The sequence below is a fragment of the Roseateles depolymerans genome, assembly GCF_003387155.1.
Classification (GTDB): Bacteria; Pseudomonadota; Gammaproteobacteria; order Burkholderiales; family Burkholderiaceae_C; genus Roseateles; species Roseateles depolymerans.
The window spans coordinates 57,672-152,911 of sequence record NZ_QUMT01000007.1 but is presented as its reverse complement, the minus strand read 5'-3'; the positions used below and the strand labels follow the sequence as shown (position 1 = coordinate 152,911).

At 67.2% G+C, this 95,240-nt stretch carries 79 protein-coding genes, 1 tRNA gene and 1 riboswitch (1 of these 81 only partly in view); of the genes, 42 read left to right on the top strand and 38 right to left on the bottom strand.

Annotated features, from left to right (window positions below):
- From DES44_RS25345 to DES44_RS23635, 8 genes are all read left to right on the top strand, one after another.
- On the top strand, positions 1–292 hold a 292-nt coding region (locus DES44_RS25345), incomplete at its 5' end, for a hypothetical protein (RefSeq protein ID WP_211326951.1).
- A gap of 254 nt (positions 293–546) precedes the next feature.
- Entirely contained in the window at positions 547–3,225 is a 2,679-nt protein-coding gene (locus tag DES44_RS23665; protein ID WP_058936903.1) for a TonB-dependent receptor plug domain-containing protein, read from the top strand.
- Positions 3,226–3,642: 417 nt separating this feature from the next.
- Positions 3,643–6,255 carry a TonB-dependent receptor gene (locus DES44_RS25855; RefSeq protein WP_058936902.1) on the top strand — a complete coding sequence of 871 codons (2,613 nt, stop codon included), beginning with the start codon at positions 3,643–3,645 and terminating at the stop codon, positions 6,253–6,255.
- A 75-nt stretch (positions 6,256–6,330) separates the two neighbouring features.
- Positions 6,331–7,557 (top strand): NAD(P)/FAD-dependent oxidoreductase, encoded by a 1,227-nt coding sequence (locus tag DES44_RS23655; RefSeq protein WP_058936901.1) that lies wholly within the window; start codon positions 6,331–6,333, stop codon positions 7,555–7,557.
- 55 nt (positions 7,558–7,612) lie between these two features.
- Positions 7,613–8,368, top strand: coding sequence for a class II glutamine amidotransferase (locus DES44_RS23650; protein WP_058936900.1), 756 nt, complete (start codon positions 7,613–7,615; stop codon positions 8,366–8,368).
- A 142-nt stretch (positions 8,369–8,510) separates the two neighbouring features.
- Positions 8,511–9,716, top strand: a complete 1,206-nt coding sequence (locus DES44_RS23645) for a sensor histidine kinase (RefSeq protein ID WP_058936899.1) — start codon at positions 8,511–8,513, stop codon at positions 9,714–9,716.
- Complete coding sequence (locus tag DES44_RS23640) at positions 9,713–10,573, top strand: LytR/AlgR family response regulator transcription factor (protein ID WP_058936898.1); 861 nt, start codon at positions 9,713–9,715, stop codon at positions 10,571–10,573. The genes DES44_RS23645 and DES44_RS23640 overlap by 4 nt, the downstream gene beginning before the upstream one ends.
- A 125-nt stretch (positions 10,574–10,698) precedes the next feature.
- Complete coding sequence (locus tag DES44_RS23635; protein ID WP_058937672.1) at positions 10,699–12,399, top strand: M14 family metallopeptidase; 1,701 nt, start codon at positions 10,699–10,701, stop codon at positions 12,397–12,399.
- A gap of 96 nt (positions 12,400–12,495) precedes the next feature.
- Here the strand turns inward: DES44_RS23635 and ypfH are convergent, their stop codons facing one another.
- From ypfH to DES44_RS23615, 4 genes are read right to left on the bottom strand one after another with little or no spacing between them, the layout of a single operon-like run.
- Complete coding sequence (ypfH, locus tag DES44_RS23630; protein ID WP_058936897.1) at positions 12,496–13,200, bottom strand: esterase; 705 nt, start codon at positions 13,198–13,200, stop codon at positions 12,496–12,498.
- Positions 13,197–13,571 (bottom strand): thioredoxin family protein, encoded by a 375-nt coding sequence (locus DES44_RS23625; RefSeq protein WP_058936896.1) that lies wholly within the window; start codon positions 13,569–13,571, stop codon positions 13,197–13,199. The genes ypfH and DES44_RS23625 overlap by 4 nt, the downstream gene beginning before the upstream one ends.
- Before the next feature lie 15 nt (positions 13,572–13,586).
- The gene (locus tag DES44_RS23620; protein WP_058936895.1) at positions 13,587–15,752 is read right to left on the bottom strand and encodes a sensor histidine kinase; all 2,166 of its coding nucleotides are present in this window, start codon (positions 15,750–15,752) and stop codon (positions 13,587–13,589) included.
- The gene (locus DES44_RS23615; protein WP_058936894.1) at positions 15,749–16,459 is read right to left on the bottom strand and encodes a response regulator transcription factor; all 711 of its coding nucleotides are present in this window, start codon (positions 16,457–16,459) and stop codon (positions 15,749–15,751) included. The genes DES44_RS23620 and DES44_RS23615 overlap by 4 nt, the downstream gene beginning before the upstream one ends.
- Positions 16,460–16,620: 161 nt before the next feature.
- Between DES44_RS23615 and DES44_RS23610 the strand changes: the two genes are divergently transcribed.
- Both DES44_RS23610 and DES44_RS23605 read left to right on the top strand, forming a co-directional pair.
- Complete coding sequence (locus tag DES44_RS23610) at positions 16,621–18,147, top strand: SPFH domain-containing protein (RefSeq protein WP_083526131.1); 1,527 nt, start codon at positions 16,621–16,623, stop codon at positions 18,145–18,147.
- A gap of 3 nt (positions 18,148–18,150) precedes the next feature.
- Positions 18,151–19,782 carry an SH3 domain-containing protein gene (locus tag DES44_RS23605; RefSeq protein ID WP_058936893.1) on the top strand — a complete coding sequence of 544 codons (1,632 nt, stop codon included), beginning with the start codon at positions 18,151–18,153 and terminating at the stop codon, positions 19,780–19,782.
- 73 nt (positions 19,783–19,855) lie between these two features.
- Here DES44_RS23605 and DES44_RS23600 read toward each other — a convergent pair whose 3' ends face one another.
- Together DES44_RS23600 and pyrF are read right to left on the bottom strand one after the other, a co-directional pair.
- The gene (locus tag DES44_RS23600; protein ID WP_058936892.1) at positions 19,856–23,104 is read right to left on the bottom strand and encodes a PAS domain-containing hybrid sensor histidine kinase/response regulator; all 3,249 of its coding nucleotides are present in this window, start codon (positions 23,102–23,104) and stop codon (positions 19,856–19,858) included.
- Positions 23,105–23,236: 132 nt separating this feature from the next.
- Entirely contained in the window at positions 23,237–24,100 is an 864-nt protein-coding gene (gene pyrF / locus DES44_RS23595; RefSeq protein WP_058936891.1) for an orotidine-5'-phosphate decarboxylase, read from the bottom strand.
- Positions 24,101–24,196: 96 nt separating this feature from the next.
- On the opposite strand from pyrF, the gene DES44_RS23590 reads away from it, so the two are divergent.
- The 4 genes from DES44_RS23590 to DES44_RS23575 all read left to right on the top strand — a co-directional run bounded on the left by DES44_RS23590 (position 24,197) and on the right by DES44_RS23575 (position 27,987).
- Positions 24,197–24,958, top strand: coding sequence for a GNAT family N-acetyltransferase (locus tag DES44_RS23590; protein ID WP_058936890.1), 762 nt, complete (start codon positions 24,197–24,199; stop codon positions 24,956–24,958).
- 107 nt (positions 24,959–25,065) lie between these two features.
- Positions 25,066–25,761: a winged helix-turn-helix domain-containing protein gene (locus DES44_RS23585; RefSeq protein WP_058937670.1), complete on the top strand. Its 696-nt coding sequence runs from the start codon at positions 25,066–25,068 to the stop codon at positions 25,759–25,761.
- Positions 25,761–27,080: an ATP-binding protein gene (locus tag DES44_RS23580; protein ID WP_058936889.1), complete on the top strand. Its 1,320-nt coding sequence runs from the start codon at positions 25,761–25,763 to the stop codon at positions 27,078–27,080. The genes DES44_RS23585 and DES44_RS23580 overlap by 1 nt, the downstream gene beginning before the upstream one ends.
- A 337-nt stretch (positions 27,081–27,417) precedes the next feature.
- Positions 27,418–27,987: an outer membrane beta-barrel protein gene (locus DES44_RS23575; protein ID WP_058936888.1), complete on the top strand. Its 570-nt coding sequence runs from the start codon at positions 27,418–27,420 to the stop codon at positions 27,985–27,987.
- 264 nt (positions 27,988–28,251) lie between these two features.
- On the opposite strand, the gene DES44_RS23570 is transcribed toward DES44_RS23575, so the two are convergent.
- On the bottom strand, positions 28,252–28,443 hold the full coding sequence (locus DES44_RS23570; protein ID WP_058936887.1) for a hypothetical protein: 192 nt from the start codon (positions 28,441–28,443) through the stop codon (positions 28,252–28,254).
- A gap of 247 nt (positions 28,444–28,690) precedes the next feature.
- The gene (gene purB, locus DES44_RS23565) at positions 28,691–30,058 is read right to left on the bottom strand and encodes an adenylosuccinate lyase (protein WP_058936886.1); all 1,368 of its coding nucleotides are present in this window, start codon (positions 30,056–30,058) and stop codon (positions 28,691–28,693) included.
- Between the two features lie 264 nt (positions 30,059–30,322).
- On the opposite strand from purB, the gene DES44_RS23560 reads away from it, so the two are divergent.
- Both DES44_RS23560 and DES44_RS23555 read left to right on the top strand, forming a co-directional pair.
- Positions 30,323–33,310: a polysaccharide deacetylase family protein gene (locus DES44_RS23560; protein ID WP_233441670.1), complete on the top strand. Its 2,988-nt coding sequence runs from the start codon at positions 30,323–30,325 to the stop codon at positions 33,308–33,310.
- Between the two features lie 179 nt (positions 33,311–33,489).
- Positions 33,490–34,011, top strand: a complete 522-nt coding sequence (locus DES44_RS23555; protein WP_058936885.1) for a GNAT family N-acetyltransferase — start codon at positions 33,490–33,492, stop codon at positions 34,009–34,011.
- 7 nt (positions 34,012–34,018) lie between these two features.
- On the opposite strand, the gene DES44_RS23550 is transcribed toward DES44_RS23555, so the two are convergent.
- Positions 34,019–34,747 (bottom strand): glutathione S-transferase family protein, encoded by a 729-nt coding sequence (locus tag DES44_RS23550; RefSeq protein ID WP_232309873.1) that lies wholly within the window; start codon positions 34,745–34,747, stop codon positions 34,019–34,021.
- A gap of 170 nt (positions 34,748–34,917) precedes the next feature.
- Here DES44_RS23550 and DES44_RS23545 point away from each other — a divergent pair, with 170 nt between their 5' ends.
- The 4 genes from DES44_RS23545 (at position 34,918) to DES44_RS23530 (ending at position 41,988) form a co-directional block, all read left to right on the top strand.
- Positions 34,918–35,550 (top strand): glutathione S-transferase family protein, encoded by a 633-nt coding sequence (locus DES44_RS23545; RefSeq protein WP_058936884.1) that lies wholly within the window; start codon positions 34,918–34,920, stop codon positions 35,548–35,550.
- A gap of 260 nt (positions 35,551–35,810) precedes the next feature.
- Complete coding sequence (gene sppA / locus DES44_RS23540; RefSeq protein WP_083525935.1) at positions 35,811–37,688, top strand: signal peptide peptidase SppA; 1,878 nt, start codon at positions 35,811–35,813, stop codon at positions 37,686–37,688.
- Positions 37,689–37,889: 201 nt separating this feature from the next.
- The gene (locus DES44_RS23535; RefSeq protein ID WP_083525934.1) at positions 37,890–40,475 is read left to right on the top strand and encodes a GAF domain-containing protein; all 2,586 of its coding nucleotides are present in this window, start codon (positions 37,890–37,892) and stop codon (positions 40,473–40,475) included.
- The gene (locus DES44_RS23530) at positions 40,468–41,988 is read left to right on the top strand and encodes a CHAT domain-containing protein (protein ID WP_058936882.1); all 1,521 of its coding nucleotides are present in this window, start codon (positions 40,468–40,470) and stop codon (positions 41,986–41,988) included. The genes DES44_RS23535 and DES44_RS23530 overlap by 8 nt, the downstream gene beginning before the upstream one ends.
- Here DES44_RS23530 and DES44_RS23525 read toward each other — a convergent pair.
- The 3 genes from DES44_RS23525 to DES44_RS23515 all read right to left on the bottom strand — a co-directional run bounded on the left by DES44_RS23525 (position 41,966) and on the right by DES44_RS23515 (position 45,273).
- Entirely contained in the window at positions 41,966–43,240 is a 1,275-nt protein-coding gene (locus DES44_RS23525) for a ComEC/Rec2 family competence protein (RefSeq protein ID WP_058936881.1), read from the bottom strand. The two genes, DES44_RS23530 and DES44_RS23525, sit on opposite strands and share 23 nt — an antisense overlap.
- A 145-nt stretch (positions 43,241–43,385) precedes the next feature.
- Positions 43,386–44,513, bottom strand: coding sequence for a patatin-like phospholipase family protein (locus DES44_RS23520; RefSeq protein WP_058936880.1), 1,128 nt, complete (start codon positions 44,511–44,513; stop codon positions 43,386–43,388).
- Positions 44,514–44,601: 88 nt separating this feature from the next.
- Entirely contained in the window at positions 44,602–45,273 is a 672-nt protein-coding gene (locus DES44_RS23515; protein WP_058936879.1) for a hypothetical protein, read from the bottom strand.
- Between the two features lie 127 nt (positions 45,274–45,400).
- Here DES44_RS23515 and DES44_RS23510 point away from each other — a divergent pair, with 127 nt between their 5' ends.
- The 3 genes from DES44_RS23510 to metW all read left to right on the top strand — a co-directional run bounded on the left by DES44_RS23510 (position 45,401) and on the right by metW (position 48,063).
- Positions 45,401–46,162 (top strand): hypothetical protein, encoded by a 762-nt coding sequence (locus tag DES44_RS23510; RefSeq protein ID WP_232309872.1) that lies wholly within the window; start codon positions 45,401–45,403, stop codon positions 46,160–46,162.
- Positions 46,163–46,196: 34 nt separating this feature from the next.
- A riboswitch (SAM riboswitch) is annotated at positions 46,197–46,266 on the top strand.
- A gap of 73 nt (positions 46,267–46,339) precedes the next feature.
- Positions 46,340–47,482 carry a homoserine O-succinyltransferase MetX gene (gene metX / locus DES44_RS23505; protein WP_058936877.1) on the top strand — a complete coding sequence of 381 codons (1,143 nt, stop codon included), beginning with the start codon at positions 46,340–46,342 and terminating at the stop codon, positions 47,480–47,482.
- Positions 47,479–48,063 carry a methionine biosynthesis protein MetW gene (metW, locus tag DES44_RS23500; RefSeq protein ID WP_058936876.1) on the top strand — a complete coding sequence of 195 codons (585 nt, stop codon included), beginning with the start codon at positions 47,479–47,481 and terminating at the stop codon, positions 48,061–48,063. Before metX ends, metW begins: the two co-directional genes overlap by 4 nt.
- On the opposite strand, the gene DES44_RS23495 is transcribed toward metW, so the two are convergent.
- Complete coding sequence (locus DES44_RS23495; RefSeq protein WP_083525932.1) at positions 48,044–49,114, bottom strand: M14 family metallopeptidase; 1,071 nt, start codon at positions 49,112–49,114, stop codon at positions 48,044–48,046. The two genes, metW and DES44_RS23495, sit on opposite strands and share 20 nt — an antisense overlap.
- A 25-nt stretch (positions 49,115–49,139) precedes the next feature.
- Between DES44_RS23495 and DES44_RS23490 the strand changes: the two genes are divergently transcribed.
- The 3 genes from DES44_RS23490 (at position 49,140) to DES44_RS23480 (ending at position 52,634) form a co-directional block, all read left to right on the top strand.
- Positions 49,140–49,997, top strand: a complete 858-nt coding sequence (locus DES44_RS23490) for an alpha/beta hydrolase (RefSeq protein WP_232309871.1) — start codon at positions 49,140–49,142, stop codon at positions 49,995–49,997.
- Between the two features lie 48 nt (positions 49,998–50,045).
- A complete protein-coding gene (locus DES44_RS23485) occupies positions 50,046–51,521 on the top strand; it encodes a M20 family metallopeptidase (protein ID WP_058936873.1) in 1,476 nt (491 codons plus the stop codon).
- A gap of 78 nt (positions 51,522–51,599) precedes the next feature.
- Positions 51,600–52,634 carry a LysR family transcriptional regulator gene (locus tag DES44_RS23480; protein WP_083525931.1) on the top strand — a complete coding sequence of 345 codons (1,035 nt, stop codon included), beginning with the start codon at positions 51,600–51,602 and terminating at the stop codon, positions 52,632–52,634.
- A gap of 47 nt (positions 52,635–52,681) precedes the next feature.
- Here the strand turns inward: DES44_RS23480 and DES44_RS25780 are convergent, their stop codons facing one another.
- Positions 52,682–53,956, bottom strand: a complete 1,275-nt coding sequence (locus DES44_RS25780) for an aminoglycoside phosphotransferase family protein (protein ID WP_058936872.1) — start codon at positions 53,954–53,956, stop codon at positions 52,682–52,684.
- A gap of 286 nt (positions 53,957–54,242) precedes the next feature.
- Here DES44_RS25780 and DES44_RS23470 point away from each other — a divergent pair, with 286 nt between their 5' ends.
- From DES44_RS23470 to rsmA, 3 genes are read left to right on the top strand one after another with little or no spacing between them, the layout of a single operon-like run.
- Positions 54,243–56,585, top strand: coding sequence for an LPS-assembly protein LptD (locus DES44_RS23470; RefSeq protein WP_058936871.1), 2,343 nt, complete (start codon positions 54,243–54,245; stop codon positions 56,583–56,585).
- A gap of 10 nt (positions 56,586–56,595) precedes the next feature.
- Positions 56,596–58,047, top strand: a complete 1,452-nt coding sequence (locus DES44_RS23465; RefSeq protein ID WP_083525929.1) for a peptidylprolyl isomerase — start codon at positions 56,596–56,598, stop codon at positions 58,045–58,047.
- Positions 58,048–58,061: 14 nt separating this feature from the next.
- The gene (gene rsmA, locus DES44_RS23460) at positions 58,062–58,829 is read left to right on the top strand and encodes a 16S rRNA (adenine(1518)-N(6)/adenine(1519)-N(6))-dimethyltransferase RsmA (protein ID WP_058936870.1); all 768 of its coding nucleotides are present in this window, start codon (positions 58,062–58,064) and stop codon (positions 58,827–58,829) included.
- A gap of 130 nt (positions 58,830–58,959) precedes the next feature.
- On the opposite strand, the gene DES44_RS25850 is transcribed toward rsmA, so the two are convergent.
- The 4 genes from DES44_RS25850 to DES44_RS23445 all read right to left on the bottom strand — a co-directional run bounded on the left by DES44_RS25850 (position 58,960) and on the right by DES44_RS23445 (position 62,925).
- A complete protein-coding gene (locus tag DES44_RS25850; protein WP_257720725.1) occupies positions 58,960–59,082 on the bottom strand; it encodes a hypothetical protein in 123 nt (40 codons plus the stop codon).
- 41 nt (positions 59,083–59,123) lie between these two features.
- Positions 59,124–59,519 carry a barstar family protein gene (locus tag DES44_RS23455; protein ID WP_058936869.1) on the bottom strand — a complete coding sequence of 132 codons (396 nt, stop codon included), beginning with the start codon at positions 59,517–59,519 and terminating at the stop codon, positions 59,124–59,126.
- Positions 59,520–59,563: 44 nt separating this feature from the next.
- Entirely contained in the window at positions 59,564–59,950 is a 387-nt protein-coding gene (locus DES44_RS23450) for a guanyl-specific ribonuclease (RefSeq protein ID WP_058937667.1), read from the bottom strand.
- 614 nt (positions 59,951–60,564) lie between these two features.
- Entirely contained in the window at positions 60,565–62,925 is a 2,361-nt protein-coding gene (locus DES44_RS23445) for an NADP-dependent malic enzyme (protein ID WP_257720749.1), read from the bottom strand.
- A 245-nt stretch (positions 62,926–63,170) separates the two neighbouring features.
- On the opposite strand from DES44_RS23445, the gene DES44_RS23440 reads away from it, so the two are divergent.
- The 5 genes from DES44_RS23440 to DES44_RS23420 all read left to right on the top strand — a co-directional run bounded on the left by DES44_RS23440 (position 63,171) and on the right by DES44_RS23420 (position 68,076).
- Entirely contained in the window at positions 63,171–65,252 is a 2,082-nt protein-coding gene (locus DES44_RS23440) for a PAS domain-containing sensor histidine kinase (protein ID WP_083525928.1), read from the top strand.
- Positions 65,249–65,905 carry a response regulator transcription factor gene (locus tag DES44_RS23435; RefSeq protein WP_058936867.1) on the top strand — a complete coding sequence of 219 codons (657 nt, stop codon included), beginning with the start codon at positions 65,249–65,251 and terminating at the stop codon, positions 65,903–65,905. Before DES44_RS23440 ends, DES44_RS23435 begins: the two co-directional genes overlap by 4 nt.
- Entirely contained in the window at positions 65,898–66,881 is a 984-nt protein-coding gene (thiL, locus tag DES44_RS23430) for a thiamine-phosphate kinase (protein WP_058937665.1), read from the top strand. Before DES44_RS23435 ends, thiL begins: the two co-directional genes overlap by 8 nt.
- Before the next feature lie 188 nt (positions 66,882–67,069).
- Complete coding sequence (locus DES44_RS23425; protein WP_058937664.1) at positions 67,070–67,561, top strand: phosphatidylglycerophosphatase A family protein; 492 nt, start codon at positions 67,070–67,072, stop codon at positions 67,559–67,561.
- A gap of 14 nt (positions 67,562–67,575) precedes the next feature.
- Positions 67,576–68,076: a CinA family protein gene (locus tag DES44_RS23420; RefSeq protein WP_058936866.1), complete on the top strand. Its 501-nt coding sequence runs from the start codon at positions 67,576–67,578 to the stop codon at positions 68,074–68,076.
- A gap of 27 nt (positions 68,077–68,103) precedes the next feature.
- Here DES44_RS23420 and DES44_RS23415 read toward each other — a convergent pair whose 3' ends face one another.
- The 9 genes from DES44_RS23415 to DES44_RS23375 are packed head-to-tail and all read right to left on the bottom strand — an operon-like array spanning position 68,104 to position 77,978.
- Positions 68,104–70,509 (bottom strand): putative bifunctional diguanylate cyclase/phosphodiesterase, encoded by a 2,406-nt coding sequence (locus tag DES44_RS23415; protein WP_058936865.1) that lies wholly within the window; start codon positions 70,507–70,509, stop codon positions 68,104–68,106.
- Entirely contained in the window at positions 70,509–71,141 is a 633-nt protein-coding gene (locus DES44_RS23410; RefSeq protein WP_058936864.1) for a methylamine utilization protein, read from the bottom strand. The genes DES44_RS23415 and DES44_RS23410 overlap by 1 nt, the downstream gene beginning before the upstream one ends.
- 30 nt (positions 71,142–71,171) lie before the next feature.
- Positions 71,172–72,275, bottom strand: coding sequence for a DNA polymerase III subunit delta (holA, locus tag DES44_RS23405; RefSeq protein WP_058936863.1), 1,104 nt, complete (start codon positions 72,273–72,275; stop codon positions 71,172–71,174).
- A 1-nt stretch (position 72,276) separates the two neighbouring features.
- Positions 72,277–72,789, bottom strand: coding sequence for an LPS-assembly lipoprotein LptE (locus tag DES44_RS23400; RefSeq protein WP_058936862.1), 513 nt, complete (start codon positions 72,787–72,789; stop codon positions 72,277–72,279).
- A 3-nt stretch (positions 72,790–72,792) separates the two neighbouring features.
- Entirely contained in the window at positions 72,793–75,432 is a 2,640-nt protein-coding gene (gene leuS / locus DES44_RS23395) for a leucine--tRNA ligase (RefSeq protein ID WP_058936861.1), read from the bottom strand.
- A 44-nt stretch (positions 75,433–75,476) separates the two neighbouring features.
- Complete coding sequence (locus DES44_RS23390; protein WP_058936860.1) at positions 75,477–75,905, bottom strand: ExbD/TolR family protein; 429 nt, start codon at positions 75,903–75,905, stop codon at positions 75,477–75,479.
- Complete coding sequence (locus DES44_RS23385; protein ID WP_058936859.1) at positions 75,902–76,570, bottom strand: MotA/TolQ/ExbB proton channel family protein; 669 nt, start codon at positions 76,568–76,570, stop codon at positions 75,902–75,904. Before DES44_RS23385 ends, DES44_RS23390 begins: the two co-directional genes overlap by 4 nt.
- Positions 76,571–76,578: 8 nt before the next feature.
- Positions 76,579–77,412 carry a 4-hydroxy-tetrahydrodipicolinate reductase gene (gene dapB / locus DES44_RS23380; RefSeq protein ID WP_058936858.1) on the bottom strand — a complete coding sequence of 278 codons (834 nt, stop codon included), beginning with the start codon at positions 77,410–77,412 and terminating at the stop codon, positions 76,579–76,581.
- On the bottom strand, positions 77,409–77,978 hold the full coding sequence (locus DES44_RS23375) for an outer membrane protein assembly factor BamE (RefSeq protein WP_170156736.1): 570 nt from the start codon (positions 77,976–77,978) through the stop codon (positions 77,409–77,411). The genes dapB and DES44_RS23375 overlap by 4 nt, the downstream gene beginning before the upstream one ends.
- Positions 77,979–78,060: 82 nt before the next feature.
- On the opposite strand from DES44_RS23375, the gene fur reads away from it, so the two are divergent.
- A complete protein-coding gene (gene fur / locus DES44_RS23370; protein ID WP_058936857.1) occupies positions 78,061–78,492 on the top strand; it encodes a ferric iron uptake transcriptional regulator in 432 nt (143 codons plus the stop codon).
- Positions 78,493–78,563: 71 nt separating this feature from the next.
- Here fur and hprK read toward each other — a convergent pair whose 3' ends face one another.
- From hprK to hpf, 3 genes are all read right to left on the bottom strand, one after another.
- Positions 78,564–79,532, bottom strand: a complete 969-nt coding sequence (gene hprK / locus DES44_RS23365; RefSeq protein ID WP_058936856.1) for an HPr(Ser) kinase/phosphatase — start codon at positions 79,530–79,532, stop codon at positions 78,564–78,566.
- Between the two features lie 13 nt (positions 79,533–79,545).
- The gene (ptsN, locus tag DES44_RS23360) at positions 79,546–80,016 is read right to left on the bottom strand and encodes a PTS IIA-like nitrogen regulatory protein PtsN (RefSeq protein ID WP_058936855.1); all 471 of its coding nucleotides are present in this window, start codon (positions 80,014–80,016) and stop codon (positions 79,546–79,548) included.
- Between the two features lie 189 nt (positions 80,017–80,205).
- Positions 80,206–80,547, bottom strand: coding sequence for a ribosome hibernation-promoting factor, HPF/YfiA family (gene hpf / locus DES44_RS23355; protein ID WP_058936854.1), 342 nt, complete (start codon positions 80,545–80,547; stop codon positions 80,206–80,208).
- Between the two features lie 844 nt (positions 80,548–81,391).
- Between hpf and corA the strand changes: the two genes are divergently transcribed.
- Positions 81,392–82,381, top strand: coding sequence for a magnesium/cobalt transporter CorA (gene corA / locus DES44_RS23350; RefSeq protein ID WP_058936853.1), 990 nt, complete (start codon positions 81,392–81,394; stop codon positions 82,379–82,381).
- Positions 82,382–83,133: 752 nt separating this feature from the next.
- Here corA and DES44_RS23345 read toward each other — a convergent pair.
- Complete coding sequence (locus DES44_RS23345) at positions 83,134–83,763, bottom strand: glutathione peroxidase (RefSeq protein WP_058936852.1); 630 nt, start codon at positions 83,761–83,763, stop codon at positions 83,134–83,136.
- A 141-nt stretch (positions 83,764–83,904) separates the two neighbouring features.
- Between DES44_RS23345 and DES44_RS23340 the strand changes: the two genes are divergently transcribed.
- From DES44_RS23340 to DES44_RS23325, 4 genes are all read left to right on the top strand, one after another.
- Positions 83,905–84,786 carry a ferritin family protein gene (locus tag DES44_RS23340; protein ID WP_058936851.1) on the top strand — a complete coding sequence of 294 codons (882 nt, stop codon included), beginning with the start codon at positions 83,905–83,907 and terminating at the stop codon, positions 84,784–84,786.
- A 349-nt stretch (positions 84,787–85,135) separates the two neighbouring features.
- A complete protein-coding gene (locus tag DES44_RS23335; protein ID WP_058936850.1) occupies positions 85,136–85,555 on the top strand; it encodes a VOC family protein in 420 nt (139 codons plus the stop codon).
- Positions 85,556–85,633: 78 nt separating this feature from the next.
- Entirely contained in the window at positions 85,634–86,749 is a 1,116-nt protein-coding gene (locus tag DES44_RS23330) for a DUF3034 family protein (RefSeq protein ID WP_233441669.1), read from the top strand.
- Positions 86,750–86,981: 232 nt separating this feature from the next.
- The gene (locus DES44_RS23325) at positions 86,982–87,392 is read left to right on the top strand and encodes a group I truncated hemoglobin (RefSeq protein ID WP_232309868.1); all 411 of its coding nucleotides are present in this window, start codon (positions 86,982–86,984) and stop codon (positions 87,390–87,392) included.
- A 14-nt stretch (positions 87,393–87,406) separates the two neighbouring features.
- Here the strand turns inward: DES44_RS23325 and DES44_RS23320 are convergent, their stop codons facing one another.
- The 6 genes from DES44_RS23320 to rsmB all read right to left on the bottom strand — a co-directional run bounded on the left by DES44_RS23320 (position 87,407) and on the right by rsmB (position 93,588).
- On the bottom strand, positions 87,407–88,222 hold the full coding sequence (locus DES44_RS23320; protein ID WP_058936849.1) for a hypothetical protein: 816 nt from the start codon (positions 88,220–88,222) through the stop codon (positions 87,407–87,409).
- 148 nt (positions 88,223–88,370) lie between these two features.
- Positions 88,371–88,446, bottom strand: a tRNA-Phe gene (locus DES44_RS23315).
- A gap of 92 nt (positions 88,447–88,538) precedes the next feature.
- Positions 88,539–89,258: a response regulator gene (locus DES44_RS23310; RefSeq protein ID WP_058936848.1), complete on the bottom strand. Its 720-nt coding sequence runs from the start codon at positions 89,256–89,258 to the stop codon at positions 88,539–88,541.
- A gap of 13 nt (positions 89,259–89,271) precedes the next feature.
- A complete protein-coding gene (locus DES44_RS23305) occupies positions 89,272–91,515 on the bottom strand; it encodes a sensor histidine kinase (protein ID WP_058936847.1) in 2,244 nt (747 codons plus the stop codon).
- A 79-nt stretch (positions 91,516–91,594) separates the two neighbouring features.
- Entirely contained in the window at positions 91,595–92,209 is a 615-nt protein-coding gene (locus tag DES44_RS23300) for a DUF4390 domain-containing protein (RefSeq protein WP_058936846.1), read from the bottom strand.
- The gene (gene rsmB, locus DES44_RS23295; protein WP_058936845.1) at positions 92,206–93,588 is read right to left on the bottom strand and encodes a 16S rRNA (cytosine(967)-C(5))-methyltransferase RsmB; all 1,383 of its coding nucleotides are present in this window, start codon (positions 93,586–93,588) and stop codon (positions 92,206–92,208) included. The genes DES44_RS23300 and rsmB overlap by 4 nt, the downstream gene beginning before the upstream one ends.
- Before the next feature lie 178 nt (positions 93,589–93,766).
- Here rsmB and folE point away from each other — a divergent pair, with 178 nt between their 5' ends.
- Positions 93,767–94,483, top strand: a complete 717-nt coding sequence (gene folE, locus DES44_RS23290) for a GTP cyclohydrolase I (protein ID WP_058936844.1) — start codon at positions 93,767–93,769, stop codon at positions 94,481–94,483.
- 11 nt (positions 94,484–94,494) lie between these two features.
- Positions 94,495–94,917 carry a BLUF domain-containing protein gene (locus tag DES44_RS23285; protein WP_058936843.1) on the top strand — a complete coding sequence of 141 codons (423 nt, stop codon included), beginning with the start codon at positions 94,495–94,497 and terminating at the stop codon, positions 94,915–94,917.
- Between the two features lie 103 nt (positions 94,918–95,020).
- On the opposite strand, the gene DES44_RS23280 is transcribed toward DES44_RS23285, so the two are convergent.
- Positions 95,021–95,240 carry the end of an NAD(P)/FAD-dependent oxidoreductase gene (locus DES44_RS23280; RefSeq protein ID WP_058937660.1) on the bottom strand. The gene runs 1,103 nt beyond the window's last position, so the window shows 220 of its 1,323 coding nt (coding positions 1,104–1,323); its start codon lies beyond the right edge, outside the window; its stop codon occupies positions 95,021–95,023.

Sequence of the window (95,240 nt, the reverse complement as noted above, 5' to 3'; positions counted from 1 at the left end):
TGCAAACGCCCGATGCTGTGCATCGGGCGCAGTTGGTTGGCTGACGCCGACCTTTACAACCGTCCGGGACTGTCAACGTAGTTCAGGACGGGTCACCGCCTCAATCCTCGATATTGAAAACCAAGGCTCTATATTGTTTCTCCTTGAATTCCAGATATTTGCGGAATTGCAAATCAAGGTGGAGAAACACACGGGACATCGATTTCATCCCGTTAGCGAACATTTCCGCTTCCATTCCGCGACAAGTTTGATGTGTCGAGATTCAGATAATCCCTACAGACGCCTCTTGTAATTCCTGCGTAAAGGCCACCGGATGTGGTGCTAGCACGACCGTTTGATCGAATTCCGGTCAGGGAAAACCCTTTTTTCGAAGGCAATTGCGTCGAAACTGAATTGATATGCGCGATTGGCGCACGAACCCCTCCCGTTATTCGAATTTCTCTGCAAACTTCCTACACGCCTCGCCTGCCCGCGGGGCCTTTTTATTTCCGGTCTGGAAGCGCCAAGAACGCGACCGACGACTGATTTCTGTAGGAGCGTGTAGACATGCACAAACTGAATGCGGTGAGCCTGGCTGTGGCCACCATCGTTGCCGCCGCCACCCTGCCGGCCTTTGCGCAGGAAGCGGACCAGACCCTGGAGCGGGTCGTCGTGACCGGTTCGGCGATCAAGCGGATCGACGCTGAAACCGCTGTCCCGGTGACCGTCGTGAAGATGGACGACCTGAAAAAGTCGGGCATCACCTCCGTCGAGCAGGTGATGGCCAACCTGACGGCCGTCCAGTCGTCCACCAACACCACCCAATCGGTGGGCAGCAGCAGCGGCGGCGCTTCGTTCGCCGACATGCGCGGCATCGGCGCCGACAAGACGCTGGTGCTGCTCAATGGCCAGCGCATCGCCAACAACGCGGTGGACGGCTCGGCCCCTGACCTGAACATGATCCCGTTCGCCGCCATCGAGCGCATCGAAGTGCTGCGGGACGGCGCCTCGGCGCTGTACGGCACTGACGCCATCGGCGGCGTGATCAACTTCATCACCAAGAACAGCTACCAGGGCGGCTCGATCACGCTGGGTTACGACGACCCCCAGCACCCGGGCGGCAAGCAGCGTTCGGTGAATGCCGGTTTCGGTTATGGCGACCTGCAAAAGCAAGGCTGGAACGTCTTCGGTTTTGCCAGCTACCGCAAGCAGGATGCCATCACCGGCACCCAGCGTCCGTTCAACCAACGCATTCCGGGCGGCCTGTCCTACAGCACGGCGCCGGCCAACTACACGCAGGACAACGCGACCTTCTACAACCCGACCGGCACGGCCTGCACCGGCACGCAGATGCTGCTGTCGGGCGATGCCTGCAAGCTCAACACCAGCTCCTTCGTGGACTTCACGCCGAAGTCGGAGACGGCCTCGGGCATGATCAAGGGCAGCCTGCTGGTCAACGACAGCCTGACCCTGGGCGCCGAGCTGTTCGTCACCCAGAACAAGGTGACGACCTTCGTCGCGCCCGTGCCTTACGGCGGTTATCTGATCAACCCCGGCACCAAGTACTACCCGAACAACCCGGCGCTGGACCCCAACTTCTCGGACCCCAACACCGCGGGCGCTCCCGCGTTCAATCCGACTTCGCAGTTCGCCAATCCGGTGAACGTGCTGCCGGGCTACACCTACGTCTACTGGCGTGATTTCGAAAACGGCTCGCGCGGCCAGGAAAACAAGAACACCCAGAACCGCCTGCTGCTGACCGCGGACGGCAATGGACTGGGCTGGGACTACTCGGTGGCCTACTCCTATAACCGCAACAAGGTGGACCAGTCGCTGGTGAGCGGTTATGCCGACGGCGACATGATTGGTGAAGGCCTGCTCGAAGGGGTGATCAACCCGTTCGGCCCGCAGGACAACGCCGGTACCGCGCTGCTCAAGGCGGCTGCCCTGAACGGCCTGCTGGAGTCCGCCACCGGCACCGTGCACAACGTCAATGCCCACGCCAGCCGTGAACTGGGCGACTGGCTCAACACCGGCCGCAACAGCGCGCTGGCCCTGGGCGTTGAATTCCGCCACGAGAAATTCCACTCGGCCGCCAACACCGACTTCGCCGCCAAGGTCTCGGCCAGTACCGGTGTGGACCCGAACTCGCTGTCGGAAGGCTCGCGCAATGTGAGCGCCGTGTATGGCGAACTGAACGTGCCGGTGCTCAAGAGCCTGGATGTCACCGGCTCGGTCCGTTATGACAAGTACAGCGACTTTGGCAGCAGCACCAATCCCAAGGTGTCCTTCCGCTTCCAGCCGATGAAGGAACTGCTGTTCCGCGGCTCGGCCTCCACCGGCTTCCGCGCGCCGACGCTGTATGAGCTGTATGGCAATCCGGCCTTCACCAACACGGCCGGCAACTACGCCAACCCGCTGCTGTGCCCCGATGGCAAAACCGGCAGCCAGTGCAAGGCCCAGTTCCAGGTGCTGAACTCCGGCAACAAGGCGCTGAGCCCGGAGAAGTCGAAGACGGCCACCCTGGGCGTGGTCTACCAACCCATCAACAACGCCAGCGTCGGCCTGGACTTCTGGTGGGTGCACCTGAAGGACTCGATCGGCTCGATTCCGCAGTTCGCGCTGTTCAGCAACTACGACACCTATCCGCAGCTCCAGCAGTACTTCCACTTTGCCCCTGGCAATGTGCTGTCCCTGTCCAGCAACTGCCCGGGCCCGAACTGCGGCTATGTGGACCAGACCCTGCAGAACCTGGGCAAGGTGCGCACCAACGGCGTGGACCTGAGCGCCCAGTACCGCATCCAGGCCGCTGGCTCGACCATCGACCTGGCGCTCAACAGCACCTACGTGGCCAAGTATGAGTTCCAGGACTTCAAGGACGGCTACTGGGTTCAGGCCGTGGGCACCTATGGGGAGTCCGGCCCGGTGTTCCGCTGGCAGCACAACCTGAGCGCCAACTGGCGCTACGGGGACTTCGGCGCGGGCGGCGTGGTGCACTTCAAGTCGCACTACAAGGACTTCGATCCGAGCACCAATGCCAAGGTGGCCAACTACACCACCATGGATGTCTTCGGCTCCTGGCAGGCCCGCAAGGACCTGTCCCTGACCCTGGGCGTGCGCAACCTGTTCGACCGCGATCCGCCTTACACCAACCAGGAAGACCTGTTCCAGGGCGGTGGCTGGGATTCGCGCTACACCGACCCGACGGGTCGCGCGTTCTACGCCCGCGCCACCTACTCGTTCTAACGGCGCCGGGCGTCACCCGCCCTTGGGCGGGCCGCCGGAGCTCCGAGCCTCTACGGAAAGGGAAACGGGAAGGGAAACCTTCCCGTTTTTATTTCAAAGAGGTTCGTCTTTTACGAAGTTATGGGCGCAAGGCATTTGAATGTCCGACCAACTTGTCACGGTAAAGCCGATGTAAAGCAGCGTGTCTGTGGCGTTGCTGCGACCGGGTATTCACGGATATCTCAGTGTTTACCCGGACTTTCATGTCAATTTGAGGTCGAAATGAGCGGCGATGCGCGGCATCCGCACCCCGCTGCCAAACCCTTTGTGAAACCTTGCAAACTCAGACACACACCCCGGCGCCCCCGGGGTGTGCTTTTTTCGTCCGTCGCTCACGAGCAGTTGCAGTGACGGCATTGAAATTTTTGGAGTTTGTAGATGCACAAGCTGAGTGCGGTGAGCCTGGCAGTGGCCACCATTGTTGCGGCTGCGGCCTTCCCGGCGCTGGCCCAGGACGCAGAACAGACCACGCTGGAGCGCGTGGTGGTGACGGGGACCGCCATCAAGCGTCTGGACGCTGAGAGCTCCGTCCCGGTGACCACGTTCAAGATGAACGAAATCCGTGAGGCCGGCCTCACGACGGTGGAACAGATCCTGAGCACGCTCACGGCCAGCCAGGCTTCGCTGGGCACCAGCCAGTCGGTGGGCTCGTCCACCGGCGGCGCGTCCTTCGCGGACATGCGCGGCGTGGGCGCCAACAAGACCCTGGTGCTGCTGAACGGCCGCCGCATTGCCAACAATGCCTTCGACGGTTCGGCCCCTGACCTGAACATGATCCCGCTGGCGGCCATCGAGCGCATCGAAGTGCTGCGTGACGGCGCCTCCTCGCTGTACGGCACCGACGCCATCGGCGGCGTGATCAACTTCATCACGAAGAAGGACTACACCGGCGGCTCGGTGAACATCGGCTACGAGTCGCCCCAGCATGCGGGCGGCAAGTCGGGCAACTTCAACATCGGCTACGGCTACGGTGACCTGGACCAGCAAGGCTTCAACGTCTTCGGTTTCGTGGACTACCAGCAGCAGGACAACATCGCCGGCGACCAGCGCAATTACAACCAGCGTTATGCCGGCGGCCTGTCGACCAACACCGACCCGGCCAACTACTACCAAGGCAGCGGCCTGACCGTCTACAACCCGGCGGCTCCGGACTGCACCAACGGCACCAACCTGATCAAGGCCGGTACCTTCTGCCGCATGACGACCTCGTCGTATGTGGACTACGTGCCCAAGAGCGAGCGTTCCTCCGGCATGCTCAAGGGCACGCTGAAGCTGAACGCCGACCATCAACTCGGCGCCGAATACTTCATCACCCGCAGCGTGGTGGAGACCCGTCTGGCACCGACGCCCTACGGCGCGCTGTCGATGCAGCCGGGCAACGTGTTCTTCCCGACCAATCCCGCGCTGGACCCCACCCTGCCGCTGACCGTCAAGTGGCGCGACACCGTCAGCGGTCCGCGTGAGGACAAGAACACCAACCTGCAGCAACGCTACCTGCTGACGCTGGACGGCGTGATCGCTGGCTGGGACTACTCGTCGGGCCTGAGCTACAACCAGAACCGCGTCTCCGAGAAGCTGACCGGCGGTTATGCCGACGGCAGCAAGATCGCCGCGGGCGTCACCAACGGCATCATCAACCCGTTCGGCAATCAGTCGGACGACGCCATCCAGTACATCCGCAATGCTGCGGCGCTGGGCACGCTGATGAACGGCAAGGGCGAGACCTACAACTTCGACGCCCACGCCAGCCGTGAGCTGGGCGACTGGTTCGGTGCTGGTCGTGCCGCCGGCATCGCGGTGGGCACGGAATTCCGCAAGGAAAAGTTCAGCCAGAAAGCCAACAAGGACTACGCCACCCTGGTGTTCGACTCCACCGGTGTCGATCCCCAAACCTACTCGGTGGGCACCCGCAAGGTCTATGCCGTCTACACCGAGCTGAATGTGCCCCTGCACAAGACGCTGGATGTGACTGCCGCCGTCCGCTACGACAAGTACAACGACTTCGGCAACACGACCAACCCCAAGGTCAGCTTCCGCTTCCAGCCGAACAAGGAAATCCTGGTCCGCGGTTCGCTGTCGACCGGCTTCCGCGCGCCGTCGCTGTATGAGCTGCACGCTGCCAACACCTTCACCAACACCGGCACGGTGAGCGATCCGGTGCTGTGCCCGGGCGGCGTGGGTGCTGGCATCAACTGCGACACCCAGTTCACCGCCATGAACGGCGGCAATGCCGAGCTCAAGCCTGAAAAGAGCAAGAGCGGCACCCTGGGCTTCCAGTTCGCCCCGACGACGGACCTGTCCTTCGGCGTGGACTTCTGGTGGATCCGTGTGAAGAACCTGATCGGCACGATCGGCGAGGCGTCCCTGTACGACCCGGCCAACTACCAGCAGTTCAGCGAGTACTTCCACCGCAACGCCGACGGCCAGCTGTCGCAGGCCACCAATGTCTGCCCCGGCCCGACCTGCGGCTATGTGGACGTGCGTCAGCGCAACCTCGGTGGCAACAACACCAACGGTTTCGACCTGACCGGCAACTACCGCGTTCGCACTGGCTTTGGCACGCTCACGTTCGGCCTGAACAGCACCTACGTGACCAAGTATGAGTACCAGGAGTACCAGAACGGTCCGTGGATCCAGAACGTCGGCAAGTACAGCGGCGCCGGCCCGGTGTTCCGCTGGCAGCACAACGTCAATGCCGTGTGGAGCTACGCCAGCAAGTACTCGGTCGGCCTGACCGGTCACTACAAGTCGTCCTACCGCGATGACCCCAACGGTGACGACAGCAACATCGTGGCGTCCTACACCACCTGGGACCTGTACGGCACCTACAAGCCGGTCAAGACCCTGTCGCTGACCGCTGGCGTGCGCAACCTGTTCGACCGCGACCCGCCGCTGTCCTTCCAGCAGGCCGTGTTCCAGGCTGGTTACGACCCGCGCTTCACCGACCCGACCGGCCGGACCTTCTACGTCCGCGGTTCCTACGAGTTCTAAGCCCTCACCGGCAGATGGAACAAGGGGCCCCTTCGGGGGCCCTTTTTTTGTGTCCGGCTCGGCGAGAATCACCCCATGATCGACGCCCGCCCCGCACTCCCCACCCGTACCCAGGTTCTCATCATCGGCGCCGGCCCGGCCGGCTCCGCCGCGGCCCGCTGGCTGGCCCGCGCCGGCCTGGATGTGGTCATGGCCGACCAGCACCCGCTGGGCCGCGACAAGATCTGCGGCGACGGCCTGATCCCGGACGCCCACAAGGCGCTGGAACGCCTGGGCCTGCTGGAGCGGGTCATGGCCCGGGCCCAGCGCTCCGGCCATGTGCGCTGCGTCGGCCCGCGTGGGGGCAGCATCGACGTGCCGGGTCACCTGGCCGTGCTGCCGCGCAAGCAGCTCGATGAAATCCTGAACCTCGGCGCCCAGGAAGCCGGCGCGCGCTTCCTGTCGCCCGCCCGCTTCGAGGCGCCGCTGGAAGACGCCCAGGGCCGCGTGCGTGGCGCGCGTTTCCTGATCGACGGCCAGGCCCATGAGATCGAGGCCGACTGGGTGCTGCTGGCCACCGGCGCCGTGCCCAAGGCCCTGACCGCCGCTGGCATGTGCGAGCGCCACACGCCCAGCGGCGTGGCCCTGCGCGGCTATGTGCATGCGCCGTCCCTGGTCGATGAGATCAAGGCCCTGGAAGTGGTGTGGTGCAAGCCGGTGCAGCCCGGTTACGGCTGGATCTTCCCGGCGCCGGACGGCCACTTCAACATCGGCGTTGGCGTCACCGACAGCCATCGCGACCTCGCCGGCAAGGGCCAGAAGAAGGACGTCAACCTGCGCGCCATCTTCGATGCCTTCATCGGCTACCACCCCCTGGCCAAGCGGCTGATGGCCGAAGGCCAGCTGGTGGGCGACCTCAAGGGCGCGCCGCTGCGCTGCACCCTCAAGGGCGCCCGCTGGACCCGCCCCGGCCTGCTGGTGGTGGGGGAGGCTGCCGGGTCCACCTATTCCTTCACCGGCGAAGGCATCGGCAAGGCCATGGAAACCGGCCTGCTGGCCGCGGAGGCCATCCTCGCCCATCGCCAGGAAGATGCCGCGGTCCGCGCCGCCTACGAGGAAGGCCTGCGTTCGCTGCAGCCCAAGTACGACCTCTATGAGCGCGGCAACCGGGTCAATGCCTTCCCCTGGCTGGCCGACCTGCTGATCTGGCGCGCCCGCAAGAGCCCGCGCCTGCTCAACCGCATGAGCGGGGTGCTCAATGAGACGAGTAATCCCGGCAACCTTGTGAGCGTCAAGGGACTGGCCCGCCTGTTTCTCGAATGAGCGATCATCAGGAACCCCCGGATGAGACCGGGTGCCTGACTTTCGGAGTGTCGTGATGTGCCAGCTGATGGGCATGAATGCCCGCCGCCCCACCGATGTGATGTTCAGCTTCGCGGGCCTTGCCACACGGGCCGACGAACACAAGGACGGTTTCGGCATCGCATTCTTCGAAGGCCGCGGCTTGCGGCATTTCGTGGACCACCACAGCGCGCGCGTGTCGCCACTGGCCGAGCTGGTCAAGCACTATCCCATCCAGAGCGACGTGGTCATTGCCCACATCCGCAAGGCCACGCAGGGCGTGGTGTCGCTGGAGAACACCCATCCTTTCGTGCGGGAGCTCTGGGGCCGGTACTGGGTGTTTGCGCATAACGGCGACCTCAAGGCCTTCCAGCCGCGTCTGCATGCGGCTTTCCGGCCGGTGGGCCAGACTGACAGCGAGCGGGCCTTCTGCTGGCTGATGCAGGAGCTGGCCAAGGCCCATGCCGACATGCCGGCCATCGAAGAGCTCAACCACACCCTGCGGGAGCTGCTGCCTCAGCTCAACCGCCATGGCACCTTCAACATGCTGCTGTCCAACGGCCAGGCGCTGTGGGCGCATGGGTCCACCCGGCTGCACTACCTGCTGCGCCGCCCGCCCTTTGGCCCGGTGACCCTGCAGGATGAGGACCTGAGCATCGACCTGGCCGCCAAGACGACCGATGCCGACCGCATTGCCATCGTCGCCACCGAACCCCTGACCCGCGACGAGCCCTGGTGCGCCATCGAGCCGGGCCAGCTCAAGGTCTTCCAGGGCGGCGAAGCCCTCTGCTGAGCCGGTCGGGATGAACAGGTCGCCGGTCCGTCCAAGGTCCGGCTCCGGCTGCTCGTCCCGCCAGCCCGCCGTTCGCCGCAGTGCAGGCGCTGTCCGGCCGGGGCCTGCCTAGACTGCAGTCTGGCTTGCACCTGTCCCGATCATGCATCCCACGCCCACCCTGCCCACCATGCCTGTCGCCCGCCGCTTCGACTGGACCCAATGGCTGTTCCCCGGCCCGCGCCGCACCTTCACCGAGGCGGAACTGGCGCGGGTCGGCCCGCAGCGCTGGTCGCTGGGCATCGACTGTTACGTCTACAGCAACGTCGTGGTGCTGGTGGTGCTGTTCTACAAGTTCCTGCCCGCCATGGTGGCCACCGCGGTGCTGGTGGTGGCGCTGGCGGCCGCCGCTGCCGGCCTGGGCGTGGGCCGCTGGCTGTGGCGGCGACCGACCCGGGCGCGCTTCAACCTGGCGTCGCTGGGAGCGGGCCTGCTGGCCGCCATGGTGCCCATCCTGATGGTGAACGCCGGCCACAAGAGCCTGATGCGGGACACCATGCCGCTGCTGGCCGGGGGCCTGGCGGTGATGCTGTCGTCCTGGTGGTTCCTGACCATTTACCGGTCCCAGCAGCTGGAGAACCGGCTTCGTGAACTGGACGAGCAGCAGCAGCGCGTGGCCATGGCGCAGCGCCTGGCGGCCGCGCAGATCCAGCCGCATTTCCTCTTCAACACCCTGGCTTCCCTGCAGCACTGGGTGGACACGCAGGATGCGCGCGGCGGTCCGCTGCTGCGGTCACTCACCCGCTACCTGCGGGCCACGCTGCCGATGTTCGAGCACGACCGGCTTCCGGTGGCGCAGGAACTGCAGATCGTGCGCAGCTACCTGGACATCATGCAGGCGCGGCTGGGCGCGCGGCTGACCTGGACGGTCGATAGCACGACCGTGCCGGACCCTGTGCTCATCCAGGCCACGCTGCCGCCCGGCACGCTGCTGACGCTGGCGGAAAACGCCATCACCCACGGCATCGAGCCCAGCCTGCGCGGGGGCCACATCGCCGTGACGCTGAGCCTCACCCAGGACAGCCGCTGGCTGCGGCTGGAAGTGCAGGACAGCGGCGCCGGGCTGGTGTCGGGGGCCTGCGACGGGGTGGGGCTGCACAACACCCGCGAGCGGCTGGCCGCGCAGTCCGGCGGCGCGGCGCAGATGGGGCTGGAGGCGGCCACGCCAGGGTGCCTGGCCTGGATCGAATGGCCGCTTGCGGAGCCGGTTGTCGGTCAGGCCGCCGTGCCTGAGACGCCGCGCAGCGCGGCCCCCGAGCCCCCGCCCGTCCACGACCTCAAGACCCGCCAGGAGGACCTCCGGCCATGAGCATCACCACCCTGATCGCGGATGACGAAGAAGGCCCACGCGAGCAACTGCGCGCGGCCCTGGCTCGTCTGGCCCCGGACCTGACCCTGGTGGCCCAGAGCGCCAACGGCGTGGACGCCTGGGACGACTGCCTCGCCCTGGAGCCTCAGTTGTGTTTCCTGGACATCCGCATGCCGGGTCTGTCGGGCCTGGAAGTCGCCCAGCGCCTGGCCCAACTGGCGGAGCCGCCCCAGGTGGTCTTTGTCACCGCTTACGGGGACCATGCCCTGTCCGCCTTCGAGGCGGGTGCGGTGGACTATCTGCTCAAGCCCTTGGAGGACCACCGGCTGGAGCAATGCCTGCAGCGCCTGCGTGCGCGTCTGCCGGTGGCCACTGCGACAGGCGGTGGGGCGTCGGCGCAGGCGGATCTCGACCCTCGCGCTGACCGCCATGCGGGTCAACACCCCGACCCGCATCCCGGCCAGCATGCCAGCACCGGCATGACCGCGCAGACCCTGGAGCTGCTGCGCCAGCTGCTGCCCGCCCATCGCCCGCCGATGCGTCCCATCCAGGCGAGCCAGGGCCGGGAGGTGCAACTGATCGCGCCGGAGGATGTCCTGTTCTTCCAGAGTGACAGCCGCTACACCCGCGTCGTCCACCGCGATGGCGAAGCCTGGATTCGCACCGCCCTGAAGGAACTGCTGGCCGACCTGGACCCCCACCTCTTTTGGCAGGTGCACCGCTCGGTGGTGGTCAACAGCCGCTTTGTGGCCAGTGCCACCCGTCTGGACGAGAACACCATGCAGCTCAGTCTCAAGGGCAGTGCGGAAAAGCTGCCGGTGTCCCGCCAGTTCCAGGGGCTGTTCAAGGGGCAGTGAGCCATGCCGGGCGGCTTCCGCACGCCGGGTCGTTGGCGCTGCGGCGCCCTAGCGTTTAGACCGAGGCCAGGGCTTGGGGCCGGTCGGCACAATGCCTGGGTCGCTTTGACTGACCAGGGATGTCCATGACCGCATTGCCCACGCCCCGCTTCGACGAATTCCCCCGGCACGAAGCATTGACGGAGCTGTTGATGGCCTATGTGCAGGCGCGGCCCAACCTGGTGTCGGTGCGCTCCATCGGTCGCAGCCATGAGGGGCGGGACATCTGGGCCGTCATCATCACCAACACGGCCACCGGCGCCGATGTGGACAAACCGGCCTTCTGGCTGGACGGCAACATCCACGCCGCCGAGCTGACCGCCTGCACCGCCTGCCTCTACTACCTGCATCATCTGGTCAGCCACTACGGCCAGGATGCGCAGGTGACCCGGTTGCTGGACACCCGCACCATCTACCTCGTGCCGCGGCTGAACCCCGACGGCGCCGAGCTGGCCCTGGCGGATCGCCCCCGGCACATCCGGTCGTCCACACGGCCCTATCCCTATGACGAGCCACCGGTGGAGGGCCTGACCCTGGAGGACATCGACGGCGACGGCCGCATCCTCACCATGCGGGTGCGGGATCCGCATGGCGGCTTCAAGAAGCATCCGCAGGAGCCGCGGCTGATGGTGCCGCGCGAGCCCGGTGAATTCGGCGGAGAGTACTACCGGCTGATGCCGGAAGGGCTGGTGCTCAACCACGACGGGCTGACGATCAAGGTCAACAAGGATGTCGAGGGCCTGGACCTGAACCGGAACTTTCCGGCCGGCTGGCGGCAGGAATTCGAGCAGCCGGGCGCTGGTCCGTATCCGGCCAGCGAGCCGGAAGTGCGGGCCATGATGGACTTCATGGTGAGCCATCCCAACATCGGCGCGGCCATCAGCTTTCACACCTACAGCGGCGTGATCCTGCGTCCTTGCAGCACCCGCTCGGACGATGACATGCCGCCCGAGGACCTCTGGGCCTACCAGCGCTTCTCGGCCCTCGGCGAAAAGCACACCGGCTATCCGGTCGTGAGCATCTGGCACGAGTTCAAGTACCACCCCAAGGAAGTGGTGACCGGCACGCAGGACTGGGTCTACGAGCACCTGGGCGCGCTGTTCTGGGTGGTGGAGCTGTGGTCGCCCAACAAGGAAGCGGGCGTGTCCGGCTACAAGTGGATCGACTGGTTCCGCGACCATCCGGTGGAGGACGATCTCAAGCTCCTGAAGTGGAGCGACGAGGCCTGCAACGGGCAGGCCCATGTCGACTGGAAGCCCTTCCTCCATCCGCAACTGGGCGAAGTGGAGATCGGTGGCTGGGACAAGATGAACTACTGGCGCAATCCGCCGCCGCACCTGCGCGAGCGGGAAGCGGCCCGGTTCCCGGCGTGGATGATGCAGATCGCGCTCAGCCTGCCCAAGCTGGAGCTGCTGCGCACGGAAGTACGGGCGCTGGGGCCGGACACCTGGCGGGTGCGGCTGGCGGTGGCCAACAGCGGCTGGCTGCCGGCCTATGTGACCAAGCAGGCGCTGAACCGAAAGCAGGTGCGGGGGGTGATGTTCGAGATCTTCCTGCCCGAGGACCCGGCGGTGAGTCTGGTCAGTGGCAAGCCGCGCATGGAAGGCCCGCAGCTGGAGGGCCATGCGCCGCAGCAGTCGCAACTGTCCTTCCTGCCGGAGCTGGACATCACTGGCGACCGCGCGGTGGCGGAGTGGGTGGTGCGCGCACCGCAAGGCACGCGGCTGCAACTGGTGGCCAGCGCCGAACGTGCGGGAACGGTGCGGACTGAAGTGACGCTGGACTGAGGCAGTCGTCCGGACGGTCATGCGCAGCGGTCATGCCGAGCGGTGACACCGAGCGGTCATGCCGAGCGGTGACACCGAGCGCTGGGGCCGCCGCGTTCAGTGTCTCGGTTCGGTCTTGTCCTGCTCCGCGGCGGTCAGGACTGCCTCGCGCCACAGGCGTGCCGGGATGAAGGTGCGCAGCTGCTCCATCGCCCGATCGATCAACTGCGGATGCAGCTCATGGCCCACATGGGGCAACACGTCCGCAGTGATGTCCGCGCCCAGCGACACCAGCTCCTGCGCGGCGCTCAGCAGCGGCGGATAAGGCAGCTCGGTGTCGTCCTTGCCATGCAGCAGGTGGATGCAGACGTCCTGCGGCGCATGCTGCGGCCAGTAGGCATAACCGCCGGCAAAGGCCAGCACCCGGCCGGCCAGCGCCTCTTCCTGCTGCAGCGCTTCCAGCGCCAGCATCGCACCCTGCGAAAACCCGCCCAGCGCCACCCGGTCCCAGGTCAGCGACAGCTTCTCCGCCCACTGGCGCACCAAGGCCACCAGCGACGGCACGGCCGCGGAGAGTTGCAAAGCCCGCAGCGTTTCATCTCCGCGTTCGGAGAACCACTGGAATCCGGCGCCGCCGCCCGGAATGCCCTCAAAAGGCTGGAAACCGTTGGGCATCACCAGGGCCGCGCGCGGATACTGGCGATGCAGCGCCTCGGCCAGCGGGCGCATCTGTTCACCGTCCGCGCCGGCGCCATGCAGCAGCACAAACAGCAGTTCCGGGGGGCCGTCCTGGGGGACCAGGACATGGGCAGTCTGAGTCATGGGCGGATTGTCGCGCGATCGCCTGGCCCTTGCTCGTGTCCGTCAATCGCCAGCAGGGCGCGCCGGATCTCATCCGCGCTGGTGGGGCGCACCAGGCGCTGCACTTCCTGGCCGCCCTTCATGAAGATCAGCGTCGGCCAGAGCTTGACCTTGAACGAGCGTCCCAGCGCCTGACCCTTGCCATCTTCCACCTTGATGTGGCGAACGTCCGGATGGCCGCCCTCGAAGGCGGACTCCAGCAGCGCCTGGGCGCTCAGGCAGTGCGGGCACCAGGGCGCGCCAAACTCCACCAGCACGGGGCCTTCCTGCGACAGGGTGTCCACCGCATCGCGCAGCGGCTCGGTCAGGGCGTAATGAGGATTCATCGGCATGGCTTCTCCTTGGCATCAGACGGGCGCGCTCACGGTGCGCAATCCCAGCTCGAACACCACCCCGTCCGGCAGGTTGCGCGCCTGCAAGGTGCCGTCCATCTTGGACAGGTAGGTCTTGGCCACGAAGAGACCCTGACCGCGGCGCTCCCCACCCGGCTGCGGCTCGGCATCGGACACGCCGTATTCAAACACCTTGTCCAGCAGCGCGGCGTCGATCTGCGGCCCCTGGTTGCGGATGGCCAGCACCACGGTGGCGTCCTCACCGGCATGAAGGCTCAGGGCAATGGCGGTGCCGTGCACGCGATAACGCTGCGCATTGCGCAGGATGTGGGTGACCGCATCTTCCAGCGCATAGGCCTCCGCACGTACCCATTGCGGACCGGGCAACTGCGATTCGAACTGCACGGCCTCGATGCCCGCATAGTGGGCATTGGCGGCCACGTCCTCGCAAAAGGCCACCAGGTCCAGGGCCTCGGGATGCAGGTCGGCGCCCGCCAGGGCCTCGCTGGGCGATGCACTGCCATACAGCACCTTCACCGCCTGCTGCATCCGCTGGACATACCGGTGGCTCGGATCGTCCGGCGCGCCATGCAGCAGCATCAGCGACTGCAGCGGCGACATGATCTCGTGCCCCACCGCATGCCACATGTCGCGCTCCCGCTCGGCGCGCAACTGCTCACGGCGAAGGCCGTCCTTCACCCGCTGCAGCAGGTCGGACAGGCTGCCGGCCAGAATGCCCAGCTCGTCGCTGCCGCGCAGGTCGGTCACGTCCAGCTCGCCGATGCGGGCGTCGGCCCGTGCATCCTGCATGTTGTAGCTGACCGCGGCGGCGCGGCGCGTGAGCACCGCAATGCGCCGGATCAGCCCCAGCTCCACCAGCAGCCACGCCATCGCGATGGCCGCCAGCATGGCCGCGGCCAGCCAGGCCAGCGGGCGGGCTTCCAGGGCCAGTTGCCGGTCCAGGCTGCGCAGGTCCCCCCGCAGCGTCAACTGGTAGCGGCCGCTCGGCGCGGTGACCACGTCGCGGGCCTGCAGCCAGCGGCCCGCCTCGGCGTCCATGCCCTCCACCGGCAACTGGCGGATCAGGTGGATGAGCCAGGGCACGGCCTGCTCGGGCAGATCCGGGCCGCGGCGCTCGGCGATCGTCTGGGGTGCCTTGAGACGGTTGTTGGGCAGGCGGTCGATGCGCAGGGTCTCGCCCGGCTGCAGCCCCGCGCCCAGCCGGTCCAGGGACAGGGCCAGGGATGCGCCTGGGCGGGCGCTGTCAAACAGCACCGGGGGAGGGCGGGTGTCGTCGCTGGAGGGGCCGAGCAGCTCCACCCGCACCCGTGTCCGGGCCAGGTCCGCCGGCGGCCACACCGGAGGGCTGCGCTCGAACAGCGATTCCCGCCAGGCTTCGACCGGCAAGCGGATTGCATAAAACGCGCGGCGTGCACAGTCGCCGCCGGAGGCCGCGGGCTCGCCCTCCACACAGGGCCCTTCGCGCCACAGCCAGCCCCGGAATTCCCGGACCGGGCGTGACTGCCGCTCGAGCACGGGCCCGGTCTCGACGAACCCGGCCAGGCGACCGCGCTGGCTGCCCGCGCTGCCCGCTCCGTTGGTGGCCATCGCCTCGAAGGGGGCGATCCAGGTCTCCCCGCCGCCGGGCACTGACAAGGTGACCCGGGCGCGGTGCACCTGACGGATGTCCAGCGCACCTCGCTCCCGGCCCGACAGCAGCGGCAGGTCCAGACCCCCCACCACATACACAAAGCTACCGGCAAAGGCATTGGAGCCAATCGCCACGCACAAACTCGCGCCGTCAGGCCAGCGCAGGCCGCAGCCGGCCATCTCCACCGCCCGCTGGGCTTTGTTCTGGTCGTCGAAGTCGATGGCGGAATAGGGCAGCATCACCGGCGTCTGGCCGGCGGCGTCGCCCGTGCCCATTTCCGGATTCAGCAGTGCCAGCTGGCCGCTGGGATGCCGCAGTTGCAGCACGATCTCCGACAGCGACTGGCGGAAGCCCTGCGCATACCGCTGGTAGCTGCGTTGCTTCTGGTCCTTGAGCACGGTGAGCACCAGCAGCACCGTGGCCACTGCCAGCAGCAGGAAGGCCAGATGCACCACCAGCCGTCGGCGGAAGGCCGCCAGGCCCAGGCGCGGCACAGCCAGGGCCGGCAGCTCGACGGGGCCGAGTCTCATCGCGGACCGGACCAGCGGAAGCCGCGCATCGGCACGTTCTCGATGGCGTCGAAGCCGGGGTCCACTTCGCGCAGCGCTTCCCGCAGCGTCGAGACATGCTTGCGCACGTTGTCGCGGGTGCGGCCACTCTTGACCACGTCATACAGCTCTTCGTAGGACACCACCTGCGGCGCGCGCTGATGCAGCGTGGCCAGGATGCGCTGCGCGGTCAGCGGCAGGTTGATGCGCTGGCCCCGCCACAGCGGACTGCGCTGCCACAGCGGATCGAGCTGCAGCGCTTCCGGGGCGCTGTCCACCGGCGCGGCATCCGGCCGGGCGCGGGCGGCGCGCAGGATGTCCAGGAAGGTGTCGGTGAACTCGGCTTCGTCGAAGCTGGTCTTTTGCAGGTAATCCCAGGCGTCCAGGGCCTTCATGATGCCCCGGTAGATGGCCGCCGGCATGGCCGACACCACCAGCACCGGCGTGCCTGCATTGAGCTTGTTGAGCGCATTGATCAGCGCCACGCCGGCATGGCGCTCGCGGCCGAGCTCGATGTCCAGCACCACCATGTCGTAGGCCTCGCGGGCGAGGGCGGCCTCGGCCGAGTCGCGGTCGAACCACTGGTCGACCTGCAGTTCAGGGCGGGCGGCCCGGATCCAGCCGGCCAGTTGCTCGCTGGTGGGGCGGTCGTCCTCGATCACCGCCACCCGGTTCTTGGGATGTGCCATGGGGTCGGATTATCAGCAGGCCCGGCAGGGCCCGGCGTGAAGGTTTCTTCCGGGGTGTGAACACATGTGCCGGCGGCTGCATTGAGCCTTCCGCGGTGTCTGCGGACCATGACGGACATCAACCACAGCCCCGAATGACCGGGGCGATCCCGGAGGACCTCATGACCCAGCCTGACCTGCCCGACTCGAAGCACCCGACCGCCGCCCCAAGCGGGGTTGCGTCCAGCGATACGGCGGCTTCCCGTTCATCCGACTCGACCGGCGGCACCGAGCAGGGCCGCAGCGATCAAGGCGGCCAGGCGGGGCCCTCGGCCCAACGTGCCGCGTTGGCCCAGGGGGTGAAGCGGCTGGGCGAATCGCTGTCCGGCGCATTCGGTAAGGTGTCGAACGCCGTGTTCAAGAGGACTGCCCGTCAGGGCGCTGGTGGACGCGCCGCAGGCTTTGCTGGCTCTGCCGGCGGACAGTCGTCTGGGGAAGGCTTGCGCCGCGTCGGCCGCGGCCTGCTGCGCTGTGCGCCGTGGATGCTGGGTGTCACCGCCGTGGCCGCTGCCATCGGCCTGCTGGTGGCCCATCCGCCGGCCCACGAGGTGCCGCGCGGCGAAGTGAGCGTGCGTCAGAACCTGCTCACCGGCAGCGTCGTGGAAGCCCGCAGCGGCACGCTGCTGGTGGTGCCGGGCCTGCACACGGTGCGGGACCTGCCGCTGCGCGACCGCAGCTACCAGCCCACCCGTTTTGCCCGTGCCGACGGGGAAGCGCCGCTGCAGTCGCTGGAAGGCCTCTCCCTGGGCCTGGACCTGACGGTGCGCTGGGCGCTGGACAGCAGCCGCATGGCCGCCCTGGCGAGCAGCCTGCCGGATGACATCGAAGGCGAGGTCATCGCCCCGGCGCTGCAGGGCATCGTCTACCGGCAGATCGCCACCCACACGGTGCGGGAGATCTTCTCCACCCAGCGCGGCCCCATCCAGCAGGCGTTGGAAGCGGAACTGCGCAGCAAGCTGGCGGCGGACGGCATCGTGCTGCGCAGCGTGCAGATCGGCAATGTGGACCTGCCGCAGGACTACCGCACCGGCCTGGAGACGCTGCTGTCCGAAGGCCTGGCCAGCGAGAAGATGCGCTACACGCTGGAGCTGCAGGAAAAGAAGGTGCGCCAGACCGAGCTGGAAGCCGCTGCCGACAAGGTGCGCCGCGAGACTGCCGCGGAGGCGGCCGCCCGTGAGCAGGTCATTGCGGCCCGCGGCCAGGAAGAGGCGATGAAACACGTGCTGCCGTTCAAGCAGCGTCAGGTGGAGCAGCGCCAGCTGGAGGCCGAGGCCGACCGGGTGTCCCGCATCCGCATGGCCGAAGGTGCGGCGCAGGCTCGCAGCATCGAGGCGGACGGCGAAGCCAAGGCCCGCGAAAAGCTGGCCGATGCCGAAGCCTATCGGCAGACCCGCATCGGCAAGGTGGCGGTGGAGCAGATGGCGGCGGAAGGGGCGCTGCTGAGCCGCCATCCGCTGCTGATCCAGAAGGCGATGGCGGACAAGCTCTCCGACAAGGTGCAGGTGATCATTGCGCCGCCGCCGTCCGATGGCGGCTTCATCGGCAAGACGCTGCTGGGCAGCCGGGAGACCGGTCAAAACGCAGCAGCGGGCGCATCCGCCGATGGTGCCCAGACCGCCGCCGCGCGCACGCAACAGGAGCAGGAGTAAGCCATGCGTCCGATGCTGTGGACGGCCGGCGTGGCCGTGGTGGGGGCTTTGGTGCTGACGCTGTCGTCGCAAGCGCAGGCCGCAACGGCCCTGGTGGTGCAGGACAACGTGGCGCTGCGGGCGGCGGCCAAGGACTCGGCGCCGGTGCAGGCGCAACTGGCGCGCGGCGAAGCGCTGGAAATCCGCGGTGAACGCATGGACCACTTCCAGGTCTACGACTACCGCCGCGAGCGCGGCGGCTTTGTCCGCAAGAGCCAGCTGCTGCCGCTGGACGGCCCCGCCGGGGAACCGGCGTCCCTGCTGGCTGCGCTGCGCCTGGTGCGTCAGCAGCCCGGCGCCGAATCGCTGGGCCTGGGCCTGGCGGCCGCCTATGTGCAGGCCGCCACCGCGCAGCAGATGAATGGCGCCACTGGCGTGGAGGTGCTGGATGCGATGGCCACGCTCTCGGAGCGCCTGGCCGACCGTGCGTCCCGCAACACCCCGCGGCCGGACGGCTCGCCGTCGCCAGCCGATGTGCAGGTGGCCGCGCAGCTGGATGTGGCGGCGCGTTATGGCATCCGGTTTCGCACGCTGGAGCGGGAATCCGGCGTGGTGCAGCTTTGTTATGACGGCGAAGCCTTTCGCCGGGTGCTGGCCATGCCGGCGGCCACGGCCGAGCAGCAGGCCCGCGCGGCACTCGCCCTGACACGGGCGGACTGCATGGCACCGGCCACCACGCCCGCCCAGCGCGAGCCCATGGAGCAGTGGCGTGCCGACGTGCTGGATAAGGTCGAGCTGCGCGCGCTGGCGCCCTACTGGAAGAATCGCGTGCTGATGCGTCAGGTGGCGGTGTGGAGCAGTCTGGCGGATGTCCGCGCGCGTCGGGCCCAGATGACTGCCACCAACATCGCGCAGCCCCCGACCCCGAGCGCCCAGCAGGCCAGCGCACAGACCAGCGCACAGACCAGCACGCAGACCAGCACGCAGACCAGCGCACAGATGGTGCCCCAGCCCGGCCCGGTGCCTCAGGAAGCGGCAGCGCGGGCCTTGTCCGCCTTTGCCCTCATCCAGCCTTCCGACCTGGCCGATGACGACCAGGCCGCCTTCAACGAGGCCGTGATGCGCGGCAATGCGGCTCGTTGGCTGGCGCTGCCACCAGCGGCTGGTGAACAGACCCTGGCGGGACTGCGCCTGACGGTGCAGCCGGGTCAACCGGGTGAGACCTGCCTGACCCTCAGCGCGGTCGGCGGCCGAGACACGCTGCTGCGCCACTGTGGATGGGGTCTGGTCGCCGCCTCGTCGGCGCGGGTCAATCGCGAAGGCACGGCGGTGGCGCTGGCGTCGGTGCCGACCGACGGCTGGCGGGAACTCTGGCTGCTGCGCAAGACCGCACAGGGCTGGCGTCTGACGGTGCTGCCGCCGGTCGCCGCCCAGCCGGGCATCGGCTATGCAGAACTGGCCGGATTCGCCCCGGGTGGCAAGGAGATGCTGGTGGCCCGGGAAGCCCGTGCCGAAGGCCGCTACCGCCGCAGCTATGAGGTGGTGGACCTGGACTCGCTGGAGACGCGTCGCCAGGCGCCGGACCCCTCGCTGCTCGGCGCCTTCCAGCGCTGGCAGGCACCGGACTGGAAGGCCGCCAGTCTCAGCCTGCGCTGAGCGGTTCCGAATCCGGGTGGGGCCGTGCGGAGCCGGTGGGAGCCGCGCCAGCGTCGGGCCCCGTCGGCCGCCCTCAGGAGCAGGTCAACCCCACCAGCACTTCCCGCAGGCGCTGCGCATCGATCGGCTTGGTGAGGAACTCATTCATGCCCGCGGCCAGCGCCTCGTCCCGTTCCTGCGTCAGGGCCGCGGCGGTGAGCGCGATGATGGGCAACTCGCGGGCATTGAAGCGCCGCCGCAGCTCGCGGGTCGCTTCATGGCCGCCCATCACCGGCATCTGCACATCCATCAGCACCGCATCAAACGGCCGGCCCATGCTGGCAGCGGCATGGACCGCCTCCACCGCCTGTCGGCCATCGCTGGCCTGGGACACCTCCGCCCCCCACTGCTCCAGCATCGCCACCGCGATCAGCATGTTCACCGGGTTGTCCTCCACCATCAGCACGCGGCATCCCTTCAGTGCAGGCATCTGGACCGACTCCCGGGGCGGGCTCATCGGCGCCGGTGCGGCCGGCAGCGGCAGCTCGGCCCAGAAGGTGGCGCCCTCGCCGGGGCGGCTGATCACGCCCACGCGGCCGCCCATCAGCTCGGCCAGTTCGCGGCAGATCGACAGGCCCAGGCCCGTGCCGCCGTAGCGGCGGGTGGTGGATTCATCGGCCTGGGTGAAGGGCTGGAACAGTCGCTCCTGCATGGCCAGGTCGATGCCCGGGCCGGAATCGCTCACCTCGATGCGGAGCCGTCCCGCATCCAGGCTTTTCACCCGCACGCTGACGCTGCCCTGGTCGGTGAACTTCAGCGCATTGCTCAGGTAGTTGCCCAGGATCTGCCGAGTGCGGACCGGGTCCCCGAAGACCCAGGCCGGCACCGCTTCGTCCACCGCCACGCTGAAGGTCAGGCCCCGTGCCTGCGCCAGCGTGAGGTAGCCCATGCGCAGCGTCGAGAGCATCTCGCGCAGGGCGAAGGGGACGGTCTCCAGCGTCAGCCGTCCCGCCTCGATCTTGGACAGGTCCAGGATGTCGGACATCAGGCCGGACAGGCTCTCCGCGCTGTCCAGCATCTGGTTGAGGTAGTGGCTGCGGGTGTCCGGGTCCAGGTCCGACTGCTGCAGCAGCCGGGCCAGCCCGACCAGGCCGTTGAGCGGCGTGCGGATCTCGTGGCTGATGTTGGCCAGGAAGGCGCTCTTGGCTCGGTTGGCGGCCTGGGCTTCGTCCTTGGCCTGCGCCAGCGCCGCCTCGACCCGGCGCCGCTCGGTCACGTCTTCCATGATCCAGATGGTGCCGCCGCGGCTGGGGTGCGTGGGATCGACGGCGCGGGCCAGGATGCGGCACAGGAAGCGGCTGCCATCACGGCGACGCATGAGCCGCTCCACCTCCACCTGCTCGCCGGCGGCCAGGCGCGGACCGAATTCCCGCACGAAGCTGCCGCCGTCCTCGGTGCTGGGCCACACCACGCTGTCGGGCTGGCCGACCAGGGTGAGGGAGGTCCAGCCGAACATCTCGTCGGCCAGACGGTTGGCCTGCACAAAGCGCTGGTCGCGTGTCAGGGCAATACCGATGGATGCGTTCTCCAGAATCGCCGCATGGACCAGCCGGGTGCGTTCCGACTCGGTCACGTCCCGCGAGCTCACCACGAAGTAGGTCACGCCGTCCATCACGAAGGGCGCGGCCGACATCAGCATCGGCACCACATGGCCGGTGCGGGTGACGAAGTTGGCCGGCACGTCGTTCAGCCGGCCGTGCAGCTGCAGCATCTCCACCAGCCGGGCCCGGTCCTGCGGGTCCTGCCAGATGCCGATCTCCTCGGTGCTGCGGCCCAGCACCTCGTCACTGGTGTAGCCGGTCAGCCGCTCGAAGGTCTTGTTGACCATCACATAGCGGCCGGTGGCCGCCTCGGTCAGCGTGACCACGTCCGGGCTGGTGGCGAAGAGGTGGGACAGCAGCGCCTCGGAGCGGCGCAGCGCTTCCTGCGCGCGCGACGCTTCGGTCTGGTCGATGAAGAAGGACAGCGTGGCGGGGCCGCTGGCGGCGTCCACCCGCACGCTGGTGGCCTGCACCAGCCGGCGCCGACGCGACAGCGTCCGCAGCCGGAATTCCATCATCGGCAGCATGGCGCCGACCGGCATGGATTCGATCTTGGTGGCGCGCTGCCGGCCTAGTTCCTCGTCGCCCGGCTCGTAATGGGAGAACAGGTCCTGCCCGATCATGCTGGAGCGCTGGGTGTAGCCGAACATCGCCATGGCGGCGGGGTTGGCATCCAGTACCCGTCCCCAGCGGTGCAGCACCAGCGGCGATGGCGAGCGGCGGAACAGCTCGCGGTAGCGGGTCTCGGTGGCGAGCATGGCCTGCTCGGTCTGCACCTCGTCGGTCACGTCGCGGCCCACGCCCCAGTAGCCGCGGAAGTTGCCCTTGGCGTCGAACCGCGGTTCGCCGCTGACGGAGACATAGCGCGGGCTGCCGTCCTCGCCGGTGCGCCGGGCCATCAGGGAGCGGAAGGGGCGATGGGATTCGAGGTCGGCCCGGTGGGCGTCCAGGTCCTCGTCGGACAGGCCCAGGTTGTCGATGTCCCAGGGCGCGCGACCCAGGCGGCTGCCCAGCGAGAGTCCCGATGCGCCCGGCTGGCGCTCGGCCAGATGGGTGAAGTGGTACTGGCGATCCATCTCCCAGTACCAGTCGGCCGCCATGGTCAGCAGATGCCGGAAACGCGCGTGCCGGTCGTTGACTTCCTGCAGGGTGCGGCGGATGAGCCGCGAGGTGCCCAGACCCACCACCAGGCCGGTGAGCAGCAGGATGCCCTGGGTCAGCAGCCGGCTTTCGAGGCTGGTGACCGGCGTGGTGGCCAGCAGCCAGCCGCCCAGCTCGGCCGAGGCCAGCCCGCCCAGGATGGCCACGCCCAGGCCGAAGATGGTCAGGCCGGCTTCCAGGCCGATGGTGGCGGTGGCCAGGGCCACCATCAGCCCCATCACGCCCAGCGCCTGCGACCCCAGGCCCTGGTGACGCGACACCGCCACCGACAGCGCCACAGCCAGCGTCAGCGACAGCATCAGCAGCATGGCCGCCGGCACCCGCTGCGGGGGCAGGCGCCACAGCAGCAGCAGGCCCACGCCGGTGGTCGTCAGGGCCACCAGGGGCGGCAGCAGGCCGGACCAGGGTTCCACCGGCTGGATGCTGAAGGCCAGCAGCAGTCCGGCCAGGGCTGACAGCACCACGCACGCGGCAATGAACAGCCGCGCCGCGCGCCATTGCAGTGCGGTCGGCAGGCGGTCGCCCTGCGACAGCTCCTGTCCGACCAGACTGCTCAGATCATCCTGGGAATCCTTGCTCACCCTTGTCGTCCAACTTTGTTGTTCCGGACGTGTGACGTCCGGTTACGAAGTCTCGACGACGCGCGAGGAAACTGGATCGGGGCCGAACCCCGAAAACCACGCTCAGGTGTGCGCGCTGCGTGTTTCCGCGAATTAGTTGGCGCTCGCCTTGCTGGCGGTGCCGACCGGGGAGGCCGGGCGCAGCGATTCCCGCGTCGCCTGCGCGACGCGGCGGGCCGCGGCCGCGAAGTCCTCGCCCGAGGAGGCATACAGCACCGCCCGTGACGAATTCACGATGACCGTGCCACCGCCCTGGGCGACCCGCCAGCCGGCGGCCACCGTGGCCTGCGCATCGCCGCCCTGAGCGCCAACACCCGGCACCAGCAGCGGCAGGCTGGGCGCCAGGGCCCGGACCCGTTCGATTTCCTGCGGATAGGTGGCGCCCACGACCAGGCCAAGCTGGCCGTTGAGGTTCCAGTCGCCCTGGGCCAGGCGGGCCAGATGTTCAAAGAGGCGCGGCTGGCCGGGCTGGTCGGCCAGCCGCTGCATCTGCCAGTCGTCGCCGCCGGGGTTGGAGGTGCGGCACAGCAGGAAGGCGCCCTTGTCCGGGTAGCGCAGGTAGGGTTCGATGCTGTCGCGGCCCATGAAGGGCGAGAGGGTGACGGCATCGGCCTGGTAACGCTCGAAGGCTTCGCGGGCGTATTGCTCGGCGGTGGCGCCGATGTCGCCGCGCTTGGCGTCCAGGATGACCGGCACATGGGGCGCGGTGCGCTTCATGTGGGCCATCAGCTGTTCCAGCTGGTCTTCGGCGCGGTGGGCGGCGAAGTAGGCGATCTGCGGCTTGAAGGCGCTCACCAGATCCTTGGTGGCGTCCACGATGGCAGCGCAGAAGTCGTAGATGCGGCCCGCGTCGCCCTTCCAGTGGGTCGGAAACTTGGCCGGATCGGGGTCCAGGCCGACGCACAGCAGCGAATCGTTCAGGCGCTCAGCCGCGCGCAGTTGGTCCAGGAAGTTCATGGGCACTATTGTGCCTGCACCGTCGTCGGGATCGCCACCGGGGCGCCGGCCGGGGAATTCGGGGATGATGGGCGCTGATCGACCTGGGGAGAGGGCATGGAGGTCTTGAGGACGGCGCGGCTGCGCCTGCGCTGGTTTGCCGAAGCGGATGCACCGCAGGTGCTGGCGCTGCTGAACGATCCGGGCTGGATCGCCAACATCTACGACGCCGAAGTCCGCACTGAAGCGCAGGCGGTGGACTGGCTGAAGCAGCGCCTGCTGACCCGCTACTGGCATCTCGGCTATGGGTTCTGGGCCGTGGAGCGGCTGGAAGACGGCGAGTTCCTCGGACTGTGCGGCGTGATCAAGCGCGATGGACTGGACCACCCCGACATCGGCTATGGGTTTCTCTCCCGCCACTGGGGGCAGGGCTACGCCCGGGAAGCCGCGGCGGCCACCTTCGCCTACTGCCGCGAGGTGCTGGGCATGCACCGGGTAATGGGCACGACCGGCCCGGAGAACCTGGCCTCGGGCCGGGTGCTGCTGGCCATCGGCCTGGACGACCGGGGGGTGCAGCAGACGCAGGCCCATGAAGGGCTGTCCCGCGTGTTCGAATGGACCGACGACCATCCGGTGGATGCGGCGGCCGACATTGCCGCCCTGCGGGCCCGCTGGCGTGATGCGCTGACCCGGGCAGACCGCCTGTGCACCTTCAGCGCCTGTGTCACGCCCGAGGTGTCCGCCCGGTGGGTGACCGGCAGGGAGGACTTCTCCGCGGCGGCCTACCGGGCGCTGGTGCAACAGCATGCAGCGCTGGCGGACGATGTGGGGCTGCGGGCGGTGCCAACCCCCCTGGGATGGCGGCTGCATCTGCCCTGATCGGCTTGCGCCCGATACGTCCCCCCAGCGTCGCCCGCCTCGCCCCCACATCGTTCCGCATCGCCCGTCGCAGGCACGGTTTCGCCAGCTCGCCTATGCTTGCGGCCATGGATGCCGTAGCCCGTATATTGCTGATTGAAGATGATGAACGACTGGCCCAACTGGTGGCCGATGCCCTGCGCAAATCCGCCTATGCGGTGACCATCAGCGGTGATGGCCTGGCCGGTGAGGCGCTGGCGCGGCAGGAGAGCTTCGACCTGATCCTGCTGGACGGCCACCTGCCGGGCAAGGACGGCTTCGACGTGCTGCGCGACCTGCGCCGGGACTACACCGGCCGCATCGTCATGCTGACCGCTCGCGACGACGACATCGACCAGGTGCTGGGCCTGGAAGGCGGCGCGGACGACTACATCACCAAGCCGGTCGCCCCTCGGGTGCTGCTGGCCCGCATCAAGGCGCTGCTGCGCCGCGATGCCGCACCGGCGGCGCATCCGGTCGGCGAGGCGCTGCACTTCGGGCCCCTGACGCTGCTGCCGCAGTCCCGCGAGCTGCGGCTCAACGGCGAGCCCGTGCCCCTGACCACCGCCGAATACGAACTGCTGACCTTCCTGGCCCAGCGCGCCGGCCAGGTGGTCAGCCGCGACGACATCATGCAAAGCCTGCGCGGCCTGGAATTCGACGGCCTGGATCGGGCCATCGACGCCCGCATCTCCCGCCTGCGCAAGAAGATCGGCGACGACGCCCATTCCCCCACACGCATCAAGACGGTTCGCGGGCAGGGTTATCTGTTCGCCATCGATTGATGGCTGCGCTGACGCTGCGCGCCTCGCTGCTGCGGATTGCGCTGGGCCTGGGGCTGGCGGTGCTGGCCCTGGCGCTGCTGGTGGAAGGCCTGGTGCTGGTGGGCGCCTCGGAGGTGACCGACAACTACGTGCGCAGCTTCATGCGCGGCACGGTGGACCTGCTGGTGCGGGACCTGGCGCCGCTGGACCCGCCCGCTCGTCGCGAACGGGTGAAGGAGCTGGATGCCCAGTTCGACTATCCGGTACGCCTGATTCCCGTGGAAGAGAGCCGCCTGTCCGCCGAGCAGCGACGCAAGCTGGGCCGGGGCGAGGTGATCGTCACCGGCTTCAACCGGCGGATCTATGCCGCCATGCCGGGCGAGCCGGACCAGTTGCTGCTGCTGGGCCCGCTGGACTCGCGTCGTGGCGGTGAGCTGCCCAAGGAACTCGCATCGCAACTGGCGGTGGCGGTGGTGCTGGCGCTGGCCGTGGCGGTGCTGGCGTGGTGGCAGTTGCGTCCCTTGTGGCGGGACCTGCGCGGCCTGCAGCGCGCGGCCGAGCGGCTGAGTGCCGGCCGGCTCGATACCGAATTGCCGGTGCTGCAAAGCCGCCTCTTTGCACCCGTGGTGGTGGCCAGTCGCGCCATGCTGGAGCGGCTGGCGGCGGCCATGGCCACGCAGCGCGAGGTGACCGGCGCCATCTCGCACGAGCTGCGCACGCCACTGGCGCGGCTGCGATTTGCCATCGATGCGCTGGTGGACGAAGAGGACCGCGAGGCTCGCGAGCAAGCGGTGCAGGCCTGCGAGCGTGACATCGATGAACTGGACACCCTGATCGATGCGAGCCTCACCGCAGCCCGCATGGACATGGGGGCCATGCAGCCGACCTTCATCCGCGGCGACCTGGGCGCGTTGCTGACCCAGGAGGCGCGGTCCCTGGAGCCGTTGATGGACGGCAAGCTGCTGGAGATGGAGGTGCGGCTGCCCGACCTCGTGTCCTTCGATCCGAAGCTGGTGCCCTACGCGCTGCGCAACGGACTGCGCAATGCGGCGCGCCATGCGCGTTCGCGGGTGCATCTGTCCGCATGGGTCGAGGCCGAGCAGTTGTGGATGGCCATCGATGACGATGGGGACGGCGTGCCACCGGCCCTGCGGGAGGCGGCGTTCGAGCCCTTCAAGCGGCTGGACAAGAACCCGCGCACCGGCACACGCGGTTTTGGTCTTGGCCTGTCCATCGTGCGGCATGTGGCGCAGGCCCATGGCGGTCAGGCGCGGCTGGGCGAGGCGCCGCGCTTGGGTGGGGCGCGGCTGTTGCTGCACTGGCCGGTGAATGGGCCCTGATTGGCGCTAACAGGCGCTCACTGGCGCTGCCCGGCGCTGCCCGGCGCTGCCCGGCGCTGAGCGGCCCTGTGCGTGCCCGGTAGGCTGAGGTCAGCCGAGCTGGGCGGCAGTGGTGCCAGGGCTTGCGTGAACATTCGCAAAGCGCCCTACCGCACACCGTCAACAACCGTCACAAACCCCCTCAACAGGCGCCACAGACAGGAGGGGCCCCGGTTCCCAGAATGAGGTCCATGTCGAACGCGAACCCCACCGGATCTCCCGGAGGCGCAGAACGACAGGAAACCCCGGCGCCGCGACGCATCTCGCGTCAAGCGCCCAGCTCTGAAGGAGAGTCCTCATGAACCGCAACAACAAGAACACCGTCGTGTCCCATGGCAAGAAGGCCGGCCTGCTGGCTGCTGCCGCTGTGGCGCTGACCCTGGGTTCGGGCCTGGCCATGGCTGCTGACACCCCCTACTACATCGGTGGCGACGTCGGTAAGGCGAGCCAGCGTGTCGACGGCAACTCCCAGAAGCGTTCCAGCGACAGCTACAGCATCTTCGGTGGCTACAAGCTGAACGAAAACTTCGCCGTGGAAGCCGCGTACACCGACCTGGGCAAGGTCGACTTCGGCGGCGTGACCGCCAAGAACAAGGTGTATTCGCTGGACGGTATTGCCCGCGCGCCGCTGGGCAACAACTTTGGCATCTACGGCAAGGTGGGTGTGGCCTACGCCCAGCGTGACTACTCCGCGGGCCTGGGTGACGAAGACAAGACCGGCCTGAAGCTGGGCGTGGGTGTGGACTATGCGCTGACGAAGAACGTGTCGCTGCGCGCCGAAGCCACCCGCTACAACAACATGCCGGACGCCAATGGCTTCAACAAGAAGGTGGACCGCCTGGGCGTGGGTCTGGCCTACCAGTTCTGATCCCCATCTGATCTGAGTACTGAGTACTGAGTTCTGATGCCCTGACCAGGCATCAGCCCGTCCGGACACGCTCCTGAGCGACGTTCCTCTCCCTCCCCCAATGCCGGACGGTGATGGGCGGTACCTCTCCCGAGGTACCGCCCTTTTTTACGTTCCGGCGAGGCCCGATGCGCGACGTCTGCTCATCGGTGGCTGGAGGTAGCCTGCTCGGTCAAGAAAAAGCCCGCTTGAAGCGGGCTTGCGGTCCTCAGCGGAGCATGAAGATTAAGGGTCTGCGATGTGCTTGCAGGAGGCGATGGTGCTGCGCGGCAGGCAGATTGAGATGGGCTTAAGCCCCATCGCTTCGTCCACCTGTGCTTCGAGCTCGGCTGGCGCGCGTTTGGCGTGAGCCTGGGTGGCTCCCAGCTGACCAGACTCCCAGGCTTCGATGGTGCCTCGGATCAACTTGTCGGACATAACGGACTCCCATCCGATTACTGACTTGCCCACCGCGCGAGCGCTTGGGCAGAAGGCCGCGGCACGCGGGTGAGGACGAAGCGGAGACGTTATCTGGTCGGCATGTCTGCGCCCATGGCACGAATGTGCAGGGCGCAACATCGCACTACTCCTTCCAAGGGAAGGAGCAAGCTGTCGATGGAATGCGTGGCGCCTGGAGCGCGCAGCGATGGGGCGAGACGGCCCGCCGGCAAGGCGGGCGGAGCGATCAGATGCGGCGCGCCAGCGCTTCGGCCTTGCCGGTGTAGGTGGCCGGGCTCATGGCCAGCAGGCGCTGCTTCTCGGCTTCCGGCAGTTCCAGGCCTTGCACGAACTCGCGGATGGCTTCGGCGGTGATCGCCTTGCCGCGCGTCAGTTCCTTCAGGCGCTCGTACGGGTTGGGCAGCGCATACCGGCGCATCACCGTCTGGATGGGCTCGGCCAGGACTTCCCAGGCCGCGTCCAGGTCCGCTTCCAGCGCGGCAGGGTTCAGCTCCAGCTTGTCCAGACCCTTGCTCAGCGAGTCGTAGCCCAGCAGCGCATACCCTAGCGCCACGCCCATGTTGCGCAGCACGGTGGAGTCGGTCAGGTCCCGCTGCCAGCGGCTGATCGGCAGCTTCTGGCTCAGGTGCGTCAGCACCGCATTGGCCAGGCCGAAATTGCCTTCCGCATTCTCGAAGTCGATCGGGTTGACCTTGTGCGGCATGGTGGACGAGCCGATCTCACCCGCCTTGGTCCGCTGCTTGAAGTAGCCCAGCGACACATAACCCCACACGTCCCGCGACCAGTCGATCAGGATGGTGTTGGCACGGGTCACGGCGTCGAACAGCTCCGCCATGTAGTCGTGCGGTTCGATCTGGATGGTGTAGGGGTTGAAGCTCAGGCCCAGCTGCTGCTCGATCACGAGCTGGCTGAAGGCTTCCCAGTCGATGTCCGGATACGCCGACAGGTGGGCGTTGTAGTTGCCGACGGCCCCGTTCATCTTGGCCAGCAGCTTGACGTCCGCGATCACCGTGCGCGCGCGGCGCAGGCGGGCCACGACGTTGGCGATTTCCTTGCCGACGGTGGTCGGGCTGGCCGTCTGGCCGTGGGTGCGGCTGAGCATCGGTGCCGCGGCCATGGCCTGGGCCATCTCGGTCAGCTTGGCGATGACCTTGTCCAGCGCCGGCAGGATCACCTGCTCACGGGCGGCCTTGAGCATCAGGCCGTGGCTGGTGTTGTTGATGTCCTCGCTGGTGCAGGCGAAGTGCACGAACTCACCGGCGGCCTGCAGCTCGTCCTTGCCGGCGAACTGCTGCTTGATCCAGTACTCCACCGCCTTCACATCGTGATTGGTGGTCTTTTCGATGTCCTTGATCGCCTGGGCATCGGTTTCGCTGAACTGGCTCACCAGGCCGCGCAGGAAGCTGCGCGAAGCGTCCGACAGCGGCTTGAACTCGGCCAAGCCCGCGTCCGACAGGGCGATGAACCACTCGATCTCCACCTGCACCCGGCGGTGCATCAGCCCGAACTCGGACAGCAGCGGACGGAGCGTCCCCATGCGCGAGGCATAGCGGCCGTCCAGGGGCGACAAGGCGGTAAGGGCGGAGAGATTCATGGCAATGCGGCTCAAGGCCTCGGCTGGGGCAAACCCGCAGATTCTACAGAGCCGACCTGTGGCATTCGCACGCCGTCCCGGCGTGGCGGGCCGGTCGGTGCGCGCACAGCCGCGACAATAGCCGCGCAGTCCAGACAATCTTGCATGAGGGATGGGATGAGCTTGAATCAAAGGCCAGGCAGCACGCCGGCCGTTTGCGTGACCGTTTGCGTGACGAAGTCCGAGCATGAAGCGGCTGACCGGCCAATGGCGTCAGCGTGGCCATTGCAGCCATTGCAGCTCACCGCCCGCCGGCCCGCCCTCCCATGGCGCTCCCGCCCCCTGGCGCTGACCCTGCAGACCGTGCTGGGCCTGACCGCCGCCGCGCTGCTGTCGGCCTGCCAGAAACCGTCCGACAGCCCTGCCTCCAGCCCGACCCCGGCCGTGGCCGCATCGGCCAGCCCCACAGCCAGCGCCTCCCTGGTGAGCCAGTCGGACCAGCTCCTGGCCCGCTATCGCCAGATGATCGTGCTGATGGACGGCGAGTCCGCGCTCAAGGCCAGTGAACGCGAGGCGGTGCGCAGCGTCGGCCTGCTGCTGTTCCACGACATGCAGGACAGCCTGCAGACCCTGGTGGCCACCGCCACCGCACAGGGCCAGGACCCGGCGGGCCTGGCTGCCCTGAGCCAGTTGCTGGACCGCATCGAAACCGAACCCAGCTGGTTCGACGCCGACCGCCTGGCCTTCAAGGAATTCCTGACCCAGCTGGAGCAGACCTTCTCGACCTCGCAGAGCATCTCCGGGCTGAAGCTGGCCAAGCGGGCCCATGAGGACCTGGCGGTGCTGGCCGAGGTGGAGCAGGCCTACGCGCAGGAATTGCGTGACACCTTCGGACGCTTCGCCCAGCGGGGCATCACCCTCAAGCGGGAGAAGTGGACCGACTATGTGGCCAAGCTCAAGACGATCTACACCCGCGAAGGCATTCTGAAGGATTACGCGACCATCCTGCCCGACCTGTCCGCGCGGCCTTCGGATGTGGGCAATGCGGCCGCTTCCCCCACGTCTCCCGCCGCGACCGCAAGCACGGCGGATGCGCACGCCGACGCCACTGCTGCTGCAGCCTCCGGCGCCGCAGGTACCGCAGCCGACCGCAGCACTGCAGCGGCGCCCGCTGCCACCACCCGCGGTCCCAGCAAGGAAGAGCGCGAACTCTTCGGCCGCGCCCTGCCGCCCAAGACGGTGCTGCTCACCTTCGACGACGGTCCCCATCCGCGCTACACCGACGAGATCCTGGAGATCCTCAAGCGCTACCAGGCCCCGGCCGTGTTCTTCGAGCTGGGCCGCAACCTCGGCAGCGTCGATGCCAAGGGCCAGATCAAGCCGGGCCCCGGCGTGCAGGTAGCCAAGCGGGTGCTGGCCGCCGGACATCCGATTGCCAATCACAGCTTCACCCACGGCGTGATGTCCAAGTTCCAGCTGGATCAGGTCAAGCAGGAGGCCAGCCAGACCGAGGCCCTGCTGGACGCCGCCGGCCGGGCGGGACAGCCGCTGTTCCGGTTTCCCTACGGAGCTCGCACCGACAACGCCCTGGGCGTGATCGAAGGCCTGAAGCTGCGTTCGATGATGTGGAACGTGGACTCGCTGGACTGGTCCGACCCGATTCCCAAATCGATTGCGGCCCGAGTGATGAACGAGCTGTCGAAGCAGCAGCGCGGCATCGTGCTGTTCCACGACATCCATGCCCGCACGGTGGAAGCCCTGCCGCTGGTGCTGGACCAGCTCAAGGCCGAGGGCTACCGCCTCGCGGCCTGGAAGGACGGCCGCATTGAACCGCTGGCGGCCGCGACAGCGGAATCCCCGGCGCCCGACCTGGCCGGCGCCAACCTCTACCGCGACAGCTATGCACTGGTGATCGGCATCGACCAGTACCAGCGCTGGCCGCGTCTGCAGCATGCGGTGCGGGATGCGCAGGCCATCCGCGACACGCTGCAATCGCAGTTCGGCTTCCGGGCTGAGAACATCACCACGCTGACCGATGGGGACGCGACCCGGGCCAACATCCTGCGCGCACTCAACGGACTGGCCCGCGACAAGGCCGGCCAGCCGCGTCTGAAGCGGGACGACCGGGTGTTCGTCTTCTTCGCCGGTCATGGCAGCACCCGGCGCCTGCCCAGCGGGCGCGACGTCGGCTACATCATCCCGGTGGACTCCAGCACCGACGATCTGCAGACCGATGCCATCGCCATGCCGCAGTTGCAGGAGCTGGGCGAGGCCCTGCCCGCCAAGCATGCATTCTTTGTCATCGATGCCTGCTACTCCGGCCTGGGCCTGACCCGCGGCGCTGCACCCGGCAGCAACAACTTCATCCGCGACAACGCCCGCCGCCTGGGCCGTCAGATGATGACGGCCGGCGGGGCCGACCAGCAGGTGGCCGACGACGGTCCCGGCGGCCATTCGGTGTTCACCTGGACGTTGCTGCAGGCGCTGTCCGGCAAGGCAGACCTGAACGGGGACGGCCTCATCACCGCGACCGAACTGGCCGCGTATGTGGCGCCGGCGGTCTCCGCCATCGCGCACCAGACCCCGGCCTTCGGCAGCCTGCCGGGCTCGGAGGGCGGCGAGTTCATCTTTGAACTGGCGTCCGCACCGGAGCAGGCGCTGAGCACCACCAGCGCCCAGCTGGATGTGCAGGCCAGTGCCCTGGCCAAGCGGGCCGACGACGCGCGCAATGCCCAGCTGCAGCCGATGGCCGCGGCCAGCGCGGTGCCCGGCGTCACGGCGCCTGCCGCAGCGGGCAGTGCCGCAGCGGTGCAGGTGACGGTCAAGGGCCTGGACGGCAAGGACACCGCCATCGCCACCAGTGCCACCGCAGCGCCGGTGAGCGCGCGCGTGGCGGCACAGCGGGCCAACGACCGGGGACTGCAGCTCTACAAGGAGCGCCGTTACGACGAAGCCGAAGCCGCGTTCACCGAGGCGCTGAAGCTGCAGCCCAAATTCGCACTGGCCGCCAACAACCTCGGCTTCATCTACTTCAAGCGCAACAAGCCGGCGGAGGCGGCGCGCTGGTACCGCCGTGCCATCGAGATGGACGGCAGCCGCGCCCTGGCCCACCTGAACCTGGGAGATGCATTGCTGCTGGCCGGTGAGGACAAGGAGGCGCAGGCGGCCTACGCCAGCTTCATCGAGCTCTCCCCCAGCCATCCGCGTGTGGCCGAGCTCAAAGCCTGGCTGGCGCAGCCGGACGCCGCCCATCGTCCGCAGCCGCCGCGCTGAGGCTGGTCAGGCCACTGACGCCACTGACGCCACTGACGCCACTGAGCCCTGATCCCGCTGCCGTGTGCAGAACACACGGCAGCGGGCGGGCCGCCAGGGTTGTCCCGGATGTGAGGGACGTGGGCTTGCTGCTTAATCCGCTCTTTCCTGTTTCAACCGCTGGTTATTGCGTCCGTTCCATGGCCTCCCTGGCTTCTGATGGCGTCGCACCGCGCCTGACACGAGTGCATCAGATCGAGCCCCTTGCGTGGGCGCCCCTGCTCGCCGCCGCCGAGGCGGAAGGCTGGCGCATGCTGAGCCGCTTGATGGATGAATGGCGCAGCGGTGCGAATCGCTACGACCAGCCCGGCGAATCGCTCTGGGCCTGGCTGGATGCCCGCGGCTTCGTCATCGCCGTGGGGGGCCTGAATGTGGAGCCTGCTCCGGGGCGTCCGGGTACCGGTCGGATGCGGCGCTTTTATGTGCATCCCGGCTGGCGGGGCCATGGTCTGGCGCGGCGGCTGGTGGCCGCGGTGCTGGCCAGTGCGCAGGGCCATTTCTCGCGCCTGCACGTGAATTGCGAAAGCAGCCAGTCCGCTGAATTCTGGTTGCGTTGTGGCTTCACCGCGGTCGGCGCGGATGCCGCGTCCATGACCCGTCCGGCGCTCTACACCCACGTGCGGTTGCTGCCGCAGATGCAGCCCCAGCCGCAGTGGGCGTGAACCGCAGTCAGCCCCAGTGGCGCTTGAACACCGCCGCCACGATCGGCAGTGCCTCGATGCGCTGAAGCACTGCGAAGAATTCGGGCCGATGCTGCTGCAGATGCGCGCGCGAGCCCGACCAGCGCGAGACGATCACCGCCATGGCATCCAGCGCACCGGGCTGGTCCCCGCTGAGCCAGGGACGCCCCGGGAACTGATCCGCGAACATCTCCCAGTGCAGATGCAGCCGCTGCGTGGCGCCCGCCTTGACCGCCTCGCGGTCGGCCGGTGAGGCGCTGGTGGTGAAGCGCTCCGGGAAGTCGATGATGGTGATCTGGCTGTAGCAGTTCGCCGCGATGAACACGAGGCCGCGCAAGATCTGGTCGCGCATGGCCTCGCTGTGCCCCAGCAGTCCGGCCTGCGGAAAGCGCAGCCCCAGATGCATCAGGATGGCCGCGCTTTCGGTGAGGACGTCGCCGGAGGGCGTCTGCAGCGTGGGGATCTGCATCAGCGGGTTGAGCTGGCGCAGCGCGTCCTGCGCGGAATCGTCCTCCCAGGACGAGGCCTGCACGACGCGATAGGGCGCGCCGCACCAGTCCAGCCCAATCTCGGCGATGGCCGAGCCGGAGCGCTTCGTGCCGTAGAGCACATACATCGGGGCGCTGGGCGCATCGTCCGTTGCGGCCTGCTGCACGGCACCCGGGCCGGAGGCGGGACCGGCACTGGCTGTGGCACCACGGCGCTGGGGGGCGTTCATCGGCCGAGTGTAGGCGGGCCGCAGCGGCGGCGCAGCAGTGTGCGTCTCCCCGGTGCCAGGGACAAGCCACCTGAATGGGTGCATGCCGGACGTTGTTTCGTGGCCTCAGTCCGGGGAAGCGAATCGCTAGAATCAACCGCAGCATCCCGAGGTTGTTGGTCCGGATAAGAATGAAACTCATCGGTTCACTCACCAGTCCCTATGTCCGCAAGGTCCGCATCGTCATGGCGGAAAAGAAGCTCGACTATCAGTTCGAGCTGGAGGACGTCTGGGGCAGCGACAACATCCTCAAGATCAATCCGCTGGGCAAGGTGCCTTGCCTGGTCATGGAAGGCCAGGACTCGATCACCGGCGCGGTGTTCGATTCGCGGGTGATCGTCGAATATGTGGACACCCTGTCGCCGGTCGGCAAGCTCATCCCCGAGCGGGGCCGCGAGCGCTGCGAGGTGCGCACCTGGGAAGCCCTGGCCGATGGCCTGCTGGACGCTTGCGTGGCGGCCCGCCTGGAAGAGACCTGGAGCGGCCGCACCGACGCCGAGCGCAGCCCCGCCTGGGTGCAGCGCCAGATGAGCAAGGTGCATGCCTCGCTGCAGGCCATGGGCCACGGCCTGGGCGACAAGACCTGGTGCTCCGGCAACCACTTCACCCTGGCGGATATTTCGCTGGGCTGTGCGCTGGGGTATCTCGATTTCCGCTTTGCCGCCATCGACTGGCGCGCGAACCATCCCAACCTGGCCCGCCACTTCGAGAAGCTGATGACCCGCAGCAGCTTCCAGGACACGGTTCCGCCGGCGGCAAGCTGAGCCGATCCGGGCTCCGGCCCAGGTTTTTCATTCGGCGCTGCGCTGGGCGAACGCTTCTCTGCTCCGCGCCCATCATCGGCGCTGAGTGCACGGCCGCGCCTTGCAGCCCGGCCTCCCCGCGCCATGCCCGGCCTGCCTTTCCCCTGACCCTGCTGTGACCAGGCATGACCTGTGGCACGGGCTGTTCCCCTGAGGCATTCTGGGTCCACAATCAACCGGTTGCGCCTTCGTGCAGGCGCGTCATCGAGAGGGAGGATTGAATGGGATTAAAAGCCGTGTTTTCGCCGATCGGCCGCGTCTTCCGCGGGGCCTGGTGGCTGCTGGACGGCACGCGCCGTGTGGTGCTGAATCTGCTGTTCCTGATTGTGCTGATTGCGCTGCTGTGGGCGATCTTCTCCAAGGGCAAGACGCTGCAGCCCCAGACCACGCTGGTGCTGGACATCCAGGGTGACGTGGTGGAGCAGTTCTCCGGCTCCGCGCGGGACCAGGCCATGGCGCAGCTGCAGGGCGAGAGCCGGGCCCAGACCCGTCTTCGGGACCTGCTGGCCGTGCTGGACGCCGCCGCCAAGGACGACAAGATCGTGCAGGTCTACATGGACCTGAACCACATGGGCAATGCCTCGCCCGCCACGCTGCATGAGCTGCGGGCAGCGCTGACCCGCTTCAAGGAGAGCAAGAAGCCGGTGGTGGCCTTTGCCAACAGCTACGACCAGCGCAGCTACTACCTGGCCGCGCAAGCCAACGAGGTGTATGTGCACCCGATGGGCACGGTGATGATCGAAGGCTACGGTCGTTATCGCAACTACTACAAGGACGCACTGGACCGCGTGGGCATCTCCGCCAACGTCATGCGGGTGGGCACCTACAAGAATTTCGCCGAGCCGTATTTCGCCAACGCCCCGTCGCAGGCGTCGATGGAAGCCGAGAGCTACCTCTACGACGAGCTGTGGGCCCGCTACCAGCTGGATGTGGAACAGGCCCGCAAGCTGGACAAGGGCGCGATCGCCAAGGCCATCGAGGAACTGCCGCAGCGCCTGGCGGCGGTGAACGGTGACGCCGCCAAGCTGGTGCTGCAGGAAAAGCTGGTCGACGGCCTCAAGACCCGTGACCAGGTGGACCAACTGCTGGAACAGCGCGGCACCAAGGACGACAAGCAGCTGCGGGCCATCCCCATGGGCGCCTATGCGGCGCAGTTGCCGCCCAAGCTGCCCAAGGCTGACGGCCAGGTGGGCATCATCGTGGCGGAAGGCGAGATCGTGGACGGCCAGGCCGCGCCCGGTCGCATCGGCGGTGATTCCACCTCCGCGCTGATCCGCCAGGCCCGCCAGGACGACAAGATCAAGGCGGTGGTCCTGCGCGTGAACTCCCCGGGCGGCAGCGCCTTTGCGTCCGAGCTGGTGCGGCGCGAACTGGAACTGACGCGCGCAGTGGGCAAGCCCGTGGTGGTGTCCATGGGCGGTGTGGCGGCCTCGGGCGGCTACTGGATCTCCATGTCGTCCGACGAAGTGATCGCGGACCCGTCCACCATCACCGGCTCCATCGGCGTGGTGGGCATGCTGCCCACCGGCGAGAAGCTGATGGACAAGCTGTCCATCCACACCGGCGGCTACACCACCACCTGGCTGGCGGGCGCCTATGACCCACGCCGTGCGCTGGATCCGCGCCTGGCCGCGGTGGTGCAGTCCTCCATCGAGCACACCTATGCCGAGTTCACCGGTCGTGCCGCATCCGCTCGCAAGAAGAGCGCGGCGCAGATCGATGCGGTGGGGCAGGGCCGGGTCTGGACCGGTTCCCAGGCGCTGGAACGGGGCCTGGTGGACAAGATGGGCCTGCTCCAGGATGCGGTGGCCAGCGCGGCCAAGCGCGCCAACCTGGGGGAAGACCCGTCGGTGAAGTATGTCGAGGCCGAGCGCAGCACGCTGGAGCGCCTGGTGTCGGGTCTGACCGAGACCGCCGCACCGACGGTGCGGGCGGAAGTGCTGCGGGCGCTGGGCGGCGTGCCGCAACTGCCGGCACCGCTGAAGGAAGCCCAGACCGACATCACCTGGCTGGCCGAGCAGGCGCAGCCGGACACCAAGGCCGGGGCGTCTCGCGCGCCGGTGAAGTCGATCGTGCATTGCCTGTGCCTGGCTCCTTGAGCTGATGGGGCTGGCGGGGCCAGCACCCCGGCCAGTCCTCCTTTTGCAAGCCCGCAGCGGTCTTGATGACCCTGCGGGCTTTTTCACGTCTGCCCGCCGGCTCCGTATCCCTAGCTTTTTGGAGGCGGGGTGTCGGCGAAAGGCGTAGCCTCTCGATCGCCCGTACACCGAACGCTGGCGCTCGTCGCCTGGGAGGACGCCATGGACCACCCCGCCCGCGAACCTGCCGGTTCAACCGCCTGGGGACCGATGAGACGGGAGGTCTTCGACCGGTCCCGCATCGCCGTCATCCAGCGCGACCTGTCCAACCACGTCATCTATGCCAATGCGGCGGCGCTGGCGATGTGCGGGGTGAAGGAGGTTCAAGACCTGCGCCTGGACCAGGTGTTCGCCGGCGAAGCGGGCCGGGTGCTGGCGGAAGAAACACGCCACCGTCGGCAGGGGGAGCTCGGCGCCTACCGCGTCACGCTGACGCGGCAGGATGACCCGGGCCGGCAGGTGGCGGTGGAAGTCACCGGCCTGCCTGTGATGGACGAGCACGACGCGGTGGTCGGCTCGCTCGGGTTCTTTCGCAGCCTCCAGTACCAGGCGCTCGGCGACGACCTGCGCGCCATCACGCTGCGGCACGCCGGACATGAGTCCTTGCTGCCGCTGGTGGCGCAGGCCTTGCATCGGGAGCTGCCCTTTGACCTGATGTTCGTCTCCCGCGTCGTGGAGGACCGCGATGCCTGGGAGTTCGAGATCGTCTTCAACTACCCGCCCTTCGAGCAGCAGGTGCCCACGGCCTGGTACGCGCTGGACGGCGATCAGCGCGCCTTCATGGAAGCGACCGAGGGGGGCGTGCATGACTTCGAGCAGGTGATGAGCAATCCGCCGTGGTCCAGCATGGCCGAGGAGCCGATCTGCCGCCAGATGGCCGCCATGAACCTGAAGACGAGCATGTGGCGGCGCATCACGCGGGGCGAAGGGGACCGAAAGCGGACCGTCGCCATCATGACCCTGCTCAGCCGCACCCGCGATGCCTACGACGAGACGCACCTGGCGCAGTTCAATCAGCTGCCGCTGGTCGAGGCGGTGCTGTGCAGCCTGGACTTTTCCGAGCGGGCACGCAGTCAGCGGCAACTGCGCATGTTCCGGGACCTGAACCGCTGCGTCGATATCCAGGGGGCCTGCCGCTGCCTGGCCGATGCGCTGGTGGAGATTTTCGACTGGAGCCGGGTGTCCCTGTTCCGGATCGACAGTGCTCGGGAGAAGGTCGTGCGGGTGGCTTCGGCGCGGCGCGGGGACGACGGCCTGGCCATCGACACGGGTGCGTCCTGGGGCGACTACCAGCAGCATGTTGACGAAGGCGTGCTGGGCCGGGTGGTGCGGACCTTGCAGCCGCAAAAGGTCCCGGACGTCCGGCAGGACCCCGACTACATCGAAACGCCGGACGGCGAGTCCATTCGCTCGGAGCTGGCGGTGCCCATTGTGTTTTCCGACGGGGAACGGGTGCGCTTCATCATCAACGTCGACGACCCGCGGATCAGTGCGTTCTCCCGCGAGCATGTGCGCCAGCTCACCGACATCGCGCAGGAGCTTGCGGGCGCGATGGAGCGCATCAGCGACCTCACGCTGCTCGCTGAATGCGTGGACAACGCCTCCGACCCGATCATCGCCACCGATGCCCGGCTGCGGATCCGCCGCGTCAACCGGGCGGCCGAGATGCTGTTCGACTGCAACCGGTCGGCCCTGATCGGCAAGAGCCTGCTGGAGTACTTCGAGGATCCGCGCCCGCTGGAGGCCTTGCTCGACGGCACCGAGGCGGGGGAGCGCATCGGAGAACTCACCGTCCGCATCGCGCCGGGCGCTTCCGCCACTTCGGCCAGTTCTGCAGCTGCCGCAAGTTCCCAAGCCTCCCCCGCGTTTGCCGACCCCGTCGCCCTTCAAGCGCATGGTTCAGAGTCCTCGCTCGCAGGGGTCGATGGCATGCACGCGCCGGCGTCCTCGAGATCGGTCTTTGTCACCCGTCGTGACTTTCCGGAGCGCCTGGGCGGCCATGTCTTCGTCGCGAGGGATCTGGCGCCGATCCGGCGATCGGTGCAGCTGGAGTTCCTGGAGCAAACCGCGTATGAGCTGGCGGTGGAGACCCAGGCGCCGCTGAGCCTGGCGATGGCGTGGTTCGAGCGACAGATCGAGGCGTCCATGAGCCCCACGGCCCATCGTGCCGGGTCCGCCGACGCCGCTGATGCCGCTGACGCTGCCGCCTTGACGACGGATCTCGTCTCGGTGCTGCGGCAACTGGGCCGCGTCAAGCATGCCTTCACACGGCTGGCCATGTACAACCGTGAGGCCAGGAACCGCTCCCGCCAGCTCTGCACCATCCGGCTGGACAGCGAACTGCATGCATTGCTTGCAGGCCTGACCGTGACGGAGCGCGCCAAGGTCCAGCCGCAGACCTTCGACCAGGTGGTGGAAATCGAGGCGGACCACACCCAGCTGCATATCGTGGTGGAGAGCCTGTTGTCGGGCCTGCTGCGCGCCGCGCCGGAGACGGGGAAGGTTCTGCTGACGCTGGTGCCGGATGACCAGACCGTGTTCCTGCGGCTGCAGGGCAAGATGCCGCCGGGCCGCCGCCGCGGCAACCGGTTTGGCAGCCTGGAAGCCGCACAGGCCGACATCCGCCTGGCCCATCCCTTGATCTCCCGGCTCATGAAGGGCCAGAACGGCAGCTTCAAGGTGAATGCGCTGCCGGACGACGTCACCGAGTTCGTGCTCGGATTTCCGCGCGGGGGGACCCATGGCTGACTTCCTGTTGGTGTTGAATCGGCTGCAGGCCGAGGTGGACGGTGAGCTGATCAAGAAGCAGCTTCGGCAGATGGGCGCTCGCACGGTGCAGCATGAAAGCAATGCCGAGACGGCGCTGGAGTTGCTGCAGATGCAGGCCGTGGACTTCCTCATCGTGGGCAGCCAGCTCGCCGCCGATGCGGGCGCCGTCGTGACGGAGGACGGCGGACTGGCGTTCTGCCATCAGGCGCGTCTCCTGACCACCGCCCCCATGATGCTGCTGGCACCGGCCCTGACGTCGGATCTGGTGCGCGAGGCCAGGCAGGTGCAGGACCTGACGCTGTTCAGCGACCCGACCACTGCCGGGGCCTTCGCGCTGGACCTGCTCCGACCCGGTCGCGCGGTGGAGCCCGCGTTGCAGATCCGGATCACCGCCCGGCCCAGGGACTGGAGCTTCGTCATGAAGGGCGTCGGCTTCAATTTCCGAGGCGACGGGCCCCTGGCCATCAGCGCGGCAGCCTCCTGCCTGTGGGTGACGGATCTGCTGCGTCCGGACTGGTACACGGCGTTCTCCGGCATCGGCAAGAGCATTCGAACAGCCCTGTGCGAGGACAACCCGACCTTTGAACTGCAGCGCAAGTTTGCCCACGCAAAGGCGGTCGAGCAGTTGGGCCCGGCGGCTGCGGCGCTGCCGGAGCAGCTCATCTTCGAGGTGTCCAGCGACTGCTATCCGCTGATGCTCGAATCCGTCTTCGATCCGTCGCCGCTGCCCGAACCCTGGCTGGCACGGGCGTCCTCGGTGGCGCGCCGCTTGCAGGGCGCGGATGCCGATCCGTCGGCCGACCTGTTCGCGGGCTCCCCCATGGCCCGGCGCGCGCTGGTGATCTGCGCCGACACCCACGGCACCGTCTTCAGCGACAAGCTGGCCGGCGGCATGACCAAGCTCGATCCGCTGCAGCTCGTGCGGATCGAATGCAACCGGGTGCGGCGCTGGCTCACGACCGTCTCGCCCCGTACCGGACAGCCGCTGTTCCTGGCCCGCAACGTCCAGATGCTGGGCCTGAATGAACCGGTGACACGCGGCGCCCTGGAAGCGGCCCTGCGGTCCGGCAACTGGGACCTGATCCACTTTGCCGGCCACACCTACTACCAGCCCTTGGGAGCGGAACAGAACGGCGGCACCGGCTTCCTCTTCGTCGGCCCTCCGGACGCGCCGGAGTGCATCGACTTCGGCGACGTGGTGAGCTACATGCGGTCGGCGCGCTTCGTCTACCTGAGCAGCTGCGAGAGCGGCAACTCCGGCTTTGCGTCGCTGGCGGCAGCGGCCGGCATTCATGCGGTGCTGGGCTACCGCTGCCGGGTCAACGACCGCACCGCGGCCATCCAGGCGCGGCAGTTCTACCAGATGCTGCTGCGCAGCCAGTCGCTGGGGGCAGCCTTCGGGCTGGCGCGCCGCCGCATCTACCGGCGCTTCCGGGACCGGGACAACGCCTGGGCCTCCGCGATGCTGGTCACTCCTGAGTTTCGCGCCTGACCGGGGTGCCGGAGAGAAGATCCATCACCACGCCGCCGTCGGCATCTTCCGGGTAGACCGTGGTGTGGCCATGGGCGTCGCGCAGTTGGGGGTCGTCCCATGGGGCGGTGAATTCGGAGCGGTAGTTGAAGACCAGCGTCGCGCCTGGCTTGCGACGCACGATGGCATGGAGCGCGGCCGCATCGGGATGGCTGAACAGCTGGCCATTGGTGGAGACCAGCCAGGTGTCGCAGTCCACGCTGTCGAGGAAGGACTCGTCCAGGTTGCCGGCGGAGCCGTGGTGTGCGAGCTTGATGGCGTCGAAGCGCACGCGTGACCGTCGGCTCGTGGCGCTACCCGTGGCGCTACCCGTGGCGCGACCCGTACCGTTACCCAGACCGAAAGCCGCATCGTCATCAGCAACGCCGACCCCCCCACCCCTCGAGCCCGTGGCAAACCGAGCCAGCGACGCGGTCAGCGTCGGCGCATGCGCGTCTCCGAGCAGCGCGACGCGTCGCCCCTGGTACTCGGCCACCAGCGCAATGCTCGACCCATTGGCAACGGCCTTGTCCATCGGCCCGGCGGCCAGCGCGGCGCTGTCCAGGATCTGCTCGAACCGCGGTCGCAGCCGCGCTCCCACGCCACGGAATGCGGCCTTCATGTCCAGCCGCCTGGCGAGTGCATGCACGTCCTCGGGCGCAATCTCGGCGGCCTCCAGGGCCTTCAGATAGGCGGTGCGCAGCTTCTCGAGTTCCACTTTGCGGGGCGACAGCAGCGTCAGCCGCAGGCCACCCGGCAGCTCTCGCACCGGCAACGGCCCTGCGGCAGGCACAAACACCGGGGCGCCCCGGAAGGCAGCATTCCATGAGCGATTGTCGATGCGCACGCTGATTTCCATGCCCTGCATGGCACTGCGCTGGCCCGGCGGCAGGGGCGCGCCGAGCGCATAGTCCGTGCCCACCGGCTCGGACAGCTGCTGGCCCACATGCGGCCAGCCGTTGAACCAGATGTCCTTGAAGGTGGCCAGTTCGGGATGATTCAGCAGCTTGAGGCATCCCTCGATGTGGTCGGCGTCCACATGGGTGATGACCAGCAGCTCGAAGTCCCGCTGGCCGCTGGGGAGGGCGTCGAGGCGACTGGACAGGGCCGGGTAGGCGCCGATCGGGCCGCCGTCGATCAGGACGCGGTGGGGGTGGTCGGGGTCGCCGTACTCCAGCAGCAGGCAGTCGCCGTGCAGGGCCGGCAGCAGTTCGAGGCGGAAGATGTCAGCCATGGCGGTGCTTCGTACGCGGGGCCATGCTTGTGCCTTGGCTCATGGTCGTGTCGTGTCGTGTCGTGCCGCGCCGTGCCGTGCTGTACTGCGCCGTGCCGTGCCGTGCCGTGCAGTGCAGTGCAGTGCCGTGGCGCGTCGTGCAGCCTCAGCCGAGCGCGTGGCCTGGATACGGCCATGCCGGCGCCTGCGTCCGGAACGCCAGGTGCGATGCGCGGGAGCGGATCGCGACATCGCTGATGGCGTAGCCCCAGTTGATGAGTTCGCACTGCTCCTGCTCCTTGAACCGGTCCAGCCGGGTGCGGATGGCGGCAAGGTCCTTGATGCGCTCCGCAGCCACCGGCAGGCCGGGCAGCTCCATGGCCGGATAGTCGGCGGGATTGCCGTTGATGGCCCAGAATGCACCGCGGGCGTCTCCGCGCTCATAGGCGGCGATAAGCATCCGCTTGCGCAGGGCCAGGGCCTGGTTCAGTCCGATGTCCATGGTCCGCAGCAACTGCCGCGGAGCCACGGTGCCCACGCCTGCATCGATGTCGAAGGGCTTGCCGGCATCGCTGACCAGGATGTCCTCGTACCGTCCCCAGACGGTTTCCAGGCCCAGGTTGTCGTAGACCCCGCCATCCCCCAGCGGAAGGCGGCGACGGAAGTCGATCTCGTCATACAGGTCGGCCCCTTCAACCCGGGTGAAGTCTTCCGGTTTCACTTCCAGTTCGATCGGGCCGAGGACCGGCGGGAAGGCGCTGGAGCAGCAGACCGCGGTGGCGACGTCAAAGCCCGGGTTGGGGATGAGGCCGATGCGGTAGTCGCCGGCAAAGGGTTTGGAGAAGCGGAAGCTGACGCCGGTGGCGTAGTTGGTGGCGTTGAAGACGAAGCGCGGGTGGTCGGGCAGGGTCTGCAGGGAGACACCCAGCCCGAGATGCTTGCGGTAGGCCTGGGCGACGACGTCGCCAGCGGAGCGGAACGGGTTCAGCGCACCGGTGATGACCGAACTCACGTCGATGTTGCGGCTGCAGAAGTCGCGCAAGGGCTGCACCACTTCGGCGTCGAACCTCTGCGCGCGCTGCTCGCCGTCGAACGCGAGTTGGCTCCAGCGGGTGGCGACCACACCCAGGGTGATGGAGCCGCCGGAGATGCTGGAGACCCGATCCAGCCGGCCCAGGATGCCGAGCTCATTGAGCCGCCACAGCACGCCGACATGGAACAGCACGGCACGGAAGCCGCCGCCGGAGAGCGCCAGGCCGATGCCTTTTTCGCGCGAAGCGGCATTCAGTGGCATGTCCGTCTCCTGTCCACGGAAGATCTCGAGCCTACGCCCGTCAGGTCCTCGTGACCATCGATCACCTTGATGATGTCGGGGGCGGTGCTTACCGGTCGGCGGCAGCGGGTCGGGGAGACGCTGGAAAGGCCGTGTCCGCCGGGAAGTCGGCGTCCGACTCCCACAGGCCCTGCTGGGTCCGCGAGGTGACGCGCCAGTGGCCACGGCTCAGGTCATAGCGAGAGAACGTCGTGGTGAAGCGTCCCTCCGACGGCTGGCTGCGCACGGCCAGCAGCGCTTCCCCCTGGCCGTCATCCACCCGCTTCCACGAGGACTTCAAGGTCTGGGTCAGCTGGAGGGGGACGGTCCGCCCCTTGCCGCCGGCCGGTCGCACCATGACCACTTGCAAGCGGTTCGACACCACCTCCATCGCGGTGGTCAAGGGCCCGTTGTAGCTGCCGGCTTCCTGCGTGAGGTCGGCCGACACCAGGAAGGTCGGATGGGAGGCGCCCCGCAGCGGGCGAGGATCCAGCCGGGCCAATGGCGCGGCCAGCGGCAGTTGCGACAGCACCTGGCCGTCGCACCCGACCCACTGCAACGAGGCCGGACGCTCCTTGCGAGGCTCGCCGCTTTGCCACTCGCGCTCCACCGCTTCCTCGGTGAGCGCTGGGTCCAGGTCAATGCGCAGGCGCTGGCATCCCAATTCGGCGTGCTGCGCCGCCTGGGCCGTGGGGGTGAGGCACAACAGAGGCAGTAGGGACAGCAGACACCACTTCTTCACGAAAGCCTCTTCACTTCAATGCCGGTTGGGGAGAAATTTATGCCATGGTGTCGGAAAAACGGGGACGGCGTCCCATCACCAAAGTCATCTGCCGGCCCGCCCTTCCACCTGCCACTCGCCGTTGATCTTGCGACCCACTCCCGCCTCCCGCCGCGCCCACGCCGTTGAACTCCTGAAAGAGCGCCTCGTCCGGGATTCCTTCCCCCGCCTGCAGATGATCCTGCTGGTCTCGCTCACCGGCGGTTTCGGCCTGCTGTCGTCCTTTGTGCTGCTGCATCTGGGCGTGGACGCGATGGCGCTGCGGTATCCGCTGGCCCTGGCCTGTGCCTATGTCTTTTTCCTGTTCCTCATCTGGCTCTGGCTGAGGAGCAATGCGCAGGACTACCTCGACGCCCCCGACCTCACCGACCTGCTGCCCGGCCGCAGCTCCGGCTTTGCCGACTTCAGCGGCGGTGGCGGGGACTTCGGGGGAGGCGGGGCCTCCGGCAGTTTCGACGGGCCGTCGGCGCCAACGGAGGTTCCGGGCGGCTCCTCGCTGGGAGCCGTCAAGGACGCGGCCGAAGCCGTCACCGATGCCGATGAGTTCACCATTCCCCTGGTGGTCATCGCCCTGGCGGTTGGCATCGCGGTGGCGTCGCTCTACATCGTCTACATCGCCCCGGTGCTGTTTGCCGAAGTCCTGCTCGACGGGGCCCTGTCCTATGTGCTGCTGCGCCGCCTGCGCAAGCAGGACCGCCGGCACTGGATCGCCAGCGCCTTCCGCCGCACCCTCTGGCCCTTCATCGGCACGGCCGTGTTCCTGATGATCGTGGGCGCGGCCATGTCCGCCTACGCGCCCGGCGCTCATTCCCTGGGTCAGGTGATGCACCATTCGGCTCCCCACCGCTGAGGCCCCTCCCGCAGCACCGCAGCGCCCGGGTATACTTTTTACCGGCGCCGATTTGTCCGGCTTGCGGGCGCCTAAAAAGTTCAGCTAAAGGGGGACAACCGACAAGCGCCCCGCGCGATGCACCCGGTGTTCCGCTTCAAGCAGCGGCGCCGGGTTTTTTGTTGGATGAGGTGTTTTATGGGTTCCGTCGGTGACGTCACACCGCAGCGACTCCTGTTCGACCAGCCCCTGCCGCTGCGCAGCGGGGCCAGCATCGCCGATTACGAGCTGATGGTCGAAACCTATGGCGAGCTCAATGCGGACCGCTCCAATGCGGTGCTGGTCTGTCATGCGCTCAATGCCAGCCACCACATTGCCGGCACCTATGCGGGCGTGGACAAGAGCGAAGGCTGGTGGGACAACCTGGTCGGCCCCGGCAAGCCGCTGGATACCGACAAGTTCTTTGTCATCGGCATCAACAACCTGGGGTCCTGCTTCGGCTCGACCGGGCCGATGCACCTGAATCCCGCCACCGGCCGGGTGTACGGGGCCGACTTCCCGGTGGTCACGGTGCATGACTGGGTCGATGCCCAGGCTCGCGTGCTGGACCGCTTCGGCATCCAGCAGCTGGCGGCCGTGCTGGGCGGGTCGCTGGGCGGCATGCAGGCGCTGGACTGGTCGCTGCGGTATCCGGAGCGCATGCGCCACTGCATCGCGGTGGCCACGGCCCCGAGCCTGTCGGCGCAGAACATCGCCTTCAACGAAGTGGCCCGCCGCGCCATCATCACCGACCCGGAATTCCACGACGGCTTCTTCTACGAACACGGCGTGGTGCCGCGGCGTGGGCTGCGGGTGGCCCGCATGATCGGCCACATCACCTACCTCAGCGACGATGTGATGGAGCAGAAATTCGGCCGCCAGATGCGCGCCGCCGAGCTGGGCTATTCCACCCACGACATCGAATTCCAGATCGAGAGCTACCTGCGCTATCAGGGCGACAAGTTCAGCGAATACTTCGATGCCAACACCTATCTGCTGATCACCCGGGCGCTGGACTACTTCGACCCCGCCCGCGCCCATGGCAATGACCTCAGCCGCACTTTCGCCAGCGCGCTGTGCAAGTTTCTGGTGGTGAGCTTCACCACGGACTGGCGCTTCTCGCCGGCCCGCTCCCGCGAGATCGTCAAGGCGCTGCTGGACAACCGCCGCGACGTGTCCTATGCGGAGATCGACGCGCCCCATGGCCACGATGCCTTCCTGCTGGACGATCCGCGCTATCACGGCGTCCTGAAAGCCTATTTCGACCGCATTGCCAACGAGTTCCAGGGAGGCCGGGCATGAGTGACCGCGCCGTGATGCAGATGATCGCGGACCTGGTGCCCGCCGGGTCCCGCGTGCTGGACCTGGGCTGCGGCACGGGGGAGTTGCTGGCCCATCTGCAGGCCACCAAGGGCTGCACCGGATACGGGGTGGAGCTCAACGACAGCAACGTGCTGGCCTGTGCCCAGCGCGGGGTGAATGTGATCCAGCTCAACCTGGAAGAAGGCCTGGCCATCTTCGAGGACCAGAGCTTCGACGTGGTGCTGCAGCTGGAGACGCTGCAGAACCTGCGCAACACCGAAGCCATGCTGCGTGAGACCGCGCGGGTGGGGCGCATCGGCATCGTCAGCTTCCCCAACTTCGCGCACTGGCCCAACCGCCTGCAGGTGCTCACCGGACGCATGCCGGTGACCCGGGTGCTGCCCTACCAGTGGTATGACACGCCCAACATCCGCGTCGGCACCTATGCCGACTTCGAGGTGCTGGCCCGCAAATGTGGCCTGCGGGTGCTGGACAGCTTCGGCGTACAGGCCGGCCGGGCGGTACGCACGCTGCCCAACCTGCGCGCCAGCATGGCGGTGTTCAAGTTCGACCGGCAGTGACCGGCAGGTCCTCGTAGCGACCCAGCCGCACCATCGTCTGGCCGGCCCGGCCTGCGCGCAGCATCGGCATGATCAGCACGCAGTGGTCGTGCGGGGTGATCCAGCGCTCGCCGTCGTCCTCCGCCAGCAGCGTGCCGGCGTGCGGAATCTCCATCAGATGATGGACCGGCCGGGTGAAGCGGAACGCATGGCTGCGGGCCGTGACCCCCTGGCCCACCCGCACCAGGCGCTGGCGCGGCGGTGCGGGGCAGCGCAGGTGGGCGTCGGCCCAATCGGCCGGCACCATGCCGGTGTGGCGCAGGAAGCGCAGGCTGACATCCAGCGCCATGTCGGCCGAGGCGGCTTCCCAATGCGCGCCGCATTCCACCAGCACCGCCTGGCGGGGGCTGGCCGGGTCGGCAAAGCCGCCGCGGTCGATCAGACGCAGCCCGGCGGCATGTCCGGTGTCCACCAGCAGGGTGGACGGCTGGCCCAGCGCGCGGGCCAGTGGGACGCTCTTGTCGGTCATGCCGCAGATGGTCAGGGCCGGCGCGCCGGGTTCCTGCATCGAATGCAGGTCCAGCAGCAGGTCGGCGCCGTCCACGAAGGGGCGCAGCGCCCGGGCGCGATGCAGCTCGGCCGAGGTCCGCGGACCGCGCAGCACGGCGTCGCCCCATACCCGGTTCAGGTCTTCGTCCACATAGCGGGATGCAAACGGCTGAGCCGGATCGAAGCGTTCAAAGGCCTGCACATTCGCAAAGGCCAGCACCAGGCGGCCCTGGCGCGGACGCACGTCCTGCCGCAGCAGCCAGTCCAGCGCCAGGGCGCCGCACAGCTCGTTGCCGTGGGTCAGGGCCACGAGCATCACTGTCGGGCCCGGGCGGCCGGAGTCGCGCAGGTGGACATGGTCCACGCCGGTGCCGCCGTCCCGCCAGGGACTCAGGTCGGGCGGATGCAACTGGACCTCCGGCGCTTCGTCGGCCCCCTCGGACGGGAGGGCCGCCGCCTGCCCATCCGGACCATCACTGGGCGAAACTGTAGTCTTGGAGCGATTGGAAGGTGACGGACCCATGGTCAGGGATCCTACACTTCCGCTTATGAGAACACTGACCGGCCATGACGGCCTGCCCCTGCATTGGCGGGAGTGGGGCGCTGACCCCGCCCAGCGTCCGCAGGGCACCCTTTTGATCGTTCACGGCCTTGGCGAGCACATTGGCCGTTATGCCCACGTGGCCCGGCGCCTGAATGCCTGGGGCTGGCATGTGGTGGGGTATGACCAGCGCGGCCACGGCGCGTCCGGTGGCGCCCGCGGGGATATTCCGGAAGCGGACAGCCTGCAGCGGGACCTGTCCTGCGCCATCGACGCGGTGCGCAGCGACGCCCGCATGAACCAGGGCCCGCTGGTGCTGCTGGGCCACAGCATGGGCGGCGCGGTGGCCGCCAGCTTCGTGGCCGGGGCGCTGGTGCCGACTGAATGGTCGCGCCTGGTGGACGGGCTGGTGCTCAGCTCACCGGCGCTGGACGTGGGCATGTCCCTGGTCCAGCGCGGCCTGCTGGCCACCACGCTGCCGCTGGTGCCGCACGTGGCGGTGGGCAATGGGCTGAATCCGGCCTGGCTGTCCCGGGATCCGGCCGTGGTCGAGGCCTACAAGGACGACCCGCTGGTGCACAACCGCATCACCCCCATGCTGGCCAAGATGCTGGCCGATACCGGTCCGTCCTTGATGGGGTATGCAGCGCGCTGGCCGGTCCCCACGCTGCTGATGTGGGCGGGGGCGGACCGCTGCGTCGCCCCGGCCGGCAGCGCCAGCTTCGCGGCCGCCGCCCGCAAGAGCGGGGACGGGTCCGGCGTCGAGGCCGAATGGTTCGAGCCGCTGTTCCACGAGATCTTCAACGAGCCGGAGCAGGACCAGGTCTTTGACCGCCTGAAATCCTGGCTGGCCGCCCGCTTCTAGAATCCCCCTCTGACCAAGGCGGCCGCACCGGCCGCGCAGGAGCCTCTCATGAACGCACGTGATCCGTCGTTGCCGCTGCAAGCCGATGAAGTGAGCGCCCTGGGCGCATTTGCCGAACAGGTCTGGGATGAGGAAATCATCCCCGCCCTGAAGGACTACATCGCCATCCCGGCCAAGAGCCCGATGTTCGACGCCGACTGGGCTCAGCATGGCTACATCGACCGCGTGGTGCGGGACGCCGCCAGCTGGGTGGAGAGCAAGAAGGTGCCGGGCCTGAAGCTGGAAGTCATCCGCCTGGAAGGCCGCACGCCGGTCATCTTCTTCGAGCTGCCGGCCACCAAGTCGGGCAGCACCGACACCGTGCTGCTCTACGGCCACCTGGACAAGCAGCCCGAGTTCAACGGCTGGCGCAATGACCTGGGCCCCTGGACGCCCAAGTACGAGGACGGCAAGCTCTACGGCCGTGGCGGCGCGGACGATGGTTATGCCATCTACGCCTCGCTGACGGCGCTGATGGCGCTGGACCGCCAGGGCGTGCCCCGCCCCCGCTGCGTCGGCCTGATCGAGACCTGTGAGGAATCCGGTTCCTTCGACCTGCCCGCCTATGTGGACGTGCTCAAGGACCGCCTGGGCACCGTCTCGCTGGTGGTCTGCCTGGACTCCGGCGCTGGCGACTACGACCGTCTCTGGATGACCACCTCGCTGCGGGGCATGGTCTCCGGCGTGCTGAAGGTGGAAGTGCTGACCGAAGGCATCCACTCCGGCGACTCGTCCGGCGCCGTGCCGTCCTCCTTCCGCATCCTGCGGCATCTGCTGGACCGGCTGGAGGATTCTGCCACCGGCCGCCTGCTGCCCGAGAGCTTCCACTGCGAGATCCCCGGTGCGCGCCTGGAGCAGGCCCGTGCCACCGCCGCCATCCTCAAGGACGAGGTCTACAAGCGCATGCCCTGGGCCTGTGGCGCGGACGGCGGCCCGGTGCTGCCGGTCACCACCGATCCGGTGGAGGTGCTGCTGAACCGCACCTGGCGTCCGACCCTGTCGGTCGTGGGAGCCGAAGGCTTCCCCGAGCTGAAGAACGCCGGCAATGTGATGCGTCCCTACACCGCCTTCAAGCTGTCGCTGCGCCTGCCGCCGCTGGTGGACGGCAACGAGGCGGCGCTGCGCCTGAAGGCCCTGCTGGAGGACAACGCGCCCTACAACGCCAAGGTCAGCTTCGTGCCGGACGGCCGCGCGGGTGCCTTTGGCGCCAACGGCTGGAACACGCCCGACCTGGCCCCCTGGCTCAGCCAGGTGCTGGAAGAAGCCAGCCAGGCGCATTTCGAGGCGCCGGTGGGCTACATTGGGCAGGGCGGCACGATTCCGCTGATGGGCATGCTGCAAAAGAGCTTCCCCGCTGCGCAGATGATGGTCTGCGGTGTGCTGGGTCCCAAGAGCAATGCCCACGGCCCCAACGAGTTCCTGCATGTGCCTTACGGCAAGCGCCTGACCGCCGCCGTCGCCCAGGTCATCGCCGCGCATCCGTAAGCCGCAGGGTCAGCGGCGGGGTCAGCCCGTGGCCGTCCCTGCTGCGGGACGGCGCGGTGCAACGGTGAGAGGAGCGGCATGGACCAGGTCAGAGCCATGCGGGTGTTCACCCGCGTCATCGACGAAGGCAGTCTCGCCGGCGCGGCCCGCGCCCTGGACCTGGCCCCCGCCGTGGTCACGCGGCTGATCGCCGACCTGGAAGAGCATCTGGGCGCCCGGCTGCTCAACCGCACCACCCGCCGCCTGTCGCTCACCGATGTGGGCGAGTCCTATCTGGAGCGCTGCCGGCGCATCCTGATGGACATCGAAGAAGCCGAGGCCCTGGCCTCGGCCGCGGTGACCGAGCCGCGCGGCAACCTGCGGGTGCTGATGCCGCCGGCCATCGCGGTGCATCAGCTGGCGCGGCACATGGCGGGGTTTCATGCGCGGTATCCGCATGTGACGCTGGAGCTGGCGGTGCCCGGGCCGGTGAGCGCGCTGGACGAGAGTTTCGACCTGACGGTGATCAGCACCCGGGCAGAGCTGCAGGGCGATTTCATTGCCCGGCGGCTGGCCCGGACTGAAGTCATTTTGTGCGCGTCCCCGGAATACCTGAACCGGCATGGGCGTCCGCAGCATCCGTCGGAGCTGAAGCAGCATGCGCTGATGCTGCCGCCGGTGCATGAAATGTCCCGCGGGGTGACCTTCGAGCGCTGCGGCGCGGACGGGGAGCCTCAGGAAAGTTACTTCACCATCCCCTCCCGGCCGGTCATGGCCACCGCCTCCACCGACACCAAATATGCCTGCGCCCTGCATGGCCTGGGCGTGGCGGGGCTTCCCTCGTTCGTGGCGGGTGATGCGCTGATGGAGCACGCGCTGGAGCGGGTGCTGCCGCAGTGGCGGCTCTACAGTTTCACCCTCTGGGCCGCCATGCCCAGCCGCAAGTTCATGCCGGCCCGCACGCGGGTGTTCCTGGACTTCCTGCTGGAGGTGTTCGGGGGCAAGGACGAAGACCCGTGGCTCGCAGCCGCGGGGTGCCCGACCTGGCGGCCGGCGGCGACCGGCGCAGCCGAGGCGGCTGGCGCTGTGACCGATGCCGATGCCGCCGTCGAAACGGTGCCCGGCGCGAAGTGATGGCCGCGCAGCGGCGCGCTCAGCGAAGATGCCGCAGCGAAGACGCCTCAGCGAAGGCTGAAACCGGTCTGCAGCAGTTGCGGCTGAAGGTCTTCCATCAGGCGCAGCAGCGGGGACAGCTCGACATACCGCGTCGCCGTCTTGACGACGTAGGCATAAAACCGGGGCAGGTCCTCCGCATAGTGCGGTTTCCCGTCCCGATGCTTGAGGCGGCAGAAGATGCCCAGGATCTTCAGGTGCCGCTGCAGCACCGTCCATTCCAGCGCACGCCAGAACACGCCGAAGTCCTGCGCCATCTCATGCGGGTCCTCGCCGCTGGCGTCCAGCCCGAAAAGACCGGCCCGGCGGGCGCCTTCCCAGTAACGTACGGCCCAGTCGATCTCCTCGGCTTCGTCCCAGGAGAGGAAGGCGTCGCGCAATAGCGAGCCGATGTCGTAGGTGATCGGGCCCAGTACCGCGTCCTGGAAGTCCAGCACGCCGGGATTGGTCGCAAGCGGAAGGGCCTCTGCGCCCGGTGAGGCCGATGCAGCCGATGCGGCTGATGTGGCTGATGCAGCCGATGTGGTCGATGCAGCTGATGTGGTCGATGCAGCCGGTGTGACCGGTGCGGGTGGCGTGGCCTTTGTTGCCTGTGCGGTAGACCCGGTCCCGGCGCCGCCAGCGTTTGTGCACACCATGAGATTGCGGGCCATGTAGTCCCGGTGCATCGGCACCATCGGCTGCGACGCGATGTTGGCGGCCAGCGCGGTAACCGTGCGGTCCCAGTAGTTTTGCTGCTGAGCCGTCCACTGCTTGCCGTGGTGGGCTTGCACGCACCAATCCACGAAGATCTGCAGCTCGCGTCGCACGAAGGCGTCATCGAAGCGGGGCAGGGCGTCGCCGTGGCCGCTGGCCTGCCAGCGCAGCAGGGCGGCGGTGGCGTCCCGCATAAGCGCCTGGGCACTGCCCAGGTCCCCCGACTGCTGGGCCGCCTGCAGCGCTTGCAGATAGCTGGTGCTGCCCAGGTCTTCGAGCAGGGCGAAGCCGTTGACTTCATCGTGGGCGTGCAGGGCCGGCACATGCAGGCCGCAAGCGGCCATCATGCGGCCGACCGACACGAAGGCTGCCACCTGGTTGGGCGTGGCCGGAGCGTCCATGACGATGAGACTGCCCCTGTCCCGGGTCTGGAGGCGCAGGTAGCGCCGGCTGCTGGCATCGCTGCTGGCGGCGGCCAGCGTGTCCGGCAGCAGTCCGTGCGGGCCGACCAGGGGCGCCAGCCAGGACTGGAACAGCAGGGCGCGTTGCGGGTCGGGCCAGGTCACCGGCGTGGCGGAGAGGGTCATGGAATGGGCAGAGGACTAAGAGGGCGGGCCAGAGTGAAGACGGAGAGGACGGGCCAGAGTGAGCGCTGAGCGGACAAGCCAGAGTGAGCACTGAAGGGACGCGCCCGTGTGGGGCGTGAAGGGATGGGCAAGCCACGCATTCGGGCGTCGTCCCGTCGCGGCGGCCCGCCTCGTGGATAATGATTCTACAAACCCTGGGCAGCGCCTCGCGTTCTCGCGCGGCTGCCTTGACCTCCGCAAGACGCCGCCCTGCTTGATGCGCTCATCGGTTTTTCGACTCCGCCCCTTGCCCCTGGCTGCCCTGTTGGCTGTGGCCCTGCCCGCAGCGCCCAGTGCGTTCGCGCAGGAATCCGCCGGCGAACCGCTGGCGCTCAAGCCCGCCAAGCAGCTGAACCAGACACGCCGCAAGGATGTGCGCCCCGCCATGGCCTTGCAGGCCGACCGGATCACGTCTGAACTGGACCAGCTCTCCACCGCTGAAGGCGATGTGCAGTTGCGCTACGGGGGCCTGCTGCTCAAGAGCCGCACCCTGCGCTACGACCACGAGCAGGACCTGGCCACGGCCGAAGGCAATGTCGAGCTGAGCCAGAACGGCGCCGTGCTGCGCGGTCCGTCGCTGAGCCTGTTCGTGGACCGCTTCGAAGGCCAGCTGGACAGTCCCAACTATTTCTTCTCCACCACCGGCGGCAGCGGCAACGCCAAGGTGCTGCGTTTCCTTGGCGAACAGCGCATGCGGGCCGAGGAGGCCACCTACAGCACCTGCCCGGTGTCCGAGGACGGCGAGAAAAAGCGGGACTGGGTGCTGATCACCAAGAGCCTGGAGCTGGACTTCGAAGCCGGCGAGGGCGTGGCCAAAGGCGCGACGGTGCAGTTCCTGGGCGTGCCCATCCTGGCAGCACCGTCGCTGAGTTTCCCGCTGGGCGATCAGCCCAAGTCCGGTCTGCTGCCGCCCAACGTCAACATCGACAACCGCAGCGGTTTCGAATTCGGCCAGCCCTACTACTGGAGCATCGCGCCCAACCGCGACGCCACCTTCACGCCCTACGTGATGACCAAGCGCGGCGCGGGCGTGGACAGCGAATTCCGCTACCTGGAGCCGCAACACCGCGGCGCCGTGAATTTCGCGTGGCTGCCCAATGACCGGGTGGCCGGACGCTCGCGCTGGGACCTGCGCCTGCTCAACCAGGGCGACTTCACCGACACCTGGCGCTACGACATCAATGCCGAGCGGGTGTCCGACGACGACTACTGGAAAGACTTCCGCCGCCGCATGAGCACGCAGACCCCCCGTCTGCTGCAACAGGACTTCCGCACCCAGAAGGACTACAACTTCAACTGGGGGGATCTGCAGACCTACGCCCGTGTGCAGCACTGGCAGGCCCTGCAGGTGCCGGAAGTCGCGGACCAGTTCACCACGCCCTACCAGCGCTCGCCCCAGATCGGCATGCGGCTGCAGACCGGCGCGGACGATTCCGTGCTGGCGGGCTACCTGCCCACCGGTCGGCGTGCGCGCCTGGAAGGCGGCGTGGAGGTGGAATACAACCGCTTCGACCTGCCCACCGGCTCGCTCAGCAGCCAGACCCAGACGGGCGAGCGGATGCACATGCTGGGCCATGTGAGCCTGCCCTTCAGCGGAGCCGCCTGGTGGCTGATCCCGAAGGTGTCGCTCAATTCCGCCAGCTATCACACCGACCAGCCGCTGCTCAACGGCCAGCGCTCGATCAGCCGCACCATCCCGACCTTCAGCGTGGACCACGGCTGGATCCTGGAGCGCGACACCACGCTGTTCGGACAGAACGCCCGCCAGACGCTGGAGCCCCGGCTGCTCTACGTCAACACCCCTTACCGGGACCAGACCGACGTGCCGAATTTCGATTCGGCGCCGCGCGACTACAACTTCGACTCCGTCTTCGCCGAGAACCAGTTCTCCGGCGTAGACCGCGTCAGCGATGCCCACATGGTGGCCTTCGGCGCAACCACGCGCTGGATCGAGGACGAGCGCGGCGAGGAACAGCTGCGTCTGGGCATGGTGCAGCGCTACCTGCTGCGCGACCAGAAGATCACCCCCGACGGCACGCCGCAGACCCACCGCCTCTCCGACGTGGTGCTGCTGGGCTCCGCCCACCTGAACCAGGCCTGGTGGACGGACAGCACGCTGCAGCTCAACTCGTCCGATGGCAAGGTGGAGCGGACCGTGCTGCGCCTGCGCTATTCCCCCGGCCCCTTCCGCACGCTCAGCGCGTCCTACCGCCTGGCGCGCGGACAGAGCGAGCAGCTGGAGCTGGCCTGGCAGTGGCCGCTGTTTGGCCCGGACCGCAAGGCCGTCCAGGGCGGACCGGGTTGCAAGGGCGCCTGGTATGGCGCCGGTCGTCTGCAGTATTCGATGCGGGACAAGCGCTTCACCGACTCGGTGGTGGGCGCCGAATACGATTCCGGCTGCTGGATCCTGCGCATGGGGGTGGAGCGCGAGGCCACCGGCCGTGCCGAAACCAATACCCGCCTGATCCTGCAGCTGGAGCTGGTGGGCCTGTCCCCGCTGGGCTCCAATGCGCTGAAGGTGTTGAGAGACAATATCCCCGGTTACCGTTCGCTGAGCTCGGAACGCTCGGCCTTTGGCACTTATGACTGAACTGCGTTCGATGCGAAAACTCCAGCCTTTGGCCGCTGCCACTCTCCTTACCCTGGCGGCCACCGCCGGATCCGCCTGGGCGCAAGGGGGCGAATCCGCCGCGGCCAAGGCGGCCTCGCGCGGCGCATCGGCCCCGGCGGCTGCGGCACCCGCAGCGACCCCTGCGTCGGACGCCGCAGGCGCTGAAGCCGGTCGTGCCGCTGCAGCGCGTGCGCCGGTGGAGCAGCGCACGCTCAAGCCCGGCGACTACATCGCCGCCGTGGTGAACTCCGACATCGTGGCGGCCTCGGAAGTCGTCCAGCGCCAGGAGCGCATGAAGGAAGAAGCGCGCCGCCGCAATGAAAATCCCACCAACGAGCTGATCCACAAGCAGGCGCTGGACAGCCTGATCGACGAGCGGGTGGTCACCACCTATGCGCGCGAGAACGGCCCGCGGGTGGATGAGCCCGAACTGGACCGGGTGGTGGCCAACGTGGCCACGCAGAACAAGCTGACGATGGACGAGCTGCGCAAGCGGCTGGCCGCCGAAGGCATCGACTTCAAGCGCTTCCGCGAGAACCTGCGCGACCAGATGCTGAGCGAGCGGGTGCGCGAGCGTGAAGTGCAGGGGCGCATCCGGGTGACCGACGGCGAGATCGACAAGTATCTCGATGAACGCCAGGCCGCCCTGCAGGACCGCGCCCAGCTCAACATCGCCCAGGTGCTGGTGCCGGTGCCCGAAGGCGCGCCCGCCGCGGTGGTGGAGGAGCGCCGCGCCAAGGCCGAGGCTGCCCTGCAGCGCATCAAGAATGGGGAATCCTTTGCCAAGGTCGCCCAGGAGATGTCCGAGGACGCCAACAAGAGCAAGGGGGGCGAGATCGGCCTGCGCTCTGCGGACAAGCTGCCCGACGTGTTCGTCGATGCGGTGCGGGACCTGAAGTCCGGCGAATTGCGCCCCACGCTGCTGCGTTCGGCGGCCGGCTTCCATGTGCTGAAGCTGGTCGAGCGCCAGGCGAGCAAGGCGTCCATCAACACCATCGTGCAGACGCATGCCCGTCACATCCTGCTGCGTCCGTCCGAGCAACTGAGTCCGGAACAGGCGACGCGTCGCCTGGCCGAATTCAAGCGGGCGATCGAATCGGGCCGGGCCACCTTCGAACAGCTGGCGCGTGCCAACTCGGAAGACGGCAGTGCCCAGGAGGGCGGCGATCTGGGCTGGGTCGGCCCGGGCAGCTTCGTGCCGGAATTTGAAGAAGCGATGGACCAGCTGCCGCTGAACGGCATCTCCAATCCGGTGGCTTCGCGCTTCGGTATCCACCTGATCCAGGTGCTGGAGCGCCGCGACGTGGTGCTGGACAACAAGCAGTTGCGCGACCAAGCCCGCATGGCCCTGCGTGAGCGCAAGTATGAAGAGGCCTATTCGGACTGGATGAAGGAACTGCGCGCCCGCGCCTTCATCGAGACGCGTGAGTGGCTGGACTGATCGGCTGACACCTCATGGCACATATCGCGCGCAAGCGCTTCGGCCAGCACTTCCTGACCGACAAGGCCGTCATTGACGCCATCATCGACGCCATCGCGCCTGGGGACGACCAGTCGATGGTGGAGATCGGCCCCGGGCTGGGCGCCATGACCTTGCCGCTGCTGCAGCGCCTGCCGGCCAGCAGCCAGCCGCTGACGGTGGTGGAGCTGGACCGCGATCTGGCGGCACGGCTGCGCAAGCGGGGCGACCTGACCGTCATCGAATCCGACGTGCTCAAGGTGGACTTCGGGGCGCTGGCGCAGGAGCGGGGTCGCAAGATCCGGGTGGTGGGCAATCTGCCCTACAACATTTCCTCGCCCATCCTCTTTCATCTGCTGCAGTACGTCGAGCAGGTGGTGGACCAGACCTTCATGTTGCAGAAGGAAGTCGTGGACCGCATGGCGGCGGGACCGGGCGGCAAGGAATATGGGCGTTTGAGCGTCATGCTGCAGTGGCGGTATGACGTCGAGGCCCTGTTCGATGTGCCGCCGGAAGCCTTTGACCCGCCGCCGCGGGTGGATTCGGCCATCGTGCGCATGACCCCCTGGGCCACGCCGGCGGTGCTGGACGAGGCGCTGTTCAGCGAGATGGTGGCCTCGGCGTTTTCCCAGCGGCGCAAGCTGCTGCGTCACAGCCTGGGCCGGTGGCTGGAAGCGCGGGGGTATGGCGGCGACTTCGATCTGCATCGGCGTGCGGAAGAGGTGCCGGTGGCGGAATTCGTGGCGCTGGCGCAATCGCTCTGAACCCTCGGAACGTTCTGAACGTTCCAAGGTCCGGGGGCTCAGATGCAAAAAAGGCCTTCCGTTGCCGGAAGGCCTTTTTGTTCCCTGGTGCGTCGATCTTGCGGAAAGACGGCTCAGACGGCGACGAGCTTCACGCGGCGTTGAGCCACATGGACGTGTCGAAAGCGCTGCACATCATCGGCATGTTCATGCCGAAGTTGGGGTTTGGATTGGTCTTGGTGCTCTTGAGCACCGGCTTCTCTGCGGGGGCCACCTCAGTCGCCCGCTCCCATGACCCGATTTCTTGGGAGCGGGCTACTGAAAAGAATAAAAACACCTGAAGGGTATTTTTCTTTCTCCCCAGAAGTCGGCCGCTTCGCGGAAGACATCGAGCAGTTGTTCGCGTGCTTCGCGGTCGAAGCGGGCGTGGTCGGGCAGTTGGTCCAGGACCACGACGAAGCCGGGCTGGCTGCCGGACTTGTGGACCAGGTCGGTCATGCAGTCGTAGAGCGCATCGAGGTTTTTGCCGAAATGCGCCGGGAACAGGAAGGCGCTGGCGATCATTTCCAGCACGTCCTGCTTGGTGTCCGCTGCCGCCAGGTTGGCGTACAGGAAATGCTGGCCGGCATCTTGGGCAGCCTGCATCAAGTCCTCTACCCGGTAGGCTCTGATCGCCTGCACGATGTTGGGACGGACTGTCTGCAATTGCATGGTCGCGTTCCTCCTAGATGGTCACAGATTGCGGTTCCGCCGGGTCACGGCGTGATCTTTGAGAAGCTCACGTAGTGGTCGTCGGTGTAATAACAAGCATCAGGTTTCGTGGGTGGGGTTCCGCCGCACACCAGACGCCGGGCGCCGCGATTGCGGGCCTTGGGGGTCTTGACGGTGTATTCGCGGTAGTAGCCACGAGCCTTGGCGGGCAATTGCCGTTCGCGGTTCCCGAACACGGTGCCGTCCTTCTCGAAGGGGAAGGGGCCGCCTGACAGCACGAGCTGGTAGGTGGTTTGGGCTTCGGCGGGAAGTGCCTGCAAGGCGACCGTGTCACCCCACCGTTCGCGGGTGGTGCTGTTGTCGCGGCTCTCTCGGGCGAGGGCGGCACTGGCGCCCAGAAGGGCGCTGGTCAGCGTGGCGGTGGTGGCCAGTGCTGTCCAGAAAGAGTGCCATCCTCGGCGAAGCGGAACCGCTCCGGTGCGCCCTTGATTGTGCGAAAACACGGGTTTACCCTGAATCCTGAAGCGCAAATGGTACAGAAAGGGCCATCAATGCTCAAGCCAGGGTCTGCCGCAATGCCCTAAAAAGCGGCATTGTTGGCACGCGCTCACACTCAAAGAGGAGTTGATCAACTCACAATGTCACGTGTCGTTCTTCGTGTGGTGAGCTTCTACAAACTTTTTCTGTCGGGGCGATTTCCGACAACACCAATACCCCTGCAACGCAGGAACTTTTGACAGAACGCATCCCCGCGCTCCCGCGCGCGATGCTCCGCACGGCGCCGATCCAGGCGCTTTCCCACGCATAAAAAAGAGGCCCCGATCGAAGCCCCTCTTGGCACCTAGTCCCGCCCGACGCCCGAATCTGAAGCCCACCCCTCCACCGAAGCCACCTCTAGGCACGTAGTCGCGCCAGACGCGCGTAGCGCCGTCCAAGCGGGGGTGTAGGTTAGCGAGAGGGCCGGCGCCGGGCCGCCCCAAGCCGGCCCGCAGCCCCCTTGGGGGGCGGTTTTGCGCGCGCTAGGCGCGCAAAACCGGGGGCTCCATCATCGTGCCGCGTTGGCGTCGGCGACCACCATGGCGGTCATGTTGACGATGCGGCGCACCGTTGCGCTGGGCGTCAGCACATGCACCGGCTTGGCCGCACCCAGCAGCACCGGCCCGATGGCAATGCCGCCACCAGCCGCCGTCTTCAGCAGGTTGTAGCTGATGTTGGCCGCATCGATATTGGGCATCACCAGCAGATTGGCTTCCCCGCTCAGCGTGCTGCTGGGCATCAGCTGCTGCCGATAGTTCGGATCCAGCGCCGCATCCCCATGCATCTCGCCGTCCACCTCCAGCCACGGCGCCGTCTCCTGGATCAGCGCCAGCGCCTCGCGCATCTTCACCGCCGACGGGCAATTGCTCGACCCGAAGTTGCTGTGCGAGAGCAGGGCCGCCTTGGGCTTGAGCCCGAAGCGCATCATCTCCTCGGCCGCCATGATGGTGATCTCGGCGATCTGCTCGGCGGTGGGGTCGTAGTTCACATGCGTGTCCACCAGCATCACCTGCCGCCCCGGCAGGATCAGCCCGTTCATGCAGGCGAAGTTCTTCACCCCCGGCCGCTTGCCGATGACCTGGTCGATGTACTGCAGATGCATCGCGGTGTTGCTCCACGTGCCGCAGAGCATGCCGTCCACTTCGCCCTTGTGCAGCAGCATCGAGCCGATCAGCGTCAGGCGGCGGCGCATCTCGATCTTGGCCAGTTGCTGGGTCACGCCCTTGCGCTGGGTCATCTCCAGGTAGGTCTGCCAGTAGTCGCGATAGCGGTGGTCGAACTCGGTGTTCACCACGTCGTAATCGCGGCCTTCCTGCAGCCGCAGGCCAAAGCGCTCGCAGCGCTGGGCGATCACCTGCGGACGACCGATCAGTGTCGGGCGCGCCAGGTTTTCGTCCACCACCACCTGCACCGCACGCAGCACGCGTTCTTCTTCGCCTTCCGCATAGGCCACCCGCTTGTGCTGGGCCTTCTTGGCGATCTGGAAGATCGGCTTCATCGTCGTGCCCGAGGCATAAACGAAGCTCTGCAGCTTCTCCAGGTAGGCATTCATGTCCTGAATCGGACGCTGCGCCACGCCGGAGGCTTCCGCCGCCTTCGCCACGGCCGGCGCGATCTTCATCATCAGGCGCGGGTCGAAGGGCTTGGGGATCAGGTATTCGGGGCCGAAGCTCAGGTTGGCACCGGCGTAGGCCGCGGCCACCACCTCGCTTTGCTCGGCCTGGGCCAGCTCGGCAATGGCATACACGGCGGCGATTTCCATCTCGTCATTGATGGTGGTCGCGCCGCTGTCCAGGGCTCCCCGGAAGATGTAGGGGAAGCACAGGACGTTGTTGACCTGGTTGGGGTAGTCCGTCCGGCCGGTGGCCATGATGGCGTCGTCGCGGACCTGCTTGACTTCCTCGGGCAGGATTTCCGGGGTCGGATTGGCCAGCGCGAAGATGATGGGGTTGGCGGCCATCGTGGCCACCATGTCCGACTTCAGCACGCCGCCGGCGGACAGGCCCAGGAAGATGTCGGCGCCCTGGATGACCTCGCGCAGGCTGCGCGCCTCGGTGGGCTGCGCATATTCCGCCTTGTCCGGGTCCATCAGCTCGGTGCGGCCCTGGTAGACCACGCCCGCCAGGTCGGTCACCCAGATGTTTTCGCGGGGCAGTCCCAGCTTAACCAGCAGGTTCAGACAGGCCAGTGCCGCGGCACCAGCGCCGGACGTCACCAGCTTGACCTGCTTGATGTCCTTGCCCTGAACCTTCAGGCCGTTGATCAGCGCCGCGCCCACCACGATGGCGGTGCCGTGCTGGTCGTCGTGGAAGACGGGGATCTTCATCCGCTCGCGCAGCTTGCGCTCCACGTAGAAGCAGTCAGGGGCCTTGATGTCTTCCAGGTTGATGCCGCCGAAGGTGGGCTCCAGCGCGGCGATCACGTCCACCAGCTTGTCCAGGTCGTGCTTCTCGTCGATCTCGAGGTCGAAGACGTCGATGCCGGCAAACTTCTTGAACAGCACCCCCTTGCCTTCCATCACCGGCTTGGAGGCCAGTGGGCCGATGTCGCCCAGGCCCAGCACCGCGGTGCCGTTGGAGATGACGGCCACCAGATTGCCGCGCGAGGTGTAGCGGAAGGCGTTGGCCGGATCGGCCACGATTTCCTCGCACGCGGCTGCCACGCCCGGGGAATACGCCAGCGCCAGATCCCGCTGATTGATCAGCTGCTTGGTGGCTGCGATGGCCACTTTGCCGGGGGTCGGGAACTCGTGGTATTCGAGGGCTGCCTTGCGCAGTTCAGCGCGTTTTTCTTCGGACGTGGACATGAAGGACTCAGTCGGGTTGGGGCCTTGACGCCGGTCTCGATGTCTCGAAAAGCCCGGCCGCAGCTGATTCAGCAATGGGTTGGGTGAGCGATTGTAGGAGCCCGTCCGCCAACGATCACTACGTACTATGCGTATGCTGCATGCCAGCGAACCCCCATTGGATACGCGATACCGCGCATTCCGGCGCGCGCTGGCGGGCGCATACTGCCTGCCTCCTCGAGGCCGGCGATCGGGCCGCAAGATGCTTCTGCGCCGATCCGGTCGGATCGTGCCACCTTCTGCCGCCTCCTGGGCATTTTTCAGCGCTCATGCCGTCCACCCTGTCCCCGTCCACCCTGTTGCCGCCGGTGCCGCGACCCCGCCGCCGGCGTCGCGCCGCGCTGTGGGGCGCCCTGGTCGCCTTGCTGCTGATCGCACAGTCCTTGCTGCTGGCGTTGACGCTGAGCCACGAGGCGTCGCGGGCGCAGGAGGCGGCGGACCAGGCGGCCACGGAAGTGGCGGCTCATGCCAAGCAGCTGATGAGCCGCGACCTGCAGGGCCTGCAAGGCCTGATGTGGGCGAATGAGGCCGAGTGGCGCGGCAATGCCGCCGGTCTGGTGCGTCAAAGCCGCATCATCCTGCGCATCGAATCACGAGACCAGCAGCGCCGCATCGAACGGGTGGTGGAATCGCCCTTCCTGCCGCCGCTCTTCGCCCGCCTGGGCCGCGAGCAACTGCAACTGGAGACCGAGCTGGCCTGCGCGGGTGCGATGCGCCAGGGCACGCCGCTGTTCTCGCGCTCCTACTTCGTGCCACTGCCGGACGGCGAAGGCCTGGAGGTCACCGACCTGTGCCTGCCCCGTGTGCGGGCGGGCGAGCCGCCGTCCTACGTCGTGGCCACCGTCGGCCTGCGGGCCCTGCTGGAAGAGTCGATCTCGCCGGAGCAGGCCCGCCAGTTCGAGATGTCCTTCGTGGAAGGCGACGGCACGCGTCTGGCCCGCACCGGCCTGATCCGCGGCAGCGGCATCTACCTGGCCGAGCGCCTGCTGGACCTGCAGGGCGTGAGCCTGCAACTGCGAGTGGACAGCGGCACCGGCAAGCCCAAGCTGATCCCCAATCTGGCCACGGCGCTGGTGCTGGGACTGTCCCTGGCGCTGCTGGCCCTGGTGCTGGTGCTGGCCCGCGACGGCCGGCGCCGCGCCCAGGCGGAACATGCGCTGGCGGAAGCGCTGGCTTTCCGTCAGGCGATGGAGAACTCCCTGATCACCGGCCTGCGCGCCCGCGACCTGGACGGCAACATCAGCTATGTGAATCCTGCCTTCTGCGCCATGGTCGGTTATGGCGCGGAGGAACTGGTCGGCACCGGCCGGCCGCCGCAGGCGCCGCCTTACTGGCCACCGGAATTCATCGAGGAATACTGGCGCCGCCACCATGACCGCGAAGCGCGCTGGGAAGCCGGTCTGCCGCCGCGCGAAGGCTTCGAGACCGTCTTTGCGCGCAGCACCGGCGAGCGCTTTCCCGTCATGATCTACGAGGCGCCGCTGCTCAATGCGCAGGGCCAGCAGACCGGCTGGATGAGCGCGGTGCTGGACCTGAGCGCGCAGCGCAAGGTGGAGGAACTCTCCCGCCAGCAGCAGGAGCGGCTGCAGGCCACGGCGCGCCTGGCCACCGTGGGTGAGATGGCCTCGCTGCTGAGTCACGAACTCAACCAGCCGCTCGCGGCCATCGCGAGCTACGCCACCGCCTCGATCAACCTCATGGTCCGCGAAGCCGACGATCCGCAGACGCCCGACATGGTGCGGCAGGCCGTCACCCGCATTGCCGAGCAGGCCGAACGGGCCGGCCGCGTGATCAAGAGCGTGCATGACTTCGTGCGTCGCCGCGAGCAGTCCCGCGAATGGGTCCGGGTGGAGCAGCTGATGGACGCGGTCTTGCCGCTGGTGCGGCTGCAGGCCCGCAAGAGCGGCACCCGCATCGAGCTGGACCTGCCGGAGCGACTGCCCCGGGTGCGCTGCGACCGGACCATGGTGGAGCAGGTGCTGCTCAACCTCACCCGCAACGGCATTCAGGCGATGGACGGCCCAACAGCGCTGGCCGACCGGCTGCTGGTGATCCGGGTGCGTCCGCTGCAGCCGCGCTGGCTGAGCATCGCCGTCATCGACCGCGGCCCCGGCATTCCCCCGGAAGTCGCCCGCCAGCTCTTCACGCCCTTCTTCACCACCCGGACCGAGGGCATGGGCCTGGGCCTGAGCCTGTGCCGCACGGTGGTGGAACAGCACGGCGGCGCCATGGACTTCGACAGTCGCGTCGCGCCCGACTCTCCCACCGGCACCGAGTTCCGCTTCAGCTTGCCGTGCGAGGATACGGCTGGTGGCGAACGGTCCACCCTCACTGGAGAAACCTCCGCATGAAGCCGCAGTCCCTGCCGATGGTCTACCTCGTGGATGACGAGGATGTGGTGCGCGACGCCCTGGCGTGGCTGCTGCGTTCGCGCCGCCTGCTGTCCGAGGGGTTCGGCAGCGCCGAGGCCTTCGAGGCTATGCTGGACCACCTGCCGCGCCAGGGGGCCGACTGGCCCAATGCCCCGAGCTGCCTGCTGCTGGATGTGCGCATGCCCGGCATGAGCGGCCTGGCGCTGTTCGAGCGGCTGGTCGAGCGCGGCCTGCTGCGCACCCTGCCCGTCATCTTCCTCACCGGCCATGGCGACGTGCCCACCGCGGTCGCGGCGGTGAAGCAGGGCGCCTACGACTTCGTCGAAAAACCCTTCTCCGACAACGCCCTGGTGGACCGGGTGGAACAGGCCCTGGCCCGCAGCGCCGAAGCGATCGAGGCCCGCGATGCCCAGGCGGTGCTGGGTCACCGCGTCGCCGAGCTGACCGAGCGGGAGCGGGAGGTGATGCAACTGGTGGTGCAGGGTCTGCCCAACAAGCTGATCGCCGACCAGCTCAACATCAGCGTGCGCACGGTGGAAGTGCACCGCGCCCGGGTGTTCGAGAAGATGGATGTGAAGTCGGCCGTCGAGCTGTCCAACCTGCTGCGCGGCGACAATGCCGCCCATGGGTGAATTCGATCTGATTGCGCGCTACTTCGCGCGCGCCGGCGCTGTGTCCGGTTCTTCCGGCTCCACCGGCTCCACCGTCGCGCTGGGCATCGGCGACGACTGCGCGGTGCTGACGCCCGCGCCAGGCCACCAGTGGCTGGTCTCCACCGACATGCTGGTGGAGGGGCGGCATTTCCTGTCCACCGTGTCGCCGCGCCGGCTCGGCCACAAGGCCCTGGCGGTGAACCTGAGCGACCTGGCCGCCTGCGGCGGCACGCCGCGCGCCTGCTTCCTGTCCCTGGCGCTGCCCCGGGTCGATGAGACCTTCCTGGCGGGATTTTCGGAAGGCCTGTTCTCCCTGGCAGACGCCCACGGCGTGGTGCTGGCCGGCGGCGACACCACCGCCGGGCCGCTCAACATCAACATCACCATCATGGGCGAGGTGCCGCAGGGCCAGGCGCTGCTGCGATCCGGCGCCCGGGTGGATGACGACCTCTGGGTGAGCGGCACGCTCGGCGATGCACGACTGGCCCTGGAGGTGTTCCGCGGGACCGTGTCCCTGCCGGGCGAGGCCTTCGAGGCGGTGCGCCAGGCCATGGAGCTGCCGCAGCCACGTGTGGCGCTGGGCCGGGCCCTGCGAGGGCTGGCCACCAGCGCCATCGACGTGTCGGACGGCCTGGCGGGTGATCTGGGCCACATCCTGCGCCGCTCCGGCGTCGGCGCGCGACTGCACCTGGCGGACCTGCCGCGCTCGGCCATCCTGGGCGCCATGCCGGAAGATCTTCAGCGCCTGTGCCTGCTGACCGGCGGCGATGATTACGAGCTGGTCTTCACCGCTCCTGCCCAGGACCGGTCGCGCGTGATGGAGGCTGCACAGGCGTCCGCCACGCCGGTCTACCGCATCGGGCGTATCGAGTCCCAGCCCGGCCTGCGGGTGGTGGACGGCGAGGGCCGCGAGCTGGACCTGGCGCTCCAAAGCTTTGATCACTTCAAGTCATGACCCCTTCGCCCACCGACGAATCCGACCGCTTGCCGACGGGGCGCATCGCGCCGACGATGCAGACGCCCGCGCAGTCGCCCGCTGAGTCGCCCGCTGAGTCGCCCGCTGAGTCACTCGTTGAACCGCAGCCTCATGAGCCGCCTATCGAGCCACGAGTACAGGCGCCCCGCGTGCCGACCTTTGGCTTCATGCTCCGCCACCCCGCCCGCTGGCTGGCCCTGGGCTTTGGCAGCGGTCTGTCCCCGAAGGCGCCGGGCACGGTGGGCAGCCTGTGGGGCTGGGCGGGTTTCCTGCTGCTCTATCCTGTCCTCACCCCGCTGCAATGGGCCCTCGTGATCGGCGTGGGCCTGCTGGTGGGTTGGTGGGCCTGCACCGTCACCGCCCGCCATCTGGGCGTCAGCGACCCGGGTTCGGTCGTCTGGGACGAGATCCTGGCCATGTGGATCATCCTGTGGCTGCTGATGCCCGCCGGGCTGGCCTGGCAGGCCGCCGCCTTCGGCATCTTCCGCTACTTCGACGCCGTCAAGCCCGGGCCGGTCGGCTGGGCGGACCGGCTGTTCAAGTCCCAACCGGGCACGCCGATCGGGGCGCGTCAGGGTTTCGGCATCCTGTTTGACGATCTGGTCGCCGCTGGATGTACGCTGCTGGTGCTGGCGGTTGCGCGCCAGCTGTTGCATTGAATCCGGAGGTCCCCATGGTGCTGCCTGAAGAATCCGAGCTGATCGAACGCATTGCCCTGGCCTTGATCCAGCGGCGCGAACGCATGGGCACCGCCGAGTCCTGCACCGGCGGCCTGATCGCTGCGGCCTGCACCAGCCTAGCGGGCTCCAGCCAGTGGTTCGAGCGGGGCGTGGTGAGCTACAGCAACCAGGCCAAGACCGAACTGCTGGGCGTGCCCGCCGCCATGATCGACCTGTACGGCGCGGTCAGCGGCGAGGTGGCCGAGCAGATGGCGCGGGGGCTGGTGGCGCATGCGCCGGTGGACTGGTCGCTGGCCGTGACCGGCGTGGCCGGGCCCGGCGGTGGCAGCGAGACCAAGCCGGTGGGCACCGTCTGGCTGGCGCTGCTGCATGGCCGCACGCCGGTGCGGGTGTGGAAGGAGCTGTTCAGTGGCGACCGCCATGCCGTGCGGACCCAGACCGTGCGCGCCGGTCTGCAGGCGCTGTGTGATGCGCTGGAAGATCGCGACAGCTGAGGCGCCTCAGCCCGCCGCCCGCCGGCTTCAAAGCCCGGCCAGCACCGTATTGGCCACCGCGTCCCCGAGGTCCGGCGGCTCCCAGCCGCGCAGCCACTGCGCGAACTGATCGCCCGGCATCGGACGGGCCAGGAAATAGCCCTGCGCCTGGTCGCAGCCCAGCGTCTCCAGCAGCGTCCAGGCCTTGCCCGTCTCCAGGCCCTCGGCCACCACCCGCAGGCCCAGGTTATGGGCCAGCTCGATGGTGGAGCGCACGATCTTGGCATCGTCCAGATCCCGCTCCATGCCCATCACGAAGCTGCGGTCGATCTTGAGCTCGTCCACCGACAGCTGCTTGAGATAGGCCAGCGACGAATACCCGGTGCCGAAGTCGTCGATGGACAGCTTGAAGCCCAGCGCATGCAACTGCTCCAGCGTCTGCAAGGCCCGCTGCGGATCGTCCATGATCGCGCTTTCGGTGATCTCCAGGCACAGCGCCGAAGGCGGGACGCCGCCGGCCAGGTCGGCGATCTTGATCGGCAGGTCCTGGTCCATCAGGTCGCGGGTGGACAGGTTGACGCTGATCGGCACCGCCAGGCCTTGGCGATGCAGATCCAGCCAGGCCTCGGCCGACGCCCGCAGCATCCAGCTGGTGAGCTGGCGGATGAAGCCGGTCTGTTCCGCGAAGGGGATGAAGTCCATTGGGGGCACCAGCCCGCGCACCGGATGCTGCCAGCGCACCAGCGCCTCGGCCCCGCCGATGCGCTGGGTGGCCAGGTCCACCTTCGGCTGCAGGTACAGCCGCAGCTCGTTGTTCTCGATGGCCTGGCGCAGTTCGCTGATCAGCGACAGCGATTCCTGGCTCGCCGCATCCATGCTGGGCGCGTAGATCTGGAAACCGCTCTGGCTGCGCTTGGCGGCATGCATGGCCAGCTCGGCGCGGCCCATCAGCTCGCTCATGTCGCGGCCATGCTGCGGATACAGCGCAATGCCCAGGCCGGCGGACAGGTCCACCGTCTGGTCATCGATCGTCAGGGCCCGCTCGAAGTCCCGCTGGATGCGGTGACACACCGCCTCGGCCCGCGTGGCGCCTGCGCCTTCCACCAGCAACACGAATTCATCGCCGCTCAGCCGCGCGATCAGGCGTGCCTGGTCCTTGAGCAAGCGCTGCAGCCGCTCGGCCACCGCGCGCAGCAGGCGGTCGCCAAAGGCCCGTCCCAGCACGTCGTTGACATGCTTGAAGCGGTCCAGGTTGAGCATGATCAGGGCAAAGCGCACCTCGCTGTCGGCCATGCGCCGGGTCAGCGTCTGGCTGAACTGCTCGCGGTTGGGCAGGTCGGTCAGCGGATCCCAGAAGGCCAGCCGGTTCACCTGTTCTTCCCGCTGGCGGATGCCCAGTCGCATGGCCTCGAAGGCTTCCGCCAGGTCGCCGATCTCATCGCCGGACGGGCGGGCCACCGGTTGTTCGTAGTCGCCCCGGCCCAGCCGCTGCGCCTCGTGCGCCAGCCACTTCACCGGACCGCTGATGCGCCGCGCGGTCAGCACCGCGCCGAGGGCAAAGGCGGCCACTCCCGCCAGGCTCAGCCCCAGCAGCGACCACTGCAATTGCCGGTAGGGCGCACGGGCCTCGTCCACCGAGCGCAGCAGCAGCGACGCCATGATCTGGCTGCCGTCGCCGGCATGCTCCAGGCGCTGCAGGCGGGCCTGGTATTGCTCGTCGCCCAGCGTCAGGTGCAGGGTGAGCGGATCGTCGCCCAGGCCACCGGGCAAGGCGGCCAGCAGGGCCGCATGGCTGGCCGGGTCCATGATGCTGGACAGCACCTGCCACCGCCCCTCCACCCGGGCCAGCAGCACGCCCTGGATGTTGGCGATGCGCTGCAGTTCCTGGAGTTGCTCCTGCCGCAGCTCAAAGCCCATGAACACCCAGCCACCCAGGCCGGCCGCGCGCATGCGGGCCACCACCACCTGGTAGGCCTTGCCCTGGAGCAGCACCAGGTGGCCCTGCTTGGGGCTGTCCGCCTCCCGCGTCATGCCGGGCAGCAGCGGGGCCACCTGGCGAGCCAGCGCCTGGGTGGCAGTGATGAAGCGGTAGCGCTCGTCGGCATAGCCGATGAAGCTGGCCTCGCCGCGCTCGCTCAGGTTGGTGAAGACGTCCTCGAGGGTGCTGGTGAGTTCGTCGCCGGTCACGCCCTCGGCGAGCGCGCGGCGCAGGCCGAAGTCGGCCTGCAGCAGGTTGGCCACCATGCCGCGCTGTTCGGCATCCTGGCGCAGCAACTGGTCGAAGACCCGCTCGCCCGAGGCCAGCTCTTCCCGCACCGAGGCGCGGGCATTGCGGTCAATGCCCTGGTTGAGCAGCAGCAGGCTGATGCATTGGACTGCCAGCAACAAGGCCAGGAACAGCGCAACGATGCGCCCTTCCAACCGCCGAAGGTTGAGGAAGTCCGGCCAGCGCATCAGTCACGCAGCTCCAGCGCCAGGCTGCCTGGAGGGCCAGCCGGCACTGTCAGGGGCTGTCTGCGGGGCGCATCGTTGCCCAGCCGGACATGCCAAAGCGCCACCTGGTGCTGACCGGGCGGCAGCTCCAGCTTGGCGTGTCCTTGGTTGTCGGTGGTGGCGAAAAGGGGCGTGTCCACCACGATGATGCGGGCGGTCATCTTGTCGTGAATGTTGCATCCGAGCTGTGCAACGCCCGGCTTGTCGAAGACTACCGGCTCTGCGGGTGTCCCGGCGTACAGCTTCAGTTCGAATCGCTTGATTGGCGAGAACGAATACACATGGTGCCGGACCGTGTCGAAATTCGGGAAGTTGACCGCCGTGCCGGTCTGCACCACCAGGGTGCCGGGCTGGAACTGCCGGTCCCGCTGGGCCATCTGGGCGACGGTGCCGGGGGCGGCCTGGCTGGGCTGCCCCTTGAGCTCCACGGCGACCACCGCGCCGGCCAGGGGATTTCCGCCGGCATCACGGACCTGCAGGGTCCAGGGGGCGGCCTGGGCGCCCTGGGGCGTCAGCGTGAGTGCGGTGAGCGCAGTGAGCGCGGTGAGCGCGGTGTGGAAGGCCAGCCCAACCGGGGTGCGGCGAAAGACCATGGATGACAGCCTGCGAGAGATCGACAGGCTTCAACCATAGCGGGTTTTGACGGCGGTGGGGGCAGCGTGCGCGGCGGCGCCCGGCGCGGGGGAGGGGCGCAAGGCCTGCTCCAGCATCATGGCCAGGCGGCCCAGGGCCTCCCAGGGGTCGGTCGGCCATTCGGGATGGCGCAGGCCCTTGACGATGCCGTCGCAGATCTGCGCCGCCACCAGCAGGCGGGACAGCGCGGCACCGCCGAGCTGCGGCACCAGGCGCTCGAACAGGCGCTCCTTCGGGCCCCAGACCCGCGCTTCCCGCAGCGCCATGGGCAGCGGCTTGCCGCTGGCCATCGCGTCATGCACCCGCTTGAGCGCGCGAATGTCCTCGGCCATGGTCCAGTGCACCAGCACCGCGGCCTCGCCTTCTGCCTTGAGGCCGTCCAGCATGCGCAGCACCCGGGCGACCCGGCCACTCAGCAGGGCTTCGCTCAGCTTGAAGACATCAAAGCGTGCAACGTCCAGCACCGCCGCCTCGATCTGCTGCAGGCTCAGTTCCCCCTGCGGGTGCAGCAGCGCGAGCTTCTGCAGTTCCTGGTGGGCCGCCAGCAGGTTGCCTTCCACCCGGTCGGCGAAGAATTCCAGGGCCTGCTGTCCCTCCGGACCCGCGGCCACCGGCTGTCCCTGCTGCTGCAGGCGCCGGGCGATCCAGGCGGGCAGTTCGCGCCGCTCCACCGGGTCCACCCGCACCGTCACGCCGGCCGTGTCCAGGGCGGTGAACCAGGCGCTGGAGAGCTGGGTCTTGTCCAGGCGCGGCAGGGTCACCAGGGTCAGCACGTCCGGCGGCAGGCCTTCGCAGTAACGCTGCAGGGCTTCGGAGCCGTCCTTGCCGGGCTTGCCGCCCGGGATGCGGATCTCGATCAGCTGGCGCTCGGCAAACAGGCTCATCGCCTGCGAGGCGGCAATCACCGGCCCCCAGTCGAAATACGCGCCGCTGACGATGAAGACCTGGCGCTCGCCATACCCCTGCCGGCGCGCTTCCGCCCGCAGCAGGTCGGCGGCTTCCTGCGCCAGCAGCGGCTCGTCCCCGTGCACGGTGTAGACCGGCTTGAGGCCCTTGGCCAGATGGCCCGCCAGGGCCTCCGCTTTGATCTGCATGTCAGGCCGGCAGGCGCACGGCCGCCAGGCGGCGCAGCAGCAGGCCCACCGCTTCGACCTGCATGGCCTTCTGCAGCGAGGCTTCCTCCTGCTCCTTGGCCAGGGCGGCGCTTTCGCTGTAGTTCATGTCGCGGGTCAGGCGCAGCTCGGTGCGGGGCAGCAGCACCTCACCCCCGGCCGTGCGCAGCGAATAGTCCAGCTGCAGGCGCAACTGCCATTCGGTGATCTGCCCGGCGGTGGTGGTGGCCACCGAGGTCTTGTCCCGGACCTCGCGCTCGATCTCCAGCACCACATCGGCGCGGTTGGGATCTTCCAGCAGCTTGAGTGTGCTGCGCTGCACCTGGCGGCGCAGCTCCTGGCTCAGCGGGGAATGCGGGATGAAGCCCTTCAGGGCCAGGGTCTTGAAGTGGTACTCGGGCTCCTTGCGGAGCTCGAAACCGCAGCCGGAGAGCACGGCGGCAGCGCCGCCAGCGGCGACGACGGCACAGGTCTTGAGCAGATGACGGCGCTGCATGGCTCAGACCACCAGGTTGACCAGGCGACCCGGCACGATGATGACCTTCTTCGGCGCCTTGCCCTCCGAGAACTTCTCGAAGTCCGGGCTGGCCAGCGCGACCGCTTCGATGGCGGCCTTGTCGGCACTGGCGGCCACCTTGATGGCGCCGCGCAGCTTGCCGTTGACCTGCAGCATCAGCTCGATCTGGTCCTGCACCAGCGCGCCTTCGTCCACCGCCGGCCAGGCCGCGTCCAGCAGGTCGCCCAGCTCGGCGGCCAGGCCCAGCTCCACCCACAGCGCGTGGGTGATGTGCGGGCAGGCCGGGTAGATGACACGCAGCAGCACCGAGAAGCCTTCGCGCAGGACTGCATGGTCGCCCGCGCCGGTGCCCTTGAAGCCTTCCAGCGCATTGAGCAGCTTCATCGCGCCGGAGACGACGGTGTTGTACTGCATGCGCTCGTAGTCGTAGCTGACCTGCTTGAGCACCAGATGCACTTCGCGGCGCAGCGCCTTGGCGTCGTCGCTCAGCGCGGAGAAGTCCTTGCCGGCGGCCTTGATCGCGTCCGCATGCTTGGCGCCAAAGCCCCAGACCCGCTTGAGGAAGCGGTGCGCGCCTTCCACGGCAGCGTCGTTCCACTCCAGGGTCTGCTCGGGCGGGGCGGCGAACATCACGAACAGGCGGGCCGTGTCGGCGCCGTACTGGTCGATCAGGGCCTGCGGGTCCACGCCGTTGTTCTTCGACTTGGACATGGTCGTCATCTCGTATTCGAGCGGCAGACCATCCGCCTTGAGCGTGCCGCCCACGGGCTGGCCATGCTCGTTGCGGATCACGTCGACGTCCTGTTCCCAGTAATAGTTCTTGCCAGCCTCGGGCGGCTTGCGGAAGAAGGCGCCCTTGAGCACCATGCCCTGCGTCAGCAGGTTGGTGAAGGGTTCGTCGAACTTCACCAGGCCCAGGTCGCGCATGACCTTGGTCCAGAAGCGCGCATACAGCAGGTGCAAGATGGCATGTTCGATGCCGCCGATGTACTGGTCCATCGGCATCCAGTAATCGCTGCCGGCGCCCACCATGGCCTTGTCATTGCTGGCGTCGCAATAGCGCATGAAATACCACGAGCTGTCCACGAAGGTGTCCATCGTGTCGGTCTCGCGCTTGGCGGGCTTGCCGCAGCTCGGGCAGCTGCAGTTGAGGAAGTCGGCGCGCTTGTTCAGCGGATTGCCGCTGCCGTCCGGGATGCAGTCTTCCGGCAGCACCACCGGCAGGTCCTTTTCGGGGACGGGCACGGGGCCGCAACTGTCGCAGTGGATGATGGGGATCGGCGTGCCCCAATAGCGCTGGCGGCTCACGCCCCAGTCGCGCAGACGCCAGGTGGTCTTCTTCTCGCCCAGGCCCTTGGTGGCCAGCAGGGCAGCGACCTTGTCGACGGCGGCCTTGTAGCCCAGGCCGTCGAGTTCACCGGAGTGGATCGTCACGCCGCGCTGCTTGTCCCCATACCACTCGGCCCAGGCCTCGGTGGAATAGGTTTCGCCGTCCACCGCCACGACCTGGCGGATGGGCAGGCCGTACTTGCGGGCGAAGGCGAAGTCGCGCTCGTCGTGGGCGGGCACGCCCATGACGGCACCGTCGCCGTAGCTCATCAGCACGTAGTTGCCGATCCAGACCTCCACCTGCGCACCGGTCAGCGGATGCGTCACGAACAGGCCGGTGGGCACGCCCTTCTTGTCCTGCGTGGCGAGTTCGGCTTCGGTGCTGCCGCCCTGCTTGCATTCCTCGATGAAGGCGGCCAGCTCGGGCTTGAGCGACGCCGCATGGGCCGCCAGCGGATGCTCGGGGGCCACGGCGCAGAAGGTGACGCCCATGATGGTGTCGGCGCGCGTGGTGAAGACGTAGAGCCGTCCGTCCTGGATCAGCTGGCCGTCGGCGCCCTTGATCTCATGCGGGAAGGCAAAACGCACGCCCTCGCTCTTGCCGATCCAGTTCTCCTGCATCAGGCGCACGCGTTCGGGCCAGCCGGAGAGATAGTTCTTGTCCGCCGGGTCGGCCACCGCGGCCAGCAGTTCCTCGGCGTAGTCGGTGATCTTCAGGTAGTAGCCGGGGATCTCGCGCTTTTCCACGACCGCGCCGGAGCGCCAGCCGCGGCCATCGATGACCTGCTCATTGGCCAGCACCGTCTGGTCGACCGGGTCCCAGTTCACCACCTGGGTGCGGCGAACGGCAATGCCCTTTTCCAGCATCTTGAGGAACAGCCACTGGTTCCAGCGGTAGTAGTCCGGCTTGCAGGTGGCGATCTCGCGCGACCAGTCGATGGCCAGCCCCATCGCCTGCATCTGCTTCTTCATGTAGGCGATGTTGTCGTAGGTCCAGGCCGCGGGCGGGACCTTGTTCTTCATCGCCGCATTCTCGGCCGGCAGGCCAAACGCGTCCCAGCCCATCGGCATCAGGACGTTGTAGCCCTTCATGCGCAGCTGACGGGTCAGCATGTCGTTGATGGTGTAGTTGCGCACATGGCCCATGTGCAGCTTGCCGCTGGGGTAGGGCAGCATGGAGCAGGCATAGAACTTGGGCTTGCTCGCATCTTCGGTGACGCGGTAGGCGTCGGCGGCATTCCAGTGATCGCGGGCGGCCTGTTCGACCTCGCTGGGGGCGTATTTCTCGTTCATAGGGGCTCGATGGGCGAATGTGCCCATTGTAGAAGGCTGGGCCTTCAGCGGGACGGGGCGTCCCGGTCGGACACGAAGGCGATGCGGCTGAGATGCACCGACTGCGCCCAGTCGATCAGCGCCGCCACCCGGCCGTAGGGGACGTCGCGGTCGGCGCTCAGTCGCAACTCGGCGTCGGGGCGCTGGGCGGCCAGCGTCTGCAGCCGGGCTTTGAGCACGTCCGGCTCCAGCGCCTCGTCGCCCAGGAAGTAACGCCCCTGCGCGTCGATGCTGATGGCGATGACCTGCTGGCTGCCGGTGCCCGGCGTGGCCGCCTCGGCCTTGGGCAACTGCAGCTTGAGCGCGCTGGCCATCAACGGCGCCGCAATGATGAAGATCACCAGCAGCACCAGCATGACGTCGATCAGCGGCGTCATGTTGATGTCGCTCATCGGCTTGGGCGCGTCACGGCGCTCGAGTCGGCCGAAGCTCATGGGGCAGGCGTCGCCAGCAACTCGCGCAGGTCATGGGCGAAGCCTTCGAGCTCCGCCTCACAGGCGCCCACCCACTTGCCGAAGAGGTTGTAGGCCAGCACCGCCGGGATCGCCACGGCCAGGCCAGCCGCCGTCATGATCAGCGCTTCACCGACCGGGCCGGCGACCTTGTCCAGGCTGAAGTTGCCCGCCGTCGAAATGCTCACCAGCGCGTGATAGATGCCCCAGACGGTGCCGAACAGGCCGATGAAGGGGGCCGTGCTGCCGACGGTGGCCAGCACCACCTGCCCCCGGTTGAGGCCGCCCAGCACCTGGTGCAGGGCGTCGCGCAGCCGCCGCGTGAGCTGGGCCTGGATCTGTCCGCTGGCGGCCAGGCTGCCGGGGCGGCTGTCGGCCAGTGCGGCGTCCACCAGCGGGACCATCAGGCCCTCGCGGTCCATGTGCAGCACGGCCTGGCGACCCGCCGGCAGCGCTTCGGCCGCCCAGAAGAGCGGCAGGCCGCGCTGCAGGTCGCGGCGGGCGCGGGTAAGGGTCCAGGTGCGCCATAGAATCAGCACCCAGCTGCTGACGGACATGGCCAGCAGCACGAGGGCCACCAGACGGGACACCCCGTCCGCCGCCTGCCAGTGGGCGCCCAGCGCCGGGAGTGCCGACAGCGACTGCATCGGTCCGGTCAGGCCAGGCCGAGCACGGCGTTCATGTCGAACAGGCCGGTGCGCTGGCCCGCCAGGAAGCGCGCTGCACGCAGGCTGCCCTGGGCGAAGGTGGCGCGGCTGGAGGCCTTGTGGCTGATTTCGATGCGCTCGCCGATGCCGGCGAACAGCACGGTGTGGTCGCCGATGATGTCGCCGCCGCGGACGGTGGCAAAGCCGATGGTGGAGGGATCGCGCTCGCCGGTGACGCCTTCGCGGCCGTAGACGGCGCAGGCTTTGAGGTCCCGGCCCAGGGCGTCCGCGATCACCTCGCCCATCTTCAGCGCGGTGCCGCTGGGCGCGTCCACCTTGTGCCGGTGATGGGCCTCGACGATCTCGATGTCATAGCCTTCGGCCAGTGCCTTGGCAGCGCTTTCCAGCAGCTTGAGCACCAGGTTCACCCCCACGCTCATGTTGGGGGCCATGACCACGGCGGCCTGTTCCGCGAAGCGGGCGATGTGGGCCTTTTCTTCGTCGGTGAAGCCGGTGGTGCCGATGACGGTGCGCACCCCCAGCTCGGCGCACAGGGCCAGATGGGCCAGCGTGCCTTCCGGGCGGGTGAAGTCGATCAGCACGTCCGACTGCGACAGGCCGGCGCGCACGTCGCTGGTGATGGCCACGCCGGTGTGGCGGCCCAGGAAAGCGCCGGCGTCCTGGCCCAGCGACGGGCTGCCGTCACGGTCCAGGGCCGCGCTGAGCTGGCAGTCGGGCGCATTGAGCACCGTCTCGATCAGCATGCGACCCATGCGGCCGGAGGCGCCGGTGATGGCGATGCGCAGGGGCGCAGTGTCCAGCGGACGGGGCACGCTGCTCATCGACGCTGCTCCAGCGGCGGATAGTCGCGCACCGGGCCGATGGGCTCGGGTGTCGCGGCGGCCTGTCGCACCGGCGGCGGCAGCGCCTTGCGTTCTTCTTCCGTCATCTCCAGCTTGGGCGGGGCGCCCTTGATCTTGGTGGTGTCGATGGCGGCGATGAATTCCTTCTCCGAGGGCAGGTCTTCCGGCGCGTCGATCTTGGCGAGCTGGTCGCCTTCGAAGGTCAGCTGGATGCGGCGGTTTTGCGGGGCTGCCCCCTGGCGGCGGATGGTGAAGACGTAGTCCCAGCGGTTTTCATGGAACAGGTCGGTCAGCAGCGGCGAGCCGATGGCGTCTCGGACCTGCAGGCGGGTCATGCCGGTCTTGACCTGCTGCATCTGCTCCTTGGTGACGACGTTGCCCTGGACGATCTCCACCCGGTAGGGCTGGACCAGGCCCAGCACCTTGTCGCCACTGACGGAAAACACGTCCATCTTGGGCATCTGCGAGCACGCGCCCAGCGCGGCGACACCGGCCACAACGGCCGTGCATCGCGCGATCGAGGCGATTTGGGAATTCAATGACATGGCGGGGCTTCGCGGAAGTGCTAGGGCTATGATGCAGGGAATTCTAGCGGGAGGCTTTCGTCCTGCCGCATGCGCAAACCCCATGAACCGTTCTGAAGAAATCAAGAACAGCGGGCTGAAGGCCACGCTCCCCCGCATCAAGATCCTGGAAATCTTCCAGAAGGCGCAGCAGCGCCACATGACGGCGGAGGATGTTTACAAAGCTTTGCTCGATGAGCGGGCGGACATCGGCCTGGCCACTGTGTATCGCGTGCTCACGCAGTTTGAGCAGGCGGGGCTGCTCTCGCGCAATCATTTCGAATCCGGCAAGTCGGTCTTCGAACTGAACGAGGGGCATCACCACGACCATCTGGTGTGCCTGACCTGCGGCCGGGTGGAAGAGTTCTACGACCCGCAGATCGAGGAGCGCCAGCGCGCCATTGCGGAAGAGCGCGGCTATGCGCTGCAGGAGCATTCGCTGGCGCTGTATGCGTCGTGCGTGAAGACGGATTGCCCGCACAAGAACAGTCGCTGATACGGCAGGCGATACAGCGGGTGGTGGGCTCGCGCCGCGGCCGCTGAACGGGCCTTCAACGGCCAGCGCGCCTAGCCGGCCGCCGAATCGTTCAGACCTTCTTCGATCGCCCGCTGGTGGCGTTCCACGAATTCGCGATAGGTGTCGATGCCGCGCAGCTGCAAGATGGTGTTGCGCACCGCCGCCTCCACCAGCACCGCCAGGTTGCGACCGGCGTCCACCGCGATCACCACCTTGCGCACCGGCATGCCCAGCACGTCCTCGTACAGGGGCTCGTAAGGCAGGCGCTCGAAGTCGCGCTCCATCGTTTCCTTGCGGACCAGATGGACGATCAGCTTGAGTCGCATCTTGCGGCGCACGGCCGTCTCGCCAAAGATGGCCTTGATGTCCAGCAAGCCAATGCCTCGAACTTCCAGCAGGTTCATCAGCAGATCGGGACAGCGACCTTCGATGGCCGTCTGCGCGATGCGGAAGAAGTCCACCGCATCGTCGGCCACCAGGCCATGGCCGCGGGAGATCAGCTCCAGGCCAAGTTCACTCTTGCCCAGGCCCGATTCCCCGGTCAGCAGCACACCCAGGCCCAGGATGTCCATGAAGACGCCATGGCGGGTGGTGCGGTTGGCGCAGACATGGGCCAGGTAGGCACGCACCACGTCGATGACATGGCCGGCGGATTCGGTGGTGGTGAACAGCGGAATCTCGGCGCGGTCGCACATGGCGATCAGCCGGTCGGGCGGCGTCTGTCCGTCCGCCACGATGATGACCGGAGGTTCCAGCGTGACGATGCGGGAAATGCGCCGGTCCAGCACGTCGCCGGAGGCCTGGCTTAAGTACGCCACTTCGCGCGTGCCAACGATCTGCACGCGGTAGGGATGGATGTAGTTGAGGTAGCCCACCAGGTCGGCGGCGGACTGGGCGTCCAGCAGGGCGGCTTCGTCGAAGCGGCGCTCCGGATGCGCATGGCCGGCGATCCATTCCCAGCGCAGGGCTTCGCGGTGCTCTTCGAAGAGCCGGTCCGCGCTGATGGAGGTGGGTTTCACGAAGCCGGGTGCCTCAGGCGACCGACTTCAGCGGTTCCCAGTCGGCAATCAGCCGATGGACCACGCTGGCTTCCGTCTCGGTCTTGAGGCGTTCACGCAGTTCGCGATCGGACAGCATCTCCGCAATTTCGGAGAGGATTTCCAGATGGCGCTGGGTGGCGGCCTCGGGGACCAGCAGGAAGATGAGCAGGTTGACCGGCTCGTCGTCCGGGGCGTCAAAGCCGATGGGCTGCTGCACGCGAAGCACGGCGGCCAGCGGATTCTTCAGGCCCTTGATGCGGCCATGCGGAATGGCCACGCCATGACCCAGGCCAGTGGAGCCCAGCCGTTCACGGGCGAAGAGATTGTCCGTGACCGCGGCCCTGGCGATGGCGTGGTTATTCTCGAACAGCAGTCCGGCCTGTTCGAACACGCGCTTCTTGCTGGATGCGTCCACATCGACCAGCACGTTGCTGGCGGGAAGGATGGCGGCGAGACGGTTCATCGGGCAATGGCGCCAGTAGGTCAGAGACAGCGAGGATTATAGGAACCCCGCTGCAATCAGGGGGCGGGTGCTTTGCGACGCCCCGTTGAAAACAACGGGATTGGTGTTGCATCGCAACATTATGCGGCGATCGAGTAAAAGCAAAGGCGGCCTTGCGGCCGCCTCCCGGATCTACGCTAAGTAAAAACCCTAGACCGCGGGCAGGTCCATGCGCTTGGCGGAGGCATGGTGATGATCCTGCACCCGGTCCTTGTGGCGGCACACCTGCCGATCCAGCTTGTCCATCAATTCGTCAATGGCCGCGTAGAGGTCCTCGTGGGAGTTTTCCACAAAGATCTCGCGACCCTTCACGTGCAGCGTCACTTCTGCGCGCTGCCGGCGGGCCTTCTCCTTTTGCTTTTCCACGGTGAGCAGGACGTTGACGTCCACGACCTGGTCAAAGTGTCGCAACACCCGGCTGAGCTTCGTGAGAACGTATTCACGCAGGGCCGGGGTCACTTCGAGATGGTGGCCGCTGATGGTCAGGTTCATAGAGCCTCCTTTCACAGGGCTGGTCGGAAAACTACTGCGCCTTCGGGCGCCGTGAGAGTGTGGGAACGCTGAAGTTGGATGGAATCGCTGGGTCTTGATGCTGAGGTCAGGGTGGAGGAATCGTCGGGCCCGGTGGGGCCTGGGTCTTCTGGAAAAAATTTGCGGTGATGCGGGGGCGTTGCCGAGGCCGGGAGGGCTCGGTGTGCCGGTTGAATCTGACGTGGATGAATCGGACGTAGAGGGGTCGAAACCAAGGTGCCGACAGTTGCGGACGCACTCGCTAAACAAGCTGCGGAACAAGCCGCCGAACAAGCCGCGAAAGCACGTGCGGACACTGGGCTGAATGCGGGAGGCAGAGGTCTTGGAGGGCTTTTGAATATGTCTGCGGTAAGACTCTTCGGGTGGCCTGGACGAGCTCAGTCTGCGCCCGTTCGATGGCGAACACAAGTGATGAAAAGCAAGGTTTGGGGGTGAATCTTTCCGCCTTGCCTATCACCCCGGTCCGTGCTGGAATGCTGGATGTTGTCGGGGAGGCGGGAGCCTTGCTGGCGCCAATCCCGCAGTGTGATAATTGCGCGTCCCCATCACTGGAGTCCCTCTTGGACAGCGACCACCCTCGGTGGCCGTCCACTCCAGCGTCAAACCGCCGCAGCTGAAGGTCAACAGCCGCCAGTGTCCACCCGTGACAGGTCGCTCGTTGCCGCTGTGCCGCTTGTCCGGAGTGAGACGGGCCCCTTTGCCCCTCCTCCCAGAGACCCCGCGCGCCTGACTCTCCTTCCTCGTCAACGCGCCACCCTGCTCGAGCGTTCGCCCAGACGCGCGCCGACGCAGACGAAGGACCTGCATGCTGAATGTGTTCACGCTGGACAATGGCCGCCTCAAGGGCGGCATGGTTCAGGAAGAGATTTCCACCGCGGCTGAACTCAGCGCGGTCACCAGCCACCAGCGACAGCCGATCTGGGTGGACCTGGAATCCCCGAGCGCCGAAGAAAAAGACTGGATCCGTGAACGATTTGGCCTGGTCATTCCCGAGGACATCGTGGACGAGGACCTGGAGGAATCGGCCCGGTTCTACGAGGAAGACAACGGCGAGCTGCACATCCGCTCCGACTTCCTCATCGACGACATGGAAGCCCCGCGCAACGTGCGGGTGGCCTTCATCCTCTTCAACAACGTGCTGTTCTCGGTGCATAACGAGGACCTGCCGGTGTTCCGGCTGCTGCGGCTGCGGGCGCGCCGCATCCCCGCGCTGATCGAAGATGCCAAGGACGTCCTGCTCAAGCTCTACGACGCCGACGCTGAATATTCCGCCGACGTGCTGGAGGGCATCTACGACAACCTGGAAAAGGTCAGTGCGCGGGTGCTGAAGAAGGATGTGAACGACACCGAAGCCGGTGAGGTGCTGGCGGCCATCGCCCGTGAGGAAGACTTGAACGGGCGCATCCGGCGCAATGTGATGGACACCCGTCGAGCGCTGAGCTTCATGATGCGCAGCCGCATGCTCAATGCGGAGCAGTTCGAGGAATCGCGGCAGATCCTGCGGGACATCGACTCCCTGGACAGCCACACCGCCTTCCTCTTCGACAAGATCAACTTCCTGATGGACGCCACCGTCGGCTTCATCAACATCAACCAGAACAAGATCATCAAAATCTTCTCGGTGGCCAGCGTGGCGCTGCTGCCGCCGACCTTGATTGCCAGTATCTACGGCATGAATTTCCAGGCCATGCCCGAACTGCGCTGGGAATACGGCTATCCGTTTGCGCTGGTGCTGATGCTGGCGTCGGTGGTGGCGCCGTTTGTGTACTTCCGGCGCAAGGGGTGGTTGGCCTGATCAGGGCATCCCCCCGACATTTCCGCCTGCATCTCCATCGTCCGACACAGGGTCGCTTCATGCGGCCCTTTTTTCTGGGCTCAGCGCCAGCGAAGACGTGCGGCGCTGGCCAGGCCAGGACGCCCGCGCCAAACAAAAAGGGCTTCCGCCGATGCGGAAGCCCTTGGGGGAATAAAAGAAGCCTCAAGACGCCCCGTGGCCAACGAGGGAGGGAGGGAGGAGGAGGAGAAAGGCCTCGGGATTGCAGCTTGCGAACAAGCAGGTCTTGCGGCTGAAAGAGGATGAAACTGGACTGTACTCCCATCAGCTTTCGGGATTGGTAGAAACCCTGAAAGCCCTCGGTAGATCTCGGTTTTTGCAGAGGCTCGGCCGCTTGCGTCCTTGAGCCTGGTTCGAACCATCACTACGGCAAGCTGCGTACCCGCTATGGGTGCCCGCCGTCGTGATGCGTTCGGGTGATTCAGAAGCTCAAAACAGACGCTCGAAACAGAAGCTCAAGGCGCTGAAAGAGTGGCCGTTGCGCACTGCACTGATGCCTATAGTGCAGCGCAAGCCGGCGCTTGTCATCCCGATTCCGTGGGAAAAAGTGAGCAACTGTCACGGTTGTACCGACTAGCCGGGACAGATTTTTCATTTCCAAAATCGGGTCTGCCGATTGCCGGAAGAGGGGTTGGCCTGACGCTGGACGGCCTCAAAAAACACTTGGCTATCGCAGTGCGACGTCAGGCGTTTCCTCAGTGACTCGTGCCGGCTCAGTTCTGCTGGAGCATCTTTTCCAGCGCCTGGGTGAACTCCCGCCCTTCAGGATCCACCTTGGAGCCAAAGCTCAGCACCTGCTGACCGTCCTTCGAGATCAGGTACTTGTGGAAGTTCCACTTCGGCGACTGTCCGGTGCGCTTGGCAAGATCTGCAAACAGCGGGTTCAGATCGGTCTTGCCGGCGGCAACACTGGACTTGCTGAACATCGGGAACTTCACATTGAAGGTGTTCTCGCAGAACTCGGCAATCTCCTTGTTGCTGCCGTATTCCTGATTTCCGAAGTCGCCCGATGGGAATCCCAGCACCGCCAAGTCCTTGTATTTGGCCGAAAGAGCTTCCAATGCCTTGTACTGCGGGGTGAAGCCGCAGAAGCTGGCGGTGTTGACCACCAGCACTACCTTGCCTGCCCACTGGCACAGCGGCTGGGGTTTTTCGTCTTGCAGGCGCGGGAACTGCCGTTGAAGCAGGTCGGGACATGCGGCGCTGCCGGCGGCGGTCGTGGCCGGCGCGGCGGTGGTGGTGCCGGCGGCATGGGCTGCCAGCGGCGCGCTGGCCACCATCAACACCAGCGCCAGTTGTCGAAAGAACGGCTGGAACAAGATAGAGACGCAAGACAGATTCATGACAGTGCTCCTCGTCGGCATCAGTGGTGCCGTGACATGTGACAGCGCCGGATTAGGCCAGATCCTGGCTTCCTCAAGGGCTTGTCAGGTTTGTCATCTTCCGCCCGATAAAATGCGAATTGCTCTTCCCAAGGACTGACCATGCTTTACCCCGAACTCTTCAAGCAACTCGAAGCCGTCCGCTGGAACATGGACACCGACATCCCCTGGGACACGTTCGATGCCTCCCTGTTGACCGACGATCAGGCGCGCACCATCAAGATGAACGCCATCACCGAATGGTCCGCCCTGCCGGCCACGGAGATGTTCCTGCGTGACAACAAGGATGACAGCGACTTCTCGGCCTTCATGAGCGTGTGGTTCTTCGAGGAACAGAAGCATTCGCTGGTGCTGATGGAATACCTGCGTCGCTTCCGCCCGGACATGGTCCCCACCGAAGCCGAACTGCACGAGGTGCGTTTCGAATTCGACCCGGCTCCGGCGCTGGAGACGCTGATGCTGCACTTCTGCGGCGAAATCCGGCTGAACCACTGGTATCGCCGTGCCGCCGAGTGGCACACCGAGCCGGTCATCAAGGCCATCTACGAAACGCTGTCCCGGGACGAAGCCCGTCATGGCGGCGCCTACCTGCGCTACATGAAGCGTGCCATGGTCAAGTTCGGCGACGAGGCCAAGGCCGCCTTTGCCAAGGTGGGCGTGCTGATGGCCAGCGCCCGTCGCACGGCCCAGGCCCTGCATCCCACCAACTTGCATGTGAATGCCAAGCTGTTCCCGCGTGACACCATCCAGAGCCGCCTGCCGGACCCGGAATGGCTGGAGCGCTGGCTGGACAAGCAGATCCAGTTCGACAGCGTCTGGGAAAACAAGGTGGTGGACCGCATCCTGCACAACATGAGCCTGCTCATGGAGCGCAGCTTTGCAAGCGTCCAGGAGCTCAATCGCTATCGCAAGGAAATCTCGCAGCGGGTGGCCCAGGCCGCTCAGCAGCAAGGCGGTGGCGACCTGGCCCCGCAGGGCGCCTGAGCCGAGCCCGGCTGCCGCCCCTGACAACAGCCCGCTTCGAGCGGGCTTTTTTGTGGGCCGTGGTGAGCCGTGTGGGCCTGCGCGATCGCGTCGCCCGCTCACTGAGGTCGTGCGTGAGGTCGTGCGGCCTCGGCGGCCTGTCGGTCATGCGAGCGGTTCGGTCCAGGTGTGCGCGTGGGCAGCCTCAGTTGGCGACCTGCGCCCGCTTGTCGTCGAGCCTGCAAGCCCTGACACGTGCAGCCGGCACCGCTCAACGCCACAATATTCCCATCGCCCTTCGTGGACGAGCAGTCGGGGTCCGCACGACCCACTGTCTCTTCCCTCTCTGCGCCCTTTTTTGAGAAGACTCATGAAATACCTCCACACCATGGTCCGCGTGACCGACCTCGAAGCCTCCCTCAAGTTCTACCGCGATGCCCTGGGCCTGCAGGAAGTCCGCCGCTCGGAACATGAGGCGGGCCGCTTCACCCTGGTCTACCTGGCAGCGCCTGGTGACGAAGACGCACAGATCGAGCTGACCTTCAACTGGGACCCGGAGACCTACACCGGTGGGCGCAACTTCGGTCATGTGGCCTATGCGGTGCCCGACATCTATGCTGCCTGCCAGCGACTGATGGACCATGGCGTGCTGATCAGCCGTCCCCCGCGCGACGGCCGCATGGCGTTCGTGCGCTCCCCCGACAACATCTCGGTGGAACTGCTGCAGGACGGACCGGCGCTCCCGCCCGCGGAGCCGTGGATCTCCATGCCCAACACCGGCGCCTGGTAAGTCCGTCTCGCACACCTTGTGGAAGGGCGTGGACCGGGCTGCGATGCAGTCCGGTGTTGATTCAGGGAAGATGACGTGATGACACCCACGGCTTTGAATTCAGGCTCTCATGCGACTGTGGCGCTCATCGGGCGGAAACGCACTGCGGCCGAGGCGGCGGAGGGTGCTCCCATCAAGGCCGGGGTGCGGCTGGCGGTGGTCTGGATGGGCCTTGGCTTGGGGCTCGGCTTGGGACTCGGTTTTGGTGGCGCTGCGATGGCGCAGACCGCAACGGGTGGCGCACCCGCTTCCTCAGCCTCGTCTTCAGCACTTGCGTCACCACCGCCTGCGTCGTCATCCGCACCCGCCCCCAGTCCCTTCTGGTCTCCCAAAGGCAAGCTGCTGCTCACCGGCGGCGTCAGCAGCATCGATGGCGCGGCTGGGGGAGGGCTCACGCCCTGGGCGCTGACCGGCAGCTACGCCACCGAAGGGCAGATCGGCACCACGGCCTACTACACCCGGCTTCCCACCCAGGACTATGGCCTGACCGGGTACGGCGCCCTGGTGGCCTTTGGCGAGCGGGCAGAACTCTCCATCGCCCGCCAGGATTTCTCGGCCGGAGGCACTGGCGCCGCGCTCAACCTGCCGGGTCTTCATCTGAAGCAGACCATTCTGGGCGCGAAGCTGCGGCTGGGCGGCGATGCCATCCTAGATGCAGACACCTGGATGCCGCAACTGGCGCTCGGGGTCGAATACAAATCGGTGGATGCCGCGGGCCTCAATCCCACGCTGTCGGCGCTGGGCGCCAAACGCCATGGCGTGGATGTCTATCTGAGCGCTACCAAGCTGCTGCTGGCGCAAAGCACCCTGGTCAATCTGACGCTGCGCGCCAGCCGCGCGAATCAGAACGGGCTGCTGGGGTTCGGTGGTACCGCAAGCCATCGATATTCCCTGCTGCCGGAAGTGTCGGTCGCTTACCTGATCAACAAGAATTGGGCCGTTGGTGCCGAATACCGGATGAAGCCGGACAAGCTCAATCCCTCTGTGCTGGGTGACGCGCTGAAGGAGCAGGACTGGAAGGACGTGTTCGTGGCGTGGGCGCCGACCAAGAACTTCTCGCTGACGGCCGCATATGTGGACCTGGGCAAGGTGGTGCCAGGGGTGCAGCCGCGCCGGCAGCGAGGCGTGTATGGGTCGATCCAGTTGGCGTATTGAGCGCTTGGCTGCTTTCGCTGGCTCGGCTCGAATGGCGAGAGCTGCCGACCGGTGCTGCAAGCTGCTTGATCAAAAGGACTTTCCAATGACTCCGCGCATGTACCTCCAGTCCCTCGCTCGATCGAGCGTCCGCATGACTCCGTGGGTGGGACACCCGAATAGGGGCGTTCATGCGCTAGGGCACGGCGACGGCCGTAGCCGCGATCATGTCCACGGATATGTGGGGCGCTGCTTGGCCGTCCTGCTGGCCTTGCTGATGGTCCTGGCCACGCCCGCTCGCGCTGCCGACGACTCGCTGTTCCGCGCGTTGGGCGGTGAAGCCGGCGTGGCGGCGATCAGTGCAGGGCTGGTGGAGCGGGTGTATGCGGATGAACGCATCAAGCACCTGTTCCAGGAAACCAATCCCCGCTTTCTGACGGAGCAACTGCGCAAGCAGTTCTGCGAACTGAGCGGCGGCCCCTGCAAGTACGACGGTGAGACGATGAAGAAGTCCCACGCTGCCTTGGGCATCAACAAGGCCCACTTCAATGCGCTGGTGGAAGACCTTCAGCTCGCGATGGATGCGCAGGGGGTGCCCTTCGCGACGCAGAACCGGTTGCTGGCTCTGTTGGCGCCGATGTATAGGGATGTGGTCACGCGCTGACCGAGTTCATCTTCTCAGCGTGGCTGCAAGTGGACCCAGCTTCCAGGGCCTTCATGCGAGTCGCGGATGAGGCGCAGCATGAATTCCAATTGTTCTTCCTTGAACACTCGAGGACTCGGCTTTCCCCCGATGAAGTGGGGCCTGGCGGCGAGTCCGAACTCGCGGCCCGCATCGTCGCGTCCAATCAGGAATGCCTCCTTCCTCGGCGGCGCCATCAACATGACCTGGTTCGGCTTGAGCGCTTCGATGGCCGGATTCATATGGTTCTTCACGTACCAATGATTGAACTCGGTGAGCGTAAGACGCCTTTTGGGCGGTGTGGGTTCCGGTAGAGGGACTTCCTGAAGGCTGCCAGGGGGGAGCTTCTTCGAATCCCGATTGATGCCGCTCTCCGCAGTGAGCGACTCCTTGTACATGCTCAAGGTGAGCTTGGCGTGTGCACCGCCGTCTTTGCACATCAACACCTTCTGCGGCCATGAATGATTCAGCGAAGGAGAGAAGGGAGGGGATGGCTGCTTCAGTTGGGCGCTCACCGGCAGCTTGATCGCCGTCTCCGGTGGAGGAAAGTTCTTGGTGGCGTGGCGGATCGCGTTGGCGAAGCTGTCCTCAGAGCCGGTATTCAGGAAGTCGAAGAGAATCGTGTAGGCATCGAGGACATCGACTTTGACTTGCAGCAGTGTGCCCAGCATGCCTTCTGCGCGAGTCAACGCGCCTTGCGTGATCGGGGGAGCCGAATGGGCTGAGGCTGCGCTGGAGGCTGCATCGGTGGGGGCCGGCGTGTCCACGGTGGGCGGCATGAAAGGGGCCGCGGTTGGGGATTGCACATACATCGGGGAACTCCTCGCTGGCATCGTGCCAGCATGCCGATTCAGTGCGTACGCCCGGGGCCGGGTTCAGCCGCGATCCCAAAAGAAAAACCCCGGACAGCTGAGCTGTGCGGGGTTCTTGATGGATGCCAACAGACGCATCCTCGAATTCTGGTGGCCAAGGGCGGAATCGAACCACCGACACGCGGATTTTCAATCCGCTGCTCTACCAACTGAGCTACTTGGCCTTTGAAGCTTGCTGGATGTTGTCTTCGACTTCATCCGCTTCATTTGTCTTCAGTGACAGCTGCGCTGAGCACCGAAGACCATGACTATAACACTAAATTCCGCCCCCGCGCTTGTTTCGCGAAAGATCGACACCGAGTTGTTTCAGCTTGCGGTACAGATGGGTGCGTTCCAGCCCCGTCTTCTCCGCCACGCGGGTCATCGAGCCATTCTCCTTGGCCAGATGGAACTCGAAATAGCTCTTCTCAAACGCGTCCCGCGCCTCGCGCAGCGGACGGTCCAGCTCGAACATTTGCTCCGAGGCCAGCCCCTGATGCTGGACCGGCGGCGGAGACACCAGGCTGGGCACGCTGCCTGGCAGCGTCACGCTGGACGGCATCACCGGCAGCGTCTCCGGCCGCGCATAGGACGGCAGGCCCACCACCGGAGCCGGCGGCGCCGGGCGCGGGGCCGTCTTGACCAGCGCCTGCTCCACCGCCCGCAGCAGCTTCTGCAGCGTGATCGGCTTTTCCAGGAACGCCATGGCGCCGAACTTGGTGGCTTCCACCGCCGTGTCGATCGTGCCGTGGCCGCTCATCATGATGACGGGCATCGTCAACTGCCCGGTGCTGCCCCATTCCTTCAGCAGCGTCACGCCATCGACGTCCGGCATCCAGATGTCCAGCAGCACCAGGTCCGGACGCGAGCGCTCACGCGCCGCCCGAGCCTGTTGTGCGTTCTCAGCCAGTTCGATGGTGTGCCCCTCGTCCGAGAGGATTTCTGAGAGCAGGGCACGAATGCCCAGTTCGTCGTCAACAACAAGAATGGTTGCCATGTATGCCTACTGTTCACGCGGGCCGAGGCGCGTCTGGCGCAGGGCTCGGTGCAGTCGCGAGTTTTGAAAATGATAACGAAACTTGCGCGCCTATCGGTGCCTGTTCGGGGTGACCTGCCGGCTGAAGATTGACCAAACGGATCCGCGCCCCATGTTCATCCGCAATTTTCTTCACCACGGCCAGTCCCAGGCCGGTGCCTTTGCTCTTGGTTGTGACGTATGGCTCGAAGGCCCGGTTCAGCACTTTCTCCGCAAAGCCAGGCCCGTTGTCCAGGATGACCAGCCGCAAGGCGCGCAATTCGCCCATTTCATTGGTCGCCTTTTGAGTCCGCACTGTCACACGTCCGTCCGGCCGCTCACTGACTGCATCCAGCGCGTTCTGGACCAGATTGTGGATGACTTGGCGAAGTTGCGGCGCATCTCCCAGGATCAAAGGGGGGTCCTGCGCCAGATCCGCCACCAGCCGGCCCGCTTCCTGCGCCTCCGCGTACAGCGTCAGCACCTCGGCCACCAGCGCATTGACGTCCAGCGGCGCCAGCTTGGCCGCAGGCAGCCGCGCATAGTCCCGGAATTCGTTGACCAGTTGCTTCATCGACTGCACCTGGTTGACGATGGTGCCCACCGACCGCACCAGCATGGCCTGGTCCGCCCCCTCCAGCTTGGATTCCAGCTTGAACTGCAGACGCTCCGCCGACAGCTGAATCGGCGTGAGCGGATTCTTGATCTCATGCGCCAGGCGCCGCGCCACCTCGCTCCAGGCGGCGGAGCGCTGGGCCGACACCACTTCGGTGATGTCGTCGAACACCAGCAGTCGCGCGTCATGCGGCAGCGCCGCGCCGCGCACCAGCAGGGTGACGGTGATCTCCTCGGTCAGGCGCAGTTCGAAGGAGTCCTGCCAGTGATCGCGCTCGCCCGCCTCCGGGGATTGCAGTTCAAAGCGCTGCCAGATGGACTTCGCAAACTCCTGCAGCGGCTCCAGCTCATCGAGATGGCGGCCGACATAGGCCGACAGCGGCAGCCGCAGGATGCGGGTCGCGCCCGGGTTGACCGACTCGATGCGCCGGTCCGCGCCGAACACCATCACGCCGGCGGTCAGGTTGTCCAGGATGGTCTGCAGGTGGGTGCGCGCACTTTCCACCTGCGCCACGCTCAAGTCCACCTGCGCCCGTGCATCGGCCAATTGCTCGGTCATGTCGGCAAAGGACCGCGTCAGGCCGCCCAGCTCGTCGCGTGACCGGAACACCGGCTTGGCCTTGAGGTCACCGGTGGCCACCTCCCGCATGCCTTCGGCCAGCAGCAGCAGGGGCTGGACCAACTGGTTGGACAGCGCCACCGCCAGCAGCAGCGCCGCAAACACCGCCAGGATCAGCACCAGCGTCAGCGTGCCCAGGTACATCTGCCGCAGGCCGTCCCGCAGCAAGGAGCGCTGCAGATACTCCTGGTTGGCGGCCTGCACATTGAGCGCATTGCTCACCACCTTGCCGCTGATGGTCCGCACCACCATGAGGTAGCGGTCGCTGTTGGTCAGCTGCAGTGCGCTGCTGGGCAGCAGGGCCACCGCGCGGATGCGGGCTTCGCCTTGCACCGCCTTCTGTTCATCCTCCAGGCCCTCCAGCCGCGACGACACGCCGTTGCTGCGTGCCTGGCTGAGCATGCTGGCGGTGGGCCGCTCCGGAATGCTGTCGTTGTCCGGACCAGCCGTCAGCAACACCTGGCCATTGCCCCCCAGCAGCGCGACGCTGCGCGCGGAGAGCTGGTCCCGCAGCCGCTCCAGCGCCAGCGGGGCCAGGGCGCCGTCTTCCCAGCGCTCGGCCGCACTGCGAGTGCGGGCGCTCAGTTCGCTGCGGGCGTTGTCGAGCGTGTCCTGGCCCAGCGCCAGGCCGGCTTCCAGGGCACTGGCCAGCCGCTGGTCAAACAGGCTCTCGATGCTGCGGTTCACGAACTGGTAGGAGACGGTGTAGATGAGCAGGCCCGGCACCACCCCGACGAAGGCGAAGATGAAGGCCAGCTTCAGCAGCAGTCGGCTGCCGAAGCGCCCGCGCTTGACCCGCAGCGCCAGCCGGGTGCCGGCCACGCCGATGACGATGATCAAGGCGGTGGCGACCGCCACGTTCACCCAGAACAGCCACAGGTAGTGCCGTTCCAGGAAGCCGCGCTGGGCCGTGGTGCTGATCGACAGCAGGAAGGCCAGCATGCCGCTGGCGCCCGCGATCGCCGTCACCGATACCAGCCAGGCCAGGCGTGCCGCTTTGGTCACAGGGAGCAGTCCTTCAGGGTCAGTGCCTCAGGGGTCGATCGGAAGGGGGAAGCCGCAGGGCGTCGTCCGCAGGCGGGTCTCACGGCTGGGGCCGGTTGGGCGGCGGTGTGGAAGGCGCGTCCAGGTTCAGCTGGAGATTGCGCTCCACCGACAGCGCCCAGCCCTGTCCGGCCCCCAGGCCGATCTGCATCGGGCGGGGCAGCTGGCTGGTGTCCAGCTTGTAGCTGAACTCCAGGTAATAGTTGCCATCGTCCTCGATCTCCTTGGCGTCCGCCACTCGCCAGCCGGACACGCCGCGCAAGGACGCCACCGCTTCGCCCAGCGTGTCAAAGCTCTGGTGCAGCCCGCCGGTGCTCACCCGGTACTGGCGGGTCAGGGGTTGCCAGGTCAGGCGCCAGGTGCGGGTGGCCCGGGCGACGCGGGCGTCACGCCAGTACCAGCGGTTGCGCAGCACCTGCACCTCGGCCACGAAATAAATGGCCACGCCCTTGAGCAGTGCATCTTCCGCGGGCCTCGGCAGCTCGAAGCGGCTGCTGAAACTCAGGGCCAGTCCGTCCTCGACCCGTTCCGCATTCAGCTGTTGCAGCGTCACGCCCTGGGCCAGCGCCCAGGCGTGCAGGGTCAGCAGGGCGCCGACCAGGGTCAGGCGCCGCGACCAGGCACGCAGCAGAACGAACGGACTCAACAGGCTCACGCGGACGGCAACTTCTGGAGCAAGGCGTAGAAGAAGCCGTCGGTCACGGCCGCGTCGCCTCGCAGTGGGTGTTGCGAAGCATTGTCAGCGAGCGGAAGGAGGTGACCGGCTCCACGGGTGAACAGACGCAACCGCGCATCGCCATGGCGTTGCAAAAACGCGTCGATTTGATCCTGACCTTCGGCCTTGAAGACCGAGCAGGTGGCATAGAGCAGCCGGCCGCCCGGCTTGAGCAGCGGCCACAGCGCCTCCAGCAGCTCGGTCTGGATCTGCGCCAGTGCCGGGATGTCGGTGGCGCGGCGCAGCCAGCGCACGTCCGGGTGGCGGCGCACGATGCCGGAGGCGCTGCAGGGCGCGTCCAGCAGGATGGCGTCCAGCGGCTGGCCGTCCCACCACGCCTTGGTGTGGCGGGCGTCGGCGGCCTTGACCCGGCCGTCCAGATGCAGCCGGGCGAGGTTCTCACTCACCCGCTCCAGCCGCTTGGCGTCGGTGTCCAGCGCCAGCAGATCCAGCCGGTTGCCTGCCAGTTCCTGCAGATGCGCGGTTTTGCCGCCCGGCGCCGAGCAGGCGTCCACGACCCGCGCCCCACTCCCGAGCACCGGCCAGTCCTCACCGGGCGCCAGGTCTTGCGGCTTCATCAGGCCCAGCAGCAGCGGTGCCGCCAGTTGGGCCGACGCGTCCTGCACCGACGCATCGCCGTCTGCAAAACCGGGCAGGGCCTGGACCGGACGGGGTTCGTCGAGCACCAGGGCCTGCGGCCACAGGTCACCCGCCGGCCCGGCGGCGATGCCGACGTCTTCCAGGCGCTGGCGGTAATGCTCCGTGCTGCCCTGGGCCGGATTCACCCGCAGCGTCATCGGCGGACGCTGCTGATTGGCGGCCAGCAGGGCCTGCCAGTGATCGGGCCAGTCCTTCTGCAACTGTTCCTGCCACCAGCGGGGATGGTTCCAGGTGGCGATCGGATCGTCCTTCAGGGCCTCGACCAGCGCCTCGCGCTCCCGCAGGAAACGGCGCAGCACCGCATTCACGAAACCGGCCTGCTTGGGCGTTCGGCGACGGGCCGCCTCCACGCACTGATCCACCAGGGTGTGTTCTGCGTATGAGGTCTCACCCGGCCAGAGCAAGGCCAGGGCGGTGACCAGCAGCGCATCCACCCGCGGCGGCGGCGCCTTGGGCGCCAGACGGGACCGCACGGCCTGTACCGCCCCAAGGCGGCGCAGCACGGTAAAGCTCAGCGCCTGGGCGCCGGGACGCAATTCGGTGGCGCAGCGGCCCAGCCAGTCGGTGAGGGAATGGCCGTCGCGCACGGCCTGGACCGCATCAGCGCTGGCGCTCAGCAGCCGGTGCAACGGAGGAGAGGAGGAATGGGGGGTAGACACTGGTGAAGTTTAAGGGGTGGCTGTCCCGCACCGGGCCGCCTGTACGCCCTACGGATCACAATGACATCGCCCCACGCAGACAATTACCGGGCAGACTCTCCCACGGCGGAGCGCATCTGCGCTTTCCATTCGACCGACCTTTACCTTCGGGATACGCTTCATCGCGCCCCCTTCATTCATGACAGGCACCCCCACCTTGAGCGCCGAGTCCCTGGCGGCCCTGCCGGCGTCCGAACGCGTCCGTTACCGGCTGGTCCACGCCAAGAAGCGCTATCACGCCAACGACAACATTGCCGACTTTCTCGAACCGGGCGAACTGGAACAGATTCAGGCGGAGGTCCAGGCCAAGATGCAGGATGTGCTGCAGGCCCTGGTGATCGATACCGTCAGTGACCACAACACCCAGGAAACCGCCAAGCGGGTGGCCAAGATGTTTGTGCGGGAAGTGTTCGCCGGCCGTTATGCGCAGGCCCCCGCCGTCACCGAGTTCCCCAATGTCGAGCGGCTGAACGAGCTGATGATCGTTGGCCCGATCACCGTGCGCAGCGCCTGTTCGCACCACCTGTGCCCGATCATCGGCAAGGTGTGGATCGGCCTGCTGCCCAATGAGCATTCCAACCTGATCGGCCTGTCCAAATATGCGCGGCTGACCGACTGGATCATGAGCCGTCCGCAGATCCAGGAAGAAGCCGTCACCATGCTGGCCAATGAACTGCAGGACCGTGTGCGTCCCCACGGTCTGGCCATCGTCATGGATGCGGACCATTTCTGCATGCACTGGCGCGGCGTGAAGGACATGGAATCCACCATGATCAACAGTGTGATGCGCGGCGCCTTCCTGAAGGATCCGAACCTGCGACGGGAATTCCTGTCACTGGTGCGCAGCAAGAGCTAAGAGGACTCCCCATGCTTGTTCGCCTCGTTTACGCCAGCCGTGCCCGTCGGGACTTGAGCCCGCACGATCTGCAAGACATCGTGCGCCGCTCCCGGGAGCACAACACCGTGGAAGGCATCACCGGCCTGCTCTGCCATACCGACGGTGTCTTCATCCAGGTGCTGGAAGGGTCGCGGGAAGCGGTCAACGTCCGCTACAAGCGCATCGTTGCGGACGAGCGCCATGACCAGTGCACCCTGATCGCCTATGAGGAAATCGGCGAGCGGCGGTTTGCTGGCTGGTCGATGGGGCAAGTCAATCTGCATCGGCTCAATCCGGCGCTGCTGCTCAAGTACGGAGAGACGCAGAAACTCGATCCGTTCCGCATGACCGGCCGTGCCCTGACCACCCTGTTCGAAGAACTGGTGACCGCTGGCGCCATCGAGTGCCACTGAGCGGTGCCGTTCACCGGGGTTTCTGGGAGCTGCGCGCGGGGTCTCTAACCGCCCCGCCCGGAGTCTCCAAGCGCCCCCGGGGGATTGGGCCCGGTGACCTGCCTCAACCCAGCATGTCCTGCCAGAGCGTCCGGGCCCAGTGCCAGGCGTAACGGGACTCAAGTTCGTTGGGCTCGTCGGAGACACCGCCGGAGCCCGGCACGGTCCGGTAGGTGCGCTCCTGCGCGACATAGCGGTGCACACTGGCCACGTGGATCACCTGGCTGCCGTCCACATGGCTGTAGCAGGTGTTGGTCAGCATGGGCTGCGTGTCCGGCGGCAGG

Bases quoted from the DNA above. Each gene is read 5' to 3' on its own strand.
- DES44_RS23410 (WP_058936864.1), bottom strand. From the start codon at position 71,141: ATGGTCTTTCGCCGCACCCCGGTTGGGCTGGCCTTCCACACCGCGCTC.
- DES44_RS23615 (WP_058936894.1), bottom strand. From the start codon at position 16,459: ATGGCACATCCCAAGAACCGGGTGGCGGTGATCGAGGACGACCGCCCC.
- DES44_RS23420 (WP_058936866.1), top strand. From the start codon at position 67,576: ATGGTGCTGCCTGAAGAATCCGAGCTGATCGAACGCATTGCCCTGGCC.
- DES44_RS23385 (WP_058936859.1), bottom strand. From the start codon at position 76,570: ATGCAGTCGCTGTCGGCACTCCCGGCGCTGGGCGCCCACTGGCAGGCG.
- DES44_RS23625 (WP_058936896.1), bottom strand. From the start codon at position 13,571: ATGCCGATGAATCCTCATTACGCCCTGACCGAGCCGCTGCGCGATGCG.
- DES44_RS23285 (WP_058936843.1), top strand. From the start codon at position 94,495: ATGCTTGTTCGCCTCGTTTACGCCAGCCGTGCCCGTCGGGACTTGAGC.
- DES44_RS23570 (WP_058936887.1), bottom strand. From the start codon at position 28,443: ATGTCCGACAAGTTGATCCGAGGCACCATCGAAGCCTGGGAGTCTGGT.
- metX (WP_058936877.1), top strand. From the start codon at position 46,340: ATGGGTTCCGTCGGTGACGTCACACCGCAGCGACTCCTGTTCGACCAG.
- DES44_RS23530 (WP_058936882.1), top strand. From the start codon at position 40,468: ATGGCTGACTTCCTGTTGGTGTTGAATCGGCTGCAGGCCGAGGTGGAC.
- DES44_RS23590 (WP_058936890.1), top strand. From the start codon at position 24,197: ATGGAGGTCTTGAGGACGGCGCGGCTGCGCCTGCGCTGGTTTGCCGAA.
- DES44_RS23650 (WP_058936900.1), top strand. From the start codon at position 7,613: ATGTGCCAGCTGATGGGCATGAATGCCCGCCGCCCCACCGATGTGATG.
- leuS (WP_058936861.1), bottom strand. From the start codon at position 75,432: ATGAACGAGAAATACGCCCCCAGCGAGGTCGAACAGGCCGCCCGCGAT.
- metW (WP_058936876.1), top strand. From the start codon at position 47,479: ATGAGTGACCGCGCCGTGATGCAGATGATCGCGGACCTGGTGCCCGCC.
- DES44_RS23635 (WP_058937672.1), top strand. From the start codon at position 10,699: ATGACCGCATTGCCCACGCCCCGCTTCGACGAATTCCCCCGGCACGAA.
- DES44_RS23390 (WP_058936860.1), bottom strand. From the start codon at position 75,905: ATGAGCTTCGGCCGACTCGAGCGCCGTGACGCGCCCAAGCCGATGAGC.
- fur (WP_058936857.1), top strand. From the start codon at position 78,061: ATGAACCGTTCTGAAGAAATCAAGAACAGCGGGCTGAAGGCCACGCTC.
- DES44_RS23645 (WP_058936899.1), top strand. From the start codon at position 8,511: ATGCATCCCACGCCCACCCTGCCCACCATGCCTGTCGCCCGCCGCTTC.
- DES44_RS25780 (WP_058936872.1), bottom strand. From the start codon at position 53,956: ATGACCCTCTCCGCCACGCCGGTGACCTGGCCCGACCCGCAACGCGCC.
- DES44_RS23330 (WP_233441669.1), top strand. From the start codon at position 85,634: ATGACACCCACGGCTTTGAATTCAGGCTCTCATGCGACTGTGGCGCTC.
- DES44_RS23485 (WP_058936873.1), top strand. From the start codon at position 50,046: ATGAACGCACGTGATCCGTCGTTGCCGCTGCAAGCCGATGAAGTGAGC.
- folE (WP_058936844.1), top strand. From the start codon at position 93,767: ATGACAGGCACCCCCACCTTGAGCGCCGAGTCCCTGGCGGCCCTGCCG.
- DES44_RS23585 (WP_058937670.1), top strand. From the start codon at position 25,066: ATGGATGCCGTAGCCCGTATATTGCTGATTGAAGATGATGAACGACTG.
- DES44_RS23545 (WP_058936884.1), top strand. From the start codon at position 34,918: ATGAAACTCATCGGTTCACTCACCAGTCCCTATGTCCGCAAGGTCCGC.
- DES44_RS23415 (WP_058936865.1), bottom strand. From the start codon at position 70,509: ATGCGCTGGCCGGACTTCCTCAACCTTCGGCGGTTGGAAGGGCGCATC.
- DES44_RS23665 (WP_058936903.1), top strand. From the start codon at position 547: ATGCACAAACTGAATGCGGTGAGCCTGGCTGTGGCCACCATCGTTGCC.
- ptsN (WP_058936855.1), bottom strand. From the start codon at position 80,016: ATGAACCGTCTCGCCGCCATCCTTCCCGCCAGCAACGTGCTGGTCGAT.
- DES44_RS23400 (WP_058936862.1), bottom strand. From the start codon at position 72,789: ATGCAGCGCCGTCATCTGCTCAAGACCTGTGCCGTCGTCGCCGCTGGC.
- DES44_RS23655 (WP_058936901.1), top strand. From the start codon at position 6,331: ATGATCGACGCCCGCCCCGCACTCCCCACCCGTACCCAGGTTCTCATC.
- DES44_RS25855 (WP_058936902.1), top strand. From the start codon at position 3,643: ATGCACAAGCTGAGTGCGGTGAGCCTGGCAGTGGCCACCATTGTTGCG.
- hpf (WP_058936854.1), bottom strand. From the start codon at position 80,547: ATGAACCTGACCATCAGCGGCCACCATCTCGAAGTGACCCCGGCCCTG.
- DES44_RS23620 (WP_058936895.1), bottom strand. From the start codon at position 15,752: ATGAGACTCGGCCCCGTCGAGCTGCCGGCCCTGGCTGTGCCGCGCCTG.
- DES44_RS23550 (WP_232309873.1), bottom strand. From the start codon at position 34,747: ATGAACGCCCCCCAGCGCCGTGGTGCCACAGCCAGTGCCGGTCCCGCC.
- DES44_RS23375 (WP_170156736.1), bottom strand. From the start codon at position 77,978: ATGTCATTGAATTCCCAAATCGCCTCGATCGCGCGATGCACGGCCGTT.
- DES44_RS23610 (WP_083526131.1), top strand. From the start codon at position 16,621: ATGACCCAGCCTGACCTGCCCGACTCGAAGCACCCGACCGCCGCCCCA.
- DES44_RS23605 (WP_058936893.1), top strand. From the start codon at position 18,151: ATGCGTCCGATGCTGTGGACGGCCGGCGTGGCCGTGGTGGGGGCTTTG.
- DES44_RS23525 (WP_058936881.1), bottom strand. From the start codon at position 43,240: ATGGCTGACATCTTCCGCCTCGAACTGCTGCCGGCCCTGCACGGCGAC.
- DES44_RS23495 (WP_083525932.1), bottom strand. From the start codon at position 49,114: ATGGGTCCGTCACCTTCCAATCGCTCCAAGACTACAGTTTCGCCCAGT.
- corA (WP_058936853.1), top strand. From the start codon at position 81,392: ATGCTGAATGTGTTCACGCTGGACAATGGCCGCCTCAAGGGCGGCATG.
- DES44_RS23455 (WP_058936869.1), bottom strand. From the start codon at position 59,519: ATGCAATTGCAGACAGTCCGTCCCAACATCGTGCAGGCGATCAGAGCC.
- DES44_RS23555 (WP_058936885.1), top strand. From the start codon at position 33,490: ATGGCCTCCCTGGCTTCTGATGGCGTCGCACCGCGCCTGACACGAGTG.
- pyrF (WP_058936891.1), bottom strand. From the start codon at position 24,100: ATGAACTTCCTGGACCAACTGCGCGCGGCTGAGCGCCTGAACGATTCG.
- holA (WP_058936863.1), bottom strand. From the start codon at position 72,275: ATGCAGATCAAAGCGGAGGCCCTGGCGGGCCATCTGGCCAAGGGCCTC.
- DES44_RS23310 (WP_058936848.1), bottom strand. From the start codon at position 89,258: ATGGCAACCATTCTTGTTGTTGACGACGAACTGGGCATTCGTGCCCTG.
- DES44_RS23340 (WP_058936851.1), top strand. From the start codon at position 83,905: ATGCTTTACCCCGAACTCTTCAAGCAACTCGAAGCCGTCCGCTGGAAC.
- sppA (WP_083525935.1), top strand. From the start codon at position 35,811: ATGGGATTAAAAGCCGTGTTTTCGCCGATCGGCCGCGTCTTCCGCGGG.
- rsmA (WP_058936870.1), top strand. From the start codon at position 58,062: ATGGCACATATCGCGCGCAAGCGCTTCGGCCAGCACTTCCTGACCGAC.
- DES44_RS23440 (WP_083525928.1), top strand. From the start codon at position 63,171: ATGCCGTCCACCCTGTCCCCGTCCACCCTGTTGCCGCCGGTGCCGCGA.
- dapB (WP_058936858.1), bottom strand. From the start codon at position 77,412: ATGAGCAGCGTGCCCCGTCCGCTGGACACTGCGCCCCTGCGCATCGCC.
- DES44_RS23465 (WP_083525929.1), top strand. From the start codon at position 56,596: ATGCGAAAACTCCAGCCTTTGGCCGCTGCCACTCTCCTTACCCTGGCG.
- DES44_RS23345 (WP_058936852.1), bottom strand. From the start codon at position 83,763: ATGAATCTGTCTTGCGTCTCTATCTTGTTCCAGCCGTTCTTTCGACAA.
- DES44_RS23580 (WP_058936889.1), top strand. From the start codon at position 25,761: ATGGCTGCGCTGACGCTGCGCGCCTCGCTGCTGCGGATTGCGCTGGGC.
- DES44_RS23575 (WP_058936888.1), top strand. From the start codon at position 27,418: ATGAACCGCAACAACAAGAACACCGTCGTGTCCCATGGCAAGAAGGCC.
- DES44_RS23640 (WP_058936898.1), top strand. From the start codon at position 9,713: ATGAGCATCACCACCCTGATCGCGGATGACGAAGAAGGCCCACGCGAG.
- DES44_RS23520 (WP_058936880.1), bottom strand. From the start codon at position 44,513: ATGCCACTGAATGCCGCTTCGCGCGAAAAAGGCATCGGCCTGGCGCTC.
- DES44_RS23320 (WP_058936849.1), bottom strand. From the start codon at position 88,222: ATGTATGTGCAATCCCCAACCGCGGCCCCTTTCATGCCGCCCACCGTG.
- DES44_RS23535 (WP_083525934.1), top strand. From the start codon at position 37,890: ATGGACCACCCCGCCCGCGAACCTGCCGGTTCAACCGCCTGGGGACCG.
- DES44_RS23490 (WP_232309871.1), top strand. From the start codon at position 49,140: ATGAGAACACTGACCGGCCATGACGGCCTGCCCCTGCATTGGCGGGAG.
- DES44_RS23335 (WP_058936850.1), top strand. From the start codon at position 85,136: ATGAAATACCTCCACACCATGGTCCGCGTGACCGACCTCGAAGCCTCC.
- DES44_RS23425 (WP_058937664.1), top strand. From the start codon at position 67,070: ATGCTCCGCCACCCCGCCCGCTGGCTGGCCCTGGGCTTTGGCAGCGGT.
- DES44_RS23480 (WP_083525931.1), top strand. From the start codon at position 51,600: ATGGACCAGGTCAGAGCCATGCGGGTGTTCACCCGCGTCATCGACGAA.
- DES44_RS23435 (WP_058936867.1), top strand. From the start codon at position 65,249: ATGAAGCCGCAGTCCCTGCCGATGGTCTACCTCGTGGATGACGAGGAT.
- purB (WP_058936886.1), bottom strand. From the start codon at position 30,058: ATGAATCTCTCCGCCCTTACCGCCTTGTCGCCCCTGGACGGCCGCTAT.
- thiL (WP_058937665.1), top strand. From the start codon at position 65,898: ATGGGTGAATTCGATCTGATTGCGCGCTACTTCGCGCGCGCCGGCGCT.
- ypfH (WP_058936897.1), bottom strand. From the start codon at position 13,200: ATGACTCAGACTGCCCATGTCCTGGTCCCCCAGGACGGCCCCCCGGAA.